Source organism: Sulfurimonas hongkongensis (genome assembly GCF_000445475.1).
Classification (GTDB): domain Bacteria; phylum Campylobacterota; class Campylobacteria; order Campylobacterales; family Sulfurimonadaceae; genus Sulfurimonas; species Sulfurimonas hongkongensis.
The window spans coordinates 1-115,343 of the sequence record NZ_AUPZ01000013.1 but is presented as its reverse complement, the minus strand read 5'-3'; the positions used below and the strand labels follow the sequence as shown (position 1 = coordinate 115,343).

Genomic DNA, 115,343 nt, shown 5'->3' with positions numbered 1-115,343 from the left:
AAGAGATTGCAAGACTTGATAGAGATTTTAAGGTTGGGCTCACAGATGACCATAAAAGTTTTAAAACAGGCGATAAGGCAGTTATTCGTACTCACGGTATCCCAAAAAATGAGCTTGAAGAGTTAAGAGAGAACAGGGTTGATGTTGTAGATGCAACTTGCCCTTATGTGACAAAACCACAACAGATTTGCCAAGAGATGAGCGAAGCTGGCTATGACATTGTTATCTTTGGAGATGAAGCTCATCCTGAGATAAAGGGAGTTAAAAGTTATGCTACTTATGGAGCTAAAGTTGTAACATGCCCCAAAGATTTAGAAGACGTAAAGCTAAAAGAGAGAGTTGCTCTTGTGGCCCAAACTACTAGAAGAGTTGAAGACTATATGGAAGTTGCAAACTATCTTATTCCTAGACATAAAGAAGTTAGAGTTTTTAACACCATCTGTAATGCTACTTTTGAAAACCAAGAGGCTGTTAGAAAAATCTCTAAAAAAGCTGATATTATGATTATCATTGGTGGAAAAAACTCGTCAAACACTAAGCAACTCTTTAGTATCTCAGAAGATTTTTGTCCATCTAGTTATCATATAGAAGATGAAAATGATTTGGATTATGAGTGGTTTATAGATAAAGAGTTTTGTGGCATTAGTGCTGGTGCGTCTACACCTGATTGGATTATCCAAAATGTAGTAAACTCCATACAAAACAATATTAACAAATAGCTTTTTTATCAAAATTTCAAACCTATACTCTTAAATTTATAGTAAAATAAACATAATTAAGGTACAATCACGCAATTTTTATGTAACAAGAGGATAGGCAATGGCGTTCGATAACGAATCATTCGAAGAAGAAGAAAATTTTGCAGAGATGTTTGCTGCAAGTGAGAAACAACAAGAAACTAGTCGCATCGTAGAGGGTGAGATAGTTGAGGTTCAAGAAGATGAGAACAGAGCATTAGTAGGTGTTGGCGATAAATTAGAGGGTATTATAAACCTTGATGAGATTCGCTCAAAAGATGGCAGTTTGATGTTTAATACTGGCGATAAGATAAAAGTAATGGTTATGGGATACTACAATGAGCGTCCTAAAATCTCTTACAAAAAAGTATTAGAGCTACAAAAAACCATTGACTTTATTGATGCACACAAAGAAGACTTTGAAGATTTAGTTATTGAGGGTGTCATTACTAAGAAAAATCGTGGTGGATATGTAGTAGAAGCTGATGATGTTTCTTTCTTTATGCCCCGCTCACTCGCTGCTTTTAAAGAGAGTGATGATGTAGTTGGTCGTAAAATAAAAGCTCAAGTAATAAAAGTAGATGCAGAAGAAAATTCTATAGTAGTATCTCGTCGTAAATTGTTTAACGAAGAGAGAAAAAAGAAAAAAGAGATCATTGACAAACTAATGCAAGACGATATTATCGTTGAGGGAAATATCAAAAAAATCACTAGCTATGGAATGTTTGTAGATGTTGGTGGTGTTGATGGGCTAGTTCACTACAATGAAATCAGCTATAAAGGTCCAGTTAATCCTTCAAAACTTTACAATGAGGGTGATACAGTAACTGTAAAAGCTATCTCTTATGATAAAGACAAAAGACATCTTTCTCTATCTATCAAAGCTGTTCAACCGGATCCATGGGCAGAAGTTGAGAGTGAGCTAGATGAAGGTGATACTATCACTGTAACTGTTTCAAATATTGAAGCTTATGGTGTTTTTGTGGATTTAGGAAATGATATAGAAGGTTTTCTACATATCTCGGAAATCACTTGGAACAAAAATGTTAAAAACCCAAATGATTATTTAAGTGTTGGACAAGAGATAGATGTTGAAGTTATTGAGATTAATCCTAAGACTCATAAACTTAGAGTTTCACTTAAGAGACTTCTTCCAAAACCATTTGACGAATTTGTCAAAAACTTTAGAGAGGGCGACGTTGTAACTGGAGAGGTTACATCTCTAACTGATTTTGGTGCGTTTGTTCGTGTTGGTTCAGTAGAAGGGCTTTTGCATAACCAAGATATCTCATGGGATAAAAACACTAAGTGTAGGGATGTCTTAAAAGTTGGTGAAGAAGTTGAAGTAAAGATTGCTAAAATCAATGAAGAAGATCAAAAAATATCACTAAACCGTAAAACTTTACTAGAGAGTCCTATTGATAAATTTGCAACTAACCACAAAGTAAACACTGCTATCAAAGGAACTATCCGTGATATCAAAGATTTTGGTGTTTTTGTGTCACTTGAAGATGGTGTTGATGCACTTATTCGTGATGAAGATTTGGCTCCACTAGTAAAAGAAGAGTTAGAGGTAGGTCAAGAGATTGAGGCTGCAATCGCAGTAATAGATACAAAAAGAGACCGTATCCGTCTATCTGTTAAAAAACTAGACTACATTAAAAATCAAGAACTTTTAGATGAGATTAATGATACGGCGTCAAACTCTCTAGGAGATCTTATAAAAGACAAATTCAAATAAGATGCAAAAAATATTAAAATGGTTCACTCCAGTCTTAGCACTAGGAGTTGCCATTTTTATCATCTTTTTTCTTATCTCTATAAATCCTTCATACGAGCAAGACTATGGGCAACCACTTACACATAAGAGTGAAGTCACGCAGAAAAAACCCCAAGATGTTTGGTTAAATCATTTTTCAAAAACCCAAACGCTAGGATATTTTTATCCTGTAAATGAAGTATTTATAGAGCTAGACTTAGATGAGGAGATAGTTAGTGAAACTATCTATAAGCTCTCAGCTTCGCTCTTAGACCCATACCAACTCTTTTGTTTAAAAGAGGAGCTAAAGCAGCATAGCTTGAAATATTATCTTATGAGAGACAAAGATAGTGTAGAGTTGCTTATCTACTCTAAAGATGTAGAGAGACTAAACTCTTTGGTAAGGGTTTTAAAAAATTATCAAATATCAGCAAAAGTAGAGCTGTTTAAAGAGGATGTGTAAAATAATGAAAACTACATATAGGGAGGCACTAAATGCCTAGTCTTAAAAAATATACAATAGTAGTCTGTGACCATATTCATGAAGCTGGTCTAGAGATGCTTAAAAATGATGAGAATATTAACTTTATAATGGCGGCTGATGAGGATAAGGTAAAACTTCTTGATATTATATCTGATGCAGATGTAGCAATAACGAGAAGTTCTACAGATGTTGATGCCACTTTTATTGCAGCTGCAAAAAATATGAAAGCAATAGTGCGTGCTGGTGTTGGTGTTGATAATGTTGATATCGAGGGATGTTCAAAAGAGGGCATAATCGTTATGAATGTACCAACTGCAAATACTATAGCTGCAGTTGAGCTTACAATGACTCATATGCTCTCATGTATGAGGATGTTCCCATACTCACATGATCACCTTAAAAACCAAAGAATCTGGAAAAGAGAAAAATGGTACGGTTATGAGATGAAGGGTAAAAAACTAGGTGTTATTGGTTTTGGTAACATCGGTTCACGTGTAGCAAAGAGAGCTCAATCTTTTGAGATGGATATTATTGCTTATGACCCATATATTCGTCCATCAAAAGTGACTGATCTTGATATGACTTATACTAAAAATTTTGAAGATATTTTAGCTTGTGATATTATTACGATTCATACGCCTAAAAACAAAGAGACTCTAAACATGATAGATGAGCCAGAGATTGCGAAAATGAAAGATGGAGTAGTCTTAGTAAACTGTGCAAGAGGTGGGCTTTATAACGAAGAAGCATTATATAATAACCTAAAATCTAAAAAGATTCGTTTTGCAGGTATAGATGTTTTTAACAAAGAACCAGCAATAGATCATCCACTCCTAGAACTTGATAACATTATAGTCTCTCCACACTTAGGTGCAAACACTTATGAGTCTCAGTATAACATTGGAACTCAAGCGGCACAAAATGCAATAGAAGCAGCTAAAGGCATCTCATTTGCTCATGCTATGAACTTACCAATAGATGAGAGTAAGATCCCGCCTTTTGTAAAACCATTTCTTGAGATGGGACAAAAAATTGGTTTCTTGGCATCTCAAATAAACCAGTCTCAAATCGTAGCTATAAAAGTTAGCGGTCAAGGTGAGATAGCTAAGTATGTTGAGTCTCTCTCTACTTTTGTTGCAGTTGGCGCTATGAGTGAGAGTTCAAGTGATACTATAAACTATGTAAACGCTGAGTTTGTTGCAAAAGAAAAAGGTATCAAGATAGAATCAGAAGAGCTTAGCGACTCATCAGTCTTTAAGAGCCTTATAACAGTAAAACTTACTACATCCGAGGGAACTACAACTATAAGTGCTACTATCTTTGATGATGGCGTTAAGCGTATAGTTGCAATAGATGGTTTTGATATTGAAGTGGCACTAAAGGGCAATATGATTTTGTTTAAAAATAGTGATGTTCCTGGTGTTATTGGAAGTATAGGTTCTACTTTAGCTAAAAACAATGTTAATATTGCAGACTTCTCGCTTGCAAGAAATAAAGATGCAGAAGCGTTAGCAGTTATCTTAGTTGATGATGTAGTTGATGAAAAAACTCTGCAAGAACTATCAGAGCTTGATGCTTGTTTGAGTGTTAACTACGCGAGAATCTAGATAACAAATCATCAAAAGCGAAGTTAGTGTGAGATAACCCAGAAGTGAGGTTTTAACCTCGCAGACAAGGCTTGAGAGTCACTTCCTTCTTCAAAGCCCCAAAACACTTTAAAACTCACAGTGCGAAGCTAAAATTGCTTCCAAAAGCCATGATGACTTTAAAGCTCAATATCAATCATTAAAAGAGATAAGCTGAGTATATTTTAGGCGCATAGTCTTTACTATACTCTCTATCCTTTCATCGCTTATCTCATTCATAAAAGAAAACTCAATAGAATTTCTACTTTGCTCATCACTATAACCCATGGCTCGGATAACTCTTGATGGTTTTGCAAGTCCTAGTGAACATCCCTCTCCATTTGTTATAAAGATTTTGCAAAGTGCTAGAGTTCTTATAAACTCTCTAGCTTTTATATGTTTTAGTCCAAAATGCAAAGAGTATTCAAGTGTGGAAGTAGGAGAAACAAAAAAGTAAATATCCTCTTTAAAACTCTTCTTTAACTCTTTTAAAAACTTAGCTTTTAACTCAAAATTAAAGCTTTGCATCTTTAGCCCATCAAAGCAGAGTTTTAGTGCAATAGTATCCATAAAGCCTATACTTGTTAGCTCAAATATCTCATCACCAAAAAGTAAAACTCCGCTAAGAGCAAAGCCTGTTAATTTGTAAGAGTCAAAATAAATAGCATCGCTATTCTCATCAAAGTGAGCAGATGCATTAGAAATTATCTTTGCATCTGTTATTTTTTTTATCCCTTTTATATCTGTTTTGACAAAGGTATCCATCACATAAGATGAGATAAAAATAAACTCTGCATCTACTAGTTTAGATAAGTCTACACTTCCATCTCTATTTAACTCAAGCCATATAAGCTTAAAACCAAGCTTTTCATACAGTAAACCAGCTTCTACAACAGCTTCGCTCTCACCCCGACTAATTGCAATCTTTGCATCTAACTCAAGAAAAAGACCTAAAAAACCCATTTTTGAAAATGGGAATGTTTTTATCATCTTATGTTTGTACTTTGTTTGATAGTCTAAACAAAGTTTTTCATATTCTTGATTTTGCTCTAGTGCATTTAGAGAGAGTGAGTTTGATAGTTCTATGTTTATAAGTGGATTATATTGTAATTTGTTTAGATATAGCATTTTTAACCTCTATAAGTAGGTACTTCTTCTTAGCTAAAAGAAGCAGATGGAAGTACCTACGAAAATCTTTTTTATACTCCTATTCTAGCTGAATGAGTATATAGATTCATCTTATTTCCTCTTGCAAAGCCGACAAGTGTGATGCCATGTTCATTTGCTGCTTTTATACCTTGAAATGTAACAGCGGCTTTAGATATCACTATGGGAATCTTGTGCATAACACACTTTACCACCATCTCCATAGATAATCTTCCGCTTGCATATAAAACAGATCTTTGAATATCTTTTCTAGATAAGCATGCAAGACCAACAACTTTATCAATAGCGTTGTGTCTTCCTATGTCCTCGGCTTCAAAAGAGCTACCATCTTCTAAAACAAGCCTTGCTTTGTGCACACAACCAGTGTTATCAAATAGCTCAGATGGCTTTGAAAAACTTCTCATTGTCTTTAGTGCATCTTCTGCACTAATAGTGTAGTCGGTGCTAATAAATGAGCATTTAAAAAGCTCCTCTGCATTTCCTGTTACACCGATACAACAGCCTGAGGTTAGAGTCTTTTCTTTAAAGAGATTATCATAACCCTCTTGTGAGACATCTGCATCTACATAAACACTTAGCCCATCATCACTAACTTTAAGACTCTTAACATCATCAAGACTCTTTATAACAGCTTCTGAGAGTAAAAAACCTACAATATGTGCATCTTGATATTTTGCGATGCACATAACTGATAGAAACTTTACTCCATTTAGAAAAAACTTGACTCTTTGCTCTTTTATAACATAATCTTCAAAGGTATCGACTCCATCTAAATCAAACCTCTCTATGACCACTCTTTTAGTGTGCTCACCTAAGTTAGGATGCAGTTGTAAAATCTCTGTGATTGTCATTAATTTAGTCATGCCAGACTACCTTTTTTCTTCAATATCCTCTAAAACATCTGGTGCTAACTGCTCAAGATGTTCTCGTGGATACTTTCCTGTGATTAAACCTTTAAGATTTCCTTTTACTGCGATCATTACCGAGTAAACAAAATCCATCAAGAAAAACATGATCAGTACGCTAGCTCCAAAATGGACATAGAGTAAATATCTCTTAAGTTGAATAAACTCACTGTGCGTAAAGGCATCAGGATCAATATACCAAATAACTATACCGCTAAAGAGTAGACTAGCCCCCATAATAACAAAGACTATAAAGATAACTCTTCTCATTGGCGAATAATTGCCTTTTAAAATCAACTTTTTTGTTAAAGAGTTATTAAAAAGAATCTTTGCATCTTTAAATGCGATAATGGTCATAGCAAACCATAAAGGAAGCCAGACAAGACCTAGCATCTCATGTGAGGCTCTTAGAAAAGCTACTAGATCTCCCCCACCTGAGCGCATACCCCAAGTTATGTTAAAACCTGTAATTATTAAAGCAGAAATTATGATAATATTTAACCAAATCACAGCTCTATGAAATAGAGAAAAAACTTCAACTTCATCACTAGGATTTGTAACTATTGCAACTCTTCTTCCGTACTTTGCATACATAAAACAAAAGATTGCAATCTCAGCTACAAAAACCCACCATATAAACTCTTGTCTCTCATTACTAGCACGAATAATCTCCGGGGCAATAGAGTTGTAACTAGGACCAAAAGCTGCATTTACCATAGCTTGATAGTTTGAAGTAGGCTCAGAGAGAACTCCGCTAGTATCTCCGGTTAAAATAACATGGAGGGGATACTTTAAAAAGTATTCCCAATCCATAATCATCATAAATCCGACAAATATAAAACCAAGTAGACCTAGACCTAAAAGGGTAAGTATATATGCTTTGTTTCTAGTAAAAAATGTACTACTTTGCATAATATACTCCTACCAACCGTAAGACTGTGTTGATATGCCTTTTCCATGAGCTACAGATCTATATGTTTTAATGGCCGCTACTTCGTTTGAATCACCAACTAACAAGGCCTTAGTTGAACACATAGATGCACACATTGGGACTTTGCCCTCTGCAATTCTGTTTTGTCCATATTTTGCAAACTCTGCAGGTGAGTTAGTCTCCTCTGGTCCACCTGCACACATTGTACATTTGTCCATCTTACCTTTTGTACCAAAAGCTCCATCTTGAGGAAACTGCGGTGCACCAAAAGGACAAGCAAATAGACAATATCCACAACCTATACACTTATCTTTATCGTGAAGGACTATGCCGTCCACCCTTATATAAAAACAATCAACTGGACATACTTGCTGACATGGCGCATCACTACAATGCATACATGCCATAGAGATAGACATCTCTTTACCTACAATACCCTCGTTGATAGTTACAACTTTTCTTCTATTTACTCCAACTGGAACCTCGTGAGCCTCTTTACAAGCTACAACACAACCATTACAGTCAATACAAAGATTCTCATCGCAGTAAAATTTCATTCTCGCATATTCTGGCTTACTCATTTTACTTCTCCTATGCTCTCTCAATTCTTACCAAAGAACACTTAGTCTCTGGACAAGAAGTCTGTTGATCGTAACCGTAACTTGTAACTTGGTTAGAGTTCTCACCAAAACTATGAGGAGCAGTTCCTGCTGGATATCTACTCTCTAAGCTCTCGCCACTCCAAACTCCAGAGAAGTTTTGAGGTAAAAAGACAGAACTCTTGTCTACTCTATAAGAGTATCTACACTTAATTTTAATCTTACCCTCTCCAGTACCATAGACCCACATCATTTCGCCATCTTTGAGACCTAGTTTTGCAGCTAGTTCTGGATGGAGTTCACCATACATCTCTCCTGAGAGTTCAGATAGATACTTAGATGCTCTTGTCTCAGTTCCTGTTCCCATATGCTCAACTACTCTTCCTGAGACTATATTTATAGGATGTTCTGCAACCCAGTTTTTAGCAGTTTGTTCACTTGCATAACGAACATTTGTTCTGTAGTGATTCTCTATATCTGCTACTGCTGGATATCTTTTAATCAAATCATGTCTAAATGAGTGCAGAGGCTCTCTATGTTTTGGAATCTCATCTCTAAAGCCCCAAACAATAGTTCTAGCTCTTGCATTTCCATAAGGAGCAAGTCCAGCTGCAAGAGCATTTCTAACGAGTATACCACTATCATCAGTCTTCCAGTTTTTACCCTCAACGAGTTTCTTCTCTTCATCTGTTAGCTTGATACCACTCAGTTCTTCTATGTTTTTAGAAGTAATCTCATCATATCCACCTTTAATGCGTGAACCAACAGGTGCCACGCCTTGAGCTGCTAGTAGAGATACACCATTACGCTCAGTGCCAAATCTAGTTCTAAAACCCATTCCACCTTGACTAACTGGCAGATTTACATTGTATAAAACAGGGCTTCCTGGATGTTCCTGCGTCCAACAAGGCCATGGCAATCCATAATACTCTTTAGATACTGGACCTCTTCCTTTGAGTGAAGTTGTATCAAAGAGATGCCAATTAAGAGTATGCTTTTTAACTCTTGCAGCTGTTCTGCCTTGAAAACCAACAGTTTTTAAGATTCTAGCTATCTCATCTGTTGCATCTTCTGGCCAAGTAAACTCTCTGCCTTTGCCCATACCAGCTGTATACTCATCATAAAAACCCATTCTTTTTGCAAAGTCAAACAGAATCTCTTCATCTGGTCTTGCTTCATAAAGAGGCTCTATAACCTTACTTCTCCACTGTGCAGTTCTTCCCGTGTTTACAACAGTTCCAGAACACTCAACCTGAGATGCTGCTGGTAGCATATAAAGATTGTTCTCTCTTGTCGTAATTACTGCAGCATCATTTACATATGGGTCTATAAAAACAACCAAGTCTAGCTTATCAAGTGCTGCTTTAACTTTGTCTGTTTGAGTAATAGTTGAAATTCCATTTCCTATACATACTAGTGCTTTAATAGGAGTGTCAGCGTTGTTTTTAGCATTTGCTTCATCTAAAACACCGTGAATCCAGAGACTCAGACTAAAGCCTTTTGATTCCATCATCTTTTGAGACTTAAAGCGGCCTTTTAACCAGTCATAGTCCACTTTCCATTGAGATGCAAAGTACTTCCATGAACCCTCAGCAAGCCCATAATATCCCGGAAGAGTATCAGAGAGGCAACCCATATCTGTAGATCCTTGAACATTGTCATGACCTCTTAGGATATTAGTTCCACCACCTGGTTTACCCATGTTTCCAAGTACGAGTTGTAGGATTGAACCTAGCCTTGTGTTTGATGAACCTACAGTATGTTGAGTCCATCCTTGGTTCCAAATAAGACAACCTGGATCTGCTGTTGCAAAGGCAGTTGTAGCTTGGATAAGAATCTCTTTTGGACATCCTGTTACATCTTCTACGTGCTCTGGAGTGTATTCTTCACACTCTTTAAAAATCTCATCCATTCCATAGACTCTTGAGTCTATAAAAGATTTGTCATACCATTTGTTATCACGGATGAGTCTTATCATTCCGTATAAAAATGCAATATCAGTACCTGTTCTTATGCGACAATATAGATCACTCTTTGCAGCAGTTTTTGTATATCTTGGATCGACTACAATAATCTTTGCACCATTTTGCTCTTTTGACTTGAGTATATGTTGCATCGCAATCGGATGATTAGACGCTGGATTTGCTCCAAAAATTATAATAGCTTTTGAGTTTTGCATATCACCTAGATGATTTGTCATAGCTCCATAACCCCATGTATTTGCCACACCGGCAACTGTTGGACTATGTCAAATTCTAGCTTGGTGATCTATGTTGTTTGTTCCAAACATAGCAGCGAACTTTCTTATATAGTAAGCTTGCTCGTTACTACATTTCGCAGAACCTAAAAACTGAACTGCATCTGCACCATATTTTTCTCTGATGCCAATGAGTTGGTCTGAAATCTGGCTCATAGCCTTATCCCAGTCAAGTCTTGTCCATTTGCCATTTACTTTAGCAGTTGGATATTTGAGTCTGTTTGTACCTCTAACTTTATCAATCATATCGGCACCTTTACAGCAGTGACCTCCATGACTAATAGGGTGATCGTGAGCTACTTCTTGACGAACCCATACATTGTTTTGAACTTCAGCTATAACTCCACAACCTACTGAACAGTGCGTACAAATGGTCTTAATGAGTTTTGAGCCAGGATATGGATTTCTAATCTCATCCTTGGTTGCACCTCTTAAGACGCTATTGCTAGCAAATGCAGAAGTTGCTGTTGTAGCCGTTGCAAGTGAAGCCATTTTTAAAAAACTTCTTCTTCCAAAGCTTTTAAGCATTTTCATTTTATTCTTCCTTCTATTATTTATATATTAAAACGAACAAGTCCGTTTTAATAGGAGGGACTAAAGTCCCTTCCAACCCCCTAAAGCTACGAAAAGTAAACTTTTCGAGAGTTGTATTGTCAAAACGAACAAGTCCGTTTTAATAGGAGGGACTAAAGTCCCTTTCAACCCCCTAAAGCTACGAAAAGTAAACTTTTCGAGAGTTGTATTGTCAAAACGAACAAGTCCGTTTTTATTATTTAGCTGAGTTGTAAAACTCTTCCCAGGCTTGAGTTTTTGTGTACAAAATCTCTTTTTTATTTGAGTTTCCAGTTACAACACCATTTCCCATGTTGTCGCTTTCTCCTCTGTGCTTATCCTCTGTCGTAGCAGCTACTGCGACTACTGAAGTAGCAAGAACTGAAGCGGCAATCCCAGCACGTTTTAGAAAGTCTCTTCTCTTTAATATCTCATCAGACATATTCACTCCTCTTCTTATTTGTGGTTAAAAGCCACCCTAAAAGTTTGTATAAACTCTTAGGGTGACTCTTAACTCCTCCTCTTTTAAGCCGCTTTGATTTTTGCTATATCTAAATAAGATCTCTCAAAGTTGCAAAAGTTACCCAAAATTGCTCCAACATAGGAGTAAATCTTTGTATCACTAGACATCATTTTATAAGCTATCTCATCGCAAAATGGATTTATAACCGCTTCAAAAAGCTCTTTTTGCAGAGCTGCATCTAGCTCGCCTTTTATCTCTTGCTCTACTAGGTAGGCTGCTAAAGTAAAGATAAAACCAAAGTGATCTTCAGGAGCACTAAAATGAGCCTCATCTTTTCTAATCTTAGTCTTAGCTAAGATATCTCTTACCTTTAAAAGCATAGCTCCACCCTCTCTTTGCTCATAATAGTACGAGGCACTAAGAGAGATAAAAGATGAAAAAGGTACTAAAAACAGTTCTTGATACTCAACATAAAACTCATCATCAGAACCACTCTCTAAGTTTTGTAGGATTGACGCAGCAGCTTCGATCACATCATCATCAAAAGAGTTGATGGAGAGAAGTTTTAGGTTCTCTTTGATTTCTGGCAGTTCATTTTTTACATGATTTTCCACAAGTAAAAGAGATAGTAAGTTGTATATAAAAAGTCTTGCTCTATCTATTTCTTGATTACGCATTTAGTAGTCCTTCTTTTATCATTAGTTTTGGTTTGCAGTTCTCACAGCAGTAAAGTGTTCTCTGTTTTACTGGACTAAACGAGGCAAAGATAGGTCCCATCATCGCAGCAATTTTCTCAACTGACTTTGTAGTCGCAAACTCTACCCCACACTCAACACAAGCAAAAAGAGTATCTTTAGCAAGTGTTGTCTCTTTAAACCAAGATGGTTTTAACTCTATAATGTCACTCTCAAGTGTGAGACAATCTTTCTCAGGACATGATGGCTCGCAATATCCACAAGACGTACAGATAGAAGCGTTTAGTTTTAACTCATAAGTCTTTGGGTCTGCTACAAGTGCATCTACATTACAAGCTCCAACACAAGCTAAACAGAGTGTACATTTGTCTTGATCAACCTTTACAGTGGCGTAGTGGACATGCTCGCCAGTAGTTACTACTCCCAAATCTTCTTCGCCTATCATATGTGAGAGCCTGAGAGAAAAAACCTCTCGTTTTCTAGAGCCTATCTCATTGTATGAATATCTTGAGTTTTCTATAAACTCAGCTCTATCCATCGCATCTTGGAGTTCTTCTTTGTTTGAAGCTACTAAGATTGCATCTTTGTTGTACTTTTTTTGATAGATTTGATTTAGTATGGAGATGGAGTCTTTTACGCCCTTAGATAAAAAGTCTGAGTAAAAGATTACTTGAGAACCAGACTCTTGAAGTAGAGTCAGAAAAGTTGACTCATGCAGGAACTTCTCGCCCTCTATCTTAAGAGGTAAGATACTCTCTTTTAAAGAGACTTCTAAACCTTTAAGACTCATGATTTGTGGGATAACTAAAGGAGTGTGTGCACGAAAAAGTTTAGCCATCTCATAAATGCTCTCTCTCGTAGTTGGCGCATAGTCTAGTGCACCAGAAGGACATACCGAGATACAACCGCCACAGCCATGACAATCTATTTGTGAAAACTTTAGATGTTTACTTTCATCGATTTTGATGATGGCAACAGTTGGACAAACCTCTTCACACTTTGTGCAAACTTCTTCTCGTCTTTCGTGATATTGGCAAATATTTTGATCATAAATAGTAAACTTTTTATAGTCATAGTTTGTAAGATTTTCTCTGAGTGTGGCAAGTGTTGCATCTATAGAACTCTCTTGTGGGTCAAAGACTCCGCTTCTCTCTTTCTTTTTTTTGTCACGACCAAACCAAACTATTTGAGAGACTTTAAGCGTAGCATCTTTAAATGAGTCATTTACAACAGCACTGAGAGCCCCAATATGCCCATCAATAGACTTGATGGCATCTGGTAGGACATGAAAAAGATTAAACTCATCTGGAACCATAGCCTTTAAAAAACTCTCTCTTTGCTCTTTTGTTGCAATGAGTAAAACTTCTTTAGATACATCTTGGCTGAAGCTTGCATCTTGCGCCATATCAAAGCGAATGGCGTTTATTTCGTATAGTTTCTCAACATTTTTAATCTTTTTTGCTATAGGATCTTGGGAGTTTGAGATGTAAAAGTCTATCTCATCGGCTATGACTTCTCCATGGATTTCCTCAGAGTTTGAGACTATAAAATTACTCTTTTGTTCTTTGTCATGAGTCGAAGTTACGAGAATGTTCTCAGGAAGTGGAAAATCAAGCCCTCTATCACTATAGTAGATAAACTCTTGCATCTATAACTCCTTTTTTGGTAAAAAAAATATTACCAAAGTTTAACTGCATAAAACTTTCATAATACTTAAATAGTAAAATATATTTTACTTATATCTGAGACGTTAAAAATCGATTCATTTATGATATAATCATCATAAAAAAGGCTTATGAGTGATAAAGTATTTTCTAGCTTTATTTGGTGTTTTGATTTTTTTATATTTTTCACTAAGAGATGAGAAATTTGAGCAAGAGAACTTAAAACTTGGCATCTCTGTTCCTAGTACAGGGATTATGAAAGCGTGGGGCAGTGCAGTTTATAGTGGAGCAGATGCTTATTTTTCTCATGTAAATGATAACAATCTTCTAAAAAATAAAAAAATATCTCTTGTTGTTTATGATGATAAATATGAGCCAGAGCTAACCATTGAAAATATAAAAAAGCTTATAGATGAAAAAATATTTGTCTTTTTTGGTTTTGTTGGAACTCCAACGGTTAAAAAAATCTTACCTATACTTCAGGAAGAAAAGATTCCTCTTATTGCTCCATTTAGTGGAGCTGAGTTTTTAAGAGAGAAAAGAAATAAACACTTTGTAAACTTTAGAAGCTCTTACGCCCAAGAGATAGACGCTATAGTGAAGTATCTTTATGAAAAAAAAGGTGTAAAAAGATTTGCAGTTTTTTATCAAAATGATGATTATGGTGAGGAGGGTTTTGTATCGCTCCTTGAGTCTTTGAATAAGAGGGGCTTAAAACTAGCAGGCGAGGGGACTTACAAAAGAAATACCCTCTCCATAAAACATGCACTCTATGAGATAAGGAGTGTTCAACCTGAGGCAATACTAATGGTTGGAGCCTATAGAGCCAATGCTCTTTTTATAAAAACTGCTAAGAAGGATGCGATATTTAAAGATACTTACTTTTGCAATATCTCTTTTGGAGATGCAGATGAGATGGTAAAAGAGCTGGATAAAAGCACTACAAACCTACTCTTTAGTGAAGTTGTACCAAACTACAAAAGCTCTAAGCTAAGTGTTGTTTTAGAGTATCAAAAGCTGATGCAAAAATATTATCCAAATCAAGCTCTTGGCTTTGTATCTCTAGAGTCATTTCTTGCTGCAAAAACAGTGGTGGTAGCTCTACAAAATATAGAAGGGGTTATAACAAGAGAGAAGTTTTTAAAAGAGATAAAAGATCTTAAAAGTGATTCTTTAGGCGGTTTAGAGATTGACTTTAAAAACACGCAACTCCACAACAAAGTCTATCTTTACGAGTACAAAGACTCAAGCTTTATAGAAGTAAACAATGAAGATTAAAAAATTATTCTCATCAATAGAGAAAACTTCATTTTCATACAAAACATCTATCTTGATGTTTGTTATCATTGGCGGAATGATGTCCATCATAGCTCTCTCACAAATCTCCATCTATACTATAAAAAATGATTTTGATGTTTTGTTTGAAAAAAGAACAAAGCCTATCTTAAAACTTGAAGCTATAAAAGATGCCTATCTCATAAATATTCAAGAGACTATACGTGATGTTTATAACAAAAATATAGATCTGAAATACTCCTATGATGTTATAACTTTAGGCGAACAAATCATTAGAGATAACTGGGCAAAGTACTTAGAGGTAAGATTTTCAGATGAGTATGAGGCTTCTTTTATTACAAAGGCTATAAAAAAGCTCTTTAGTATCGGAAACCAAAACCAAAATAAAGTTTTACAAAGAAGTATCATCTCAAATATAAATGAAAAAATCAAAAGAGTAGATAGTTTAGTTAGTGAGGTTTTAGTTGAGTTAAAAGGCTCACAAAGCCAAAAGATAGAGACTCTTATACAAAAAGTAAACTTTGAAGTAGATGCGATCTCCATCTACCTTACAAACCTAACGAACTATGACCTAAATATGGCCATCCGTGAAAAGGGTGACACTCAAAATATCTTTAATACTCTCTCGATGATACTAAACATCTTTATAGTTTTTGTCTTTGTTTTTTCAATGGTTCTCTCAATTATGATAATCATGCACTTTAGAAAGCTTCATTTTAGGCTTGAAGATGCGGTAAATGAAAAAACTAAAGAGCTACTAAAACTAAATGAATCTTTAGAGAAACGTATAACTTTTGAGGTGGCAAACTCAAGGAAAAAAGATCTTATAATGTTTCAACAAGCAAGACTTGCATCTCTTGGTGAAATGATAGCAAACATCGCCCATCAGTGGAGACAGCCACTATCCTCACTTATGATGATAGTGCAGGGCTTTGAGACAAAGATGGAGCTAGGAAAATTGACTCCAGAAGTCTTAAAACAAAAAGTTGAAGATGCAACTCTTTTAGGCGAAAACATGTCAAAAACACTTGAGGATTTTCAAAATTTCTTTAAACCTAGTAGAGCTAAAGAGCGGTTTTATATAAAAAAATGTATTGAGCACTCATTCCTTTTGTCTAGGTATATGTTAGAAAAAGAGAAGATAGAATTTGTCTTAAATATAAAAGCTGATGAAGAGATTTATGGTTTTTATAATGAGCTCTCTCATGTCTTTTTAAACATCATCTCAAACGCGATAGATGCACTAAAGGACAAAGAGTATAGAAGGCTCATAGAAGTAGTGGTTAAAAAGTCAAAAAATAACATAAGAGTAAATATAGTAGATAATGGTGGTGGCATAGATGAAGAGGTTCTACAACACATCTTTGAGCCTTACTATACTACAAAGTACAAAAGTAGCGGAACTGGCATCGGGCTATATATGTCCCAGCAGATTGTGCAAAAACATATGAACGGTAAAATCGAGTGTAAGAATGTTTACTATAAAATACAAGATGAAGAGTTTCAAAAGTGTACGCTCTTTAGCATAAGCATACCACTAAAGGATGAAAATGGTAACTAGAAATTTAAATATACTAAATAGATACAACATACTTTATTTAGAAGATGATGACTCACTTTTACATCAGACTAAAGATATGCTTGGAGATTTTGTAAACAATATCTTTGCCATAAAGACCTCAAAAGAGGCATTTGAAGTTATAAAGGGGCACAGAGTTGATGTGATAGTTTCAGATATTTTGCTAGAAAATGAAAATGGCATCGACTTTTTAAGAGAGTTAAAAGAGGTACATAATATCCACATACCGACGATTCTTACAACTGCTCATACAGATACAAAGTATCTACTAGACGCCATAAAACTAAAGGTAGAAAACTATATAGTAAAGCCCATAAATTTAAAAGAGTTACTAAATTCTCTGCATGATATAGTACTTCCACTTATGCAAGAAAAAGAGATACAAAAAAATTCAAATATCATCAGAACCATCTCAGCCATCACAGACTCAAAACAAGTTGATGTTATAAGGTTTATAGTAGAGAGTTTAGATGAAAAAGATCAACTCATAGCGTCATATGGGGACATCATGCAGGAGGTAAACATCTCAAAACCAACTCTTATAAAATTATTTAAAGATTTGGCAAGCAAAAAAATCCTAACAAAAATAGCCCACAAAACATATCAGTTCGACCAGAGAGCTTTGGAGTTTGTGTAGGTGTGACATTTATGCTATAGCTAAGAGATTATGAAAAATTTCTCTCGGAAGTGAATGCCATGAGTTAGCGTTCCTAGAAAAACGTCCCTAAAGATAGGGAAGTTTCTATTAAAAGAGACTTATAAAAACTCCTTGGGCAAGAGAGGGGGTTGAAGAGTTGTATCTTAAGATGGTAGAGTCAAAGTAATAATTTTTTAAAGGTGCATAAATGAAATATAGATACATCGGAAAAACAGGGCTTAGAGTTACGCCTATATGTTTAGGGACTATGGGATTTGGTAGTTGGAGTGATGAGCAAGAGTCATTTAAGATAATGGATAAAGCGTACGAGCGTGGTATAAACTTTTTTGATACTGCGGAACTTTACCCAGTTCCACCAGATGAGAAGTATATTGGAGCTACTGAGACTATTGTCGGTAAGTGGTTAAAGAGTAAACAAAGAGATAGCATCATCTTGGCATCTAAGATAGCTGGTGCTGCAAATGGTTGGTTTGTTCCTCCCGTTCGTCATGGTTTTACTGCCATAGATAAGTTTCATATCAAAAAAGCAGTTGAGGAGAGTCTCAAGAGACTTCAAACGGACTACATAGACCTTTACCAGATGCATTGGCCAGATACTATAGTTCCCATCGAAGAGTCACTCCTAGCTTTTGATGAGCTTGTAAAAGAGGGTAAGGTTAGATACTTAGGAACATCAAACGATAGTGCTTATGGACTAACAAAAGCAAATGAGACTTCAAAGAGACTTGGCATCTCAAGATTTGAGTCTATTCAAAACAACTTTTCTTTGAACAATCCACGATTTTTAGATGAGCTCTCTTTAGTTTGTAAAAAAGAGCAAATCTCACTTCTACCATATTCGCCTATAGCTGGTGGGGTTTTAAGTGGCAAGTATAATGGAGCATTTTACCCATCAGATGCAAGGTTTAGTGAGTATCTCAAAAGTAGTGACCTTAGAAAAAAAGCACAAGGCGCAAGGTTTGTAAATGAGAAAACTCTAGCGTCTACAGCTAAGTATATGGAGATAGCAAAGAGTTTAGATATAAGCCCAGTAACCCTAGCCGTAGCCTACTCAAAGCAGTTTGATTTTGTGGCATCTACCATCATAGGAGCAGTAAACGCAGAGCAACTAGATGACTCATTTGCAGCGATAGACTTAGAACTAAGTGATGAGGTAATGCAAAAGATAAAAATTATACAAGAAGAAATTATGTATCCGATGGGTTGATATCACTTTTTATTACATACTAAAAGTACAGTTGTATGCTAGGAATTTGCTAGTTTACATCTAAGTTAAATAAAACTTAAAGCTTGATTGGATACAATTCCGAACTTTTATAAAGATTCAAGGAATTGTACATGTACGCAATTATCAAAAACGGTGGTAAGCAGTATAAAGTTCAAGAGGGTGATATTTTACTATTTGATAAGATGTCTCTTGAGCCAAAAGCTACTATCGAGATTAATGAAGTTCTAGCTGTAAATGCAGGAGAACTTAAAATGGGAGCTCCATTTGTAGATGGTGCTATGGTTACTGCTGAAGTAATTAATGAAGGTCGTGATAAAAAAGTTATCACTTTTAAAAAGCGTCGTCGTAAAGACTCTAAAGTTAAAAGAGGTTTCAGAAGAGATTTCACTCGTGTTCGTATCACGAAAATAGCTGCATAGTTTAGTTGTTTTCTAAAGTTATTAAGCAACTAGTTGCTTGAGCCTTCTGCTGAAGAAAACTTAGCGCGCACAACGGAGTACCCTTGGGGTATTAGCGTAGCATAAGGGACTTTGTTCCTTATGCGTAATAAAATATATATAATGGTTCCTTGAATTTAGGAACTAAATTTAAGGAGATAAAATGGCACACAAAAAAGGTCAGGGTAGTACACAGAATAATCGTGACTCAGCCGGTAGAAGACTTGGCGTTAAAAAATATGGTGGAGAGGCTGTAGTAGCTGGAAACATCATTGTTCGCCAAAGAGGAACTAAAGTTCATCCTGGAAAAAATGTTGGTATGGGAAAAGATCATACTATATTTGCACTAGTTGATGGTGTTGTGACTTTTCATAGAAAAGACAAAAAGCGTCAACAAGTTTCAATAGTAACTGCTGCATAATTCCACAAATATTTGAGCCTTGGCTCAAATATCTTTCTACCTCAAACTCATTTTATTCTCACTTTTTTTGAGAATTTAAAATTTAACAATTTGCTTTTTAATTGTCAACAGTAAATTTTTAAGTTTTTTAATAAAATTCGGAAGTGAGGCTTTAGCCTCGCCTATTAGCGGGACTAAAGTCCCACTTCCTGATTATAGTATATATACAAGGAAAGACAATGTTCACAGATAGCGTTGAGTTAAAGGTTAGTTCAGGAAAAGGTGGACAAGGGTGTGTCGCTTTTCGTCGTGAGAAGTTTGTGCTAAATGGCGGTCCAAACGGTGGCGATGGTGGAAAAGGCGGAGATATCTGGTTTAAGTGTGATAACAACACTCACACACTATCTCACTTTCAAAAAAAGATGCATATAAAAGCTGATAGCGGAAGACCTGGCGAGGGTTCTAGAATGAGCGGAAAAGCAGGTCAAAAAAAAGTTATTATTGTTCCTCCAGGGACTCAGATAGTAGATGCTAAGAGTGGTGAAGTTCTTCTTGATATGCTTGTTGATGGCCAAGAAGTTAAGTTCTTACAAGGTGGTAAAGGTGGACTTGGAAATATTCACTTTAAATCATCAACAAATCAAAGACCAACTTATGCACAACCAGGCGAAAAAGGTGAGACTAGAGAGATAAGACTGGAACTTAAGCTTATAGCTGATGTTGGGCTTGTGGGCTTTCCAAATGTTGGAAAATCAACTCTTATCTCAACCCTCTCAAATGCAAGACCAGAGATAGCTAATTATGAGTTTACAACGCTTACACCAAAACTAGGGCAGGTAGATATTGGAGATTATGAGTCATTTGTAATGGCTGATATACCTGGAATCATTGGTGGTGCTCATGAAGGTAAAGGGCTTGGAATTGAGTTTCTAAGACACATTGAGAGAACTAAGATACTTTTATATATGATAGACTTGGCTTCTTATAGAGATTTAGCAGAGCAGATAGATACTCTAAGAGATGAGATTTCTTCTTTCTCACAAAATCTAGGTGAAAATAAATTTGCCATAGCTCTAACTCGTCAAGACGCAGTGCCACAAGAGGATGTAGAGAATCTTGTAAATGGTTTTATAAAACTTTTTGATTTGACTCCAACTAAAAAAAGTGAGTTTGACTTTGATGCTGATCTTCCTTACTTCATACAAGAGAGTGCAGATGAAACACTTGGATATGATAGAGCTAAACCTTACTTTATAGTTCCTATATCTTCTGCTACTTCAAAAAATATCTCAGCATTAAAACATGCACTATTTAACCTTGTTCAAGTAGATAGAGACTAAAAATGAGACGAGTGGTTGTTAAAGTTGGCAGTGCTGTTTTAACAGAGGGTGACTCTATAGCACAAAAGAGAATGATAGCTTTAGTAGAGTTTTTAGTAGAGTTGAGAGAGAACAATGAAGTTCTGTTAGTCTCTTCTGGTGCAGTTGCAGCAGGATATACAAAAGTTCAGCTTGATCGTAGTATTCTAAAAAACAAACAAGCTCTAGCTTCCATCGGGCAACCAGTTTTGATGCATAAATATGCTAAAGAGTTTCAAAAACACAATATCATCACTTCGCAAGTTTTAGTTACCGCTGCAAATCTAAACAAAGATGAAGATATAAAAAAAATTAAAAACACAGTAGATACCCTTCTTGAGTCTGACGTTATTCCAATCGTAAATGAAAACGATGCAACAGCTACCCAAGAGCTTGTAGTTGGAGATAATGACCAACTGTCAGCTTACATGACAAAACATACTAATAGTGATATCTTGATAATACTCTCAGATATAGATGCCTACTATGATGAAGATCCACATAAAAATCCTAATGCAAAGGTGCAAAAGGTTGTTAAAGAGATTGATGAGTGTGCACTAAGCAGAGAAGCAACTCCTCATGGAACATTTGCAACGGGCGGCATAGTTACAAAGCTAAAGGCTGCATCTTATCTTTTAGAATCAGGGATTGATATGTTTTTAGCTAGTGGATTTGATCTTAGTGATGCAAAGAGTTATATGCTTGATGGCAAACATAGAGGCGGCACACTCTTTAGTAAAGGAGAGGTGTAATGCGTATAATATTTATGGGTACACCCTTTTATGCAAAAGCTATTTTAGACAAAATTATAGACACTCCTAATATGGAAGTTGTAGCAATTTATACTCAGCCAGATAAACCAGTAGGGCGAAAAAAAATAATGACTCCACCGGTTGTAAAAACTTTAGCACAGAGACACAATATAGAAGTCTATCAACCACAAAGATTAAGAGATAAAGAGGTTGTAGAGAAGCTTTTGAGCATTGAGTGTGATTTTATAGTTGTAGCTGCTTATGGACAGATTTTACCATGTGAAGTATTAGAACACGCTCCATGTATCAATCTCCACGCCTCGATACTCCCAGCGTATAGAGGTGCAAGCCCAATCCAGCAAACTCTGCTTAATGCAGATAAAAAAACTGGTGTAACTGCAATGTTAATGGATGAGGGGCTTGATACTGGAGATATCTTAAAGATAGAGACCATAAGCGTTGAAGATAATGAGATGGCTGAGTCTTTGTTTGATAGACTTACAGAAGTCGCAACAGTGCTAACTATTGATGTTTTGAAAAACTTTGACTCACTAAAAGTTATAAAACAAGATGAAACAAAAGCTACGTATTGTAAAAAAATAACTAAAGAAGATGGTAAAGTAGAGTTTGTAGATGCAAAAGAGATTTACAATAAATATCGTGCATTTACTCCTTGGCCGGGTGTATACCTTGATAGCGGATTAAAGCTAAAAAATATCTCACTTGAAGATGTTACATCTACTAACAAAGAGGGTAGTATCATCTCTATTGAAAAAGACAGTATAGTAGTAGGATGCAAACAGGGCAGCATAAGAGTCTTTAGGGTGCAACCTGCTTCAAAAAAAGAGATGGATATACTCTCTTATATAAATGGGCAAAGACTTTTTCGTGAAGATACTCTATCTTAAAGAGATTGACTCAACTCAAAAATTTTTAAAAAAGCTAATAAGAGGCAAAGAGGTAAAAGCACCTTTTGCAGTAGTTAGTGATACTCAGAGTGCTGGAGTTGGAAGTAGAAACAACGCTTGGAATTCACAAAAAGGGAATCTTTTTTTATCTTTTGCTATAGAGCTTGATGAGTTGCCAAAAGATCTAAAGCTTGAATCTGCATCTATCTATTTTTCTTATATTTTAAAAACTTTACTTTATGAGGAAGGATCTTGTGTTTGGATAAAATGGCCAAATGATTTCTATGTAGATGATAAAAAGATTGGTGGAATGATTACAAATCTCGAAGCTAATACTCTTATTTGTGGACTTGGATTAAACTTAGTAATGGCTCCAGATGGATTTGCAAAGCTTGATATAAAAGTGGATAAAAAAGAAGTTCTTAAAAAATATTTCACAAAAATAGAAGAAAAAATTTCATGGAAGCAAGTTTTTAGCAAATATGAGTTAGAATTTTACAAGAACAAAAACTTTTTTACACATAATCAAAATATAAAAATTCCATTAGAAGGTGTGAAGCTTCAACAAGATGGTTCAATCATAAACAACGGAAAGAGGATATATAGCACAAGATGAGTGAAGTAATAGTAATTGCAAATCAAAAAGGTGGAGTTGGTAAAACAACTACCGCTGTAAACTTAGCTGCATCACTGGCTGTTGCAGAAAAAAAAGTGCTTTTGATTGACTCAGACCCACAGGCTAATGCTACCACTTCCCTAGGTTTTCATAGAAATGATTATGAATTTAACATCTATCATGTACTTATTGGAACAAAAAAACTAAAAGATATCATCCTAAAATCAGATCTTCCAACACTTCATTTAGCTCCATCAAACATAGGTCTTGTTGGAATTGAAAAAGAGTACTACGACAATGACAACAAAGATGGAAGAGAGTTAGTTTTAAAAAGAGCGATTGCTAATGTTAGAAAAGATTATGACTATATCATAATAGACTCGCCTCCAGCACTTGGACCAATGACTATAAATGCTCTTTGTGCATCTAACTCAGTTATTATACCAATCCAGTGTGAGTTTTTTGCACTAGAAGGTCTCGCTCAACTTTTAAATACAGTTAAACTTGTAAGAAAGTCGATAAATCCAAAACTTAGCATCAAAGGTTTTTTGCCAACTATGTTCAGTTCTCAAAACAATCTCTCAAAGCAAGTTTTTGCAGACTTGTCTCAACACTTTAAAGGAAAACTCTTTAAAGATATAGAAGATCAGTACATAGTGGTACCACGAAATGTAAAACTTGCAGAAGCTCCATCTTTTGGAAAACCTGCAATTCTTTACGACGTAAAATCAATGGGTTCAGTAGCCTATCAAAATTTAGCACAAACGATAATAGCATAATGAAATCTCAAAAACTTGGCCGTGGACTAGATGCACTTTTAGGCGAAATGGATGAAGCTTATGAAAATGAAGGCTCTTCTAGAGATGCTATCATTGAGCTAAATGTTAAAGATATTAGACCAAATCCATATCAACCTAGAAAACACTTTGATGAGAGCTCACTTTTAGAGTTAGGTGAGTCTATAAAACATGATGGACTCTTGCAACCTATAGTTGTAACTCAAGATTTTGATGGTTATGTGCTTATTGCAGGAGAGAGAAGACTCCGCGCATCAAAACTTGTAAAGCTTAAAACTATTCGTGCTATTGTTTTAAACTCTGATGAACACAAGATGCGTCAGTTTGCTTTGATAGAAAATATTCAAAGAGATGAGTTAAATGCAGTTGAGTTAGCAGAGGCTTATAGTGAACTAATAAAAATGTATGATGTTACTCAAGAAGAACTTGCAAATAAGATACATAAGAGTAGAACTCATATAACAAATACCATCAGACTACTGCAACTATCTGCTAAAACTCAAAAAGCTTTGGTTGAGAAAAAAATTACAGCTGGACATGCCAAGGTTATAATCGGATTAGATGAAAAAGAGCAACAACTCATCGTAAACTCGATCATTGGGCAAAAACTAAGTGTAAGAGAAGTAGAATCGATTATAAAAAATATGAAAGATGAAAAAAAACCAACATCTCCAAATACTCAAAGCAAAAAGTATGATCTTAGTGATATCAAAGAGAGATTTGATTCTTTTGGACTTAGAGTTAAAACTTCAAACAATAAACTAACTATAGAATTTGACAACGAGAGTCAAATTAGTGATTTCTTAAAATATATCTCATAAAAGCCTTAAAAATCTGTGTAAATTTTACTTAGTTTGTAAAATTAACAAAATTCTTTTAAATTTTTTTTTAGTTTAACTATCCTTTCAATTTTCTAATAGTATAATCACGCAACTTTTAGGAGGTGCTATGTTAGATATAAATCCGATACTACTTTTAGCTACATTTGTTGTATTTCTTTCACTAATCGCCGTTCTTAATAGTTGGCTATATAATCCATTATTTAGTTTTATGAATAAAAGAGATGATGACATCAAAAAAGATTTGCAAAAAGTTGGCAATAATGATGATGAGATCAACGAACTTAATTCAAAAGCTGAGTTGATAATTAGTAATGCTAAACTAGAAGCTGCGGCCCTAAGAGAGAAAGTAATACAAGATGCTAAAGAGTTAGCAGAGAGTAAGATAGAAGCAAAACGAGCTGAATTAGCTAGTCAGTATTTAGAATTTGAGCAATTACTTGCGCAAACTAAAGAGCAGTTAACAAAAGATATTATGTCTCAAGTTCCACTGTTTAAAGAAGCTGTTAAAGCTAAGTTTAGTCAAATATAAGGATGTGGTGTGAGTAGAATTTTACTTTTAATTATGATGATATCAACTTATGCATTAGCATCTAGTGGTGCAGAGAGTGGGGGGACAGATATCGTTCAAAGAACAGTAAACTTTATACTATTTTTTGGGCTTATTTGGTACCTTGTAGCTGAGCCTGCTAAAAATTACTTTGTTGCTAGAAGCCAAAGTATAGCTGATGAGTTGCAAAAGGTACAAGATAAGTTAAATGAATCTGTAAATCTTAAAAAAGATGCACTCTCTAAAATTTCTGAGGCTGAAAAGTTTGCAGAAGAGTTAGTTAATGCTTCAAAAAAAGAAAACAAGATTTTAAATGACAGTATTATGCTTCAGTGTGAGTCAGATTTAGAAAATATAGCTAAACAGAGTGCATCACTGATGGAGTTTGAACAAAGAAGAATGGTTCGAGGTGTTGTTGAGAGTGTGCTAAATGAAGTGCTAAGTCAAAGTAGTGAGAGTTTCGATAAAGAAGCTATGGCTAATGTTATCTTAAAAAAGGTGGCATAAATGGAAGAATTGATAGCAAAAAGATATATAAAAGCTTTTAAAGAGGGTTTAGACGCAGAGTCAATGCAAAATGCAACTCTGATTTTTGATACTCTAGCAAAGTCTTTTGAAGATGCTGAATTTCTTGAAATTATGAATAGTCCAAATGTAAGTAAAGAGCAAAAACTAGATATTCTTTTAGCTAGTGTAAAACCTGCTAAATCTAGCAATATTGACTCTTTGATTAGGTTATTGGTTGAAAAAAAGCGTATAGAAATTATCCCAGCTATAGCTGAGTCGATGAGAAAAGATACAGCTCATACAAATAAAACTTACAAAGGTCTTGTTTATAGCGATAGTGATTTAGATGCAAAGGTCATAAAAGATTTAAGCAGCGGTTTAAGTAAAAAGTTTGATTCAAACATTTCTCTAGATTTTGTTAAAGAAAACTTTAATGGAATCAAAGTGAATGTTGAAGATTTAGGGGTAGAGATTAACTTCTCTAAAACAAGAATCAACAATCAAATTATACAACATATAATAAAAGCAATTTAACTTTCAACGAGAGGAGAGAAATAGTGGTAGCAAAAATACAAGCTGATGAAATCAGCTCAATAATTAAAGAGCGTATTGACAACTTTGAACTAAGTGTTGATATAAACGAGACAGGTAAGATCGTCTCTTATGCTGATGGCGTTGCACAAGTTTACGGACTTAGTAATGTTATGGCTGGAGAGATGGTAGAGTTTGAAGAGGGGACTAGAGGTTTAGTTATGAACCTTCAAGAGAGTAGCGTAGGTATTGTTATTCTAGGCCTTGGAGTAAACTTAAAAGAGGGCATGAGTGTTAAAAGATTAGGTCGCCTACTTAAAGTTCCAGTAGGAGATGCTCTTTTAGGTCGTGTTGTTAATGCACTAGGTGAGCCAATAGATGGTAAAGGTCCAATTGAGACAACTGAGATTCGTTTCGTTGAAGAAAAAGCACCTGGTATTATGGATAGAAAATCTGTTCATGAGCCATTAGCGACTGGTATTAAAGCTATTGACGCACTTGTTCCAATTGGCCGTGGTCAGCGTGAGCTTATCATTGGTGATAGACAAACTGGTAAAACAACAGTTGCAATTGATGCAATCATTAATCAAAAAGGTAATGGTGTCTCTTGTGTATATGTTGCAATCGGTCAAAAAGAATCTACTGTAGCTCAAATTGTTCGTCGTCTAGAAGAGCATGGTGCTATGGAGTATACTATAATCGTATCAGCTACTGCATCTGAAGCAGCTGCGCTTCAATTTTTAGCTCCATATACTGGTGTTACAATGGGTGAATACTTCCGTGATAACGCTAGACATGGTTTAATCGTGTATGATGATTTATCAAAGCATGCAGTAGCATACCGTGAAATGTCACTTATTCTTCGTCGTCCTCCAGGTCGTGAAGCTTATCCTGGTGATGTTTTTTATATTCACTCTCGTTTGTTAGAAAGAGCAGCTAAAGTTTCAGATGAAAGAGGGGCTGGCTCACTAACAGCTCTTCCAATTATTGAGACACAAGCTGGTGATGTTGCGGCTTATATCCCAACAAACGTTATCTCTATTACAGATGGTCAAATTTTCCTTGAGACTGAACTCTTTAACTCTGGTGTTCGTCCGGCGATTAATGTTGGTCTATCTGTATCTCGTGTTGGTGGTGCTGCTCAGATTAAGGCCACTAAGCAAGTTGCTGGTACACTGCGTCTTGATCTTGCACAATATCGCGAACTTCAAGCATTTGCACAGTTTGCATCTGATCTTGATGAGACTTCTCGTAACCAACTAGAGCGTGGTCAAAGAATGGTAGAGGTTCTAAAGCAAGGTCCATTTTCACCACTATCTGCTGAGAAGCAAGTTGCTATTATTTTTGCTGGTAATGAAGGTTTCTTGGATGATTTTGATCCATCAAATGTTGTTCGTTTTGAAGCTGAGTTATATCCATTTATTGAAGCTAGCTATCCCCAAATCTTTGAGAATATCAGAAGCACTTTAAAAGTTGATGATGACACAAAAGCACTACTAATAAAAGCACTTGAAGAATTCAAAGCTTCTTTTGTAGTAGCGTAAGGAAAACTTTATGGCAAACTTGAAAGATATTCAAAGACAGATAAAGAGTGTTACTAACACTCAAAAGACAACACGTGCAATGAAGCTTGTATCTACTGCAAAACTTCGCCGTGCTGAGGAGCTTGCAAAACGCTCTCGTCTTTATGCTGCAAAAATGAATCAGGTTATTGCCGAAATTGCTGGACGTATTAAATGCAATAGAATTGGAGGAATTGAAAATCGATGTTTTATAGAGATTGAAAATCCAAAAATTGTTGATATTGTTTTTGTAACTGCTGACAAAGGTTTATGTGGCGGTTTTAATATTCAAACTATTAAAGCTGTTAAAAAACTAATAGCAGAGTATAAAGAAAAAAACACAAAAGTGCGTCTTCGCGGAATCGGTAAAAAAGGTATTGAGTTTTTTAAGTATAATGAAGTTGAACTTTTTGATGAAGTTACAAACTTGAGTTCAAGACCTGACAAAGTAAGATCTGATGAATTTGTTATGAGCTCTATTGAAGATTATAAAGATGGTAAGATCGATGGTCTTCATATTGTCTATAATGGATACAAAAATATGATAACTCAAGAGTTACATATTAACAATGTGCTTCCTGTTGATACTACAGATTTTGAGTGTGATGAGATAAGAGACTCAATGTTAGAAGTAGAAGCTCAAGATGAAGAGCATATGTTAGATTCTTTAGTTAGTAGATATGTAAAATATGCAATGTATTATGCACTTATAGATTCAGTTGCGGCTGAGCATAGTGCTAGAATGCAGGCTATGGATACAGCAACTAACAATGCTAAAGAGATGGTTAAGTCACTAAATGTTGAATATAATAAAGCTAGACAAGCAGCTATTACTACAGAACTTATAGAGATAATAAGTGGTGTGGAGTCTATGAAATAATGGAGAAAAATATGATTGGTAAAATAAGCCAGGTTATGGGCCCAGTTGTTGATGTTGATTTTGATGGTTATCTTCCTATAATTAACGAAGCAATTGAAGTTCAAATAGATTTAGAAGGTGCTAAAACTCGTTTAGTACTAGAAGTTGCGGCTCACTTAGGTGATGGTCGTGTAAGAACAATTGCAATGGACATGAGTGAAGGTTTAGTTCGTGGAATGGAAGCAAAAGCTACAGGCGCTCCTATTAAAGTCCCAGTTGGCGAGAAGGTATTAGGTCGTATCTTTAATGTTATTGGTGAGACTATTGATGGTGGTGAGCAAGTTAGTGATGCTCCTACTTGGTCTATTCACCGTGAGCCTCCAGCTCTAGTTGATCAATCAACTACTACAGAGATGTTTGAGACAGGTATCAAAGTTGTTGATTTACTTGCACCTTACTCTAAAGGTGGTAAAGTTGGACTATTTGGTGGTGCTGGTGTTGGTAAAACAGTTATCATTATGGAGCTTATTCACAACGTTGCAATGGGTCATGATGGTCTATCTGTATTTGCTGGTGTTGGTGAGAGAACTCGTGAAGGTAATGACCTTTATCACGAGATGAAAGACTCAAATGTACTTGATAAAGTTGCACTGTGCTACGGCCAAATGAGTGAGCCTCCAGGAGCTCGTAACCGTATTGCTCTTACTGGTCTTACTATGGCTGAGTATTTTAGAGATGAGAAAAATCTTGATGTTTTAATGTTTATTGATAATATCTTCCGTTTTGCACAATCAGGTTCTGAGATGTCTGCTCTTCTTGGACGTATTCCATCAGCAGTTGGTTATCAACCAACACTTGCTCGTGAAATGGGTGCATTGCAAGATAGAATTACATCAACAAAAAATGGATCAATCACTTCAGTTCAAGCTGTTTATGTACCAGCTGATGACCTAACTGACCCTGCTCCTGCTTCTGTTTTTGCTCACTTAGATGCAACAACAGTTCTTAACCGTAAAATTGCTGAAAAAGGTATCTACCCTGCAGTTGATCCGCTGGATTCATCTTCAAGACTGCTTGATCCACAAATTATTGGTGAAGAGCATTATAATGTAGCTCGTGGTGTTCAACAAACACTTCAAAAGTACAAAGATCTTCAAGATATCATTGCGATTCTTGGTATGGATGAACTTAGTGAAGATGATAAAAATATTGTTGAGAGAGCTCGTAAAATTGAGAAATTCTTATCTCAACCATTCTTTGTCGCAGAGGTATTTACAGGTTCACCTGGTAAATATGTCTCACTTGAAGATACTATTAAAGGTTTCAAAGGAATCTTAAATGGTGACTATGATGAAATGCCAGAAAACGCATTTTATATGGTTGGTGGTATGGATGAGGCAATTGAAAAAGCTGCAAAGCAAAAAAAATAACTCGCAATACTAAAGGATTGTAATGGATAAGTTAAAACTTGAGATCCTAACTCCTAATGGTGAAATCTTTAACGATGTCGTCGTTAGCGTAACTCTTCCAGGTGAAGAGGGAGAGTTCGGTGTTTTACCACATCATGCATCTTTAACAACTCTGTTAGATGCTGGTGTTATAGACATTGAAAAAGATGATAAAACAGTTGAATCAATCCTAATAAACTGGGGTGTAGTTCAAGTTGATGAAGCTAAAGCTATCGTCTTAGTTGAAGGTGCTGTTGCTATTCGTGGTGATAGTGAAAGTGCTGTTGCTAATGCTCTAGAAGATGCAAAACAGCTTATTAGTGATATTGCGGATTCAAATCCAGCAATAGCATCTGCTACAGCTAGAATAGAATCAGCAGCTAAAAGATTGTTATAGTATATGATTAACAATTTTATTGATTTTTATCTTAAAAGTCACCCAGTAACTTTGGGTGTATTGGCTCTTTTGTCGATATACTTCATAGTTTTAAATTGGGTGTTTTTTTATCGCTATTTCTCTATAAATAACTGGCTTAAAACTGAAAGCAATTCACTAGAGTCCCTTCTTATGGGAGCTTCATCTGTTAGTGATAGCTCGTTTTTAAATAATTTTATAAAAACAAGCTCAAGTGTAAATAAAGAAATTTTGGACCTTGCAATGCTAGCAGCTACAAAAGAGGCTACAAAAGGTCTTTCACTTCTGTCTGTATTTGCATCTACTACCCCTTTTATAGGACTTTTTGGAACAGTTGTCTCTATACTCGATACTTTTACTCATATAGGTCAAAGTAGTGGAAGTATGTCTATTATTTCTGGCGGTGTCTCAGATGCACTCATAGCAACTGCTGCTGGTATCTTTGTAGCTATATTTGCATATTCTTATCATCAAATCTTAAAAAGAAGTTCATTTGAACTTGTTGGATTTATCCAGATGCAAAGCGAAGCTATATTAGCTAGAAAAAACAACTAAAGAGTTTAAGTCAATGTATGATTTTGAAGACAAACCAGAGTTAAATATTACTCCACTTGTGGATGTAATGCTGGTTTTACTAGCTATCTTAATGGTTATCGCTCCAAATATTGTATATGAAGAGAGCATTAAACTCCCACAAGGCTCTATGAGTCAGCAACTATCTAAGATCCCACCTGTACATATCTCAATAGATAAAGAGCAAAATATTAAAATAAACAAAGACAACTACCAACTGCATGAATTTATGGACAATTTCTTTCTTTATTCTAAAAAATTAGACTTAAAAGCTACTGTGCTTATTAGTGCAGATAAAACTTTGGACTATGGTGTTGTTATGTCAGTCTTAGCTGCTGTAAAACAAGCAGGTTTTTCTGAGGTTTCATTAGCTACAAATGGATAGTAATAACACATATTTTTACACCAGCGGTCTTATCTCTATATCGCTTTTTATTTTCTTTTTATTTTTAATCATCCAAACTCTTTTTTCAAACTCAAAGATAGATGCATATGCACTAAAAAAAGATAACTATATATCTATATCGTTAGAGATGCCAAAGGTACAAAAAAGCACAAAAGCAACACCCCAAAAACAAGTAGAACAAGCCACACCAGTTGAATCAAAAGAGATAAATATAGATGAACTATTTAGTGATGTGTGGACTAAGGATGTTAAAAAAATAAAGCCAAAAAAGAAAAAAGTTGATAATAAAAGGTTTCAAGATATTGCAAAAAGGTCTAAAATTATAGATCAAAAAATAACAAGCAAAAGCTCGCAAAAAGTGTTAGCTGATGATATGGTAAAAAATAGTGATGATTCGCAAAAAGACTCAAGTGCTGATGCGGTTAATGAATATTTTGCTAAAATTCAGGCTTTAGTTTATCAGAACTTTTTCCCGCCTTCAAACTCTGAGGGGCATAGTGTCAAAGCTGTTATAGAATTGAGCTCTATTGGAAAAGTTATAGATTTTAGGATCTTAACTTACTCTGCAAATAGTGCATTAAATGAAGAGAGTGATAAGATAAAAGACAGACTTTTAGGGGTTTTGTTTCCTATTAACCCACAAAATAAATCTGGTAATTATACTATAGTTTTAAAAGCTAAGGAGTGACTTTGAGAATATTGTTGATTTTTTTATTTGTGTTTGGTGTCTCGTATGCAGGTGATGCAACTATAGAGGTTATAAAAAAAGTGGAATCTCTACCTAGCATGGCAGTAGAAGACTCATCAATTAGTTATGATGACACATTTAAAGAGAGTTTTTTTAAAACCCTTGTTGCTGATTTGAATGTTCTCTCACTCTTTAATGTAGATAGACATCATCGTAAAACACATTTTAATGATACGAGCGTAATGGTTGAAAACAAAGATATGGACTATGTTTTAAGATATAAGATGCATCAAGATGATTTTGGTGCTTTAAATGTTGAGTTAAAACTTATAAGCAAAGAAAATATTGTCTTAAAAAAACAATACAAGATCAATAGAAAAAATGTCTTTATGTTTGTAGCTCACACTATTGCTTATGATATAAATGAATACATGAAAGCTCCTCCAGTTGAGTGGATGAAGCGAAGAGTGATATTTTCAAGAGTAGTAGCTCCTCAAAAAACAGAGATAGTTATATCAGACTATACGCTCGCATATCAGCACACTGTGATAAAAGGTGGGTTTAATATTTTTCCAAAATGGGCAAATAAAAACCAAGATGAATTTTACTATACATCTCTAGAAGGCAAAAAACCAACACTTAAGCATGTAAATATTAAAACAGGCAAGAGCAAATCTATAATCTCTTCAGATGGTATGATGGTATGTTCAGATGTCAGTAAAGACTCAAAAAGGTTACTTTTAACTATGGCTCCCAATGGTCAACCTGATGTCTATCTTTATGATGTAGCTTCAACTCAGAGCAAAAAGCTTACAAGCTATGGTGGAATAGACGTAAATGGTCAGTTTTTAGATGATGAGACTATAGTATTTGTTTCAGGAAGATTAGGTTATCCAAATATTTTTTCTAAAAAGATTGGAAGTCGTAGTGTTGAACAGATGGTTTATTATGGTAAAAGTAACTCAGCATCTAGCACTTTTGGAGATTATATAGTTTATAAATCAAGAGAGAGTTCAAATGCTTTTTCTGCAAATACATTTAATTTGCATCTAATTTCTACCAAAACAGATTTTATAAGAAGGCTTACAGCTACTGGTATAAATGAGTTTCCTAAGTTCTCAATAGATGGAGATGCCATCCTTTTTATAAAAAATTACAAATCTCAAAGCTCTATTGGTATTATAAGATTAAATCACAATAAAAACTATCTCTTTCCTCTTAAATATGGAAGATTGCAAGCGATGGATTGGTAATAGTTTATAGTGAAAATTAGTAATTTTTAGCTCTAAAGGTTAGTTTATTACTTTTTTTTTGGTACAATCATGTTAATTTTAAATCAAGGGTATGTAAATATGAAAAAAATCATAATCTCAAGTGTTGCAATGGCACTTTTAGTTTTTAGTGGGTGTGCTGATAAAGAACCAGCAGTTGATGAGAGAGTCCAAGAAGAAGTAGTGGTGGCTCAAGAGGCTGAACCTGTAAGAACAGAAGTTGTTTCGGCAGAAGACTCTTCTATAGATGAAAATGCAATGTCTAGTTCAGATTCAAATGAGATGAATATGGCAAACTTAGAAAAAGATCTATCCACTGTTTATTTTGACTTTGATAAGTTTAATATCCGTCCTGATATGCAAAGTAGAGTTACAGATAGTGCAAATGTAGCAAATGGTGCTGCTAGTGCTTTTACTGTCAAACTCGAAGGTAATTGTGATGAGTGGGGAAGTGACGAGTATAACTTCGCACTAGGACTAAAAAGAGCATCTAGTGTAAAAAAAGCACTTGTTTCTGAGGGTGTTAGTGAGAGTCGTATCACAATGGTAAGTTATGGTGAGAGCAATCCAGTTTGTACTGAGAAAACTCGAGAATGTTGGGCACAAAACCGCCGAGTTGATTTTAAACTTCTCCCATAACCAATGAAAAGCATCTATTTAGTTACAATCTTTGTAGCTATCGTGCCAATAAAATTGCTAAGCGCTGAGCCTTCTGCTTTTGGCGCTGGTAATTTAGATGATTCCCAACCTTATGGCTTGACTCAAAGCGAAAAGGTTATCCTTCAAACAAAAGACAAACTAAATAAAGTTGTTGTAAAAAGTAACAATCAAGCTAATGAAGTTGAATCTCTACGAGAGAGAATAGACGGTCTTCAAACTATTATTGAAGGGCTTACTAGAAAATCTCAAGAAAACAAATTAAGTCTACAGGAAATAGAGAAAAAAAATGCTCAAGAGTTAGAAAATTCTAATGAGTATGGTAAACGACTTAGTGAAATCTCTCAAGCAAATGCATCAGGGATTAAAGAGATAAACCAAACTCTTGCTAAGACTAAAATTCTTCTTGAGACAATAGAGTCTTCATATGTTACAAAAGAAGAGTATAACACTTTAGTGAATGACTTTAACAAGTTTAAAGAGTTAGTTTCAAAAGAGTTAAAAAAAGATACAGCAAAAAAAAGCTCTAAGCTTGACAAGATCTCAAATGCAGAAATAGAGAAGCTAGCAAAAGAAAATTATGATAAAAAGTACTATACAAAAAGCATAGAGTATTATACTCATCTCATAGAAAACAACTATAGACCTGCAAGAGCTCACTATATGATAGGAGAGATGAAGTACTATAGAAAAAACTATGCAGAAGCAATTGCATACTTTAAAAAGAGTGCATCACTTTATTCTAAGGCTGACTATATGCCTACGTTGATGCTTCATACTGCTATCTCTATGGATAAGACATCTGACTTTAAAAATGCAAAATCTTTTTATAAAGGTGTTATATCTAAATACCCAGATTCTAAAGCAGCTGACATAGCAAAAACCAATCTTAGTAAGATAGAGTAGTTTAAAAAAAGATTTGGTAATATTGTTTAACTTATGTTAGAATCCAAAAAAATTTAAAAAAGGCTCATTTATGGCAATAGAAACAAATCAAATAGTATCATTGGAATATGAAGTTCGTGATGGAGACACAGTTGTAGACTCAAACTTAGGCGCTGCACCATTAGTATTTATGTTTGGTAAAGGTCAAATTATTCCAGGACTAGAGAGTGGAATACAAAATATGGCTATAGGTGAAAAAGGGGATATTTTAGTAAAAGCTGAGGATGCTTATGGAGTTCACAACCCAGATGCTAAACAAGAAGTTCCTAAAGATCAATTTGCAGGAATTGATTTAGAAGAAGGGATGACTCTTTATGGGCAAGGCGAAGATGGAAATACTGTACAAGTTGTTGTTCAAGAGATAGGCGATGAGAGCGTTATAATTGACTTTAATCATCCTTTAGCAGGTAAAGATTTGATGTTTAGCGTAACTATCAGCAATGTAAGAGATGCATCTGCTGAAGAAGCAATGTCTGGTATCCCTGCTGAGAACAAACAAGAAGATGGCTGTTGCAGTTCTAGTGATGCTAGTAGCTCTAGTTGTGGATGCGACTAGTCTTATAGCAATACCCCTTTAATCTTTAAACTAAGCATAATTGCTACACCATTAAAACACTTAGCTTAAACTCTCTAATCTTTAGGGAGGCTGGTGTTTATCAAACTCTTCAAATATAAAATTAATTACAAAAACTATATTAAATATCATAATATAAGAGATTTTTTAGTATATTCTCTTAAAGATAGAGACAACTTGGCTATAATTTCAATATTATATTAAAGGTGATTTTTATGAGTAAAATAGCAATGATATTTGCAGGGCAGGGTAGCCAAGCAATTGGAATGGGTAGAGATTTTTATGAAAACTCAAATCTAGCTAAAGAGATGTTTGAAAAAGCTTCACAAAGGGTAGGTGTTGATTTTAAAGAGTTGATATTCCAGGAGAATGAAAAACTTAATCAAACAGCTTATACACAGCCTGCCATTCTTTTGGTACAGATGATAGCCTACAAACTTTTCAAAGATGCTTGTCCTGATGTTAAAGCTACGGTGTTTTTGGGTCATTCACTAGGAGAATTCTCCGCACTATGTGCTAGTGGAGCAATAGACTATCTTGATGCAGTAGAACTTGTACATAATCGTGGTGCACTTATGCAAGAAGCATGTCAGACAATAGAAGCTGGGATGATGGCAATAGTTGGACTTGATGATGCAAATGTTGAGTTAATCTGCGAAGATGCACAAGCACAAGGTAAAAAAGTGTGGCCTGCAAACTACAACCAAGATGGACAACTTGTTGTTGCTGGAATGAAAGAGGACTTAGTCTCACTAGAGCAGACTTTTAAAGATGCAGGTGCAAAGAGAGCACTACTGCTAAATATGTCTGTTGCATCTCATTGTGAAATCTTAGCATCAGCACAAGAACCACTAAAGATAATAATGGATGGCATGATAAAAAACAACTTTGAAGCACCTGTAATTTCAAATGTAACAACTAAACCATACAGTACAAAATCCGATGCTGTATCTTTATTAAAAGAGCAACTTGTAAAGCCTGTAAAATATAAGCAATCAATCTTAGCAATTGCTGATGATATTGACATGGCAATAGAGTTTGGTAATGGAGCTACTCTAAAAGGTTTAAACAGAAGAATAGCAAAAGAGCTAACAACTCTAAATATATCTGATATGGCAAGCCTAAAGAGTGTTGTAGAAGAGATTTGTAAATAAAAGGAATGGTATGAAAATAGCAATAATGGGTGCAATGCTTGAAGAAGTTGAGCCCTTTTTAGAACTTAGTGAGCATGAGCCACTTTTAAAGTATTTTAAAAAGTATAATGATATTGAATATGGTGGAAATACCTATCATGAAGCAAAATATAAAGATCATGAAATTATACTTGGATATAGCAAAATTGGAAAGGTAAATTCAACTTTAACTGCTGCTACTATGATTGAAAAATTTGGTGCTGAAATTTTGTTGTTCACTGGTGTTGCAGGTGGAGTTAATCCAAAACTTAAAATTGGTGATTTGATTGCTGCTACGCAGCTATGTCAACACGATTTAGACATAACAGCGTTTGGACATCCTCATGGTTATGTACCTGAGGGAGCTGTGTATGTTAAACCTTCAGCCAACTTACTGCATATAGCTAAGGAAGTAGCTGATGAAAAAAACATTGATTTAATAGGCGGTATTATAGCTACTGGAGATCAGTTTGTAGCAGATGAATCTAGAAAAGAGTGGATAAAAAATACATTTGATGCAGATGCTATAGAGATGGAAGGTGCTGCTGTTGCTGTTGTATGTGATGCTTTTGATATACCATTTTTTATTATGCGCTCAATTAGTGATACTGCAGATGAGGGAGCAGTTGAAGATTTTGATGAATTTTTAAAGCATTCATCACAAAGAAGCAGTAGTTTTGTAATATCTATGTTGGATAAAATAAAGTAATTTTTGATGGTAAAGCTTAGTAAAAAAATTATGAGTAAGCTAGGTCGTACTAATGCTGAGTTTGAGCTAATAGAAGAGGGTGATAAAATTTTAGTAGGACTGAGTGGTGGAAAAGACTCACTTACTATGATTCATGCACTAAAAGAGCAGCAAAGACGAGCACCATTTAAGTTTGAGTTTTTAGCTGTAACAGTTGGTTATGGGATGAAAGAGAACTATGAAGCTCTTATCGCACACTGCAAAGAGCACGAGATAGAGCATATCTTTCATGATACTAAGATTTATGACTTAGCTAAAGAAAAAATTAGAAAAAATTCATCTTTTTGTAGTTTTTTCTCAAGAATGAGGAGGGGCACACTTTATGGAGTTGCCGAAAAATATGGATGCAATAAGCTAGCATTAGGACATCATATGGATGATGCAGCTGAGAGTTTTTTCATGAACTTCATTTATAATGGTCAAATGCGTTCACTTGCTCCAAAGTACAGAGCTGATAATGGGCTTATTGTCATTCGTCCACTAATACAGATGCGAGAGAGACAACTAAGGGCCTTTGTTGAGTCTAATAATATTGCCGCTATAGGTGATGAGGCTTGTCCAGCCATGCGTTTTGATATAAAGATGCCTCACGCTAGAGCTAGTACTAAAGAGATGCTAGCAAAGATGGAAAAAGAGTTTCCATCACTCTTTACTTCGATGAATGCTGCGTTTAAAAATATCTCAGCTGATAGTTTTTTTGATAAACAGAGATTTAGTATTTAGTTACTAAATCCTTTTCATCTTTTTCTATTTGAGATTTTTTACTCCAAAGAGTATCGTCTTTTAGATTTTGTAAAAATTCTAAAATATTTTGCTGATAAGCCAGAGTGTCTATATCTCTAGTTATCTCTATAAGTGGTTTTAAAGATTCTATATCTATTTTTTTTGCATATCGTGGGATAATTTTTAACTCTTTTTGGATGTGAGATACTAGAGTGTCTATATCTAAACCATTCGGATCTTGTACTTTTTTTACTAGCTCTTTTGTTGTAAGTGTTAGAAGATTTGCCCTATCTTTATCACCTTTGTATAAATCCATAGCTATCTTTTCAACTATATTATAGTTCTCTTGATCTACATCTTCATTTGATGAAATTATGAGTGCAAATATTTTAGCACGAAACTCTAAAGAGCCATGATGGTGAACAAAAAACTCACGAAAAGCACTGAAAAAGTGGTGTTTGAGCCGAAAACTAAGCTTCATTTTTATCCTTAGGCAATATATATATGGTATTATACACCTTTGAATTTAAAATACTATTTTATAGGTGAAAAATGTGCTAAATGATGATTATGTAGTTTTAAAAAATTCTTTTATAGAGTCACAAAGACTTTTTGATAAGTTAAATATTGTAGCAAATCAGGCTAAGGAAATTGAGTACGATGAAAGTGGTCTTTTTTACGAAGATGAAGAGCGAGTTCAAAGGCACTGGTTGAAACTTAGTTCAAAAATCGTAGATGCACTCTCTCATGATTTGGATTCTTACAAAGTTGAACTTTTAAAAAATGAAGATCTAGAGGCAAGAGAGCTATCTATAAATCTTATTAAAGATGGAGAGATTAGTAAAATTTTAGTTGATTATAGCAGAGATGGTGCTATAAATATCACACAAATCAGTTAAGGAAAATACAAAATGGGTAGAGCTTTTGAATATAGAAAAGCATCAAAGCTAAAGAGATGGGGAGCGATGTCAAAGTTGTTTCCAAAGTTAGGCAAAATTATCACACTAGCAGCAAAAGAGGGTGGTGGCGATCCAGATATGAACCCTAGGCTTCGCACAGCTATACTAAATGCCAAAGCTGAAAACATGCCAAAAGACAATATAGAAGCAGCTATAAAAAGAGCAACGGCCAAAGATACTGCAAATATGCTTGAAGTAAACTTTGAGGGTAAAGCTCCTCATGGTGTTTTAATCTTTATAGAGTGTATGACAGATAACAACACAAGAACAGTTGCTAATATCAAAAATATACTTACAAAACATGGAGGTGAGTTGCTAACAAATGGCTCACTAGAGTTTATGTTTGATAGAAAAACAGTTATAGAGTTTGAGCTACAAGAGGATATGGATGTTGAAGAGTTAGAACTAGAACTCATAGATGCTGGTCTAGAAGAGATAGAAGCTGAAGATGGAATCTGCTTAGTTACAGGGGACTATACAAGTTTTGGCACTCTGACAGAGGCACTAGAGAACATGAATATAGAGATTAAAAAAGCAAATTTAGAGAGAATGGCAAACTCGCCAATAAGTATCACAGACAAACAACAAGAAGAGGTTGACAAGATTTTAGAAAAGCTTGATGATGATGAAGATGTACAGAGAGTTTTTACTAACCTTGCATAAGTAATGAACTATATAGACACTATATATACAGATACCCTTGAGGTAAAGCAATCAAAGTTTATAGCCTATCTCACCCCTTACGCTGACTTTGAAAAAATCTTAATGAAGCTAAAACAAGAGTATCCAAAAGCCAGACACTTTGTGGTAGCTTACAGATATTTAAATAAATATGAGCAAATTGTAGAGTACTCAAGCGATGATGGCGAACCAAAAGGAACATCTGGAAAACCCTCTCTTTTTGTACTTCAAGGTGCCAATCTAATAAATACGGCAGTAATAGTAGTGAGATACTTTGGCGGAACAAAGCTGGGACCTGGAGGACTTGTTCGTGCATATAGTGATGCTATAAACTTGAGTCTGCAAAAAGCTAAATTATTGGAGTACAAAAAAGAAGTGGAAGTTGATATTCGCTTTGAGTACTCAAATATTAGAATGGTTGAATATGAGTGTGAAGAACTAAGTATTGAGATAGTTCAAAAGAGTTTTGATAGCCAAAGTCTATATAAGTTAAGAGCTTCCAAAGAGGGCATGGACCTCTTTTTTAAAAAAATGAGTAGGCTAGTAGAAGTAGTTTAGTAATAAAAATAACTCACAAGTAAAATAATTAGATTAAACATATATGTTTGTTTTCTTAATATAACACTAAGAGTCTCTTTAGTAGTTGTAAGCTACTTTGTAAGTTGGGTCATCTTCTTCGTAAGTGCAGTGTGGTCCAGCTTTTTTTAGGATAGCTTTACAGTCCGCTGAGAGATGTCTAAGAAGTAAGTTTTTGCCTGCATCTTCGTACTTTTTAGTGATAGCATCAATAGCCTCAACCCCAGAAGAGTCCATAACTCTAGCACCTTTGAAGTCTAAAACTACTTTTGGCGGGTCATTTGGTATGTCAAAGTTATCTGCAAATGTTGTTGCTGAACCAAAAAATAGTGGACCCTCAAGCTCATAGATTCTAGTTCCATCAGACTCTGTATAAACTCTTGCAAAAATTCGTGCATGTTTCCAAGCAAAAGCAAGGGCAGAGATGATAACACCTGCAATAACAGCAATAGCTAAGTCTTCAAAAATAGTAATAATTGTAACAGCAAGCATAACAAAAGCATCCGTCTTAGGCATTCTACTTAGTCTTGAAAAGCTTGACCACTCAAAAGTACCAATGCTAACCATAAACATTATTCCAACTAAAACAGCTACTGGAATAGCATTTAAAACTCCGCTCATAGAGACAACAAGAATGATAAGTCCAAGAGCTGCAACAAAGGATGAAAGCCTTCCGATACCGCCAGATGTGTAGTTGATGATGCTTTGTCCTATCATCGCACAACCAGCCATACCACCAAAAAAACCACAAGCGATATTTCCAGTTCCTTGAGCTATACACTCTTTGTTTGCAGAACCTCTAGTATTGCTAAGTTCATCTAAGACTGAGAGAGTCAGTAGAGATTCAATAATGCCAACAAGTGCGACAATAACAGCATAGGGAAGTACCATAATGATGGCATCAAGACTTAAAATATTTTGTGGAATAACAAAACTTGGAAGCTCTCCTGCAAACTCGCTCATATCTGCTAAACCGCTTAGCAAAAGTGTTTCTACATTTGTAAAATAGACAACTAAAGTCACAGCAATGATGGCTACTAAACCCGCTGGAATTGTTTTTGTAAATTTTGGAAGAGTGTACATGATAAACATAGTGATAGCTACTATTAAGTACATCATGTATCCTTGACCTTCGAAAAATTTAAACTGCGAAGTTGCTATTACTATAGCTAAGCCATTTACAAAGCCATGAATAGCTGGAGTTGGAACTAGGCGGATAAATTTACCGAGCTTTAGCATCCCAATGCTTATTTGGATGAGTCCTGCTATGATAGTAGCTAGAAGTATATAGTGAAGAACTCCCATAGCAACGGCTTCTTTACCTAATCCACTAGCTACTAATATATCACTTGCTTCTAATCCTAAGCCTACAAAAACTACAGCTACCGCTCCAGTTGCACCTGAAATCATCCCAGGTTTTCCGCCAATAAGTGAAGTGATAAGTCCTAGTATAAATGCAGTATATAGCCCAACAATAGGACTGACTCCAGCTATAAAACTAAATGCGATGGCTTCTGGAACTAGGGCTACTGATACGACTAAACCAGATAAGATGTCATTTTTGATGTTTGTTGATGTGTACTTTTTTAAATCAAACAATTTTTGGATGCCTTTTGAGAGGTGTTTTGAAATTTCGCGGATTATAACTAAAGCCAAATGAAATTTTGCTTGAAAAAAGAGTAAGCTGTGATATACTTGAGTTAAATCTAAATTTGGAGAATAATGATGAAAAATCTGTTTTTACTGCTTACGGCAATGATTATATTTGGCGGTTGTTCATATAAAAATGAGTCCTTGATGCTATCACAATATGATGCACAATATACAGGGGAGCTATCAAAAGATAAAAAGAGTGTTTTTATAGAGTCTATAGAAGATATGCGAGTTGATAAAAGAAGCTTAGGATATGTCTTAGAAGGTGATAAAAAGGCTCACGAGTTGTACTCTACAGAGGATTTTACTAAAAAGTATAAAGATGCTTTTGAAATTGCACTTAGAATGGCTGGATTTGAAAACTCAGCACAACAAAGTGGTGCAGAGTTAGTTATGAATATAAATATCAAAAAAATAGAGTTTATTTATAATAATAAAAATCTTGATAAAAACCTAAAAGGGGTAATAGAGTTAGAAGTTACTATAAAAAAAGGTACATCTACAATAACTCAAGACTTTAAACAGGCAGCATCTAAATGGATAGCACCGTCTTATAGTTCTAAAGATATTGAGCCATTTTTAAATGAGATTTTTTCACAAAGTGTTAATAGTGTCGTAACAAGGCTAACTAAATACTAAAATAATAAGTTCTATTTGTATTATATGTGATACAATTAATTTAAAAAATGGAGTGTGAAAGAATGGAAAATTTTAGTGATATAGTAGTAGGGCTTGATATTTCAAACAATGCAAAAGAGGTTTTAAATAGAGCTTTTTTAGTAGCTAAAAGAAATGACTCAAAGGTTACTATAGTTCACGCGATAGATGCTGGATTTTTTGGTAACTTTATAAAAGATGCAAAGATTGAAAAATTAAAAATCAGTGCTATAAAGGGTATTGAAAAAGAGTTAGAGGGTGTTAATACTCAAGGCTTAAGTTATACTATAGAAGTCCGAAAAGCTAAACCATCTCTCTTTGTTATGGATGAGGCTAAGGAGAGGGATGCTTGTATGATTATCATAGGTGCAAATGAAAAAAAAGACTTTGCAACTACAATACTAGGATCCACTGCACACAACATCGCACAAAAAAGTAATCTTCCTATTCTTATAGTTAAGAGCAAATCTGGCGAGCCATATAAAAATATAGTAGCTTTTACAGACCTCTCAGAAGTATCTAAAAAGAGCTTACTCTTCTCTCAAGAATTTTTTCACCAAGAGAGTATCAAGTGTGTTTATGCTTATAAAAAGATGAGTGAAATAGCTTTTAGATATCATGATGATTATGAAAATAGAGATGAAATAGAACAAGAGATACAAGCGCATGAACAGGAGAAATTTGATAAGTTTATAAAAGAAAACAATATAAAAAAAGCAGGGCTTATAGAAGATAGAATAGGAGTTACAAATGCCCTTACAAACTATGTTGTTAAAAATAGCAATGATCTTGTGGTTTTAGGCTCAAATGGAGTAAATAATGCAGGTTCATTTCTTTATGGCTCAACTGCATCAAGTTTGATGCAAAGCCTAAAGTGCGATGTCTTAGTATATATCCCTAAAAAATAACTCTCTAACTCTCTTAAATCTTAAGAGAGTCTAGTTGTTCTTTTACCTTTGTTTGTTTAAGAGTAGTATCACTCAGTGCTTCGCGGTTTTTATCTAAAACATCTTGCGGAGCATTTGAGACAAATCTTTCATTATTTAACATTGAGCTTAGTTTGTCTATCTCTTTTTGTAACTTTTCATCTTGTTTTGTAAGTTTAGAGATGATTGGAGTTAGATCTATACTTTCAGTTGGTATAAAAGTCTCACAACTATCAGCTATATCGCTCACAGCATCTTCGATTTTTTCATCACAAAATTCAACTTCATCAACCTTTGCAAGCCTTGCTATAAAAGGCAACATCATCTCTTTGTCTCTGTCTGAGATGCCATCGATTTTTACATAAGCCTTTGCAATCTTCTGGTTTGCCAAATCAACAAGAACTTTCGCTCTTCTTATGGAGACTATAGCATCCATGATTATTTCAAACTTCTTCTCTTCTTTTCTCTGTTTTGTCTTTGTTGGATAAGGAGATATCATGATAGACTCAGAGTCTTCTAGTGTAGTTCCTGAGAGTTCATGGTATAAAAACTCTGTAATAAAAGGCATGAAAGGGTGCAGAAGTTTCATAGCTTCTTTAAATATAGCACCAAGCTCTACTATAGAGGCTTTATCAGCTTTACTAAGCTCTATTCCCCAGTCACAAAACTCATTCCATAAAAATCTATACATAACACTAGCAGCATCGTTAAACTTATACTCATCTAGAGCAGATCTAACTTCTTTTGTAGCAAGGTTTAGTCTTGACATCATGTAGCGACCAAGGTTAGTCTCAACACAAAAACCTTTCATATCAGGGAATATATCTACATTCATTTGAAGATATTTTGAAGCGTTGTAGAGTTTGTTTGTAAAGTTACGGTTTAACTCTAATTTTTCTTCACTCATTCTAATATCGCGACCTTGAGCAGCTGATATTGCTAGGGTAAACCTTAAAATATCAGCAGAGTATTTCTCTATTGTTTCAAGAGGGTCTATAACATTTCCTCTTGACTTACTCATCTTATTACCATGCTCATCACGAACTAGGGCATGAAGATAGATATGGTTAAAAGGAAGCTCTTTGTTAAAGTTCTCACCCATCATCATCATTCTAGCTACCCAGAAAAAGAGAATATCAAAGCCAGTTATCAGAAGTGAGTTTGGATAGAACTCTTTCATATCATCTGATTGAAAAAGTTTGTCCATCTCAGTGTCACCATTTCCCCAACCTAGAGTAGAAAAAGGCCAAAGAGCAGAACTAAACCAAGTATCAAGTACATCTGGGTCTTGAGTTAAGTTTTTAGAGGCACACTTAGGACAAGCTTTAGGATTATCTTTTAGAGATGCAAACTCATGGTCACAATCTCCGCAGTAAAAGACTGGAATCTGATGTCCCCACCAAAGCTGGCGAGAGATGCACCAATCTCTTAAGTCTCCCATCCAAGCGTTGTAAGAGTTTATCCAGTGCGGTGGGAAAAACTTAGCTTCACCACTGTTGGTTTTTTCTATTGACTTTGTGGCAACTTCTTTTCTTACAAACCACTGTTTAGAGATATATGGTTCAACGATATTTTTACATCTGTAACAGTGTCCAACTTGATGTTTATGGTCTTCTATTTTAACTATATAACCCTCTTCATCAAGTCTCTTAACGATGATGTCACGAGCTTGCAGACGCTCTAAGCCTTTAAACTCTTCTGCGTAATCGTTAAGAATTCCTTTTTCATCAAAAACTGTTATGAACTCTAAGTCATGTCTCTTTCCAACCTCATAGTCATTTTGGTCATGTGCAGGAGTTACCTTAACAACTCCAGTTCCAAACTCCATATCAACATGCTCATCAGCGATAATAGCTACTTCTCTTTGAAGTAGTGGAAGGCGAATTTTCTTACCTACAAGGTCTTTATAACGCTTATCATCTGGATGAACCATAACTGCACTGTCTCCAAAATATGTCTCAGGTCTTGTAGTAGCAACTTCTACAAAGCCACTCCCATCAGCAAAAGGATACTTTATATGATAAAACTTACCATCATGGTCTTCATGTTCAACTTCTATATCACTTAATGCTCCATCATGTGTACACCAGTTAACCATGTAGTTTCCACGGATGATTAGTCCATCATTATAAAGATGCACAAATGCCTCTTTAACTGACTTTTGAAGTCCAGCGTCCATAGTAAATCTCTCTCGCTTCCATGCAGGAGTTACCCCCATTTTACGGAGTTGATTTGTCATGATACCAGCGGACTTTTCTTTCCACTTCCAAGCACGCTCTAAAAATGCTTCTCTTCCTATCTCTTCTTTAGTTGTTCCCTCAGCTAGAAGTTGTTTTTCAACTACATTTTGAGTTGCAATTCCTGCATGGTCAGTCCCTGGTTGCCAAAGAGTTTTATAGCCGTCCATTCTTTTATATCTCGTGATAATATCTTGAAGTGTAAATGTAAGTGCGTGACCGATGTGCAGGCGTCCTGTGACGTTTGGAGGTGGCATCATGATGGAGAATGTTTTACTCTCTTGTTGGATAGCAGAGTTGCCATCTACTTCAAAGTATCCTCTATCTTCACATATCTTATAATATCTGTTTTCTATCTCTTGCGGTTTGTAGCCATCTTGCATCTCTTTAGCCTTATAATAATCTCTTATTTTTTCGCGATTATATCTAAAAAGAAGTGAGGCTATTCTTAGATGCCGGTAACTCTTTGCTTGATTGCCATCTTATCTTCATACATATTTTTATCCGCTTTTTCTATTATATTTGAAAATTTTTGAGAAGCTTCATACTCGCTCACACCAAAAGAGAAGCTAACTTGAAACATCTCCTCTTTAGCTTTTAATCTTTTTGAGAGTATTTTTTCTCTAAGTTCATCTAAAATCTCTTTAGCCTTTTGTGCAGAGACATTCTTGTCAAAGAGTAAAATAAACTCATCTCCGCCATAGCGTACAATGCTATTTCTAGTTTTTTTGAGCTCACTTGCAATGTAAATTAGAACCTTATCGCCTATGACATGGCCAAAAGTGTCATTTATTATTTTAAAATAGTTGAGATCAACGATAGCTAAAGTCCCACTATCTCTAAACTTTTGAGCATCATCTTTTAAAAAGTTGTCATTTAACCACTTTCTGTTTTGTACATTTGTTAGAGTGTCTTTATATACTGACTCTTTTAGTTTTTCTACCTCAAGACGAAGTTTTTGAGTCTCTTCGAGTACATTTTCAAGCAATTTATCATCTTTTTCTTTTATGGCACTTATGGCTTTTGAAGTAGATTTGCTTAGTTGCATCGCACTTTTAGAAGCTTGATCTTGAAGGCTTGTTAGATGAGCACATTCATTTATGAGTAGATTCTTAGCGAGTTCACTTTCATTACCAAGCACTGTGCCGTGCGCATTTGCAAACTTAGAAAATATGGCAGCATACATGCTAGGCGTTACAACTGAGATCTCATTTATAGAACTTTTTGTCTGGCTAGAGATAATTTTTAATATATCATTGTTAGAATGCATGACTTGTTGCCTTAAAAAGAGTTGATTGTGACTGTCATTATAACACATTTAAATAACAGTCTCCTATTTTATCGACATTTTAAATACAAGTATTAGGCAAAGTCTGATGGATAAAAGTAAGCAAAGCTTTAACTTGTATAATCACATTTGAACTTCTATCCTAAAGGTAAAACTTGCCACTATCGAGATTAAACAAAGAGCAGTATATCGCTGCAACATCACAAGAAGCACAAAATCTTATCATTGCATCTGCTGGAACTGGAAAAACTTCTACTATAGTTGGGCGAATAGCACATCTTTTAAAAAATAGCATACAACCACAAGAGATTTTACTACTTACATTTACAAACAAAGCTGCTCAAGAGATGGTTGAGAGAGTTGCAGAATTTTTTGGAAAAGAGATAGCAACTAAGATAGATGCGGGAACATTTCATGCGGTTAGTTATAGATGGCTTAAAAAGACTCAAACTAGAGTCATCTTAAAACAGCAAAGAGAGCTAAAAACTCTCTTTAGAAGTGTTTTTGAAAAACGCTCATTTGAACATATTGGCGCAGAGATCACTCCTTATGGTGGAAACTATCTTTATGATTTGTACTCTTTTTATCAAAATACAGAGTTAGTGATGCATTTTGAGGATTGGATAGTAGAGAAGTACCCAGAACATGAACTTTTTGCACTTATCTATGCGGATATTGTGGATGAGTTTGAAGCTTTAAAAAAAGAGTATGGCTTTGTAAACTTTAATGATTTGTTACTAAACTTTAGAAAACTTTGCAAAACTAAGGAGCTAGGCTACAGAGAGGTTTTAGTCGATGAGTATCAAGATACAAACGCTCTTCAAGGCACACTTATAGATGCGATAAATCCGCCATCACTCTTTTGTGTTGGAGATTATGATCAGAGTATTTACGCTTTTAATGGTGCAGATATCTCAATCATCGGCTCTTTTACAACTAAGTTTGCTGGTGCAAAAGTTCACACACTTACAAAAAACTATCGTTCTAGCTTATCAATTCTCTCACTGGCAACTAAAGTAATAGAGCATAATGAGAGAATCTACCCAAAACAACTTGAAGTCACAAGACTTCAAAGTGCACACTCACCTACACTTTTGGTCTATGATGAACTTTTTGATCAATACCATGCAATCGCAGCAAAGATTAGAGAGTCACAAACTCCAAGAGAGGAGATAGCTGTTATCTTTAGAAATAATTCCTCAGCTGATGGCATTGAGGTGGGCTTAAGAGAATTAGACATCCCTTGTAAAAGAAAGGGTGGGACAAGTTTTTTTGATGCAAAAGAAGTTAAAGCGGTTTTAGACTTTTATACTCTTTTAGTAAATGAGTCTGATATGATGTCTTTTATCCACCTTTTTGAGTTTGTTCGTGGCATTGGTAGTGCTATGGCAAAGGAGATATATATAGCTCTAAAAACTTTAGGACATGGAAGCATATTTTATGGTCTTTATGCTCCTGATGAGTCTATCAAAAATCCTTTTGAAAAAAGAAAACTAAACCATCAACTAGGTCTTTTTGATGATTTTTTAGAGTTAGGTGCTGTTGGTAAATTTGCAAAGCTTGGATTTGAAACAAAGTTTATGAAAAATCCAATACTAAAGCATCCAAAGCTTACAAAAGATAGTGCTATGTTTTTGCATGATTTTTATCTTTTGTATCGTGATTTAAAGGGTATAAAACAGCCTAGGACAATTGTAAAAAAGATAGCATCATCGACTATTTTTAAATATATAAGAGAGTTGCTCTCAAACAAAAGAGCACAACTCAAAGATGGCACTGTAGATGAGAAGCAAAAGAGTGAATCACTCATAAAAATAGAGCGAAAAATGATACTCTTAGAGGAGCTATCTAAACCATATTCGGAGCATGATAGGTTTTTAAATGCTATGATTTTAGGCTCTTCTGACTTAACACAAGGGGAGGGTGTTAATCTGCTAAGTGTTCATGCATCTAAAGGCTTAGAGTACAAAGAGGTCTATATAATTGACTTGATGGATGGAAGATTTCCAAACAGAAAACTTATGCAAAGAGGTGGTTCATTAGATGAAGAGAGACGACTCTTTTATGTGGCAGTTACTCGTGCAAAAGATATTTTATATCTTAGTTTTGCAAGATATGATAAGATAAAAAAACAAAATTTTATAGCATCACAATTTTTATATGAGGCTGGTTTAGTTGCAAAAGATGATGCCTACCAAGCCATGTTACAAAAAGAGTTAGAGAAGCTAGATTCAGAGGGTTGACTCCGCGCTACGAAGTTTTTTTACCTCTAAAAAGTAAGTATGACCTAGATATATTACAAATAAAACAGCTCCAAAAAATATAGCAAATGGAACAAGTGAGATAAGATAGAGGCTTAGAGTTTTTAGTCTTAGTTTGTTAGATAAAAAGTAGTCTATCTGTTTGCTCTCTTGTTTTGTGCAGATATTTGATGAAATATCAAACTTTAGCATCTTATGAAAAAAGTAATATAGAGGGAGATTAAATGCTACTATATTTACTATGGGGATAAAATAAAAAGGGATTAAAGCTATAAAAAGTAGTATCATAATCACAGCCCATTTCACAACAAGAAACAGGTCAGTAAGCAGATTAGAGTAACCTATGAGTTTTATATCTTGATAGTGTCTCTTTTGAAGTTCACGAAGCACAAAAGGTGTTAAAAACCCTATAACAATAATCGCTATAAAGATAGAGATATAAAGGGTTAAAAACCCTCCAATAGCATAGATGAAAAATGTAGCAAGCCAAGAAGTAATGGCAAAGCTCATCAAATACTCCACTACGGAATTACCCTCAACCATTGTAGTTACGCTCTGTGTGTGAGGGATGCCATTTTGTATTGTAGTTTGAGTCGATTGTACTTGCATCTCAGCTAAACTATCAACTCCCATCCCAGCAAAAATAAAAAACAAAATATACATTAAAATTAAAGTGATAAAAAAAGGAGCCAAAGAGTACTTTAACATCTTTAGCGATAAGAAGTCTTTTATACTAAGTAGTATAATGTCTTTTTCAGTTTTCATAACTTACTCCAATTTTTAAAAAATAGTAAAGTCTTTGTTAGATTTTACTAAAATTTACTTTATTATATCTTTTGCACAAAGATATCCACTAGCCCATGCAAATGCAAAGTTGTATCCGCCTCGCTTTCCTACAATATCTAAAACTTCTCCGCAAAAGTAGAGATTTTTTTGCTTTAGTGACTCAAAAGTTTTTGGGTTTATCTCACTTACATCAACTCCGCCACCACTTACTTCAGAATGACGAAAACCATGGGTGCTAGTCACTTCAAAACGCCAATTTAGCATCTGATTTGCTATTTTTTTACTAAGTTTTGTGTCTATTTTTGTGCTTTTAGAAATCACAAGAGTTTGAAGAATACCTTGAGCTATCTTTAGGGGTACTAGACCTATTAAGATATCAAAAACACTAAGATTTGGCATAGCTTTGGCTAGGTTTGTTATGTGAGTTGAGAGTTTTTGAGTGTTGTATGATGGAAGGAGGTTTATAGATATACCAACCTTAGCATATTCTAAAAGTGCTTTACTCGCTCTTTGAGAGATGTCTAGTATGGCAAAACCTGAAACTCCATAGTTTGTAAACAAGATATCTCCGCAAATTGAGATATCTTTTTTGTTATTGACTAAAAGTGTAACTTCACCTTGTGTTTTAACTCCACTCATTTTGTGAGCTATAGTAGAATTTAGATGAAGTTGAACAAGTGAGGGGTAAGTTGCAATGATGTTGTGCCCAAACTCTTTTGCAAACTCATATCCATCCGCGCATCCACCTAGATGCTCGGCTGCACATGAGCCAGTCGCCACAACCACAGCGTCATAGTTTTTTAGCAACTCTTTTATGTTTTTTATCTTAGTGCTTGTGTAGATCTTAACACCAAGATTTGTTGCATAAGTTGTAAGAAGTGTGGCTACGCTCTTTGATTCATTGCTAAGGGGATAAGCTCTTCCATCATCGAGTGTGTTGAGTATTAGACCAAAGCTAGATGCAAAGTTACTGAACTCTTTATATCCAAATCCCTCTATGGCATCTTTTGCAAAATGAGGATTTTGCCCAAAGTAGTCATAAGTTGTGAGGTTTTTATTAGTAATATTGCATCGTCCATTTCCAGACACTAAAATCTTCTTAGCACACTTGTCATTTTGCTCAAAAACATCAACTTTACAAGACTCTTTTGCACACTCTATAGCACACAAAAGCCCAGAAGCTCCACCACCTATGATGGCTACTTTTTTACTCATTGTCTATTTTATAAGCTTCTATAAACTGTGACATCAAAAAGTCTAAAGATTCTAATATATCTGAATATGGGTCATCTGATTCTATAAGATCGTTAGCTAGGTAAGTAAAAGCAAAACTATAGACATCACCCTCTCTTAGAGTTTTCACCTCTTCTCCTATACCAATTTCTACATAGATAGCTTGTGTATCTTCTATCTCTACGGCTTCTATTTTTATCATAAAAGTAGCAGAATCATCTCCATCAAAAACAAATCCAGCATTTAAGAGTCTCTTTTTCGCAATCTCTTCTATATCAGCTATCTTTTCTTTACCTAAAAAGTTGGTACTTGTCGTCATATACATACGAAGATTTTTGATATTATCTAGTGTGTAAAATGTATCACCCAAAAGTGAACTTGTAATAATTAAAAAAAGGATAAATTTTTTCATTATTTATACTTTATAAAATTTTCTTTTGCAGAGTCTAAATCGCCAGAAAAATCACTAGGCTTCATGTATCCCATAGACTCAAAAACTATCTTTTGTGTATTTGGATCTATAAAAAAAACAGTTGGAACTACTTTAGCGTAAAATTCTCGTGGATACGCTCCTTTATCCTTTACTCTATCTATGATAAGAGGTACAAATTCGTTTGAAACCCTTGCTTTTATCTCTTTTGAGCTAAGAGTTTTTCTCTCAAATTTTTTACACCAAGGACAGTAATCCCCAACAGCAACAAACATTAAAAGCTTGTTTTGCTCTTTTGCAACTTGTAGTGCCTTTGTATAGTCTCTTAAGTATTTTACCTCTTGAGCAAATTCATCTATTTGTGCAGACAACCCTAGTGTAAACATTAGTATAAGGGATATAAGTATCTTCATTCTAAACCTTTTTAACCTTTTTAATAAGTACGCTACTTTATCATAATAATCATTTAAAGTGAAACTACTTTTGCACCAAAGCCACCCATGTGCTGTGGTGCATCTTCAAACTTTTTAACCCTAGGATGGGCTTTAAGGAAGTTTTTAACTGCATATGAGAGTTTACCAGTTCCTATGCCGTGATAAATTATGACTTCATCCCAACCATTAAGCAGTGCATCAGAGAGAAACTTATCTAGAGCTTCCTCAGCTTCCTCTGCTCTCATACCATGCAAATCACATTTTAAGCCAGCTTTTTTTTCAACATTTACTTTTACAGTAGTTTGTGGTTTTATATAGATATTTTTAGTGGGCTTTAAATCTTTTGTTTTAACTCTAAGTCTCATGCCACCAACCTCTATAAGTGCTTCTTTTTTGTCTTTTATAGAGATGATACTACCTTTGTTATTTCTATACTTTATAAAGTCACCAACCTTGTAAACATGGCTATTTAAGTTTGGTTGAGTTTTGTTTTTTGGCAGGTTTTGATTTGCCTTGCTCATGGCTCTGTGGATGGCTTTTGTGTCACCTGCCTTTGCAGCTTTTTTTGCTTCATCTATAGCTATCTCATAAGTAAATCTTAGCTCTTTTTTTTCTTTTTCAAGTTCTGCTCTTAGCTTCTCTATTTGAGCTTTTAAGTCAAGCTCTTTTGCATCTAAGTATTTGAGCTTTTCATCTACTTTTTTATGCTTTTGTTTTAACTCTCGCTCAAGCTCTGAGCCTCGCTCTATAAGAAGATTTAGCCTTTCACTGTTGTCCCCGTAAACATTTTTTGCTTCACTAACTATTGCATTTGAGATGCCGTATCTAAGAGCCGTCTCAAAAGCATAACTTTTGCCAATAATGCCTTGCATAAACTCATAGGTTGGAGCTCTTAGCTCTTCATCATAAAGTGCTGCCATCAGCTCAACATCATCGCGATCAGCCATAAGAGCAGCTAAACGTTTATGGTGTGTTGTCACTACTACTTTTTGACCTCGCTTTATAAGATCATCAAGTATAACTTTAAACAGAGCTGCCGCCTCGTCACTATCTGTTCCAAGCTCTATCTCATCGATACCAACTAATGCAGATTTGTGCTCAAAGATTTTTGAGAACTCTTGCATACGTCCAGCAAAAGTGGATATATCATTTTTTACATTTTGTGGATCGTCTATGATGGAGAGGATAGTTTTAAAGCTTCCAATATGAGATTTATGTTCATTTAATGCCATTGGTATGATGTACTTTGCCATAAATGCAGAGGCAAGAATAGATTTTAGCAGCATAGTTTTTCCACCAGCATTTACACCAGTTATCATAAGTATGTTTTTACTAAAGTCAACGCTTAGAGGTTTTGGTTTGGCAAGAGCTGGATGGATAAAATCTTTTAGGATAATTTTAGAGTCATTTTTTGAACTTTTTATGAGTTGAAGATTTTTACTCTTTGCAAAAAGAACTCTAGCTTGGTAGTTATCAAACTTTGTAAACTCTTTATCTATAAAATTTATAAAGGGTAAAAGCTCACTAAGCACACTAGAGAACTCTTTTGCATAAGTATAAAAGATAGCTTGTTTTTCTTGCTCAATAAAGCGAATCTGCTCTTTTGATTTTAAGATGATATCAGGCGATACATAAAAAAATCCACCGCTACTTCGTCCAACTACTGCACCTTTTAGTACATGGTTAAATCCACCGCGAACTAAAAGAGCCTCTTCATTATTTATGAGATGTATTTGAGTATCTACTAAGTATCCTGAGAGTTTTGAGCTTGACATGAGCCTCTTCATAGACTCGTTCATATTTGTTTTATGCTCTTTGATTCTTTTAGTCAAACCAAATAGCATCTCATCTAGGTTTTCATTAAAGAGTCCATCAACTTTAAAGTATTTCTCAACCTCTACAAACTTTTCATGAACTTCAATTTTTTCCATCCACTTGCCAATAATTCCCTCAAACTCTTGATTTTTAAAGTAGTTGAAATACCTAACAACTTTTACTATCTCAAAAATCTGTTCAAAATTAAGCACACCTCTTTTTTTTAGATGAGCTTTAATGTTAAAAAAGTTTGCTACTTTAGGAGGGGCTTTGAATTCTAGGTTATCTAGTGCTTTTATATACTTAAAATGTAACTCTTGGTCTCCCTCAATGTAGAGAGAACTCTCTCTTGCAAAGAAGCTCTTAAACTGTTCTATATGCTCAGACAAGTCAAGTTGTTTTATTAGTATATCTATTTTGGAAGTTTTGTTTATGGACATAATTTTTGTTTTACCTAATATATTGCTTTATTGGTAGAATTTTAGCTGAATTTTTATTATTGCGACTTATATGGTAAAAATAGGAGATAAAATTAAAGAAATGGGTTTTAAAGAAGTTGTGTAGAGGATATTGAGCAGAAAAATCTACTCAATATTTAAAAAAGATTACAGACCTGTAACGTTTTCTGCTTGTGGGCCTTTTTCGCCTTGACCAATTTCAAAAGTCACTTTTTGACCTTCGTTTAGTGAAACACGATCGTAACCATTGCTGTTAACTTGACGGAAGTGTACAAATACATCTTTTCCACCATCTTCTTGCTCGATAAAACCGAAACCTTTTTCGCTATTGAACCATTTAACTGTTCCATTTACTAATGCTGCCATTGTAAATCCTTTATGTTTAATTACACCCTAAGGTGGTTGAAAATCTAATATGAAGTCTTATTTTTAGGTGAATTATACTGGTAACACAAAGTCGTCAATGCAAAGCAGTCTAAAGATGTAACTCGAATCATCTTTCATTGGCAGTAGTATACCTGAAAAATATGAAATGTGTAGTTAAATTTGAAAATTTAACTACTCACAAGTAGAAGCACTTATCATTTGCCCATAATTAGGGGTGTTTTCTTTGCCGATAAAAGTGTAGGTTCCGATGCTAATAGTGTAGTTTGTATTATTTACATCCATACCATTGCAAGTCACTGTTTTACCTTGGTTAAATTTCATTACTACATTTAGCATCTTGTCTCTTTTTGCATTAGAGTAAGCGTTAAAAGCAATAGCTCCTAAGATTATACTAAATACTATAATAGTGATAATTATTTTTTGATTTTTTTTAAGTTCTGTAAAATAGTGTAGAACTAAAAAGAAAAGTCCTACAATTACAAGTCCAGCGATATATGCCATTAAGCAGTACCTCTTATTTGATAAGTTATATCTCCAGCACCAAAACCGATGATGAGACCTTTGTTTAGAGTTTTTAGAGTCTCTTTGTCTTTTATAACACTAATGTTGTTGTTTGCCCTTGTGATGGTATCTGCCATTGTAAGGTTATAATCTTTAAACTTCTCTTTAAAATCTATCTCTCTTGGAGCTTCTCCTGCCGACCAAACAGGGAGGATAATAAGTTCAGCAACTCCCTCAAAACACTTTATAAACTCTTCAAGGTTGTCAATAGTTCTAGAGTACTTGTGTGGTTGCCAGATAGCAGTAATCCTATCAAAACCTTTGAGCTGTGCGTACTCTTTTACAGACTCAAAAGTAGCTTTTATCTCTGTTGGATGATGCCCATAATCATCAATGATGACGCTATTGTTTTGGGTGCCTACTATATCAAAACGTTTTTTTATACCTTTAAATTTTAAAAGATTTTTTCTGATTTGTTCTATCTCCATAGATTCATGAGCTGCTAAAATAGCAAGTGAAGCATCAAGAGCTATATGTTTACCAAAGCCCCAAACATCAAATGAACCCAAATCTCTAAGGGTAAATCTTGTGTGAGGTTCATCGCCTATAAGAACAAACTCTATATCTTTTATATCACGGCTTGGATAGAGCCAGTTTGCGTCTATTTCATCTACTAGAGTAGCAATAAACGGATCTTCTGCATTTAAAACACGACATTTAGCAGAATTTATAAAGGTTTTGTATGATTCATAAAAGAGTTCGAAGTTGTAGTCATAATACTCCATATGTTCAGGTTCAGCGTTAATTACAATAGCACAGTGGGGATTTGAGTTTACAAAACTTCCATCACTCTCATCAGCCTCAAATAGCATGATATCATTTGTTTCATCATATCTTACATTTGAACCAAAAGCCTTTGATTCTGCACCGATAATTGCAGAACCCTCCATAATGGCTGTTAAAATTGCAGTAGTTGTGCTTTTTCCATGTGCACCAGCTACAGAGTAGACTTTTGAAGTGTTTAGTATTTGCAAAAGTGCTTCACGACGAGCCAATACTTCTATGCCTTTTTCTTTTGCTTGTATTATTTCTGGATTGTCTGGACGAATGATGGCTGAGTGAACAACTAAGTCTTGATCAACTATAGCATCAGCATTGTGAGAAACTGTGACTTTTATACCTAAATCACGAAGTTTTTTGGTGATGATAGTGTCTGAAATATCAGAACCACTGACTGTGTGCCCTTTGTAGTGCATGTACTGAGCGAGACCTGAGATACCTATGCCACCTATACCTATAAAATGTATTTTCATTTCTTGCTCCCATCACATTTAGAGTCACTTAGCAACTTTTGTGCCTCTTTTTTAAACATACTAATATAAAATTTACCAGCTTTTTGAGTAGCATCTATATCAGCAATATTATCCATAAAATCATCAAGACTAATCCCTTTGCTTGAAGCTATCGAGTGAAGCTTTAAAGATGATGAAAACCCATCATCTTTAGTAAGCCCACTAAGAACTTCAAACAAAGCACTAGCATCAGAGATATCTCCAGCGTGATAATGCTCCATAGCGTACTCATACAAAGCTCTAAGTGTCGCAAAGTCTTGAACTTCGTTGATGTTCATAGATCTGTGAGATTCAAGTACATCTGTTAATCTCTCAAGAGCTAAATCCAATATGTTTGCATAAAAAGCTTGAAGTGCATCTTCATCAAAACTATCTTGCGCTTTTTGCTCTAGCACATAAAGCGATGCAATATCTGCACTCTCTTGTGCTTTTAGCACTTTTTGTTTTAGTCCATCAAGACTCATGTTAAGCACTCCTTTATTCTATTTAATGCATCTCTTATCATGCTAGGAGATTCAACTAAAGCTACCCTTATATACTCTTTTGCAGGGTTTATGCCATCACTATTTTTTCTTGCTAGATATTCACCAGGGAGAACTTTTACATTGTACTTTTTGTAAAGATTTTTAGTAAACTCTTGTGGTTTTTTCACTTTAAGCCAGAGATAAAAAGTTGCTTTTGGGATTTTAGTGCCTAGTATCTCATTTGCAATTTTAAAGTTTTCTTTGTACATCTCTCTAGCTACATCAACATGTTCTTCATCACTCCAAGCCAGAGCAGCTGCACCTTGAAGAGGAAGAGGTGATGCACAACCTATATAAGTCCTATACTTCATATACTCTTTTAAAATCTCTGCATCTCCTGCAATAAAACCTGAACGAAGCCCGGGAGCTGATGAGCGTTTTGAGATGGAATTTACAACTAAAATATTTTTAAACTCACTATTGTTAGCCACAATGGCAGCCTCCAATAGTGAGGGTGTTTTTTCGTCTATATAAAGCTCACTGTAGCACTCATCGTTTATAAGGGTAAAGTTGTGTTTTTGACTCAGTTTTACCCACTCTACAAGTTCATCTAAAGATAGAGTAGAAGCTGTAGGATTGTTAGGAGAGTTTATGATGACAAGATTGCATTTGCTTAGTGCATTTTCATCTATCTCTGGCTTAAAGTCATTTGCTTCGTTCATATTTATATGGACTATTTTAGCTCTTGAAGCAATTGCAGCACCTTCATATATCTGATAGAAAGGATTTGTAAAAGCTATAGCTGGTTCTTTTTTATCAAAGAGTAAAAACTGAGGAAAATTAAAAAGTACTTCACGAGTCCCAAATGTTGGGATGATCTCCTCATCCTTAAGTTCAACTCCAAAACGTTTTTCAACAAATAATCTTTGTGCATCTCTTAGCTGTTTCTCTCCTGATGTTTTAGGATACTTCCTAAGAAGAGCTGAATCTTTGCAAAGTTTGTCTTGTATAAATGCTGGAGTGTCTCTTTGAGGTTCGCCGATGGTAAGAGTTGATGGAGTAAAGTTTGGGTTTGGTGTGATATTTTTAAGTAAATTGTTTAGTTTTTCAAATGGATATGGCTCAAAATTCATATATTTCTCATATTTGGTAGATTTTTGCAATTATATCTGAAATCTATAAGAGGAACTTTAGAAATTTCTTAATAAAAAAGGCGACTCTTTAAGACATGTCCTTTAATTGTACTATCTACTAAAAATAGTTGTTTTATTTTACTTTAAATTTATAAAAAACATTCTATAATTTTATACTTATTATAAGGAGGTACAGATATGAAACACACTTATCTTTCACAAGAAGTTATCCAAGAAGCTCTAAATCTTCATCATATTACTCAACAAGAAGCTGATAAACTTAGAGTTAAACTGGATTCAGAGTCATCTATCTACAATATGACTCATAAATAAGGCTAATATAGAAGTAGCTTATTGCTTGGGAAGTGAAAATTTTTGAGTGATTAGCTCGCCTTCATCGTTAAAAAACAGATAATAAAGTAAATCTTTCTTAACACTCAATCCTGCTAAATACCGAAGAGCAAGATTTGCCTGTAGTGAAGCAATGTGCATAACTATCGGTCCAGTAATTCCTTCTGGTTTTCTATTGTTAATCTTAAAAGAATCTCTATATGACGCACTCTCAAAAAAACATACTTGTCCATGATATGCCTCAACAGTTCCATAGATCCAAGGTATATTTTTACTAAGAGCGAAGTCACTTATCTCGCCCCTAGTTGGAAGATTGTCTGTTGCATCTATGATAAGGTCTAGATCAATGTCTTTTTTACAAAACTCTTCAAGTCTGCACTCATGAGACAGAGCTTTTACAAAAGGGCATCTCTGCTCTATTAGAGTTGCATTTATAGTTGCTTTGTTTTTACCCTCGTCTCCAATTTTAAAAGCAATTTGGCGATGCAAGTTGTGGGTTGTGACATCATCAAAATCTATCATATGTATCTCGCCTATGCCACTAGAACCAAGTGCAAATGCAAGTGAACTCCCCAATCCTCCTGAGCCTACTATAGCTATCTTTTTAGTTTGTAGTGATTTTTGAGTATCTTCTCCCCAAAGTTGAACTTGGCGCACAAAATAATTCATCATAATTTAGCCTTTTTGTTAAAAAAATAATTATATCACACTAACTTAACAAATCTTTCAAGTAAAGAGATGTTAAAGGTTACTTTTTATTTTATTAGTTACAACTTTGTTTTGATATGGTAAAATGTAATACTAATAATAAGGGGGTGTAATGGAATATTATCAGTATATTTTGATTTTTCATATTATGGCATTTATGTCATGGATGGCGGGGCTTTTCTATCTGCCAAGACTTTTTGTTTATCATGTAGAACATATGGATAAGCCTGATTATATAAAGATTGTTGAGATTCAAGAGTATAAACTTTACAAGTACATTGATATGCCAGCAATGATAGCGACTCTTATTAGTGGAGTTGTAATGTTTACTCTGAATCCGCATCTTTTTGATATGGGAGTTTGGGCTTATGCAAAGATAGCAGCGGTGTTGCTTCTTGTTTGGTATGATCTGTCTATGAATCATTATCGTAAGCAACTACTCACTCGAACTTGCACAAAAAATGGAAAGTTTTTTCGCGCTTACAATGAGTTTCCAACGCTTCTTGCGATCTTAATAGTAACTTATGTTGTGTTAAAAGATGTGCCAGTTATCTTTACTGGCTTTATGGTAATACTTTTTGCTGTAATTGTTTATGTACTATTAAAACATGCAAAAGAACCAAACCTTAAAGTAGTAGAAGAAGAGTTAAAAAAATTGTAAAGCAGCTTTTGTATTTTACAACTTACAAAGGCTCTCATTATAATTGAACCCTCTGATTAATATATAAACTAGATTCCGTGTCAAGCACGGAATGACGGTTAGGACGTCATCCTGAACTTGATTCAGGATCTAATTGAATTGTTCAGAGGGTTCAATTTATCTTTATTAATAGATCTTTCTATCGCTTTTTTTAAGCCACATATCAAATAGTTTTGCATTTTGTTTGGCATCTAACTCTATTAGTTTAACATCTGAGTTTTTGCCTTTTATCATCTCATAAAAGCGTTTATCATCAAAGCCACCATAAGTTGCATCTTCTTCATTTGCTCCATAATAAACAATAGGAATCCTTGCCCAAAAGATCGCTCCTAAACACATAGGGCAAGGTTTGCAACTTGTGTAGAGCGTGCATTCATTAAGCTCAAATGTGCCTAATACCTCACTTGCCTCTCTTATGGCATTTATCTCTGCGTGAGCGGTTGGATCATTGGTCGATAACACGCAGTTATGTGCTTTTGAGATGACTTTATCATTTTTTACAATAACCGCGCCAAAAGGCCCACCTTCGTTTTTTAACATTCCATCAACTGCTTCATCATAAGCTATCTTCATAAATTTATTCATATGAAAATTATAACCAAAACAGGGTTGATTTTTATTTTAGATAAATTACTATATCAATATATATTGATATAATAATTTAAATATGCTACACTTCAATTTTTAAATAAGAGAGCGTAAATAGATTTAGGAGTTGAAATGTTTAGTCTTTGGGAGAGTTTTAGTGCTTATATAATTTTTGAACTTTTAGATTTTGATAGTGCTAGTCATCTAGGGAAGGCTTTACATTTTTTTCTTTTTGACACTATAAAAATCTTTGTACTGCTCATCGCTATAGTTTACGCTGTAACACTTTTGAGAAGTTACTTTCCTATTGAGAGAGTAAGAGATTATATTAGTGGTAAAAATAGGATTGTTGGACACATATTTGCTGCTCTTTTTGGGATGCTTACTCCTTTTTGTTCATGTAGCGCTATTCCACTGTTTTTGGGTTTCTTGCAAGCTAGAATACCTTTAGGAGTCACCTTTAGTTATCTCATCTCTGCGCCACTTAGTGATGCTGTAGTTATTGCTCTACTTTTCTCTCTCTTTGGTTTAAAAATCACGCTGCTATATATTGGATTTTCACTCACTATCGCTATTGTAGCGGGTCTTATTATTGGAAGCCTAAAACTTGAAAAAGAGGTTTTACTTGAAGTAAAAGCAACCTGCTGTAGTGGAACTCAAGAAGTAAATAATCAAACTCTATTTAAACTCAAAATGAGTAACGCGTGGAATGACACTATGGATATTTTCAAGCAGATATATCTCTATGTTATCGTAGGTATAGCCATTGGAGCCTTTATACATGGTTATGTTCCAACCGACTTTATAACCAAATATGCTGGAGGAGATGTTTGGTATGCACCTATAGTTGCTGTTATTATGGGGATTCCGATGTACTCAAGTGCAGCTGGGATGTTGCCACTTATTGAAGTTTTGACTCAAAAAGGGATGCTACTTGGAACTGCTCTTAGCTTTATGATGGCAGTTGTGGCACTCAGCCTTCCTGAGGCTATGATACTAAAGAAAGTTTTAAGTACTAAACTAATAGTTATCTTTTTTACTACGGTTGGCAGTGCAATACTCTTTGTAGGATTTATCTTTAATATGATTTTATAAAGAGTATTTGAGTTTAAAGCTCAAAGCTTTTTTGCATATGAGTTTTTATATTCTTTAGACTTAGCTCTTTGTTTACAAAGAGTTCATTTGCTAAGATGCCTTGACCTAGTAGCATGTCTGCTCCATCTTTGTAGGTGATGTTATGTTCTTTTGCAAGGCTTAAAAATGGAGTTAGTTTGCCATATATAACATCTGCTACAAATGAGGTTTTAGTTAAGATATCTTCTACCATCTCTTTTGAAGCGGGGAGTTCTTCATCTTTTAATCCTGCACTTGTTGTATTTATAACTAAGTCGTAGTTTTTACTTTTGTAGCTATCCCAGCTCGATATCTCACAGCCAATCTTATTAAAATAAGATAGTCTTGCTTCGCTTCTGTTTAAAACTGATACTTTTATATTATCTTGAGCAAACCTAGATGCTAGAGCTTTAGCAGTTCCACCAGCTCCTAAAATTAGTACATTTTTTATCTCGCCAAACTCTTCTATAGCAAACATAAAACCATCAGAGTCAGTGTTATAGCCTATGAGTCTTCCATTTTCGTTTATTAGAGTGTTTACAACACCTACACTCTTTGCAAAGCCTCTAACTTCATCACAAGCTCTAAAGGCTTCCTCTTTATGTGGAACTGTAACATTTGCACCGCTAAGTTTAAGAGAAAAAAAAGTCTCTTTTAGCTTTGTTCCATCTCTTAGATGAACTCTTGTGTAACAAGCATTGTAGCCTAGTGCCCTAAAAACGGAATTGTGCATAAGTGGAGAGCGAGAGTGTGATACAGGATCGCCAAAAATCGCAAATAATTTCATTTAGTCTAGATCTTCGAGTGAAGCGACTAGGGCGCCAAGTTTGTTTTTAACTTCTAGATATTCTAATTCATTTTGGCTATCAGCTACAACTCCAGCACCAGCTTGAAGTACAACTTTATCCTCTTTTACAAGAGCAGTTCTTATGGTTATGGCACTATCCATATTTCCATCAAAACCAAAATAACCTACACTTCCACTATAAAAACCTCTTTTTATACCCTCATATTGTGCAATAAGTTCCATAGCCCGTATTTTTGGCGCGCCTGTCATAGTTCCAGCGGTAAATGTAGCCATAAAAAGGTCAAACATATCTTTGCCATCAGCTAGTGTTGCAGTTACGTCTGAGACTATGTGCATAACATGAGAAAACCTCTCTATGTGCATCATATCTTCAACTTTTACACTTCCAGTTTTTGATACACGACTCACATCGTTTCTACCTAAATCTATAAGCATTAGATGCTCTGCTAACTCTTTTGGATCAGCTAAGAGTTCAAGCTCAAGCTCTTTGTCTCTTTGTTTTGTGCTACCTCTTTTTCTTGTTCCTGCAATTGGTCTTAGAAGAAGTTGTCCATCACTTAGTCTAACCATTACCTCAGGTGAGCTTCCAACTATGTTAAAGTCATCGTATTCTAGTAAAAACATATATGGTGATGGATTTTTAGTTCTTAGGATTCTGTAGAAACTAAAAGGGTCTACTTTTATATTTCTTGTAAAGCGGTTTGTCATAAGGATTTGAAAAACATCTCCGCTTTTTATCATCTCTTTGGAGTCTTCTATCATCTTAAAAAATTTCTCTTTGGAGTGCGCGAAACTTCCTTTGTCAGTTCCTTCGTTTTTTTTCATATTTACATATTCATAAGAACTTTTAAGTTTTGTTTCTATGGAGTCAAACTCTTTGCTTAACTCTTCTTGCATGCTAATGAGAGTGATTTGATGATTTTTGTGTGAATATACTAGTACGAGTTTTGGAAGAATTAGATCAAGGTCTGGGGTGTTAAGCTCATCTTTGAGTTCGTTCATATATTTTTTTAGCTTTGGTTCAAAAACTTTAACCATGTCATAACCGACATAGCCGATAAAGCCATCAACATAGCCTATTTTTAACTTACTTGTAGCTTCTCTATATTTTTTGGTATCTATCTTCTTATAGTACTCTTTTAAAAACCCAAATGGGTTTTGCGTTAGTTTGCTTACTTTGCCAGATGCATCAGTATAAATTGTTTCATCGTTTGTATATTGAAGCCTCTCTCTAGCTCCAATACAGATAAAACTGTAGTTGCCATCACTCTGTCCAGCGCTCTCAAAAAGGTAAGATATCTCGCCTCTAAAGATACTCTTTAATTTGGCATAAACTGCAATAGGTGCTAACTGGTCTAGTACAAATTGTTTAGAGTAAATCATTATAGTTTAATCAAAAATGCACCAGCTTCTATGTTGCTTCTGATGGTTCTAAGAGCACTTCTGGCCTCTTTTTCAGTATAGAAAGGTCCTACTAATACTTTGTTTAAAACGCTAGAACCTTTTGCTACTTTGTGAAACTTGTATCTATAACCTTGTGCTAAGATGGAGTCTAAAAATTTCTTGTTTGGTGCATATTTTGAAAAAGAGCCAACTTGAACATAGTAAGCATTGTCAATACTAGGCTTTGGAGCCTGTGCCTCTGCCTTTTTTTGCACTTTAGGTTCAGCTTTAGTAGCTACTTTAGCCTTTTCTTTTTTAGGTTTTACTGATGGCTTTGCTTCTTCTTTGGTATCTTGAGATTGTTGCTTTAATCTTTGAGCAATCTGGTCGAGATTGTCATTGTCATTTGAGTTTTCTTGAATAACTTCTACCTCTTCAAAAAGTGGCTCTTCTTGAGGTTTCTCAACGGTAGTTACTTCTTCTTGTGGAAGTGGTATTGGTTGTGGTAGATTGTCCTTTGCATCAGGAGTGAGAGTACTCATAAGCATCACTACTATTATAAGAATAACGCCTAAAGTAGCTACAGCTAAAACAATCTTTTTGTTAGAGCTAGCAGAGTTGCCTTTGTTTAATATAATATCATTTAGTTCATTTTTTTCATTCATAATATACCTTTAAAAGTTTACTAGCACTTATAATACCAAAATTTTACAATTAATTATAGCAAAGTTATCAAAACAATGTTTATGCTTTTTTAAAGAAAACAATGTTTATGCTTTTTTAAAGAAAACAATGTTTATACTTTTTTAAAGAAAACTAAGAGTAAGTTTTCTAAAGAAGCATACTACATATGTTTTGACCAAGAAGCTCCTCGCTCTTTGGCATAGACCTCGTAAGGAAGCGTTAGTATGTTGTACTCCTCTGGCACATCTGCATTTGGGAACATCCTCCACTGTTTTGGTTGTTTGGCTGCTAACTTCATAGAGATCATTTTTCCTAGTTGAATAGCTTCTTGAAGAGTTGTGTGACCTTTATGTATATAGACATGAAGATGTCCCTCGGTTTTTGTTTGATAGGCTGTAAAGTTTATGTAACCCTCTTCACGAAGAAGAAGTTGAGCTCTATGGTAAAACCTCTCAGGATCTCTTCCATTGTAGTCAATAACTATGTTCTCAACTTTATTATGAGAGTTTACTAAGGAGTGAGCAACAGTTATCTCACCTTTTATATGTTGGTTGATTACAGACTGCGTCAAGGGAGCATCTACTCTCTCAAACTTATTATAAAATGTTCTACCTCTATATGATAATTTATTTACAACACTATCACTTTTAATCCAGTAGTGATCACTAACCATTTTAATAAGTTTTAAATCCATTGCAGTCAAATATATATTCCTTTAATTTTATTTTATAAAATGAAAGGAAGCCTTTCATCTATTTATTTTGTTACGGTATCGGAAGTAATTCCGCTACCTACGCTAACGCTGGGTTTCCCTCAGCGGGAAGCTCTCGGCACTTATGCCTCTTTGTTTTGTTACGGTATCGGAAGTAATTCCGCTACCTACGCTAACGCTGGGTTTCCCTCAGCGGGAAGCTCTCGGCACTTATGCCTCTTTGTTTTGTTACGGTATCGGAAGTAATTCCTTGCGCTGAGCTTCTTTCTGCCTTTTTATTTTAGGTCAGAAGTTTTAGTATGTTGATTGATTGTAGATTATAAAATTTTGAGCTAATGCTTTTAGCTCCTCTTTTATAGTCTCTTGAAGTTTAGTGTTATTGATATCATCTAAAACATCTGCTATCTTATTTGCAATAAATGTGAACTCTTTATCTTTCATGCCTCTGCTTGTAAGCGCTGCTGAACCTATACGGATACCAGAAGTTACAAATGGGCTTCTTGTCTCGCCAGGAACTGTATTTTTGTTTATAGTAATACCAGCATTCTCTAGTGCTGCATCTGCATCTTTACCACTAATCTCACGACCAACAAAAGATACTAAGATAAGATGATTGTCAGTCCCACCGCTAACTACATCATAACCTCTACTCATCATAACTTCACCTAAGATTCTAGCATTTGTTTTTACTTGCTTTGCGTACTCTTTCCACTCTGGGCTTAAGTTATACTTAAAACCAACAGCTTTTGCGGCAATAACATGTACAAGTGGTCCACCTTGAAGTCCTGGAAAAATAGCTGAGTTCATCTTTTTTGCTATATCTTCATCATTTGTCATAATCATACCACCACGAGGACCTGCTAGAGTTTTGTGTGTAGTAGTTGTTACAACATGAGCGTGAGGAAATGGACTAGGGTGTTCTCCAGCTGCAACTAAACCAGCTACATGAGCGATATCTGCAAACATAATAGCGCCAACTTCGTCAGCAATCTCACGAAATTTTTTAAAGTCAATCTCTCTAGCATAAGCAGAAGCACCACAAACTATGATCTTTGGTTTTACAGCTTTTGCAATCTCCATGATTTTATCATAATCCATACGACCATCAAGCTCAACACCATAAGTAAAACTTGAATAATTTTGTCCAGAAAAACTTGGCTTAGAACCATGAGTTAAGTGGCCACCATGACTTAAATCCATTCCTAAAAGCTTATCTCCAGCCTTTAGTAGACCTGCATAAACAGCTGCATTTGCTTGGCTTCCTGAGTGAGGTTGAACATTTGCATACTTACATCCAAAAAGCTCACAGGCTCTCTCTATGGCTAACTGCTCAACACCATCAGCATACTCACAGCCGCCATAATATCTCTTGTTTGGATATCCTTCTGCATACTTGTTTGTAAACACTGATCCCATAGCTTCCATCACAGCTGGAAGTGTAAAGTTTTCAGATGCAATCATCTCTAAGTGGTTAGTTTGTCGCTCTAACTCTTTTTCACATAACTCAAATATTTCGTTATCGTACTCTTTTAAAAAACTCATGGTATAAAAATCCTTGTTAAAATTCTGTGGATTATACAAAAAATATGATAATAAAAGACTGAATAAAATTTTGCAATGGTTTTATTCATTTTTGTGGATTGAATGCTTTGAAGGATTATAAATTAATAAGGGTTTGATTATTTTAAACTTTACCAATAATGTCTGTTGTTTAGTATGTTATAATCTTGCATTTGCATAAATGAAGAGAGAAATACGGTATTTGAATGACTATTTTACATAAAAAATTTATAAAATCACTTAGTGCTATCTCTTTGCAACGAAAGTTATTTATGTTTATTGTTTTTGCTCTATCGTTGATAATAGTTACTGGTGGTATATTCATATATAAGCTTGTTAACGATACTTTTATGCAATCTGAGAAGACACATATTGAAATAATTGCTGAATCATTATCCCCGAGGGTAAGTGTATGGTATTTTATAAACAGTCATGCAGATAGATCTGAGATGGATGAGTTCTTAAAACAGATGCTTATTGTTTACAAGCTTGAATATATCGCCTTTAAAGATAAGAATGGAAGGCTTGTATCTGAGAGTAAAACATCAAAATATATTGCAGAAGATTCATATAATATAGAGTATAAAAAAGAGATCTACACTCCAGAGGATGATTCTTCTAAAAACTTTATGGGAACTCTTGAAATTGTCAATAGTAACTATATGTTAAAAGAACTTTCAAATAAATATACTATTGCTGGGGTTCTTTTTGCCATCATATTGACCCTGTATTTCTATTTGGAGATGCGATTGTTAAAGGGTTTGCTAATGCCGTTGAGTAGAATTGCTACAGAGATCAAAGACTATATGCCCGGAGATAACCTTGTTTTTAAACAATTTACCCTAAATAAAGATGATGTTATATTTGAGATTGTCAATGGATTTAAACAAATGCAGCAGAATATTGATGATGCTATGAGAGAGAAGGCTATCGAAGAAGAAAACAATAAAGCTAAAGATGCCTTTTTGCTTAAACAATCACGATTTATTGAAATGGGAACGATGATTAGCAATATTGCCCATCAGTGGAAACAGCCCCTTAATGTTGTACAACTTTGCATTAGTGATTTAACTATCAAAAGCATGTTGGGAGAAGTTGATTTTAAATATCAGAAAAAAATTTTTGAAGAAATTGACAATCAGGTAGCGTTTATGTCAAAAACGATTGATGTTTTTAGAAATTTTCTTAATGAAGATTATGATAAAAAAAATATGAAGAAGTTTTACATTAAAAAGGCTGTTGAAGAGAGTTTGCAGTTGCTAGATAGTATGTTTGACAACAAAAAAATATCAATTGAGGTAAATTTGGATAAAGAGTCTGTTGCTTATGGGTCTATCAGTGAAATAGAGCAAGCTATTTTGGTTATATTGCATAATGCCGTAGATGCTATAGTAGGTAGTGGTAAAAAAAATGGAAAAATAACTATAGAGTGTATGATTGAAGATAAAAACAATATCATTAAAATCCAGGATAATGGTGGAGGATTTGATGATGGCATTGTTGATAAAATATTTGATGCTTATTTTACAACTAAGCATCCATCACAAGGTACTGGACTTGGACTTTTTATAACAAAAACAATAGTCGAGATAAGATTTAACGGCACTATAGAAGTATATAACTCTAAAGAGGGTGCACTCTTTGTGATTAAAATTCCTTTGGCCAAGGAAGAAGAAAAAAATATTTAACTTTTTATGGCTTTTTCTTCCCTTTTTATTTTAAAATTTTAGTAGCTGTAGCTCTACTTTTCTTCTGAAATATTTTCTTCGTTATTTATCGGTTTCATAGCTGGAAAAAGAAGTACATCTCTAATGGAGTGCTCATTTGTAAGTAGCATCACAAGTCTATCCATTCCTATACCTTGCCCAGCGCACGGTGCCATTCCATAGCTTAGTGCTTCAATGAAATCCTCATCCATTTCATGAGCTTCATCATCTCCAGCATCTTTGTTTTGTACTTGAGCTTGAAATCTCTCATACTGGTCCACAGGGTCATTTAACTCACTAAAAGCATTTGAAATTTCACGACCAGCAATAAAAAGTTCAAATCTCTCTGTAACATCTAGATTTTTATCACATCTTCTTGCAAGTGGAGAAATCTCAACTGGATACTCTGTTATGAAAGTGGGATTGATAAGTTTTTTCTCAACAAAGGCATCAAAGAGTTCACCTTGAAGTTGACCTAGAGTCATCTCAGCATTTGCAGAAAAGTTTCTTTCGTTTAAATATGTTATTATATTTTCTTTATCTTTAATAATATCTGGAGGAACCTCACCAATAGTTACAAGGGACTCTAAGAGAGGAACCTCACTAAACTTGTCAAAGTTTATTTCTAATTCGCCATATGGAAGAATACTAGGAAGACTTAAATGCTCAAAAAGATATTTAAAATACTCTTTTGTAATCTCTATAAGGTCTTTATAGTTTTTATAAGCCCAGTAGAACTCTATAGAAGTAAACTCAGGATTGTGAGTAGCATCCATACCTTCATTTCTAAAGTTCCTATTTATCTCAAATACAGCTTCAAAACCACCGACTATAAGTCTTTTTAAGTAGAGTTCTGGAGCTATTCTTAGATATCTATCGATGCCAAGAGCATTATGATGTGTAACAAAAGGTTTAGCATTTGCACCACCAGGGATAGGGTGCATCATAGGCGTTTCTACTTCTAAAAAGCCTTTGTTTTCAAAAAAGTGACGAGTTAAAGAGATAACTTTAGAGCGAATAGTAAATGTTTTTCTAGCATCACTACTCATTATAAGGTCAAGATATCTTTTTCTATATCTAATCTCTTTATCAGTTACACCATGAAATTTTTCGGGCAGTGGCGAGATAGATTTAGTTAGCATTTTTATCTCAGTAGCGTGAAGTGATAGTTCCCCTTGCCCTGTTATAAAAGGAAAGCCTCCAACTTCAACTATATCTCCAACTTCAAAATGTTTTTTGAAAAAGTCATTGTAAAAACCATCAGGAAGATTATCCCTAGCTACATAAGCTTGAAGTATTCCGCTTTCGTCTTCAATTTTTATAAAACTTGCTTTTCCCATAATCCTAAAAAATTTTATTCTTCCGCTTATGCAGTAGTGGCGTTTTTCATCTCTTTTATTCTCTTTTTCTTCTATATCTGAGTTAACATATAAATATTTTTTTATAGTTGTACTTCTAGCATTATCATTAGCGTATGGATTAAATCCAGCATCTTTTAATATTTGCGCTTTTTCTATTCTTTGTTGTATTAGTTTGTTCTCAAAAGCCAATCTTTTTCCTTTTTATTTTATTTATCACATAAAATGAGCAAAGCCCATTTTATTACGCTAGCCGCTGTGGCACTAAAGCTTGCTCTTTTTCAAAGAGCAGAGTTTTGAACTCGGAAGTGAGGCTTCAGCCTCGCCTTGTGCGACTTTAAAAGCAAAATGCGATTTGTAAGTCTTTTGGGTGGGACTTCAGTCCCACTTTCTGGAAGAAAACGCCACTTCAAAGAGAATATTATAGCTGTCTCACACCTTCTTAGCTTGGCAGTTTGCACAGATACCATAGATTTGCATAGAGTGGTCTTGCATCTTAAATCCCAACTCGTCCGCTATGATGTGTTGTCTTTTTTCTATCTCTTCATCTACAAATTCCATAATACTTCCGCAATGAGTGCAGATAAAGTGATCATGGTGGTTTTTCGCACCTAGTTCGTACTTTTTGCCTTGAGCACCAAAAGATAGTGAAGTTACCATCTTTGAATCTTCAAGTAGAGATAGCGTTCTGTATACTGTAGCTATTCCTGTATTTAAGTCTGGAAATTTCTCTTGTATGAGATGATGCAATGATTCTGGAGTTAGATGCTCATCTGAGTTATAAAGAGTCTCTAAAATAACTTCTCTTTGGATAGTAAACTTTAAAGAATTCTTTTTCAGTAGTGCTTTAAAGTCACTTAAAAGCTGTTCATATTCGATGGTTCTATCATCGAAGTCAGTTGTTACTTTTGACATTTTCATCCTTTGTTTCAAGCTTGTCTTGTAGCTTTTTTTTAGTTTTCTCAACTATTTCATCAGTAGAGTTTTTTATATTTTTATCTACCTCCGAATTTACCTTATCTGTTACTTGTTTAGTTACTTTGTTTATGCTTTGGTTTATATCATCACTTATCTCAACTGGGTCTAGTTTCATAATAAAAGCGCCAGTCTCAACTAGTACAGGAAATAAAAAGCTATTTTGCATAGGCTCTTCTATGGTAGATTTTACAGCTTTTATGCTGTAAGCAGCGTGAGCAATTACGGCGGCTATTAGAAAAAATTTACTTGCACCAAAAATAAAGCCTAAGATTCTATCAAAAATACCAAGACCACTTAAAAGACTTAGTTTTTTAAAGATATAACCTATCATAATCATAAAAACCCAAAAGACCCCTAGTGTTACTAAAAAACCTAAAAAGCTTATAGCCGCGTTGTTATCAAGTTTAAAGATCGCATCACTTAGTGCTCCACCTACGCTATCTCCAACGCGAGATGCTACAAAGATACCACCGATAATTCCGATAAGACCAAAAACTTCTTTGAAAAATCCGTTTATTATCCCTTTTAAGCCAAGCAAAAGTATGATAACCGATGCTACTAAGTCAAAATAGTTAAATTCCATCTATTTTTGTTCCGAAACCATTTGATTTTTACCACTACTTTTAGCTTTATACAGAGCTTTGTCAGCTCTTGCTATGATGGAGTCTGGAGTGTCACCTGCACTATATTTAGTAGTACCTACACTCATTGTAACTCTTAGTCCTTCGCCCTTGTATATCAGTTTGTTTGATCTAACAATATCAAGAAGTCTTTTCGTTATTTTTAGGCAGTGTTGTTCATCTATACGATTTAGAATGATCACAAACTCTTCGCCACCATATCTAAAGACTTTATCGCCATCTCTTAGTGTTTTTTTCAAAATATTTGCTATAAAGATTAAAACTTTGTCTCCAGCTAAGTGACCGTGCTTATCGTTAATGCTTTTAAAGTCATCAATATCTAAAAGAAGCAGATGAAACTCATAAGGAAGGTCACTGTTTGAGCAGAGCATTTTAAGATGCGAAGATAGTGCTCGTCTGTTAAAAACTTTTGTAAGTGAGTCAAGATTTGATTTTTCTTCTAGATTTTTAACCTGTGTTGTTAGTTGAGTAATGATTTCATTTGCTTTTTTTACTTCATCGCTCATATGAAGTTGAATCTCATTGAACTTTGTTGTAAGAGATGGTAAGTCTATATGTTGTGAATTACACTCTACAAGAGTTTTTTCATGAAGTTTTGTAAGCTTCTCTATTTTTTGATTTGTGTTTGCGTAAGAAGACAGACTTTTGTCTGCTATCTCTTTATAGGCATTTTGAAAAAGTGACTCTACAAAACCTTTACTAGTTATATCTTTATCGTCTATATCCATGATGATCTGAGCAGATTCTTTTAAGTAGTTTGCTATTTGCTCTTTTGATGCACTCTCTTGTTGGTCAATAATAGTGGAGAGTTCTTTGCACATTTCATTTGCCAGAGATATTAGTTCATCTTTTTGCATTTAGAGATATCCTAGTTAAAATATTGTGGTATTATACTTACCTAAGCATAAAAAAAGCTTTCATTATAAGTGAAAAGCACTATATTAACCTCAATCAGAGCTATTTTAGGAATTTTTATGTAAAATAGCAAAAAATTATATATTTAAGGTTTTATTATGAGTACTTGGAATCCAAAAAGTTGGAGAGAAAAACCAATATTGCAACAACCAACTTATCCAGATAAAGATGAGCTAGAGAGAGTTTTAAGAGAGTTAGAAAACTATCCTCCTCTAGTTTTTGCAGGAGAAGCAAAAAGATTAAAAAGTCAGCTAGCAGGTGTAGTTGAAGGAAAAGCTTTTTTGCTTCAAGGTGGAGACTGTGCTGAGAGTTTTAGCGAGTTTCATGCTGATGGTATCAGAGATACATTTAAAGCACTAATGCAGATGGCAGTAGTGATGACTTATGCTGGTGGAGTTCCTGTTGTAAAAGTTGGTCGTCTAGGTGGTCAGTTTGCTAAACCTCGCTCAAGTGATACTGAAACACTAGATGGCGTTACACTTGATTCTTACCGTGGAGATATTATAAACGCTATGGAATTTACTGCCGAGGCTCGTACTCCAGACCCAAAGAGAATGATAAGAGCTTATAACCAAGCAGCAGCTACGCAAAATCTTCTTCGTGCTTTTGCAACTGGTGGCATGGCAGACTTGCATCAAGTTCACAAGTGGAACTTAGCCTTTACTAACAAAACTGAGGTTTCACAAAAGTATGAACAATTAGCTCAAGAGATAGAAAATTCACTAAAGTTTATGCAAGCTTGCGGGATAAACTCTAAAACATTTAGAAGTCTAGGTGAGACAGATTTTTACACTTCACACGAGGCACTTTTGCTCCCTTTTGAAGAGGCTTTTACTAGAAAAGACTCAATAAGCGGAGACTGGTACGATACCTCTGCACATATGCTCTGGATAGGAGATAGAACTCGCCAGATAGATGGTGCTCATGTTGAGTATCTAAGTGGTGTTAAAAACCCAATAGGTGTTAAAGCTGGACCTAGCATGGAGCCAGAAGATCTTATTAGGCTATGTCAAAAGTTAAATCCCGAAAATGAAGCAGGAAGATTAAATATCATAGTTAGAATGGGTGCAAACAAAGTAGGCGAGGGTATGCCAAAACTGATTCGCGCAGTTGAAAAAGAGGGGATGAAAGTGCTTTGGAGCTGTGATCCAATGCATGGTAACACTATAAAATCATCTACAAACTTTAAAACTCGCCCAGTAGATGCAGTACTTACTGAGATGAAACAATTTTTTCAAGTGCATCGTGCTGAGGGAACAATAGCGGGTGGAGTTCACTTAGAGATGACTGGTAAAAATGTAACAGAGTGTATTGGTGGCTCATTTATGGTAACAGAAGAAGACTTAAGCTCTCGCTACCACACTCACTGTGACCCAAGACTAAATGCAAATCAATCTTTAGAACTTGCATTTTTAATAGCAGATACGCTAAAAGAGTCTAAGCAATAGCTTCACACGTTTAGGTATGAATTTTCTCATACCTAGGGCGATTCTATCTCTTCTACTTTTTCTTCTATAGTTAACAGCTCTTCAACTTTTTGCTCATAAGCCTCTTCTAGTTTTTTAAGCTCCGATGCGAGGGCTGTTATGCCTATCTCTTCATAGCATTTTGGGTCGGCTAAGTACTTGTTCTTCTCTTCCATCAACCCTTCAAGTTCTTCTATCTCAAGAGGAAGTTTTTCTAAGGCTATTTTTTCTTTAAAAGTAAGCTTTAGTTTTTTTGGTTTTTCCTCTTTTTGAACTGTGGTCTCTTTTATCTTTGTAGTCTCATTTTGCATAGCATCTAGCTCGCCAAGCTCTTTTTCAAGCTCGAGATATTCACTATATTGCTGATACGACTCTTCGATGCGTTTATCGTCTTTAAAGATAAAGAGTTTTTTTGCAATCTTGTCTACAAAATACCTATCATGACTTACAATGATAACAGCACCGCTAAAGTTTGTGAGTTGCTCTTCTAGGATGTTTATAGTTGGAATATCTAGGTCATTTGTTGGCTCATCTAGTATGAGAATATCAACATTTTTAGTAAAAAGAAGTGCTAATGCTATGCGGTTTTTCTCTCCACCACTTAGAGTTCCTACCTTTTTGTCTAAAAACTCTCTAGGAAAGAGGAAGTTTTTAAGATATCCATAGACATGCATATCTCTTCCTCTAACACTGACTCTATCTCCACCATTTGGGCAAAATGTCTCTATAAGGTTTTTGTCGTCATCTAGCATCTCACGATGTTGGTCAAAGTATCCTACTTTAAATTCGCCTCTTTTTATAACGCCACTTGTAGGCTCAACTCTGCCTAAAAGTGCTTTTAGAAGTGTTGATTTGCCACTTCCGTTTGGTCCAACTATGGCTATAACATCTTTTTGAAGTATGGTAGTTGTAAAGTCTTTTAGTAGCTCTTTATTTCCTAGAGTTAAGCTTAGATTTTTAACCTCAAAGAGCATCTTTTGTTTGTTGATGCTCTTATCTCGGTTAAAGTGTTTTGCCTCTCTTTGAAGCTCTAGTGACATCTTTTTTATCTTTGCAGGATTTACTTTTGCTTCCTCTCTTAGAGCCATCAACCTCTCTTTTCGACCCTCATTTCTCTTAAGTCTTGCCCGAACACCTCTAGCAAACCACTCATTTTCTCTCTTTAGCACATCAAGAAGATTCTCATGCTGTTTTTCAAGCGTTCTTATGTACTCCTCTTTTTGCGTCAAGTAGTCGCTATATCCACCGCTATACTCTCTAAGTGAGCAATCTTGAACCTCTATACTCTTTGTTGCAATATTGTCTATAAAATATCTATCGTGAGAGATAAAAACAAGTGTAAATTTTTCTCTTAAAATCAGCTCTTCTAAAAACTCAACCATATAAACATCGAGGTGGTTAGTTGGCTCATCAAGAAGTAAAACATCTGGTTTTTGAAGCAGAAGTGAGGCTAGGGCGACTCGTCTTTGCTCGCCACCGCTAAGCAGTGCTACAGGTCTGTCCTCATACTGCACAAGGTCAAAGTGTTGGATAATTCTCTCTATCTTGTCATCTAAGTTCCAAGCGTTGTGATGGTCTAAATAGCTTGAGAGTTTTTCATACTCATCTAGGAGTTTTTTGTTCTCATACTCATCGGCTAAGAGCAGCGAGAGTTCATTATATCTCTTTTTAGCATTATTTAGTTCACTAAGCCCATCTTCAACAGCTTCTCTTACACTATGACCCTCTTTAAAGTTTGGTCTTTGGTCTAGCATCTTGACTTCAAGATCACTCTTAGCAATTCTCTCCCCCGCATCTTGCATAAGAGAGCCGTGGATAATCTTCATAAGAGTAGATTTACCACTACCATTTTTACCGATGATAACAATACGTTCTCCCTCATCTATATGAAAATTCACATCTGTTAAAATCTTTTGAGCGGAGTAGTGTTTTGAAATGTTTTGTAGGTCTATTAATGCCATGTTTGTATGTTTTTCTTTAAGTTTGGATTTGTACGAATGATAGCGAGATGTTGATTAATAAGTACTTTGTTAATAATTTGTAAAATACTCACGAAAGATATTTTTTATCTCATTATTGTCTACGTTGATTTAGAAGGAAACTCTATAGACTCTTTGTTAAATAAAAAGTGTTTTATGGATTTGGATAGAGCATCTTATGTCTGCCTATTTTAAAGTCTTTGACAGTTTTTAGTTGTTGTAGTAGAAGTTTTTGCTTTTTTAGTTTTATTAAAGAATATAGATATATAATGCCTCAAATATCTAAATGGATTAAAAGTTGAAAATTAAAGAAAATATTTTTGGTGGTATTAGTGTTGCTGTTATTGCTTTACCCTTAGCTTTAGCATTTGGAGTATCTAGTGGTTTAGGTGCTAGTGCAGGAATTTATGGTGCCATTATTTTAGGCTTTTTTGCATCTCTTTTTGGTGGAACTCCTACTCAAATTTCAGGTCCAACTGGACCTATGACTGTAGTGATCGCAGCGGCACTAGTTAGTCTAAATGCTGATTTAGGACTTATTGTTACTACTATACTCTTAGCTGGAATATTTCAAATAATCTTTGGCATATCAAAGATTGGTAAATTTATTCAGTACATTCCATATCCTGTTATTTCTGGTTTTATGAGTGGAATTGGTATAATTATTATAATTTTACAAATAAACCCATACTTAGGACTTAAGAGTAACTCTTCCATCATAGATACACTTCTTTTACTTCCATCAAACATTTTAAGCATAAACTTTAGTGCTTTTATACTCTCTAGTGCTACTCTTCTTATTATGTTTTTTATACCTTCAAAGATAAATAAAATCCTACCTACTCCGCTAATCGCCTTAGGAGTTTTGACTCCTCTTAGTGTTTATTTTGGTTTAGAAGTTGATACCATAGGTGAGATTTCACTGGCTATACCATCATTTATTATGCCATCAATAGATTTCTCACACTACAGCACTATCCTTTCTCTAGCATTCACACTCGCAGTTCTTGGCTCTATGGATACACTTCTTACATCCATAGTAGCGGACTCTATAACTGGGGTTAAACACAAGCCAAACAGAGAGCTTATAGGTCAAGGTATAGGAAACTCACTCTGTGCATTAACAGGCTCTCTTCCTGGTGCTGGAGCTACTATGAGGACTGTTTTAAATATAAAAAGTGGAGCCACTCATAAAATCTCTGGGATGATTCACTCCATCACTCTTCTTTTAATAGTTCTTTTTTTAGCACCCTTAGCATCACAAATTCCACTTGCAATACTTGCTGGGATTCTTGTAAAAGTGGGGATTGATATACTTGATTATAGGTTTATTTCCATCTATAAAGAAGCTCCTAAGCAAGATTTGAGCGTTATGCTTGTAGTCTTTTTTACTACAGTTTTTGTAGACTTAATAGCTGCTGTTGGAGTCGGTATAGTCTTAGCGTCACTACTTATAGTCTATAGAATTACAAAAGAGTCGGAGATAAGTTTAGTAGATGTTGCAAGCAAAGATGAGTCCCATAAGTTAGATTTGGCGCAGAAAAAGATAAGAGTTATAAAAATAAATGGTGCTTTTTTCTTTGGCTCAAGTACTGCTTTTGAGAACAAAGCATATGCTATTTTAGACACTAAAATAGTTATCATAGACATTTTAGATGTTCCTTTTATGGACTTAACAGCCATGTTTACACTAAAAAATCTTATAGCAAAACTAGAAAAAAGAGGCATTAAAATTATCATCCTAGCAAAAGAGCATGATAAAGCTCAACTTTTAAAGCTAAACAAAACTCATGTGTTAGATAAAGTAGAGTTTTATGCAAGTATGAGTGAAGCTAGCTATTATTTATCTTGAAAAACTAAAACCTATAGAAAACTTAGTTATATTGTTGTTATAGTCTATAAGACTCTCTCCATAGCCGCAAAATATTTTTGTATAAAAGTAAGCATCGTCTATAAGTGGATATGAATATGTTGACTCTACTGCTCCATACCCTGTTACAACATTTCCTCTAGCCATAAGGGTAAACATGTGCTCACCTAAGAAGTAGTTAAATTTTATAGATGTATATCCAAGATAGTCCATTATATCTGGATTATCATCATCATTGGCAGTCCCTGGGAGTGGTACAGATAGCCTTAGCTCTGCAAGAAGTGTTTCATGTTGAAAAGATAGTTCTGTGTATAAAAGATTAATATTTCTTGAGCGATTTCCTGGATTTTTACTGGGATCAATATAGTCAACACCCTCATTACTTCCTTGACCATTTGAAGTGTGTGCTATACCTGCTTTTACAGACTTAAGGTTAAAATATGAGTCTTCGTTTTTAATAGGAAACTCTACAAAAGCCTCAGGTGTGTAGTTAGTCTCTCTAAATGGAGACGACTCTGCATATGTTTGCCAAAATGCTAGATGCGAATATGCCAAATAGTAACTCTCATCAAACCCTAAAAAATTTGTTCCAAGGTAGAGTTTAAGACTTACTTGAATTTCTGACTCTGTACTTTTATAATTATCCGTTGGAACATAAGATTTATAATCACCACCGCTTCTATATCCCATTGGCAAGAGATAGTTTGCTTTATGTGGCATTAATCCAAAATCTTCATTTAGCCACCTCTGCATGCTTTTTTTTGAGACTTCATCACTTATATTTGTAATATCATAACTCTCAACTTCTATACCTTTTTTGCTATCTATTTTAGAAGCAATAGCACTTAAAACTAAAAAAATTAAAACTAAAATATGCTTCATATCTAAACCTTTACTCTATCTTCTATGGCTCTAGTGAGCGATAATATATCTATGTTTTCTAAACTTACACCAGTAGGTACACCTTGAGCAATTTTGGAAAAATTTATCTTAAATGAACTTAGTTTATCTTCTATATACATCATAATGGCATCATTTGCAATAGAAGGGGTAAGGGCGAAGATTATCTCACTTACTCCACCCTCGACAATCTTTAAGAGGTTTGAGATGCTAAGCTCTTCTAGTGAATCTAGCACAAAATATCTGCCATCAAAGAGTCCATTATCTTCAAAAAGCAGTATATCTTTTGCATTTTCTATAATACAAAGTGTGCTTGCATCTCTTCTTTCATCTGAGCAGATAAAACATAACTCATCTTCTGTCATACCACCACATTTAGTGCATTTTTTGAGGCATCCTAGTGCTTCTTCTATGCTGTGAGAGATTTTCATCCCAACAAAGCTATCTTTTATAAGCATATGATAAGCCAGTCTTGTTGCAGATTTTTTACCAATAGTAGGTAACTCTTCAAGAGCATCGACTAGACGGTTAAACTTATCTAAAGAGTGCTTCATTTAGTCTCCTTTGGTAGAAGTATCCATAAGGATAGAGGCGATATAAGATGCCCAGCACTAAGCCTTGCATCTTCGCCTGAACCAAAAAACATATCAGCTCTAAGCGTGCCTTTTATAGCTCCACCTACATCTTGAGCCATCACAACTCTATTTATATCTTTATCATCTATCTTTGATTTTAAAAAGAGCATACTTCCTAGTGGTATCTTATTTGGATCAACTGCAATAGAGCGCATAGGTTCTAAAACAAGCCCCAAAGCTCCAGATGCACTGTGTGGTTTTTTTTGAAAAAAAACAAGTGAGTTGTTATAGTTTAGGACTTCATCAACCCTGTTTGGATTTTTCTTTAGCCACGCTCTTATGCTTTGCATCGACATATCTTCACGCTTTATTTCACCTTGGTCTATAAGGTATTTTCCTATAGAGTTATACTTATGACCATTTTGATTTGCATAGCCGACATAGATATTCTCGCCATCATCTAACTCAACTCGCCCTGAGCCTTGAATCTCTAAAAAAAAGATATCAAGCTTAGAATCACTATAACAAATGACCTCTGCATCTATCTTGTCACTCTCTTCTCTGGGATAGTACGGAACTAACCTGTTTCCCTCTAGACGACCTCTTAGTCTATACTTTTTTAAGTCTTCATAAATACTAGAGAGTTCAACACTTATAAGGTCTTTTGGTTCTTCGTATATAGGATAGATATATGGCTCTTTTTTTGTAAGTGAGGCTCTTAAAGTAGGCTCATAGTAACCTGTGAGTAGTCCTTTGTCATTAGCATCTTCTGGCATAACCATGTAAACATTAAACTTAGACTCAAAAAAATTCTTGGCATCTCTTGCCACTCTTGCCCTTTGACAAAGCAAGCCATAAATCTCTTGTGTTTTTTCGCTTTTGCAGTTGTTTATAAAGCTATTGAGTGCTTCTTGATGGTTTTCGCTCTCCCACCCTTGTAGCTCATCAAAGCTAGACTCGCTTAAGTAGGTGTTTGGTAACTCTTTAATTTTGATATGTGGTTTTTTAGAACATCCCCAAAAAAACAAGGAGAGGCTAAGTAATAAAATAGTCATTTGTCTCATGAGGGCAATTATACATATATTAAATTAAAAACGATATAATTGCGAAAATTTTATTTGTTAGGATATTATAAACTATGCAAGATATGAGTTATTATGAGATACTTGAAGTAAGTAAGGATGCCGATAAAACTACTATAAAAAAAGCTTACAGAAGACTCGCTAAAGAGTACCATCCTGATAAAAATGCAGGTGATAAAGAGGCTGAACAAAAGTTTAAACTATGCAATGAAGCATATCAGTGTTTAAGTGATGATAAACAAAGAAGTATTTATGACCGTTATGGTAAAGAGGGACTTCAAGGGATGGGTGGTAGAGGTCACTCATCTGGTGGTTTTGATGATTTAGGCTCGATGTTTGAAGAGATGTTTAGCGGTTTTGGAGGTGGACGAAGTCGTCGTCAAAACCCAGCAGATATGGATAAATATCCACTTGACATGAATGTTGATATGTACATCTCATTTAATGAAGCTATTTTTGGATGTGAAAAAGAGATAGAGTTTACTTATAAAAAAGCGTGTAAACCTTGTAAAGGAACTGGTGCAAAAGATGCAAAACTCTCAACTTGTCCTCAGTGTAAGGGTCAAGGTCAAGTATATATGAAACAGGGCTTTATGACTTTTTCTCAAACTTGTCCCCTTTGTCAAGGAACTGGAAGTTCTGTGGCTGATGCTTGTAGTAGCTGTAAGGGCAGGGGTTATGAGGAAGTTCAAGAGAGTGTTAGCATAAAGATACCAAAAGGTATAGATGAGGGTAATCGCCTAAGAGTCTCTGGCAAAGGAAATATCAGTAAAAAAGGTATGCGTGGTGATCTCTATGTTACTTTTGGAGTAAAGCCAGATAAACATTTTCAAAGAGATGGAAATGATGTCTACATCGCTATTCCTGTATTTTTCACTCAAGCTGTAACTGGAGAAACACTTACTATCCCATCCCTTAGAGGTGAGTTGGAGTTAAAGCTAGATGTTGGAACAAAAGACAAACAACACTTTACTTTTAGAGGAGAAGGTGTAGAAGATGTGCATGGTCACGGAAAAGGGAACTTGATAGCTCAAGTAAATATCTCTTATCCTAAAAAACTAAATGATGAACAAAAAGAGTTACTTAAGAAGCTTCAAGACTCTTTTGGCATAGAGTCTAAACCACATGAGAGCGTGCTTGATTCTGCTATAGAGAAGATGAAAAGCTGGTTTAAGTAAAATTATGAACCGACAACTCTTAAAAGAGAAACTCTCAACTCTTGCACTCTCTATGTTTAGAAAAGACTTCTTTGGCATCTATCATGGATCTCTATCTGCAAAAACAGAGTCAAATAGGTTTCTTATAAATACAAAAGAAGCAGTTTTTGATGCTTTAGATGAGTCAGCTTTGATAGAGCTTTACTTTAAAAAAGATTACAGATGGAACCAAGCGAGTATGGATGCTAAAATACACTTTAGCATCTACTCGCAAATCTCTGATGCAAAGTTCGTCTCTTTTACAATGCCACCATTTACAACTGCCTACTCGCTAGAGCATAGTCATATAACTCCAAAAGACTACTTCGGTTTTAAGGAGTTAGGCTCTGTTGAGGTAGTAGATCCAAAGCAGTTTGAAGACTGGTATGAAAGAGCACAGAGTGAGATAGCCTACTACTTTCAAACAAAAAAAACAAATATAATGGTCATAAGAGGTTATGGAGTTTACTCATTTAATAGAGATGTGCATGAGATGGCAAAAAAACTAGCCATCCTAGAGAGAAGTTGTAGACTTCTTATGCTTGATGGTTCACAAAAAGATTTTAACTTTGACTAGACATTTTATTTTGTGCCTAATTTTCAAGCCTCTCTTTTTTTATAAAATTCAGATTTAAATTCATCATATCTATCTTCTAAGATTGCCTCTCTAGCTTCTCTCATTAGGTTTAGATAGTAGTGCAGGTTATGCAGAGTTGCAAGACGAAAGTATGTTATCTCACGTGAGCGAAAGAGATGGTTTAAGTAAGCTCTTGAGTATCTTTGACAAGTTAGGCACCTGCACTCAGGATCAATCGGCGTTTTATCTTCTTTAAAACTTGCACCTTTGATATTTAGCTTTCCAAAGGATGTAAAAAGAGTTCCATTTCTTGCGTTTCTTGTAGGCATAACGCAGTCAAACATATCGATGCCTCTGTCTATATTTTCTATCAAATCTTCGGGTGTTCCAACGCCCATCAGGTATCGAGGCTTCTCTTTTGGCATAAACTGTGTTGTGTGCTCAACCGTGTCATACATCTCATTGTTGAGTTCACCTACAGAGAGCCCGCCAATAGCAAAACCATCAAAATCAAGTTCGCATAGCTCTTTTGCACTTTTTTCTCTAAAGGACTTGTCAGTTCCACCTTGGATAATGGCAAAGATATTTTGCTCTACACCGATGCCACTCTCTTGTTTTTGTCTAAAATACTCAATACTCTCTCTTGCCCACTCTGTAGTTCTCTCGATACTAAGTTTTATCCGCTCTTGTGAAGCAGGGAGTGCTACAAGATCATCTAAAACCATCATGATATCAGAGCCGAGATTGTTTTGGATGTCTATAACTTTTTTTGGCGTAAAGAAGTGTTTTGAGCCATCTATATGAGAACGGAACTCTATGCCATCAGCCTTTGGTTTTGAGATATCGCTTAGTGAGAAAGCTTGAAATCCTCCACTATCTGTTAAAAAACTCTTAAAAAATGTAGTAAAACCATGAAGTTTGCCCATCTTTGCAACTGTCTTATCACCAGGGCGAAGATACATATGATAAGTATTTGCTAAAATTATATCAGCACCTAAAGTCTCGAGCACATCTTGCATATCAAGAGCCTTGATGCTTCCAAGCGTTCCAACTGGCATAAAAACTGGTGTTTTGATGGTTGAGTGAGCTGTTTTTATAGTACAAGCACGGGCATTTTTTGAAGTAGCATCTATTTTAAAATCCATGAGTTTTTTTATCCTGAAATGTTTTAAATTTTTGACATTATATCATTTTATAAGAGAGGCGTTTAGGTGAAGTTTTATCTCAGTCACGGACTCATTTGAGCTTAGTTCTATCTCAAGGTTATACATCTGTGAGACTCTTTTTACTATGTCTAAACCTATCCCAAAACCGCCCTCATGTTTGTTATGTCTATAGTATCTCTGAAATATTTTATCTTGAGAGGCTTTACTTATGTTCTCACTTGTGTTTGTTATGCTAAAGAGATCTTTTGTTAAAGAAATTTTAATGATACCGTTATTTTTGTTGTACTTGATGGCATTTGAGAGTAGGTTACTAAAGAGTCTTTGCACACTTGACTCATCGATGGAGATATATACATCTTCTAACTCTTTTTCTATTGTGATAGACTTTTTAAGTGCTAAATCTTCATAGAGAGTAAGTTCGCCAAGTAGGGCTTCTTTTAGGTTTATGCTCTTTATCACATTGAGGTTATCTTCTAAAAGCAAGTAGGTCAAATCCGCATAGATTTTCTGAACTCTTTTTGAACTTATCTCTACTCTTTGGAGAATTTTCTCATCAATATTTTGTTTTTTAAGTCTCTCAACACTCATAAGGATGGCAGTGATGGGAGTGTTTAGTTCATGAGTTGAATCTTTTATAAACTTGTCTAGCTTTACTCTCTCATTTTGTATGGGCTTTAAAAACATTTTTGTTAAAAAGTAGCCAACTACGACTATGGCAAAGATGGAAGAAAAAGAGATTAAGAGAATGTTCTTTATAAGATTTAAGCGTTCATCATCTTTTTTTATACTTTTTGTTATGAGATATTTTACTCCATGATGCATCTGTGGGCTTAGATCTACTAAATATTCAAACTCTGCACTTGTATAAAAACCTTCTTCAAATTTCGCATCTTTTAACTCTTTGCCTAGGATTAGATTTTTATTTTCATCATAAAGTGATATCTCAAAACCATCAACTTCTTTAACTAAGAGAGGTTCATCATTCATATATGAAGTGATGATTTTAGATGAGATATGTGAAGAGAGTGAGTACATTTTCTCTTTTTTTATAGCTTCGATGCTCTTTGATTCATAACCATAAAAACTTATAGCCATAAAAAAGATAAGTAGTATGGATGAGCCAAGGTATAGCCCTAAAAAGCCATAAAGCGACTTTTTCTCACTTGCAGTTAACTCTATAGCCAACTCCTTTTATAGTAGTGATAAAGTCTTTTCCTAAAGCTGCTCTTATGTTTTTTATATAAGTTCTGATAGTTGCTTCACTAGGGATTTGAGACTCTAGCCAAATGTTAGCTATAAGCTCTTGATGGCTAATGATGCTATCTTTGTGCCTAAGAAAATACTCTATGATTTTAAACTCTTTGTTAGAGAGCTTTACTCTTTTGTCACAATCTACAAGCTCATATGTGAGTCTATCAAGGTATCTTTTATCATCTATGCTAATTTTTGTGTTTTGAAGAGATTTTAGGATGTAGTTGACTCTTGTGTCAAGCTCTAAAAGCTCAAAAGGTTTTTTGAGGTAATCATCACAACCTAAATCAAAACCTCTTTTTAAATCTTTTGCACTCTCTAAGGAAGTTATAAATATAGTAGGAGTTGTAATACTCTGCTCTTTTAGTAACTTTAGAAGCTCAAATCCATCAAGAGTCGGAACATTTACATCAAGAAGCAGAAGGTCATATGAACTGCTTAAAATCTTATCATAAGCATCCTCTCCATCATAAACTAAATCTACCTCAAAGCCTTGCTCATTTAGATGCTCAAAAACAATCTCACTAAGGATGATATCATCTTCTAAAAGTAGTATCTTCATCCCTATATTGTACTATCTTTTTCTTAGAGAGTATAAGATGGGAATGAGAAAAAGAGTTAAGATTGCCGAAGTAACTATTCCTCCTATCATCGGTGCTGCGATTCTTTGCATCACTTCACTACCAACTCCATCTATATACATGATGGGGATAAGTCCGCCTAGTATGGAAAAAACTGTCATAAGTTTTGGACGAAGCCTAAGAGCAGAACCTCTTATGATGGACTCTTTAAAAGTCGATGTTTTCTCCTCTACGGCTTCTTGAAGATATATAATCATAACAATGGCAGTCTCAGCTGCAATTCCTAAAAGGGCTAAAAATCCAACTACCAAAGCTACTGAGAGGTTAAATCCAAGATAGTCTATATAAAGGAGCCCTCCAAGTATGGCAAAAGGAAGCGTAAAAAAGACTATCAAAGAGTTTGTTAAATCTCTTAGAGCGAAATAAATAAGAACAAAGATTGACAAAACAACTATGGGGACTATAAGTGTGAGTCTCTTCTTTGCTGATTCTAAATACTCACTCTCTCCTGCAAACTCATAGTAGTAAGAAGAAGGAAAATCAATACCCTTGATAACCTCTTTTGCAGCATTTTTATACTCCTCTGAGCTTACACCGCTTTTTGGAGTGATGTAGACAAATGAGACTCTCATACCTTTCTCGCTCTTTATTACACTTGCACCCTCACTAAACTCTACATCTGCAAAGATATTTAGAGGTAAAAATCCAAGTTTAGTCTTTACCTTTAGCTCTCTTATACTCTCAATAGAATCTCTTTGAGAAGAGTCTACTCTCATAGAGATGGAGTGACGTTTGAGTCCATCAACAAAAGTCCCAACTCCAATCCCTCCAACTCCAAAAGAGATAGTATCTAGTATCTCTTTTTTGTTAAGTTCATACCTTGCAAGGGCATCTTGCTTTATGTCTATGTTTAAAAAGTATCCGCTGTTTGACTTATCTGCGGAGATATTTTGAGTAAGTTCTAGGTTTTTTAATCTTTGCTCTATCTTAGATGCTAACTCCTCTAAGACCTCATTATCATCTCCATAGAGCTTTATGCCAAGAGGTGTTCTTATCCCCGTTAGAAGCATATCTATCCTACCTCGTATAGGATAGGTCCATGAGTTTATAAGTCCTTTAATTTTGAGTGCTTCGTCCATATCGCTCATAAGTCTCTCATAAGTCATTCCCTCTCTCCAAAGGGATTTATCTTTAAAAGTAATGATTGTCTCAATCATGGCAAGTGGAGCAGGATCTGTTGAACTATTGGCTCGACCAGCTTTACCAAAAACAGTATCGACTTCTGGAAAACTCTTGATGATTTTGCTTGTCTCATGTGTAAGGTCTTTTGCAAGCTCTACGCTGATGCCATAAGGAGTAACAGGCATATACATAAAATCCTGCTCATTAAGCACTGGCATAAACTCCCATTTTTGAGCATTATAAAGTGGAAAAAGATAAGCTATACCAACAATGCTAAGAGCTAAAATAACATACTTAAATTTTAGAGCAAATTTTAACAAAGGCATATAGATAGAGATAAAAAATCTATTTATTGGGTTTTTATTCTCTTCTTTTATCTCTCCTTTTATGAAAAAGAGCATCAAAACTGGAACAAGTGTGATGGATAGTAGTGCTCCTACTAGCATTGCAAAGGTCTTAGTAAAAGCTAGTGGTGAGAAAAGTCGTGCTTCTTGACCTTCAAGTGCGAAGATTGGTAAAAATGAGACTACGATTAAAATGAGTGCAAAAAAGATAGGTCGTCCAACCTGTTTTGAAGACTCTATGATTATCTCTTTTGTGCTTTTTGAGCCATCACTCTTACTTAGATGCTTGTGAGCATTCTCTATCATCACGATAGAAGCATCTACCATCGCACCAATGGCAATAGCGATTCCACCTAAACTCATGATATTTGAGCCAATATCAAAAAAGCTCATAAGAGCAAAACTAAAAAGTACAGTTAAAGGAAGTACGATAATGACAATAAGAGCACTTCTTGCGTGAAACAAAAAGAGTGCAATGATAATGATAACAATGATGGACTCCTCTATAAGTGTTCGCTTAAGAGTATCGATGGCTCTGTCTATGAGTTTACTTCTATCATAAGCAGTTACAATCTCTACATCTTCACTTTGCAGGGTTGCTATCTTTGCTTTTATCTTTTGCAACACTTCATAGGTGTTTTCTTTGTATCTAACTAGAACTATACCGCCTACTACTTCACCCTCTCCATTAAAATCAGCCACTCCACGTCTAGGCTCTGGTACTTCCCTAACCTCTGCTATATCTTTTAGTTTTAGTGGTAAAACTCCATTAACTTTAAGAGTGATATTTTCTAAGTCAGCTATGCTTTTTGCATATCCACGAGCTTGTATGATATTTTCATAACCATTTTCTAAAAGTACGCCTCCGCCTATATCTTGGTTGTTTTCTCTTAGAGCGTTTATGATTTCATTTATGCCAATGTTATGTTTTACCATTTTATCTTGGTCTACTAAGAGTTGGTAACTCTTAACAAAACCACCAACAGCGGCTACTTCACTAACTCCATCTACTCCTAAGAGCCCATATTTTAGGTAATAGTCTTGATAGTCCCTAAGCTCAGATAGGTTTAGTTTATCAGACTTTAAAATGTACTGGTAAGCCCAGCCAACTCCAGTAGCATCTGGACCCATACTAACCTTTGCCTCATTTGGAAGAGTTGGGATGATGGAGGAGAGTTGCTCTAGGATTCTGCTTCTTGCGTCGTAGATATCAGTGCTATCTTTAAAGATGATATATATAAGAGAGTTCTCAAAACTACTCATCGCTCTTATGGTTTTGATATCTGGAAGCGACATAAGCGAGCTAATAAGTGGATAGGAGACCTGCTCTTCTATAATTTTTGGGGATTGTCCCTTGTATGAGACTTGCAAAATCACTTGTGGCGGAGACAAGTCGGGTAGGGCATCAAGTGAGAGATTTTTGATGCTTATGAGACTTATGGTAGTTAGTAAAACTGAGATAAGAAGAACTAAAAAGATATTTTTAGAACTAAAATCTATGACTCTTTCAATCATTTTTTACCACTCCTCACTCATATAGTATCCGTTTGTCTGTGCATCACTATCTAGTAGAAACAGTGCATTTACAACAACTTCTGTATCCTCGTTTATCCCGCTAAATATCTCATAATATTCGCCTATATATTTTGCATCTACTTCTTTTGGTTCATACTCTGTTTTGGAGACTTTTGTAAAGACATAAAACTTGCCGTCTCTTTTTATAATTGCCTCTTTTGGGAGAGTTAGAACCTCTTTTATATCTTTAGAGATGCTGACTTTTGCAAACATATCTGGAAATATTTTTGCATCTTTGTTATCCAAATCAACTCTTACATCAAAGCTCAGGTCTTCTTTGTTTATCTTTGGATATATTTTGCTTACCTTTGCATCTATTGGTTGATTAAACCCTTCGATATTTACACTCGCACTCATCCCCTCTTTAACAAATGCTATATCTTTTTGGTAGACTTTAGCAATCACCCACATCTTTGAGCTATCTGCAATCTTAAAAAGAGTAGAGCCAGCTTTGACAAATGAGCCTTTAAAGACATTTTTTTCTATGACAAGGCCGCTGAATTTGCTCTTTATAGATACTGTTTCTCCTTTTGAATCTATCGCCTTACTGTCTAACTCATAGAGTCTTAGCTTTTGCAAAATTGTATCTTGGACCTTTTTAAAGTCGCTAGATGAGTTAAGCTCATTTTTTAGAGTAAATATCTCTTTTGAGTAGATATTAAAGAGCTTATCACCAACTTTAAAACTCTTGTAAAGCTCATCCGCATATAGCGTCTCTATAAAGCCATCAAACCTTAGACTTACTTCATAGATGCGGCTCTCATCATAGGAAGTGGTAGCATAGTAGCTATTTGTCACTTTTTTAGTTTGAAATTTTGCTTTTGTTGTTTTGATGTTAAAAGCTTGCTCAAATGTTTTAGCGTTTGAAGTAAAAACTAAAAGAAGTATTAAAATTATTATCTTCATGATAGACTCTCTTTTGTGATGTAGTAAAGCTCAAATTCGGCTCTTTTTTTGTCAAGGAAGTATCTTAATTTTTGCACTTTTAATTCTAAGAGTAGATTTTCATTTTCTATCTTTTTCTCTAGTGTTATAGAACTTGCAATGCTTGAGTTTTCGTAAGCCTCTAACTCGGTGTAACGTTGCTGTAAATCCTCAAGACTCATAAGTCTTTTTTTGAGATATTCCACTCTTTTTTTGTTTTTGTGAAAAAGGCTAACTCTGCTTTTGTGAAAATCACTCTGTTTTTGCAAAGCTTCTGAGGCTCCTGCTTTTGCAACTTTAACCTTTGCATCTTCAGCTCCATAGATAGGAAGTGCAAAAGAGGTAGAAAATGAGAGATAGTCATCAAAGTTTTGACGGTTGTTATAGCTCATACTTAGAGTAATGTTTGAGTATTTTTTTCTTTGTTCTAAAGTGCTTTGTAGTTCAAATCGTTTTGTGCGAAGCTCTAAGATTTTAGCTGCTGGAGAGTTTTTTAAGCCATCATCTCTAAAATCATCATCTATTTTTGCACGCTTTACATCTCTAAACTCTTGTGAGCTAAGATATTTAAACTCATGTTTTAGTGAGGTTATCTCATCTTTGAGCTCAAAACTCTCATCCTCAAGCTTAAAGATTTTTCGACTTAGTTCTACACTTACTTTAAGTGAATCACTAAGACTTACACTTCTTTCATAGTAGTTAAGAAGTACTCTCAAATTTGCTTTTCTTTGCTCTACAATTTCTAAGATGGACTCTTTTGTGTATATCTCTTCAACTAAGAGGGCGATTTTTTTATAGAGCTCAATCCTCAAATCTTCTAGCTCATACTCTAAGATAAGAGTATCAACTCTAAGCATTGACTCTTTTAGATCTAGTTTACCAAAGGTCTCAAACTCTTGAGAGATGCCAATAAACTGGGTCTGCATAGACTCTATATCTCTTTTAAAAAAATTGTCGTTTAGTGGCATATCATTGACACCTATGCTGATGATGGGGTTTTTATAAACAACCTCGGCATCTATAGCGTGTCTAGAGGCTAAAACTTTTTCATACTTTGCCAAAACTTGTGGCGATTTTTGAAGTGCAACTTCTATCATCTCATCAAACTCAAGAGAAAAACAAAGAAGCGGCAGTAGTAAAAGTTTTAGCATTTTCATTTTTAAATCCTAGTGGTGTGAGTGATTAGAACTTGATGCTTGACCTAAGTTCACACTCCCTCTTTGTTTATAGTCAGTTCCTTTATTGTCTTTAATAAAGATCTGATATTGCCACGTTCCATTCATTGGGAAGTTGATGTTGCACTCAAAGTAAGAAGAGACTTTTTTACAAATATCTTTTGACTCCATGTAAGGCATCCCTGGCATTTCTGGCATAAAAAACTTGATGCGAACATCCTTTGCATCTACTTTTTCTCCATCATGTCCACCACGGTTTAACTCAACCACAATCATATTGTCGCCCTCGCTTAAAACCTTATCGCTTGAGATCATGATATGCAAATCTTTACTATCTTTCATATCCATAAAACCAGCACCAAATGCCAAACTTGAAATCACAAGCAAGCTAATTATAATCTTTTTCATTTTGTCTCCAATTTTCTTATTTTTATGAGTATACATCTTTGAGTGTGTAGTAATCGTGTAGTATTTATATGCATTTTTACACAAGATTGTGAGAAGCTTTATAAATAGTGCTTAAACTAGATATTTGCATCTTTATTGTAAAGTTGCACTAAAATATAATAATTACACCATTAAGGAGAAGATTGATGGCAACTGTCGGGATGGGTGATATAAAAAAAGGTGTTCGCTTAATAGTAGGCGAAGTTCCTTGTAAAGTAGTAGAGTTTCAACATGTAAAACCAGGAAAAGGTGCGGCTTTTGTTCGTATGAAAGCGAAGAGTTTTTTAAATGGTAAGGTAGTTGAGAAGACTGTTCACGCTGGAGATAAGTTTGAAGTTCCAGTAATTGACTATAAAACTATGCAGTATCTTTATGATGATGGTGAGATGTATCAGTTTATGGATAACGACACTTATGACCAACTTGGTCTTTCGTATGAGCAGTGCGATGATGCTTCAAAGTGGTTCAAAGATGGTGTAAATGTGGATATAATTTTTTACAAAGGAAATGCAATATCTGTTGCTGCTCCTGAAGTAATGGAGCTTATAGTTACAGAGACTCCTCCAAACTTTAAAGGCGATACTTCAAGCGGAAGTAAAAAACCTGCAACACTAGAGACTGGTGCAGTTGTTCAAATTCCTTACCATGTTTTAGAGGGTGACCTCATACGAGTAAACACAGTAGATGGAGAGTATCTAGAGAAAGTAAAATAAGTTTCTTTTTAGCTCTTACTTTGGTGAGAGCTGTATTACTTCATATTAAGATAAATTAACTATAATCACTTAAAATAAAATAGGGTCTCTAGAAGATGCCCTATAACTTCAAAAGGCAATTATCTTGAGTGTAAAACCTTTCACACACCTACATCTTCATACCGAATACTCACTACTTGATGGTGCAAACAAGCTTACAAACCTAGTCTCAAGAGTCAAAGAGCTTGGCATGACAAGTGTCGCCATGACAGATCACGGGAATATGTTTGGCGCAATTGATTTTTATCATCAGATGAGAGCAGCTGGCATAAAGCCTATTATTGGGATGGAGGGTTATATCCATAACGGTGAAACACTTGATGACAAAAGCACCAAACAGAGATTTCATATCTGCCTTTTTGCTAAAAATAAAAAGGGTTATGAAAATCTAATGTACTTATCTTCAAAAGCCTTTATAGATGGTTTTTACTACTTTCCACGCATCAACAAAAATGAGCTAAGAGCACATAGTGAGGGCATTATCTGCACCTCTGCTTGTCTTCAAGGAGAGGTTAACTGGCATCTAAACCTAGCTAATGAGAGAAATGTAAAAAATGGTGCTTTAGGATATGAGGGAGCTAAGGCTGTTGCGTTAGAGTATCAAGATATTTTTGGGGATGATTTTTACTTAGAACTTATGCGTCATGGCATAGGTGACCAACTCTACATAGATAATAGCATACTAAAAATCTCTAAAGAGACAGGCATAAAGATAGTAGCTACAAACGATACTCACTATACATATCCAGATGATGCACAATATCATGAAGCATTTATGTGCATCGGGATGAATAAACTCTATGATGACCCAAATCGTATGCGTCACTCAGTCCATGAGTTTTACTTAAAATCGCCCGAGCAGATGTCAAGACTCTTTGCAGATATCCCAGAAGCTATAACATATACCCAGGAGATTGTAGATAAGTGTGAAGATTTTGAGCCAGTGGTAAAGACTCCAACTCCGCCAAACTTTAAGTTTACTCCAGAGTATGCACAAAAAGATGGACTAGCTCTTAGCAGTGATGATAAAGATATTATGGATGCTGAGTATTTTGTATTTTGTTGTCAAAGAGGGCTTGAGGAGAGGTTAAAGATTGTTCCAGAACAAAAGCATGAAGAGTACAAAAAGAGATTAGAGTTTGAGATGAATATCATAAACTCAATGAAGTTTCCCGGTTACATGCTTATAGTTTGGGACTTTGTAAAGTTTGCAAAAGAAGAGGGTATTGCAGTAGGCCCTGGGCGTGGCTCAGCAGCTGGAAGCCTTGTAGCTTTCGCTTTGGATATTACAGATATTGATCCTATGAAATATGATCTTCTCTTTGAGAGATTTTTAAATCCTGAACGTGTAAGTATGCCTGATATCGATATGGACTTTATGCAGGCTCGCCGTGGTGAGGTTATAGACTATGTTGTAGAGAAGTATGGGCGCAATCAAGTAGCTCAGATCATAACCTTTGGTTCACTTCTTGCAAAGGGGGTCATCCGTGATGTCGCAAGAGTTTTAGATATGCCACTCTCTCAAGCTGATAACATGGCAAAACTTGTTCCAGATGAGCTTGGCATCACACTAAATGGAAGAGAGAAAAATGGAGAGTTCATTAAAGGTGCTTTTCAAAAAGAGCCGAAACTTCAAGAGCTTATTGGCACTGATGCAAATGCTGCAAGAGTTTGGGAGTTTGCAAAAAAGCTAGAGGGGTTGAAGCGTAACTCTGGTATTCATGCGGCTGGTGTGGTTATCTCAAATGAAGAGCTTTGGTATAAAACACCAATTTATAAGCCATCAGGCGAAGATACCTTTGTAACGCAGTACTCACTAAACTATCTTGAAGATGTTGACCTCATTAAGTTTGACTTCCTTGGACTTAAGACTCTTGATGTGATCTACAACGCTATAAAACTTGTAAAACATAGATATGACAAGGATATAGATTGGCATAAGATAGATGAAAATGACCCTAAGGTTTATGATGTTATCCGCGGCGGAGATACTGTCGGGATGTTTCAGATAGAGTCAAGCGGTATGCAGGATTTAAACAGAAGATTAAAACCAGATAGTTTTGAGGATTTGATCGCAGTTTTGGCTCTTTATAGACCTGGACCTATGGAGTCTGGGATGCTTGATAGTTTTATAGAGCGAAAACATGGAAGAGAGGCTATAGAGTACACATTTGAGCCGATGGAAGCCATACTTGGAAACACTTATGGAGTCATCGTATATCAAGAGCAGGTTATGCAGATAGTTCAAACTATTGGTGGATTTAGCCTTGGTTATTCTGATATTATCCGTCGTGCTATGGGTAAAAAGTCAGATATGTCAGCCTATAACGATGAGTTTGCATCTGGCGCACAAAAGCAGGGTTACGACTATGCACAAGCTTCAAAGCTTTTTGATTTGATTGAAAAATTTGCTGGATATGGATTTAACAAGTCTCACTCCGCAGCTTACGCTATGGTTACCTTTCAAACTGCATGGCTAAAGACCTACTATCCAAATGAGTTTATGGCAGCCCTTCTCACATCAGACAAAGATAACACAGATAAAGTGGTCCGTTACATCGATGAAGTAAAGAGGATGAAGATAGAACTCTCTCCTCCTGATATTTGTGACTCACTCTTAGAATTTTCTGCTATTAGTAAGGATGATAGAGAGGTTATTCTTTTTGGGCTTGGTGCTATTAAAGGTGTCGGTGGTGCTGCCATCGAGTCTATGTTAAAAGAGAGAGAAGAAAATGGAGACTATACAAGTTTAGAGGATTTTGTAAACAGAATCGAACCTAGTAAAGTAAACAAAAGAGTTATAGAGTCCATCATAAAAGCTGGTGGTTTTGATAGATATGGCTACTCAAGAAAAGCACTACTTGATCAGATAGAACTCATAGTAGATACTGCAAAAGATGCTTCAATGGCAAGAAAAAATGCGCATGGAAGCCTCTTTGGAGATGATGATGAGATAACAAGTGTTAAGCTCTCTTTGAGCAACTCTGATGAGTATAGTTTAAAAGAGATTTTGGAGTTTGAAAAAGATACTTTAGGTTTTTATGTCTCAGGACATCCGCTTGATGAGTTTAGAGAAAAACTAGAAGAGTTAAACTACTCTTTATCTTCTGAGTTAAGTAGCATCAAAGATGGTTCCTATGCTATTTTTATAGGTAAAGTAGAAGAGATTGTAAAAAAGACATCTAAAAAAGGAAACCAGTTTGCAATAGTCTCTTTGATGGACTTTCATGGAAACATAGAGATAATGCTCTTTAGCGATAAGTTAGAGCAACTCCAAGCCATGGATTTGAGCGAGCCAATAGCTTTTAAGGCAAAAATAACTCATACAGATATGTTTACAAGAATAGGCGTAAGCAAAATTATGACGCTCAAAGATGCTAAAAAAGAGACAAAAAAAGTAAAAAAAGAGGTCAGAGAAATCCCAGAAGAGCCTATAAACTTATCTATAAGACTAGATGAGAGTACTACTATCTTAGAAGAGTTATACAGACTTATAAGACAAAATCCTGGAAGCCGTGAGCTTAAAATCACCATCATCTCAAAGCTTCAAAATGTAGTAATAGACTCAGCCATAAGAGTAGATAGCAAAATCATAACAGCACTTGATGGTAATGCGGCTGTGGATATTTTGGTTTAGGAAAAATGATACACTGGATAAATAGAATATATAGACTCTTACGCAAAGAGGCTGTGAAATAATACAGAAGCAAGGCTTTTAGGAACACTATCTAATGGCATTTCCCATGATGAAACTCGCATGGATGTTTTAAAGCCGTACAGTACGAGGCTAAAGCCTCGCTTCCAAAAGGCGCGATAAGCCTGCTTTCGTTCCTAAATTCTGAGAGTGTTGGTTGTTTAGATTAAGCAAAAAAAGAGTAAAAAAGTAAGCCTTACTTCTTTAGTAAGGCTTTGGGAGTGCCGGTAAATTTAGGCAAAATTAAGTTTTATTCCTGTTTTGGTGTCTGGCACCCATTTTTCATTTTGCTACTTTACTCAACTATAAGCAGACATTCTAAACCCCACTTTATCCATAGTTTCATCAAATTTACCTTCCCAATACTCTGAACTTATATCTATTAAATTATCCCAAGATAAACTATTATTGTCAACTATTTTGATATTCATATTATCTAAAGTTTGTTCTTTATTTTCAAGTTTTTTACAACTCCAAAGCTCAAGCCTTTCTAAAGCTTTATCTATTTGCTTATTTGTGAAATAGTTTAGTTTTTTACATTCATTTGCCAAGTCGGCAGCACTATCGTGAGGAAATAAAGCTTCGCCCTTATCAAATTGGTTCCATATTTTTTTAGATTGACTAATAGAGTGTTTAAAATAATACTTTTGAATTCCGCTTACTGTATCAAGATTTGTCCCCTTTGCAACTTTTAAAACACTTGCCCTTTGTTGCTCAGGTCGTGGTAAGGGTTGCCATCCAAGATATTCAAGAAGTATCTCTTTATTGTTTTCGTTTTGGACAAAAGGTGGCAATACCATTTCGTATATTTTATATATTACTCCAGGTTTTGAAATATTCCCTATTGGATAGTATTTACCATTTTCATATTTACAAGTTGCAAAAAAACAAGCTACATCAAAGTTGTTAGTTATATCTAAATAATTGGTAGCCAGTTCATAATGCTGTGCTATCCCTGTAAGATTTAGACATAATGGATTACCATTAATTTGTAATGGATTAGTAAGTTTTATAAATGGATGATCTTCTAAAAGTTCCTCAAATGCAATGGTTCTACAAATACTTAAAAACTGTTCTTCTAAAGATATATATCTATCAATAGTTGTTTTACAAACTCCAAAATCTTCATTTTGTCCTCTATATTGAATCATAGAAAATTCGGTACCACTTTTAAGATGTAAACAACCATCAACTCCAACTAAAGCATGTAATCTCTCTATATCGTCAAATACTATTCCGTTAGCTTGACCATTATTTGTAAAGCTTCTTCCTGTATTGATTGGTTGGACACGAAGTTTTTGTTTTAAAGACTTAAGCGTTGGATGAAAAGTAGCCATAAATTTACTCCTTTATTTAATACAGTACACATTCTAATTTTTGTAAACTATATCTTTTCAAAGTCTAATATAGTTATCTTGCCTAGAGAATATTATAAGTGATTAGAACGAGGATAAAGTGTTCACAAAAAGGGCAGTTTGGAATAACTCTATAAAATAGACAGTTACTGACGCAATAAAGAACTATTCTTTTAGAGATCTTTAACTGTCACTGTAGGTAAAAGTAACAAAAAATAGCTTAATATCAAACTCAGAGCATAAAGCATATAGTAAAAAGGGTGGCTTATGTAAATTTAGCAAGTTTCATGTAAAATATGTGATTAAAGAAACCTAAACCATTTATATACTAAAAAATGACTATGAAGGAAAACTAGTTAATTGTGAAGGTTGAATTTCCAAGTGGTTCAATAATTAGTTTTAAATATACTAAAAAGAGAGTATTAAATAATGAACAAAAAAGATTTCAATGAAGGATTGTTAGGGTTTTTAGATGCATCTCCTACGCCTTTTCATGCTACTAAAAACATGTCTGCTATGTTTCTTAACGCTGGATTTAAGGAGCTTGATGAGAGTGTAAAGTGGAACTTAAGGGAGGGTGAGAAGTACTTTGTTACACGAAATGACTCATCTGTGATCGCTTTTACTTACCCAAATGGTGAGAAAAACTACACAATGTTAGGAGCTCATACAGACTCGCCAAACTTTAGATTAAAACCAAATCCTGTTGTAAAAGCTCATGGAGTTGTTAAGCTGATGGTTGAGCCGTATGGTGGGATACTTTTAAATCCTTGGTTTGATAGAGATCTTTCAATAGCTGGTCGCATCTCTTATCTTGACACACAAGGAGAGATAAAAGAGGCTCTTATAGATGCAAAAAAAGCTCTAGCTGTTATCCCATCACTTGCCATTCATCTTGATGAGTTTGCAAATAAAGAGAGAACTATTAACAAGCAGACTCATACATCTCCCGTGCTTACTACCTCAGATGATTTTGAATATGATGAATTTTTGAAGTGGCAACTCTCAAAAGCTGGCATAGTAGATGCAGGGGAAATACTAGCAACTGAGCTTAGTCTATATGATGTTCAAAAAGCCTCTTTTTTAGGTTTAAATGATGATTTTATATCTAGTGCTAGACTTGATAATCTTCTAAGTTGCTATGTTGGGATGCTTAGTATCTGTAGTATAGAAGAAGATAGACCTATGCTCTTTTGTGCTAGCGACCATGAAGAGGTTGGAAGCGCATCTACTTCTGGAGCAGCTGGCTCATTTTTAGAAGATACGCTAAGAAGAGTATTTTGTGATTATGAAGGGTTTTTGCAGATGATAAGTGCATCTACTATGATATCTTGCGATAATGCACATGCCATCCATCCAAACTATCCAGATAAACACGACCAAAATCATGCTCCGATGATAAACAAAGGCGTGGTTATAAAAATAAACTCAAACCAAAGATACGCTTCTAGCTCGCAGAGTATCTCTAAGTTTAAAAGTGTAGCTTCAAGATTAAATGAACCAACACAGTACTTTGTTGCAAAAAGTGATATGGGATGTGGCTCAACTATAGGTCCTATTACAGCTACTAGACTTGGGTTAAAAACTCTTGATGTTGGACTCCCTACATATGCAATGCACTCCATCAGAGAGTTAGCTGGAAGTGATGATGCACATTCGCTATATAAGATAATTTTGGAACATAGATAGTGTCTTCACAAGATATGATAACTCCAGAGGAGTTAAACCTTTTAATAGAGCAGACTTATAAGGTTGAAGGCGAGTTTAATGAGCTTAAAGCTTCTTATACGCATCTGCAAAACACTATAGAGAGAGTCGTTGAGTTTTTGCCAAATGCTATATGGATTATAGATGAAGATAGCAGTGTTTTTTTACAAAACTCAAAGGCTAGAGAGCTTCTAGAACTCTTAAGACTTATAAAGCTTAAAAATGATGACTATGAAGTAGCGTTTAACTCAAGGTTTTATCTTATAAAGAGCTCAAGTTACAGAGATAAAACCATGATAAGTGCGACTGATATCACAGAGCAAAAAAGAAAAGAAAATCTAGCTACTATGGGGCAGATGGCGGCACATCTCTCTCATGAGATACGAAATCCCATAGGTTCCATCTCACTTCTAAGCTCAACTCTTAAAAAAAGAGTTATGCCTGAGAATATCCCTATTGTCGAAGAGATACAAAAGTCAGTTTACCGTATAGATAGAATCATAAAAGCTACTTTGATGTTTTCAAAAGGTATAGAGATAAACAGAACAAAGTTTTTATGGAGTGAGTTAATGGACTCTATAGATATGTCTATAGGATATTATGGTTATTCAAAAGAGATTAATTTCATCTTTCCTCAAGTTGATTTTGAACTAAATGCGGACAAAGATCTACTAGAGATGCTTTTTTCTAACTTTGTAGCAAATGCCATAGATGCCATAGAAGCAGATGATAGTGATGAGGGAGTTGTAGAGATATCTTATGAGAGAGATGAGGGTTATCATAAGTTTAGCATCTATGATAGTGGTGTTGAGGTGGACAACAGGGCTGAACTCTTTGAGGCTTTTAAAAGTACAAAGCTAAAAGGAAATGGTCTGGGATTAGTTCTAAGCAGAGAGATCGCTGAGGCTCATGGTGGAAGTGTTGAACTAATGGATACAAAAAAGAAGTTATTTGAGATAAAGATAGCCTTGTAAAAGTGGAATAATTATTGCTTTTGTCGATATATGGTTAATATATTTGATTTGGAGGTATATGATTATGGCGATACAGCATAAAAACATAACTCCACTTTTAGAGTTTGTAAAGATTGATAGATTTTATGTTGTTTGTCATTTTAAATGCAAAGTGACAAATAAAACAGTAATCTCTACAGTCCCATTTGAACCCTATGATGGAAAGATTGAGATATCGTGGCAAGATATGTTACTTCGTCCTATAGAATCATACAACAGATATTATCACACTCCAATTACTATTTATAATCATGATTGCCAAGATACAGTTGTGCTTAAAGCTTTTGAAAAAGTTTCAAAATACTTTGAGTGGAATGAGAATTTTGGTAGTTATGTATATATAGAAAAAAAAGGTCTAGAGTTTGAACAAAAAGTTAGTTGAAGTAGAAGGAACTACGCTTCCTTTTTATACTTACGAAAAAGATGATTTAGTATACTATGAGTTTGATGCATCAGAGTGCACCCCACCTGAACCTATGGTAAATACCATCAGAGGACTTAGCCTTTTAAAGACAACCTCTCATAGACTTGTTGGCATCTACTTTCATGAACCATTTCCACTTTATGAGAGGATTCCTATAACAATACTTCACGACGTTAAAGAACGTGAAGATGGGAATTTCGAGATAACTTTTTATAAAGAAAACTGATAATAACTTTTTAAGTAGAGCTATGAGATAATAACTTTCATGATACTTAAAAAAGGAATTTAATGTTTAACAACCTCTCTATTGGTAAGAAAATTTATATACCACTTATCGCGTCTATTGTTTTTGGTTTTATTGTAATACTTGTAAATTACTACTACTCCATGCGAGATATGAAAGATAACGTTTACAAAAACCAAGAAAAAACACTCAGGTCTTCATATAAAGAGGCTATAAACTCAAAAGAGAACATAGGCTTAACAAATGCTATAAATATAGCTAAAAATTATGATGTCGTTCGTGCTTTAAAATATAATGATAGAGAGATAGCTATAAAAGGGCTTAATTTAATCTCAAAAGAGTTTAAAGACTTTACTAAATATAACAATATTAAAATTCATATTCACGATGCAAAAGTGCATAGTTTTTTAAGAGCTTGGAAACCAGATAAGTATGGAGATGACTTACGCTCATTTAGAAAGACTATAGTGGATATAAAAAAGAACAAAAAACCTATAGTGGCCATTGAGTTAGGTAGAGCTGGACTTATACTTAGAGGACTTGCACCTATAATTGAGGGTAACTCTTATCTAGGTTCAGTTGAGTTTATGCAAGGACTAAACTCTATAGTTAAACAAGCAAGAAGTAGTGGCGGTTATGAGATGGTCATAGTTATGAAGAATGACTTTTTATCAACTGCTACAGCGCTAAAAGATGCTCCAAAGATTTCAAACTATACTTTAGCCGTAAGAGAAGATGTTATAGATAAAGAGTTTTTTAGGAGCATAGAAGGTTTAGATATATCAGCATCAGCTGGGTTTAAACTCTCAAAAAAACACTTTATAGTTAGCGAACCTATAAAGGATTTCTCAGGCGATATAGTCGGATACGCAGTAGTTGGAAACAAGCTCTCAAATGTAAACAGTGTTATAGATAAATCAGCAAGTTCCCTATTTCGACAAGTCTATATCATGGCTTTTGTGTTTTTAGTTATCTTAGTCTTTTTGATGATGATAATTAAAGCAGCAGTAGTAAAACCTATAGTAAATCTTGGTAAAGTAGCTCAAGAGTTAGCACAAGGTGATGCTGACTTATCTAAGAGACTTCCGGTCAAATCTAATGATGAGTTAGGAGATGCAAGTAAAAGTTTTAATGAGTTTTTAAACAAGGTTGAAAAGCTCTCTAATGATGCTAAAAATGAAGCTACTAGAGCCATCGAGTCTGAAAAAGCTGTTAAAGATAGCATGGATAAAAACAGACTAAATTTAGCACTCTCAGATGAGATGATAAAAGGGGCAATAAGTAACGCTCAAAATTTAAGTCATAGTATGCAAGAAAATGTTCAAAATGTTGAAAATGTAAATAAACTCAATGAAGAGACAGAAGATGTAATATCTAAGGTTACACTCTCTACAGATGAAATCATAAACACTATCTCAAATATTACCCAGATGATAAGCGAGTCAAGACTCTCCTCTGAGCAGTTAAACTCAAATGTTGAGGAGATATATAATGTTATTTCACTCATTAAAGATATCTCAGATCAAACAAATCTTTTAGCTTTAAATGCTGCTATAGAAGCTGCACGTGCGGGAGAGCATGGAAGGGGATTTGCTGTAGTTGCAGATGAGGTTAGAAAACTAGCTGAGAGAACTCAAAAAGCTACAAGTGAAGTTGAAGCAAATATTAGTGTACTTAAACAAAACTCTACAAGCATGGCTGAAAATAGTGAGCTTATAGAGGAACATGCGGAGTCATCACAAGAGAAGCTTGACCTTTTTAAAGAGACTCTAAGTGAACTCATAAATAACTCTGAGCAGATTACAAAAGATAACACAAGTATAGGGCATGAACTCTTTGTAAATATGGCAAAACTAGATCACATGGTTTTGAAAAACAACACTTATTCAGCAGCTTTTGAAGGAAAAGCAGACCTTTATGAGGGTGATCACACTACTTGCAGGCTTGGTAAATGGTATCAAAGAGATGGTAAGGAGAGTTTTGGAGATAATCCTAACTATGCATCTTTACTAAATCCTCATACGCAGATTCATAAAAATATTTCTCATATTACTAAGATGATTAAAGATGGAGATGTTGACTCTGATGAGCTGATAAAGCTCTTTAAAGAGAATGAAGATATATCAAAAGAGATGTTTGATATCTTAGATAATATAGTATCATAAAGATAGATGCTTAGAGCTAAGCAATAAAGTTTTTGAGAAATGATATATTTAACGCTTTATTAGCTTATTTTGAATAGAATAGCTTTTTATTAAAAAAGGCTATTTATGAAACAAGTTTTATCCATCTTAAACTCCATGAAAACCATGGCTATACTGATGTCTATCTTTGCATTTGCCATAGGTTATGCAACATTTGTAGAAAACGACTACGGAACTATAACAGCTAAGGCTGATATTTACAATGCAAGATGGTTTGAAGTTCTGATGGCTTTGCTAACTATAAACCTTGTCTTAAATATCTACAAGTACAAAATGTACACACTTAAAAAAGCTCCTATTTTTATCTTTCATACCGCTTTTATAGTTATAATCATAGGTGCTGCTATTACTCGTTATGTAGGTTATGAGGGAACTATGCACATCCGTGAGGGTCAGAGTGCTTCAACTATGATAAGTTCAGACACTTACTTCACTCTTAATGCAAAAGTTGGAGATAAAAAAGAGACCTCGCAACAATCTTTATATCTCTCTAAAAGAAATAAAAACAGTCTCGATGCCTCTTTGAATATAGCTGGCAAAGAAGTTCATGCAGAGCTTATCGAGTATATACCAGACGCAATAGAGACTACAGTTGCATCTCCTGATGGCATAGCAATGGCTAACATTATGGTAACGGGATCAGGAAAGGGCAAGCCTATTACTTTATCTTATGGAGAATTTTATGAGAGTGATGATTTTGTACTAGATTTTGACTCAAAAAAGAGCTTTGATAAGATGGTTGTATCTCTGTTTGTTGAAGATGGGGAGCTTTTTATAAAGCATGATATTCCTCTGAGCTTCTTAAAAATGGATGATAACTCAAATGGCACACTTGATGCAAATGAAAAACAACCTTTTGCTTCAAGAACTCTCTACTCTTTAGCTGGTGGCGGTTTTGTACTTCGTGACTTTTTACCAAAAGCTACTAAAAAGATAGTCTCAAACCCAAGTGCATCTCCGCAGAGGCCTGGATATGATGCTTTAGTTTTTAATGTAAGTGTGGGAGATAAAACTAAAGAGGTTATGATTTATGGACAAGCTGGAAGGATGGCAAAAGAGTATCATCGTAATATAAATGGTGTAGATGTGTATCTCTCTTATGGTTCAAAAAGATTAAGCATTCCTTTTGAGATCAAGCTTTTGGAGTTTGAGTTAGACAGATATCCAGGCTCTATGAGTCCTGCATCTTATGCTAGTGAAGTTATGCTTATAGATAAAGAACAAAACTTAGAAATGCCATATAGAATCTTTATGAACAACATCTTAGAGCACCGTGGATATAGGTTTTTCCAATCTTCTTATGACCAAGATGAAAAAGGTACAATTTTATCAGTAAACAATGACCCAGGAACTCTTCCATCATATATAGGATATTTCCTTTTAAGTTTAGGTATGTTGTGGTCGCTGTTTTCACAAAAAAATAGATTTGCAAAACTCGCTTCAAGAGCTAAGAGGGCTGCTGATGAGAAAGCATTGGGTTCACTTCTAGCTATCGGACTTTTGTTTAGTTTTACTCCATCTTTTGCACAGGAGTTAGACCCTACATTAAAGACTATTATCTCTTTTGATAAAGCTCATGCAAAAAAATTCTCAGAACTTGTTATTCAAGATAGTGGTGGAAGAATGAAACCTATGGATACGTTAACTACTGAGATTTTAGCTAAGGTTTATAGAGGTACTCACATAGATGTAGCAGGAAATAAACTAGACGCTAATCAAGTTGTACTAGCTATGATGATTAAGCCTGATTTATATCGTGATATTAAGATGATATATACAAAAAATGAAGAGATCAACAAAGTGATTGGTACAGAGTTAAAAGCAAAACATGCTTCTTTTTCACAGTTTTTTAGTGACCCTGATAATATGAGAGGCTACAAACTAGCAGAGCTAGTAGAAGTTGCAGTTAGAAAAGAACCAAAACATAGAGATATGCTTGATAAAGAAGTGTTAAAGGTTGATGAGAGAGTAAATATTGCTTACTCAGTCTATACAGGTGCACTACTTAGGATGTGGCCAAAACCAAATGATGATAACAATAAATGGTATCCAACTATAGAGTCACTTCAAACTTTCTCAAAAGAAGATGCCGAGAGAGTAAGACTTATTGCAGTTGACTACTTCTCAGCGGTAGATAAGGCACTCCTTAGTTCCGACTGGACTAAAGCAAATGCAGCATTAGAGAAGTTAAGAGAGTATCAAAAGTTTTATGGCTCACAGGTTTATTTGACGCAAAACAGTATCAAAGCAGAGATATTTTACAATAAAACAAATATTTTTGAATCTCTCTACCCTTACTACTTAGTGCTTGGTTTTGTTCTTTTGACACTTAGTTTTATCAAAATAGTAAAACCTGCATTTAAGATAGAGATGTTTTCTAAGATAACTCTAGGATTTTTAGTTCTTTTCTTTTTAGCACATACTTTTGGGCTTGGACTTAGATGGTACATCTCAGGACACGCTCCTTGGTCAAATGGTTATGAGTCTATGATATATATAGGATGGGCTACTGCTTTAGCTGGTATCTTCTTCTCAAGTCGCTCATCTATAACTATGGCATCTACTTCTATTTTAGCAGGTCTGATTCTCTTTGTAGCGCATTTAAACTGGATGGACCCACAAGTTACAAATCTAGTTCCAGTTCTAAATTCATACTGGCTAAGCATACATGTTGCAGTAATCACGGCTAGTTATGGCTTTTTGGGTCTTGGTGCACTCTTAGGGTTCATAGTTATTTTACTCTTTATTATTAAAACTAAAAGTAACGAGAAACATATATCTCTCTCTATAAAAGAGCTAAACGCCATAAACGAAATGAGCCTGATGGTAGGACTTGTACTCTTGACTATAGGTAACTTTTTAGGTGGTGTTTGGGCAAATGAGTCTTGGGGGAGATACTGGGGTTGGGATCCAAAAGAGACATGGGCACTAGTTACTATTTTGGTTTATGCGGTAGTTGTGCATCTTAGATTTATAAAAAGCATATATAGTGAGTTTAATTTTGCAGTTATCTCACTCTTATCTTATACATCTGTTATTATGACTTACTTTGGAGTAAACTATTACCTTGCAGGGCTTCACTCTTATGCAAAGGGTGATCCTGTTCCTATCCCTGATTTTGTTCCTATAACCTATGCAATTATCTTTGTATTAGTTGCACTAGCTTTTAGAAATAGAAAGTTAGTTTAGAGCAGACATATGGAGTTTAAAGGTTTTTCTAAAAAGACGCTGCCATTTTTAGAATCCATTCGCCAAAACAACAACAAAGAGTGGTTTGAGGCACATAGAAGTGAATACGAAGAGTTTGTACTAAACCCTTCAAGAGCTTTTGTAGAAGAGTTTGGTGAGCATCTGATGGCATTAGAGCCAACTATAAACTTCTCGCCAAAGATAAACAAGTCACTATTTAGAATCTATAGAGACACAAGACGAATGGGAGCTATAAAAGTTCCCCTAAAATATCGCATTGGGATTATTTTCTGGCAGGGCAGTGGTAGTAGGATGCAAACATCATCATTTTATCTGCACTTCTCTCCTGATGAACTCTTTGTAGCAGTAGGGGTGAGATGGTTTGAAAAGCCGATGTTAGATGCATATCGTGAGTATATAAAAGATGATGCTAGAAGAGATAACTTAGCTAGAATTTTAGAGATGCTAGAGTCAAAAGGCTATAAAACTATTGAAAAAGGGTATAAAAGATATCCAAAAGGCTTCAACAAAGAGATGTCTGATGCCCAGCTTAGCCTCTACAAAGGCATGGCAACTTACAAAATCTTAGAACCTAGCCTTATAGTAGATGGCGACTTACTTATTGAAACGCTTTATAAAATCTACGAAGAGATGCTAGAACTTCAACAAATTGTTTATGAAATTAGTTTGAGAGTTAAGGAAGATAATAATTATGCTAGAATGTAAGGAATAAGCCTTTTTAAGTTATTCTTTATAAAAAGGCTTGTGTCAAATTGGTAATGCAGCCCATATTGTATATTGTACAAATGCAGAAGTTTTAGTTAAAGACGAACTAAATGTTTATAACTCACTAAAATGGATTTGTGTTAGATCAAAAGCGGATAAGGATACTTTTCAAATACTAACAATCAAGAGTTTACATTAAAGGGTATTGCTAAAAATTTGGCTACAAATGAAGTGATAAACAAGTTTATGAAATTTAATATAGAATCGAATATAAACTATATGATTAACTCGTTAGACATTTCTAAAGGGCTTCATTTTGTAATATACTTAAAAATTATAATTTAAAACCACTTGAATGCGATCATTGTCAAACTCTGTTTTAGTAGCTGATTCTTTGTCTTTGCCTATAACATAGATGATTGTCGCATCTGCCTCGCCATCGTTATATTCACACTCTAAACCAAGGTTTACCTCAGTTACATGAGCTTTGTTGCCCACAGTTATAGCGTCAGCTTTGTAATCACCATAAGCTCCAAAAATATTAAAACCAGCTATCTCATAAGCTAAACCAAGCATATATGAACTACCATCTCCATAAGTACCATCGTGCAAAGTTCCAGCTGTCATAGTGTCTAGGTTTGTATAAGACGCACCGCCACCAAAACCTTCAAAGATTGACTTACCATCTTTTACACTTACTTTGTCAAAAGCAGCAGTTGCAGTCACATCATAAAAACCAGCCTCAACCATAGCACCTACGATGTTACCCTCAATATAGCTACTCTCTTTTTCATCTTCTGTTAAATACTGAGCAGCTATTGCAACGCTTATATCATCAGTAATATCTATAGTTCCAACGGCATCTAGATAAACAGCAGTAGTCTCTTTTGTTACATCATAGTACCAAACACTTGCTTCTAAAAAATGATCTGCATAAGTTACAGCACCAAGTCTTGTTCCATCTTCGCCAGTTTTGGCCCAAGAGTTGTTTACAGCGTTGCTATAGTCTGAATCAACACCTTGCCACGATAAAATATTACCAGCGATAAAAGCTAAACCCAGCTCCTTAAAAGTATATGAAGCGATGTAAGCCTCAAAAGTGTGAGGAGTCATTCTGATATCATCACTATCTGCTAGGGGGGTATCTATAAGTTGACGACCACCACGAAACTCAAATCCTTCGTATGAAAAGTTTAAGTAAGCCTCAGCTAGTTCTGTATATGACTTTTGGCTTGATGCCATCTCATCGTTGTACTTAGCATCTTTACCACTAAGTGTATCAACAGAGTGAGATGTATACATGGCAGCACCAAGACTAACGCCCATAAGTGAAGCAGTCTCATACTTTAACTGACCACCAGCCGCTGTAGCATAAGTGTCTTTATCTCCAGCTGTCTTAACTTTGTTTGTAGCGTAACCTAAACGAATCTGTCCACTAACTTCACCCTCGCTAAACATCTCAGTTAAATTTTTAACTTCTTTGGGAGTCTTTACATCTTCATTTGCAAAGGCAGTTGTGCTAAGTGCTAGAGCAGTTACTAAGCTAAGTTTTATCCATTTGTTCATATTTTTTAATTCCCTCATGAGACTAATTTTGAAAGTCAATATCATAATTATAGAATATAAAACTTATCTATTATTTAAATTGATAATCATTGTCAACTAGTTTGTGCATTTATTACATTTTTTATGAATAGTTATAAATTCAACATCCTCAGTAATATCTAAATCTATAAAATCAACTAAGTCTAATTTGCTTACATTAGTGCATTTAGTGCAGATGCAAAAGACCATAAGTGAGTCTTCTCTTAAAGCATAGTAAGCTCTTTTGAAATCATTTTGGATAACTACAATAAGTTTGCACTCTATAAAAAAATTTAAATGTCTATAAAGCGTGTTTAATGATATTTTTTTTGGGTAAGTATCGGAGAGCCCTTTTATAATGTCACAGATATTTAAACACTCATCACTCTGCATCAAAACATTGTATATAGCTTCTCTAGCTCTTGAGTTATTTGCTCTTCTTATTTGTATGCACTCGTTTAATTTTTCTAAGCTCATCTTATCTTTCTTTTTGCTCTCATATGAGAAAAAAGCTCGTCAAAAAAAACGAGCTATAAAGTTTTTAAAACTAAAAACTACCTCTTAAACCTGCAAAGTAGTATCTTCCTACATTTGAACCAAGCTCATCTTCTACACCACTATCGCCAATATTGTTAACTCCGCCATAAATCTCTATAGCCTTGTCTATCTTGTATCCAAAAGTGATATCAACAAGGTTGTAAGCATCTGTTTTACTATTAGGGATTGAGAGTTGAGTCGGAGCTCCTTGATTTATAACTTTTGTATAGTGCTGTTGCCCTATGTATTTTCCTATCAGTCCAAGATTTAACTTTTTTGTAGCTTGATAGTCAAAACTTAACATGAAAGTTCTATCTGGATTAAACTCAAGATCTTTGTTTGTTTTTTCATCCTCAGTCATTAGCTCATTGTAAGCAAACTTTGAGTTCAAGTTTTCAAGCAGTAAGTAGCTAAAAGATAGCTCTAGACCCTTAGTGTTTGCATCTGAGACATTTTCATAAGTATAGATACCACTGTTATTTCTTACTTGCTGGATTTTATTTGTGATTTGGTTGTAAAAAATAACAAGGTCATAACTTAGTTTAGAGTTTCGCCCACCTAATCCTATCTCATAAGCGTTTGTTGATTCTGGCTCTAAGTCATAACCTAAAATATCAGCACCTCTTTGAGGGCCATTTGGAGTATTCATATTTATATATAACTCTCTTATATCTGGAGTACGAAAACCTTGTGCAAAGTTTGCTCTTAGTTTTGCTAGTTTGTCAAACTCATAGATACCGCCAACTCTAAAAGTAGGTTTGTCCTCAGCGTTGCTAATCTCTTCATATCTAGCACCAAGAATTGTGTTGAACTCATCTGTCACTTCCCACTCATCTTGTAAGTAGATGGACTTATAATCAACTTTTTTCTCAGTCATTCCAATATTATTAGTAAACACAGAAGACTTTCTCTTCTCATCTCTATACTCAACTCCACCAGTTAAAAGATGTGCATCAGTAGCAAGATATGACGCAGATGCTTCATAAACTATAATGTCAACATCCGCATCCATAGCAGCATTTGCGGATGCACTCTCTGAAGGAAAACTAAAATCACCCCAATACGCAGCAGTAGTTGAGTTCCTTTTTTCATACTTAGAGTTATAAATCCTAGCCATTACATTTAGTTCATCCGTTGGTGCAAACTGGGCATCTATGTTCAAATCTAGTCTGTTGTTCTCATCGTGAGAGTTTACTGGAGCGTTGTAGATTGGTGTAGGGTTTGGTGCAGTTCTAGCTGGATGAACAAAACCAACATATACACCATCTCTCTCCTCTTTGAAGTAGTTTACATCTAGACCCATTATAAAGTCACTCGTAAAATCATAAGTAAGTCTTGTGCCTATAGTATAAATCTCGCTATCTTCTCTGTAGGTTGTATCAACAGCGTAGTAATCTTTTATATTTTTTATAGCAGGGTTTGGATGCGTAGATGGCTTAACATTTCCAGCACCAGTTTTTGCATAAGTATCAGCTAACTCTCTTTGCTCATAAGGTTTAGTTGTGATGAAACTACTATATGCGCTATAGCCAAAGCCCTCATTTTTGCCCTGAATGCTTAGAGCTAGGTTTGTAGTCTGTGCATCTGAGTCTTCGTTCATCCCAAATCTTGCATCATAGCTTATCTTCATCTCATCAGTTGGTCTTTTTGTGATGATGTTTATAACTCCACCAACTGCATCTGCACCGTAGAGTGAGCTCATAGGACCTTTTACTATCTCGATTCTCTCAATGATAGATGCAGGGATTCTTTGTAAGTCATAAGGGTTTTTAACCTCTCCAGCTAGGCGTCTTCCATCAAGTAAAAAGAGAGTTCCATTTGCTCCCATTCCGCGCATAGAGATAGATGATTTACTCTTAGAACTCGCACTAGGAAAGGTTCCATACTGCAAAATAAGCCCAGAAGTTTTACTCAAAATCTCGCCTAAACTAGAAGCTCCCATCTTCTGTATCTCTTCTTGTGTGACCACATCAACAGATGCAGCTACTCCATCTATACTCTTTTGTGTCTTAGTCGCAATACTTACAACCTCGATAGCTTTCATATCTTCAGCTGCAGTAGCGTAGTTGCTTAGTAGTAGTGCAAGAGATGCACTTATTGTAATCTTTTTCATTTCTTCCCTTTATTGTAACAGTCATAATAATCATTATCAATAGATAAGATTAGAACTATTTATTTTTTATTTAAGTAAGGGAGTATTTTACTCCCTTACTTATGTAGATGCAAGCATCTCCAAAAGCTCTGCAGAAGTAGAGCCTATGCAAAAGCTTTTAGTGTGGCTGTGCTACTAGTGAAAACGATGTAAGTTCATTTTCTTGAAGCTTCTCAAAGAGCCTCATAACTCTCTCATACTCCACTTCTTTATCTATTCGTATAAGGATTTGAGTACTTTTTTCATAAGTCGAAAAGAGTGCATCTAGATTGTCAAAGCTGTTTTTTTTGCCATCTATTGCAAGTTCCTTTTTACTAAGCTCTATAGTCACGCTTTTATCCTGCATCTCTTTTGCAGATGCTTCTAGATTTGGCAGGTTAAGTGCGAGGATTACATCCTCTTTTTTAAAAACAGAACTAACCATAAAAAATATCAGCAAGATAAAGACTATGTCAATAACTGGTGTAAGATCTGGTGCAATCGTAGGTCTTTTTTTACGCATCTTGGAGCTTCACATAGGTATATATCTCCTGAGTAAAAGAGAGTTCAAGCTTGTCCATCATGGCAACCAAATAGTTATAACCAACATAGTGAGGAATGGCTACGATGAGTCCAGCTATAGTAGTAATCATCGCCATTGAGATCCCATCTGCAAAAAAACTAGGATCGCCCAAACCATGCACGGAGATGCTAACAAAAGCGGTATAGATTCCTATCACAGTTCCTAAAAGTCCTAGAAGTGGCGAGATAGTAGCTATAATCTTTACACTCTCTAAACCACGCTCTAGTGAGTGCATCTTCTCATGAACTACAAGCTCTACCATTGAAATATCACTATTTTGCGGCAAAACCTCTATGCAGTCCTTGCATCTATCTTTTTTCTTCATCATAAAACTAAGAAGGATTAAAAACTTCCATAACATGATGATAAGACCAAAGCCTAACATTGCGATGAGGATTAGGATAATCACTCCGCCTTGATCTATAAACTGATGTAAATTCATTTTAATTCCTTGCGTATTTTATGGGTATGTTTAGATGCAGTGAGGTCAAACTCACACTATCTGGGATGGGTTTGTAAAACTCGATGGAGCGAACAACCTTAAGTGCAGCATCATCTAAGATAGAGTGTCCACAAGCCTCTTTTAGAAAAATATCTCTAAGACTTCCATCTTTGTTGAGTGTAAAGCTCACTTCACAAACGCCCTCTAGTTTTCTTCTTTTTGCCATCTTTGGATAGCGTTTGTTCTCATTTAGTGCCTCATAGAGTCCAGCTATAAAACTCTCCTTGGCTTTCTCATCAAAGATTGGTTTTTCCTCTTGCACAACTTCTTGGACTATCTCTTGTTTAGTCTGCACTTGAACTATCTCTTCTTTAACTACCACTTGCGGTGGAGTCTCTTTTACAATCTCTTGCTTGATGACTTCTTTTTTGACTACTTCATTTTTGACTACTTCATTTTTGACTACTTCATTTTTTATGGGTTTTGGTTTCTTTTTTGGTTTTTCTATGACTTTTTCTTTGACTATCTCTTTTTTTATCACTTTTGTTACTTCTTTTTTAACAATCTCTTGTTTTTTTGGAGCAGGGTTTATAACTAAAGCTAAGACTCTCTCTTTTGTTTTTGGTTGCACCTCGTGCTTGATGGTTATATAGCTGTAGCCTTGAAGTAGAGCATACAGAGAGCTTGCCACAACCACTATACTTAGTAACAATAATATCTTGTGCTCTTTGGGAGTCTTTTTTTCTCTAAGTGATAAGTTCATTTTGCAATCTTAGATAAGAAAAACTTAAATCTTGATTAAACCAATAATCATTATCATAATCTTTTTATCTATTAATATTATTGTTTCAAAAAGTCAAACATAAGCAGTGAAGTTTAATTTAATGATACTAATTATTAATATTAACAAAAGTATTATTCATATAATATTTCAAAATGATAAAAAAATTTATAAAAAAGAGTCTTGAAAACAGCTCACTAAACCACATCCTTTTTGTATTTTTATTGCTATTGGCTTTTGTATCTTATAGTAAAATCCCAAAGGAAATGTTTCCTCCAAGTACATTGGATATGATAAGTGTAAAAGGTCACTATATTGGTGCTAATAGCACTATCTTGGATAAGCTTATAGTTCAAGATATTGAAAATATTTTGCAAAATACTCAAGATTTATATGAGATACAAACTGTTATTACTAATGGTGAATTTCATATTAATGCTCAAATAAAAAATGAAACTCCAAAACAAAAAATAGTTAACAATATAAAAAATTCTATAGAAAATTTAAAGCAAGATTTACCAAAAGATATGGATATACCTACCGTTGATATATCAGAAAGTTATTTTCCATTAATAAATATATCTGTATCATCTAACACAAATGAAAGCTATATTGAAGTTGCAAAGGATTTAACAGAAGATATAAAAAAGTTAAAAAATTTATATAGTGTTACTCTCGATGGAGATTATAATTCTATACTTGTTATTTCATTAAACTCACAAAAACTTCTTGCTTACGGTATATCAAATGAGAAAGCTTACAATACTCTTATGAGTTTATACTCTTTATATCCCATAGGTTCCATTAGTTCCCAAAAACAGAAGTACTATGTTGAGAGTAAAAATGATAATATAGATATAAACACACTTCTTGAGACAGAAATAAAAATTGATGGTAAGCTAATATATGTGAAAAACATAGCAGATATAAAATATGATTATGAAAATAGAGATATTATAACTCGCACAGATGCTGTCCCTAGTGTTATAATTAATATAAAAAAAGCAAAACTTGGTGATAGTATAAAACTCTCTAAAGAAATTACAAATATTATTGATATATATAAAAATAAGTATAAAAATATAGAATTTAAAGTTTTAAGTGATAGTTCTTTTTGGATAAAAACTAGACTCAATACAATTGCTTCAAATATTATAATAGGTCTAATCTTACTATTTTTTTCTATCTGGTTATTTATATCTTTAAAGATTGCTATCGTTGTTTTACTTGGAATTCCCGTTAGTTTTGCTTTTGGTTTGATAGGTTTGGATTTTTTCCAAGGATCTTTAAATACTCTGTCTATGATAGGAGTTTTATTGAGTCTTGGAATACTTGTTGATGAAGCTATAGTTGTGAGTGAAAACATCGATCGTCACTTTAGTATGAACAAAAGTATTAAACAAGCATGTATAGATGGTACATATGAGATGATGCCAATTTTATTTGCAGCTATGCTTACAACTATCATAGCTTTTTTACCTTTAACCATGCTATCTGGTGGACTTGGAGTCTTTATAAAAATAATTCCTTTAATGGTAATCATCTTAGTTATAAGTTCATTTATAGAAAGTTTTGTTTTCTTACCACTACATTATAAAGAGTTGACATTTGGATTTTTAACTAACAAGGGTAATAGCATCAGAGAAAGAATGTGGAATAAGCTAAGTGCTGTCTATATAAACTCACTCTCTTTTTTTATAAAAAAACGATATCTTTGGGGCTTCTTTATTGTTTTTTTTACTCTTTTAGCCACATATACTTTAGCAAAGTCAAGTCGCTTTCAGCTCTTCCCAGAGTTTGATGCTATGACTATAAATATTATGGGTAAAGTTGAAAATGGTGCTATAAACTATACACTAACGGAGACTAAAGCTTTGGAGAAAATCTTAATAAAAGAGTTAAACTCAGATAATGTATCTTCGATTTCTACTATTATAGGAATGAATAGTGATGGTCGCTCCATGCATGAAAAAGGAAATAATCTTTTTACATTGACAGTAAATCTTAAACCGAAAAAACATGATGACTTTTTTAATAAAGTAATCAATCCTATATTTACCCCATATAAAGAAGATAATAGCTCTAGTAGAACTAGAACTTTATACGCTAAAGAGATTCAAAAAAAGATAGAATCGCTAATCCAAAAGCACAATCTTAAAAGTAATTTTTTAGAGTTTATTATAAATATACCACAAACTGGTGTTGTGAAAAACGATGTTGAAATATCTCTTTCTCATAAAAATAACGAAAAGATTAAAGAAGCATTAGAGAGTTTAGAACTTGCAATAAAAAATATAGATGGCGTTCATAGCATTAAAAATGATATGAAATATGATGAGATAAAAGCTGAAATTTTGTTAAATACATTTGGAAATAGTCTTGGCTTTACTCAAAAAGCAATAATTACAAAAGTTAGAAATTTTATTTCACTGCAAAAACTGTCTAAAATTGTTGATACAAATTCTGAACTCATAGAACTTAGAGTAAATTATGGAGATCATGAAAATTTGAATGCACTTTATGACTTATCTTTAGAAGTGCCAAATCAAAACTATAATGTCTGTTTAAAAGATATTGCTATTGTGAATTTTTCTAAAGATATTACCACAATAAAAAAAGATGACTTGCAAAAAATATTCACACTCAACGCTAGTTTTGATAAAGAGAAGATATCTTCTAGAATATTTTATAAAAAATTAAAACCAATAATTCAAATGATAAAAAACAATGGAGTGGAAGTTTATATAAAAGGAGAACAAAAAACTAATAATCAAAGGGAGTGTTAGAAATTTCGTGTCAGTTTGATAAAATACTATCAAGGACTGACAATGAATGAAGAAGTAGATTTTGATTTTGATGAAATCTTAGAAGAATTTAGAAGTGGAAAGAAACTTACAGGTAAAGGTGGACTTTTAG

The 115,343-nt window shown here is 34.8% G+C and carries 108 protein-coding genes (1 of these 108 running past the window's edge); 57 read left to right on the top strand and 51 right to left on the bottom strand.

The window, feature by feature from the left end:
• The 4 genes from M947_RS20915 to serA form a co-directional block, all read left to right on the top strand.
• On the top strand, positions 1 to 719 hold the 3' portion of the coding sequence (locus M947_RS20915; protein ID WP_021288102.1) for a 4-hydroxy-3-methylbut-2-enyl diphosphate reductase. Its footprint begins 115 nt before the window's first position; only the last 719 of its 834 coding nucleotides appear in the window; the start codon falls outside the window, past its left edge; its stop codon occupies positions 717 to 719.
• Between the two features lie 100 nt (positions 720 to 819).
• Positions 820 to 2,478, top strand: a complete 1,659-nt coding sequence (locus M947_RS20910; RefSeq protein ID WP_021288101.1) for a 30S ribosomal protein S1 — start codon at positions 820 to 822, stop codon at positions 2,476 to 2,478.
• A 1-nt stretch (position 2,479) separates the two neighbouring features.
• Positions 2,480 to 2,959 (top strand): hypothetical protein, encoded by a 480-nt coding sequence (locus M947_RS20905; protein ID WP_021288100.1) that lies wholly within the window; start codon positions 2,480 to 2,482, stop codon positions 2,957 to 2,959.
• A gap of 32 nt (positions 2,960 to 2,991) precedes the next feature.
• Entirely contained in the window at positions 2,992 to 4,587 is a 1,596-nt protein-coding gene (serA, locus tag M947_RS20900; RefSeq protein WP_021288099.1) for a phosphoglycerate dehydrogenase, read from the top strand.
• Positions 4,588 to 4,758: 171 nt separating this feature from the next.
• On the opposite strand, the gene M947_RS20895 is transcribed toward serA, so the two are convergent.
• From M947_RS20895 to M947_RS20855, 8 genes are all read right to left on the bottom strand, one after another.
• Positions 4,759 to 5,733 (bottom strand): hypothetical protein, encoded by a 975-nt coding sequence (locus tag M947_RS20895; RefSeq protein ID WP_021288098.1) that lies wholly within the window; start codon positions 5,731 to 5,733, stop codon positions 4,759 to 4,761.
• Between the two features lie 71 nt (positions 5,734 to 5,804).
• Entirely contained in the window at positions 5,805 to 6,635 is an 831-nt protein-coding gene (fdhD, locus tag M947_RS20890; RefSeq protein ID WP_021288097.1) for a formate dehydrogenase accessory sulfurtransferase FdhD, read from the bottom strand.
• 6 nt (positions 6,636 to 6,641) lie between these two features.
• Positions 6,642 to 7,589: a cytochrome b/b6 domain-containing protein gene (locus M947_RS20885; RefSeq protein WP_021288096.1), complete on the bottom strand. Its 948-nt coding sequence runs from the start codon at positions 7,587 to 7,589 to the stop codon at positions 6,642 to 6,644.
• Between the two features lie 9 nt (positions 7,590 to 7,598).
• On the bottom strand, positions 7,599 to 8,189 hold the full coding sequence (fdh3B, locus tag M947_RS20880; protein ID WP_021288095.1) for a formate dehydrogenase FDH3 subunit beta: 591 nt from the start codon (positions 8,187 to 8,189) through the stop codon (positions 7,599 to 7,601).
• A gap of 10 nt (positions 8,190 to 8,199) precedes the next feature.
• Positions 8,200 to 10,998 (bottom strand): molybdopterin-dependent oxidoreductase, encoded by a 2,799-nt coding sequence (locus M947_RS20875; RefSeq protein ID WP_081666492.1) that lies wholly within the window; start codon positions 10,996 to 10,998, stop codon positions 8,200 to 8,202.
• 235 nt (positions 10,999 to 11,233) lie between these two features.
• Entirely contained in the window at positions 11,234 to 11,458 is a 225-nt protein-coding gene (locus M947_RS20865; protein ID WP_021288092.1) for a twin-arginine translocation signal domain-containing protein, read from the bottom strand.
• 83 nt (positions 11,459 to 11,541) lie between these two features.
• On the bottom strand, positions 11,542 to 12,156 hold the full coding sequence (locus tag M947_RS20860) for a TorD/DmsD family molecular chaperone (protein ID WP_021288091.1): 615 nt from the start codon (positions 12,154 to 12,156) through the stop codon (positions 11,542 to 11,544).
• Entirely contained in the window at positions 12,149 to 13,822 is a 1,674-nt protein-coding gene (locus M947_RS20855; RefSeq protein WP_021288090.1) for a 4Fe-4S binding protein, read from the bottom strand. Before M947_RS20855 ends, M947_RS20860 begins: the two co-directional genes overlap by 8 nt.
• A 151-nt stretch (positions 13,823 to 13,973) precedes the next feature.
• On the opposite strand from M947_RS20855, the gene M947_RS20850 reads away from it, so the two are divergent.
• The 29 genes from M947_RS20850 to M947_RS20710 all read left to right on the top strand — a co-directional run bounded on the left by M947_RS20850 (position 13,974) and on the right by M947_RS20710 (position 38,335).
• Positions 13,974 to 15,116, top strand: coding sequence for an ABC transporter substrate-binding protein (locus M947_RS20850; protein ID WP_021288089.1), 1,143 nt, complete (start codon positions 13,974 to 13,976; stop codon positions 15,114 to 15,116).
• Entirely contained in the window at positions 15,106 to 16,695 is a 1,590-nt protein-coding gene (locus tag M947_RS20845) for a sensor histidine kinase (RefSeq protein ID WP_021288088.1), read from the top strand. The genes M947_RS20850 and M947_RS20845 overlap by 11 nt, the downstream gene beginning before the upstream one ends.
• Positions 16,685 to 17,350 carry a response regulator gene (locus tag M947_RS20840; protein ID WP_021288087.1) on the top strand — a complete coding sequence of 222 codons (666 nt, stop codon included), beginning with the start codon at positions 16,685 to 16,687 and terminating at the stop codon, positions 17,348 to 17,350. Before M947_RS20845 ends, M947_RS20840 begins: the two co-directional genes overlap by 11 nt.
• A gap of 208 nt (positions 17,351 to 17,558) precedes the next feature.
• The gene (locus tag M947_RS20835) at positions 17,559 to 18,578 is read left to right on the top strand and encodes an aldo/keto reductase (protein WP_021288086.1); all 1,020 of its coding nucleotides are present in this window, start codon (positions 17,559 to 17,561) and stop codon (positions 18,576 to 18,578) included.
• Positions 18,579 to 18,709: 131 nt separating this feature from the next.
• The gene (gene rplU, locus M947_RS20830; protein WP_021288085.1) at positions 18,710 to 19,018 is read left to right on the top strand and encodes a 50S ribosomal protein L21; all 309 of its coding nucleotides are present in this window, start codon (positions 18,710 to 18,712) and stop codon (positions 19,016 to 19,018) included.
• A 181-nt stretch (positions 19,019 to 19,199) separates the two neighbouring features.
• Positions 19,200 to 19,457, top strand: a complete 258-nt coding sequence (gene rpmA, locus M947_RS20825) for a 50S ribosomal protein L27 (RefSeq protein ID WP_021288084.1) — start codon at positions 19,200 to 19,202, stop codon at positions 19,455 to 19,457.
• 218 nt (positions 19,458 to 19,675) lie between these two features.
• Positions 19,676 to 20,776 carry a GTPase ObgE gene (obgE, locus tag M947_RS20820; protein ID WP_021288083.1) on the top strand — a complete coding sequence of 367 codons (1,101 nt, stop codon included), beginning with the start codon at positions 19,676 to 19,678 and terminating at the stop codon, positions 20,774 to 20,776.
• Between the two features lie 2 nt (positions 20,777 to 20,778).
• Positions 20,779 to 21,546 (top strand): glutamate 5-kinase, encoded by a 768-nt coding sequence (gene proB, locus M947_RS20815; protein ID WP_031348101.1) that lies wholly within the window; start codon positions 20,779 to 20,781, stop codon positions 21,544 to 21,546.
• Positions 21,546 to 22,454 (top strand): methionyl-tRNA formyltransferase, encoded by a 909-nt coding sequence (gene fmt, locus M947_RS20810; RefSeq protein WP_021288081.1) that lies wholly within the window; start codon positions 21,546 to 21,548, stop codon positions 22,452 to 22,454. The genes proB and fmt overlap by 1 nt, the downstream gene beginning before the upstream one ends.
• Positions 22,435 to 23,070 carry a biotin--[acetyl-CoA-carboxylase] ligase gene (locus tag M947_RS20805; RefSeq protein WP_021288080.1) on the top strand — a complete coding sequence of 212 codons (636 nt, stop codon included), beginning with the start codon at positions 22,435 to 22,437 and terminating at the stop codon, positions 23,068 to 23,070. Before fmt ends, M947_RS20805 begins: the two co-directional genes overlap by 20 nt.
• Positions 23,067 to 23,849: a ParA family protein gene (locus tag M947_RS20800; RefSeq protein WP_021288079.1), complete on the top strand. Its 783-nt coding sequence runs from the start codon at positions 23,067 to 23,069 to the stop codon at positions 23,847 to 23,849. The genes M947_RS20805 and M947_RS20800 overlap by 4 nt, the downstream gene beginning before the upstream one ends.
• Positions 23,849 to 24,688, top strand: a complete 840-nt coding sequence (locus tag M947_RS20795) for a ParB/RepB/Spo0J family partition protein (protein WP_021288078.1) — start codon at positions 23,849 to 23,851, stop codon at positions 24,686 to 24,688. Before M947_RS20800 ends, M947_RS20795 begins: the two co-directional genes overlap by 1 nt.
• A 127-nt stretch (positions 24,689 to 24,815) precedes the next feature.
• Positions 24,816 to 25,238, top strand: coding sequence for a FoF1 ATP synthase subunit B' (locus M947_RS20790; RefSeq protein WP_021288077.1), 423 nt, complete (start codon positions 24,816 to 24,818; stop codon positions 25,236 to 25,238).
• Between the two features lie 9 nt (positions 25,239 to 25,247).
• Positions 25,248 to 25,763, top strand: a complete 516-nt coding sequence (locus tag M947_RS20785; RefSeq protein ID WP_021288076.1) for a F0F1 ATP synthase subunit B — start codon at positions 25,248 to 25,250, stop codon at positions 25,761 to 25,763.
• Positions 25,764 to 26,297: a F0F1 ATP synthase subunit delta gene (locus M947_RS20780; RefSeq protein ID WP_021288075.1), complete on the top strand. Its 534-nt coding sequence runs from the start codon at positions 25,764 to 25,766 to the stop codon at positions 26,295 to 26,297. It abuts the gene before it with no gap.
• Positions 26,298 to 26,320: 23 nt separating this feature from the next.
• The gene (gene atpA / locus M947_RS20775; protein ID WP_021288074.1) at positions 26,321 to 27,838 is read left to right on the top strand and encodes a F0F1 ATP synthase subunit alpha; all 1,518 of its coding nucleotides are present in this window, start codon (positions 26,321 to 26,323) and stop codon (positions 27,836 to 27,838) included.
• 10 nt (positions 27,839 to 27,848) lie between these two features.
• Positions 27,849 to 28,736: an ATP synthase F1 subunit gamma gene (atpG, locus tag M947_RS20770; RefSeq protein ID WP_021288073.1), complete on the top strand. Its 888-nt coding sequence runs from the start codon at positions 27,849 to 27,851 to the stop codon at positions 28,734 to 28,736.
• An 11-nt stretch (positions 28,737 to 28,747) separates the two neighbouring features.
• Complete coding sequence (gene atpD, locus M947_RS20765) at positions 28,748 to 30,145, top strand: F0F1 ATP synthase subunit beta (RefSeq protein WP_031348100.1); 1,398 nt, start codon at positions 28,748 to 28,750, stop codon at positions 30,143 to 30,145.
• 22 nt (positions 30,146 to 30,167) lie between these two features.
• Complete coding sequence (gene atpC / locus M947_RS20760) at positions 30,168 to 30,560, top strand: ATP synthase F1 subunit epsilon (RefSeq protein WP_021288071.1); 393 nt, start codon at positions 30,168 to 30,170, stop codon at positions 30,558 to 30,560.
• Positions 30,561 to 30,563: 3 nt separating this feature from the next.
• A complete protein-coding gene (locus M947_RS20755) occupies positions 30,564 to 31,133 on the top strand; it encodes a MotA/TolQ/ExbB proton channel family protein (protein WP_021288070.1) in 570 nt (189 codons plus the stop codon).
• Between the two features lie 13 nt (positions 31,134 to 31,146).
• Complete coding sequence (locus M947_RS20750; RefSeq protein ID WP_021288069.1) at positions 31,147 to 31,536, top strand: ExbD/TolR family protein; 390 nt, start codon at positions 31,147 to 31,149, stop codon at positions 31,534 to 31,536.
• Positions 31,529 to 32,245, top strand: a complete 717-nt coding sequence (locus tag M947_RS20745) for a TonB C-terminal domain-containing protein (protein WP_021288068.1) — start codon at positions 31,529 to 31,531, stop codon at positions 32,243 to 32,245. Before M947_RS20750 ends, M947_RS20745 begins: the two co-directional genes overlap by 8 nt.
• A 2-nt stretch (positions 32,246 to 32,247) precedes the next feature.
• Positions 32,248 to 33,498 (top strand): Tol-Pal system protein TolB, encoded by a 1,251-nt coding sequence (gene tolB, locus M947_RS20740; protein ID WP_031348099.1) that lies wholly within the window; start codon positions 32,248 to 32,250, stop codon positions 33,496 to 33,498.
• 99 nt (positions 33,499 to 33,597) lie between these two features.
• Positions 33,598 to 34,155 (top strand): OmpA family protein, encoded by a 558-nt coding sequence (locus M947_RS20735; protein ID WP_021288066.1) that lies wholly within the window; start codon positions 33,598 to 33,600, stop codon positions 34,153 to 34,155.
• Between the two features lie 42 nt (positions 34,156 to 34,197).
• Positions 34,198 to 35,079: a tetratricopeptide repeat protein gene (locus M947_RS20730; protein ID WP_245541262.1), complete on the top strand. Its 882-nt coding sequence runs from the start codon at positions 34,198 to 34,200 to the stop codon at positions 35,077 to 35,079.
• A 70-nt stretch (positions 35,080 to 35,149) separates the two neighbouring features.
• Positions 35,150 to 35,674: an FKBP-type peptidyl-prolyl cis-trans isomerase gene (locus M947_RS20725; RefSeq protein WP_021288064.1), complete on the top strand. Its 525-nt coding sequence runs from the start codon at positions 35,150 to 35,152 to the stop codon at positions 35,672 to 35,674.
• A gap of 233 nt (positions 35,675 to 35,907) precedes the next feature.
• The gene (gene fabD, locus M947_RS20720) at positions 35,908 to 36,846 is read left to right on the top strand and encodes an ACP S-malonyltransferase (RefSeq protein ID WP_021288063.1); all 939 of its coding nucleotides are present in this window, start codon (positions 35,908 to 35,910) and stop codon (positions 36,844 to 36,846) included.
• Positions 36,847 to 36,856: 10 nt separating this feature from the next.
• Positions 36,857 to 37,573, top strand: coding sequence for a 5'-methylthioadenosine/adenosylhomocysteine nucleosidase (locus M947_RS20715; protein ID WP_021288062.1), 717 nt, complete (start codon positions 36,857 to 36,859; stop codon positions 37,571 to 37,573).
• Between the two features lie 6 nt (positions 37,574 to 37,579).
• Entirely contained in the window at positions 37,580 to 38,335 is a 756-nt protein-coding gene (locus M947_RS20710; RefSeq protein WP_021288061.1) for a tRNA 2-thiocytidine biosynthesis TtcA family protein, read from the top strand.
• Here the strand turns inward: M947_RS20710 and M947_RS20705 are convergent.
• On the bottom strand, positions 38,325 to 38,816 hold the full coding sequence (locus tag M947_RS20705; RefSeq protein WP_021288060.1) for a hypothetical protein: 492 nt from the start codon (positions 38,814 to 38,816) through the stop codon (positions 38,325 to 38,327). The two genes, M947_RS20710 and M947_RS20705, sit on opposite strands and share 11 nt — an antisense overlap.
• A 73-nt stretch (positions 38,817 to 38,889) precedes the next feature.
• Between M947_RS20705 and M947_RS20700 the strand changes: the two genes are divergently transcribed.
• From M947_RS20700 to M947_RS20690, 3 genes are read left to right on the top strand one after another with little or no spacing between them, the layout of a single operon-like run.
• The gene (locus M947_RS20700; protein WP_021288059.1) at positions 38,890 to 39,234 is read left to right on the top strand and encodes a hypothetical protein; all 345 of its coding nucleotides are present in this window, start codon (positions 38,890 to 38,892) and stop codon (positions 39,232 to 39,234) included.
• 12 nt (positions 39,235 to 39,246) lie between these two features.
• Positions 39,247 to 39,957 (top strand): YebC/PmpR family DNA-binding transcriptional regulator, encoded by a 711-nt coding sequence (locus tag M947_RS20695; protein WP_021288058.1) that lies wholly within the window; start codon positions 39,247 to 39,249, stop codon positions 39,955 to 39,957.
• 3 nt (positions 39,958 to 39,960) lie between these two features.
• Positions 39,961 to 40,533 carry an IMPACT family protein gene (locus M947_RS20690; protein WP_021288057.1) on the top strand — a complete coding sequence of 191 codons (573 nt, stop codon included), beginning with the start codon at positions 39,961 to 39,963 and terminating at the stop codon, positions 40,531 to 40,533.
• A gap of 78 nt (positions 40,534 to 40,611) precedes the next feature.
• Here the strand turns inward: M947_RS20690 and M947_RS20685 are convergent, their stop codons facing one another.
• Complete coding sequence (locus M947_RS20685) at positions 40,612 to 42,150, bottom strand: SulP family inorganic anion transporter (RefSeq protein WP_031348098.1); 1,539 nt, start codon at positions 42,148 to 42,150, stop codon at positions 40,612 to 40,614.
• A 123-nt stretch (positions 42,151 to 42,273) separates the two neighbouring features.
• On the opposite strand from M947_RS20685, the gene M947_RS20680 reads away from it, so the two are divergent.
• Both M947_RS20680 and M947_RS20675 read left to right on the top strand, forming a co-directional pair.
• Positions 42,274 to 42,843 (top strand): YajG family lipoprotein, encoded by a 570-nt coding sequence (locus M947_RS20680; RefSeq protein ID WP_245541261.1) that lies wholly within the window; start codon positions 42,274 to 42,276, stop codon positions 42,841 to 42,843.
• Positions 42,844 to 42,905: 62 nt separating this feature from the next.
• The gene (locus tag M947_RS20675; RefSeq protein ID WP_021288054.1) at positions 42,906 to 43,769 is read left to right on the top strand and encodes a universal stress protein; all 864 of its coding nucleotides are present in this window, start codon (positions 42,906 to 42,908) and stop codon (positions 43,767 to 43,769) included.
• Between the two features lie 13 nt (positions 43,770 to 43,782).
• Here M947_RS20675 and M947_RS20670 read toward each other — a convergent pair whose 3' ends face one another.
• Positions 43,783 to 46,407, bottom strand: a complete 2,625-nt coding sequence (locus M947_RS20670) for a valine--tRNA ligase (RefSeq protein ID WP_021288053.1) — start codon at positions 46,405 to 46,407, stop codon at positions 43,783 to 43,785.
• Between the two features lie 65 nt (positions 46,408 to 46,472).
• The gene (locus M947_RS20665; RefSeq protein ID WP_021288052.1) at positions 46,473 to 47,294 is read right to left on the bottom strand and encodes a GGDEF domain-containing protein; all 822 of its coding nucleotides are present in this window, start codon (positions 47,292 to 47,294) and stop codon (positions 46,473 to 46,475) included.
• Positions 47,295 to 47,467: 173 nt separating this feature from the next.
• Between M947_RS20665 and M947_RS20660 the strand changes: the two genes are divergently transcribed.
• Positions 47,468 to 49,555 carry an ATP-dependent helicase gene (locus M947_RS20660; protein ID WP_021288051.1) on the top strand — a complete coding sequence of 696 codons (2,088 nt, stop codon included), beginning with the start codon at positions 47,468 to 47,470 and terminating at the stop codon, positions 49,553 to 49,555.
• On the opposite strand, the gene M947_RS20655 is transcribed toward M947_RS20660, so the two are convergent.
• The 10 genes from M947_RS20655 to M947_RS20615 form a co-directional block, all read right to left on the bottom strand.
• Entirely contained in the window at positions 49,544 to 50,338 is a 795-nt protein-coding gene (locus M947_RS20655) for an EI24 domain-containing protein (RefSeq protein WP_021288050.1), read from the bottom strand. The genes M947_RS20660 and M947_RS20655 overlap by 12 nt on opposite strands.
• A gap of 54 nt (positions 50,339 to 50,392) precedes the next feature.
• A complete protein-coding gene (locus M947_RS20650) occupies positions 50,393 to 51,574 on the bottom strand; it encodes a BaiN/RdsA family NAD(P)/FAD-dependent oxidoreductase (protein ID WP_021288049.1) in 1,182 nt (393 codons plus the stop codon).
• Complete coding sequence (locus M947_RS0112065) at positions 51,567 to 52,004, bottom strand: hypothetical protein (protein WP_021288048.1); 438 nt, start codon at positions 52,002 to 52,004, stop codon at positions 51,567 to 51,569. Before M947_RS0112065 ends, M947_RS20650 begins: the two co-directional genes overlap by 8 nt.
• Complete coding sequence (locus tag M947_RS20645) at positions 52,004 to 52,435, bottom strand: thioredoxin family protein (protein ID WP_021288047.1); 432 nt, start codon at positions 52,433 to 52,435, stop codon at positions 52,004 to 52,006. Before M947_RS20645 ends, M947_RS0112065 begins: the two co-directional genes overlap by 1 nt.
• Positions 52,436 to 52,488: 53 nt before the next feature.
• The gene (locus tag M947_RS20640) at positions 52,489 to 54,711 is read right to left on the bottom strand and encodes an endonuclease MutS2 (RefSeq protein WP_021288046.1); all 2,223 of its coding nucleotides are present in this window, start codon (positions 54,709 to 54,711) and stop codon (positions 52,489 to 52,491) included.
• Between the two features lie 165 nt (positions 54,712 to 54,876).
• Positions 54,877 to 55,095 carry a cold-shock protein gene (locus M947_RS20635; protein WP_021288045.1) on the bottom strand — a complete coding sequence of 73 codons (219 nt, stop codon included), beginning with the start codon at positions 55,093 to 55,095 and terminating at the stop codon, positions 54,877 to 54,879.
• Positions 55,096 to 55,287: 192 nt separating this feature from the next.
• Positions 55,288 to 55,617, bottom strand: a complete 330-nt coding sequence (locus tag M947_RS20630; RefSeq protein ID WP_021288044.1) for a hypothetical protein — start codon at positions 55,615 to 55,617, stop codon at positions 55,288 to 55,290.
• Positions 55,617 to 56,930 carry a UDP-N-acetylmuramate--L-alanine ligase gene (murC, locus tag M947_RS20625; protein ID WP_021288043.1) on the bottom strand — a complete coding sequence of 438 codons (1,314 nt, stop codon included), beginning with the start codon at positions 56,928 to 56,930 and terminating at the stop codon, positions 55,617 to 55,619. The genes M947_RS20630 and murC overlap by 1 nt, the downstream gene beginning before the upstream one ends.
• A complete protein-coding gene (locus M947_RS20620) occupies positions 56,927 to 57,433 on the bottom strand; it encodes a hypothetical protein (protein ID WP_021288042.1) in 507 nt (168 codons plus the stop codon). Before M947_RS20620 ends, murC begins: the two co-directional genes overlap by 4 nt.
• On the bottom strand, positions 57,430 to 58,566 hold the full coding sequence (locus tag M947_RS20615) for a succinyldiaminopimelate transaminase (protein ID WP_021288041.1): 1,137 nt from the start codon (positions 58,564 to 58,566) through the stop codon (positions 57,430 to 57,432). Before M947_RS20615 ends, M947_RS20620 begins: the two co-directional genes overlap by 4 nt.
• Positions 58,567 to 58,764: 198 nt before the next feature.
• On the opposite strand from M947_RS20615, the gene M947_RS23790 reads away from it, so the two are divergent.
• Entirely contained in the window at positions 58,765 to 58,899 is a 135-nt protein-coding gene (locus tag M947_RS23790; protein ID WP_021288040.1) for a hypothetical protein, read from the top strand.
• 18 nt (positions 58,900 to 58,917) lie between these two features.
• Here the strand turns inward: M947_RS23790 and M947_RS20610 are convergent, their stop codons facing one another.
• Entirely contained in the window at positions 58,918 to 59,589 is a 672-nt protein-coding gene (locus M947_RS20610) for a HesA/MoeB/ThiF family protein (protein WP_021288039.1), read from the bottom strand.
• 148 nt (positions 59,590 to 59,737) lie between these two features.
• Between M947_RS20610 and M947_RS20605 the strand changes: the two genes are divergently transcribed.
• Positions 59,738 to 60,286: a CopD family protein gene (locus M947_RS20605; protein WP_021288038.1), complete on the top strand. Its 549-nt coding sequence runs from the start codon at positions 59,738 to 59,740 to the stop codon at positions 60,284 to 60,286.
• 165 nt (positions 60,287 to 60,451) lie between these two features.
• Here M947_RS20605 and M947_RS20600 read toward each other — a convergent pair whose 3' ends face one another.
• Entirely contained in the window at positions 60,452 to 60,898 is a 447-nt protein-coding gene (locus M947_RS20600) for a nucleoside deaminase (protein ID WP_021288037.1), read from the bottom strand.
• Between the two features lie 147 nt (positions 60,899 to 61,045).
• Between M947_RS20600 and M947_RS20595 the strand changes: the two genes are divergently transcribed.
• Positions 61,046 to 62,008, top strand: coding sequence for a permease (locus M947_RS20595; RefSeq protein ID WP_021288036.1), 963 nt, complete (start codon positions 61,046 to 61,048; stop codon positions 62,006 to 62,008).
• A gap of 13 nt (positions 62,009 to 62,021) precedes the next feature.
• Here M947_RS20595 and M947_RS20590 read toward each other — a convergent pair whose 3' ends face one another.
• From M947_RS20590 to M947_RS20570, 5 genes are all read right to left on the bottom strand, one after another.
• Complete coding sequence (locus M947_RS20590; protein WP_021288035.1) at positions 62,022 to 62,813, bottom strand: shikimate dehydrogenase; 792 nt, start codon at positions 62,811 to 62,813, stop codon at positions 62,022 to 62,024.
• A complete protein-coding gene (locus M947_RS20585; RefSeq protein ID WP_021288034.1) occupies positions 62,814 to 64,217 on the bottom strand; it encodes an anthranilate synthase component I family protein in 1,404 nt (467 codons plus the stop codon).
• Complete coding sequence (locus M947_RS20580; protein ID WP_021288033.1) at positions 64,217 to 64,882, bottom strand: SPOR domain-containing protein; 666 nt, start codon at positions 64,880 to 64,882, stop codon at positions 64,217 to 64,219. The genes M947_RS20585 and M947_RS20580 overlap by 1 nt, the downstream gene beginning before the upstream one ends.
• Positions 64,883 to 65,061: 179 nt before the next feature.
• On the bottom strand, positions 65,062 to 65,604 hold the full coding sequence (locus tag M947_RS20575; RefSeq protein WP_021288032.1) for a DUF1882 domain-containing protein: 543 nt from the start codon (positions 65,602 to 65,604) through the stop codon (positions 65,062 to 65,064).
• A gap of 303 nt (positions 65,605 to 65,907) precedes the next feature.
• Positions 65,908 to 67,155 (bottom strand): serine hydroxymethyltransferase, encoded by a 1,248-nt coding sequence (locus M947_RS20570; protein WP_021288031.1) that lies wholly within the window; start codon positions 67,153 to 67,155, stop codon positions 65,908 to 65,910.
• A 224-nt stretch (positions 67,156 to 67,379) separates the two neighbouring features.
• On the opposite strand from M947_RS20570, the gene M947_RS20565 reads away from it, so the two are divergent.
• A complete protein-coding gene (locus M947_RS20565; protein WP_021288030.1) occupies positions 67,380 to 68,861 on the top strand; it encodes a sensor histidine kinase in 1,482 nt (493 codons plus the stop codon).
• Positions 68,862 to 68,914: 53 nt separating this feature from the next.
• Here the strand turns inward: M947_RS20565 and lysS are convergent, their stop codons facing one another.
• The 4 genes from lysS to M947_RS20545 form a co-directional block, all read right to left on the bottom strand.
• Complete coding sequence (gene lysS, locus M947_RS20560; protein WP_021288029.1) at positions 68,915 to 70,429, bottom strand: lysine--tRNA ligase; 1,515 nt, start codon at positions 70,427 to 70,429, stop codon at positions 68,915 to 68,917.
• Positions 70,430 to 70,669: 240 nt separating this feature from the next.
• Positions 70,670 to 71,152 (bottom strand): Fur family transcriptional regulator, encoded by a 483-nt coding sequence (locus M947_RS20555; RefSeq protein WP_021288028.1) that lies wholly within the window; start codon positions 71,150 to 71,152, stop codon positions 70,670 to 70,672.
• Positions 71,133 to 71,798 carry a CvpA family protein gene (locus tag M947_RS20550; protein ID WP_021288027.1) on the bottom strand — a complete coding sequence of 222 codons (666 nt, stop codon included), beginning with the start codon at positions 71,796 to 71,798 and terminating at the stop codon, positions 71,133 to 71,135. Before M947_RS20550 ends, M947_RS20555 begins: the two co-directional genes overlap by 20 nt.
• Positions 71,799 to 72,713 (bottom strand): GGDEF domain-containing protein, encoded by a 915-nt coding sequence (locus M947_RS20545; protein ID WP_021288026.1) that lies wholly within the window; start codon positions 72,711 to 72,713, stop codon positions 71,799 to 71,801. It lies immediately after the preceding gene.
• Between the two features lie 156 nt (positions 72,714 to 72,869).
• On the opposite strand from M947_RS20545, the gene M947_RS20540 reads away from it, so the two are divergent.
• Positions 72,870 to 74,219 (top strand): class II 3-deoxy-7-phosphoheptulonate synthase, encoded by a 1,350-nt coding sequence (locus M947_RS20540; RefSeq protein ID WP_021288025.1) that lies wholly within the window; start codon positions 72,870 to 72,872, stop codon positions 74,217 to 74,219.
• Positions 74,220 to 74,251: 32 nt separating this feature from the next.
• On the opposite strand, the gene abc-f is transcribed toward M947_RS20540, so the two are convergent.
• Positions 74,252 to 76,198, bottom strand: coding sequence for a ribosomal protection-like ABC-F family protein (gene abc-f, locus M947_RS20535; RefSeq protein ID WP_021288024.1), 1,947 nt, complete (start codon positions 76,196 to 76,198; stop codon positions 74,252 to 74,254).
• A gap of 316 nt (positions 76,199 to 76,514) precedes the next feature.
• Between abc-f and M947_RS20530 the strand changes: the two genes are divergently transcribed.
• Positions 76,515 to 78,068: a SulP family inorganic anion transporter gene (locus tag M947_RS20530; protein WP_021288023.1), complete on the top strand. Its 1,554-nt coding sequence runs from the start codon at positions 76,515 to 76,517 to the stop codon at positions 78,066 to 78,068.
• Here M947_RS20530 and M947_RS20525 read toward each other — a convergent pair.
• From M947_RS20525 to mltA, 3 genes are read right to left on the bottom strand one after another with little or no spacing between them, the layout of a single operon-like run.
• Positions 78,060 to 78,968, bottom strand: a complete 909-nt coding sequence (locus tag M947_RS20525; RefSeq protein ID WP_021288022.1) for a phospholipase A — start codon at positions 78,966 to 78,968, stop codon at positions 78,060 to 78,062. The genes M947_RS20530 and M947_RS20525 overlap by 9 nt on opposite strands.
• Positions 78,969 to 78,970: 2 nt before the next feature.
• Positions 78,971 to 79,540: a recombination mediator RecR gene (gene recR / locus M947_RS20520; RefSeq protein ID WP_021288021.1), complete on the bottom strand. Its 570-nt coding sequence runs from the start codon at positions 79,538 to 79,540 to the stop codon at positions 78,971 to 78,973.
• Positions 79,537 to 80,616: a murein transglycosylase A gene (gene mltA / locus M947_RS20515; protein ID WP_021288020.1), complete on the bottom strand. Its 1,080-nt coding sequence runs from the start codon at positions 80,614 to 80,616 to the stop codon at positions 79,537 to 79,539. The genes recR and mltA overlap by 4 nt, the downstream gene beginning before the upstream one ends.
• 83 nt (positions 80,617 to 80,699) lie before the next feature.
• On the opposite strand from mltA, the gene dnaJ reads away from it, so the two are divergent.
• Together dnaJ and M947_RS20505 are read left to right on the top strand one after the other, a co-directional pair.
• Entirely contained in the window at positions 80,700 to 81,821 is a 1,122-nt protein-coding gene (gene dnaJ / locus M947_RS20510) for a molecular chaperone DnaJ (protein ID WP_021288019.1), read from the top strand.
• Between the two features lie 4 nt (positions 81,822 to 81,825).
• Positions 81,826 to 82,416, top strand: coding sequence for a class II aldolase and adducin N-terminal domain-containing protein (locus M947_RS20505; RefSeq protein WP_021288018.1), 591 nt, complete (start codon positions 81,826 to 81,828; stop codon positions 82,414 to 82,416).
• A 23-nt stretch (positions 82,417 to 82,439) separates the two neighbouring features.
• Here M947_RS20505 and tgt read toward each other — a convergent pair whose 3' ends face one another.
• The 7 genes from tgt to M947_RS0112060 are packed head-to-tail and all read right to left on the bottom strand — an operon-like array spanning position 82,440 to position 91,022.
• Positions 82,440 to 83,561, bottom strand: coding sequence for a tRNA guanosine(34) transglycosylase Tgt (gene tgt / locus M947_RS20500; RefSeq protein ID WP_021288017.1), 1,122 nt, complete (start codon positions 83,559 to 83,561; stop codon positions 82,440 to 82,442).
• A 42-nt stretch (positions 83,562 to 83,603) separates the two neighbouring features.
• On the bottom strand, positions 83,604 to 84,767 hold the full coding sequence (locus tag M947_RS20495) for a sensor histidine kinase (RefSeq protein WP_021288016.1): 1,164 nt from the start codon (positions 84,765 to 84,767) through the stop codon (positions 83,604 to 83,606).
• Entirely contained in the window at positions 84,742 to 85,395 is a 654-nt protein-coding gene (locus M947_RS20490) for a response regulator transcription factor (protein WP_021288015.1), read from the bottom strand. Before M947_RS20490 ends, M947_RS20495 begins: the two co-directional genes overlap by 26 nt.
• A gap of 12 nt (positions 85,396 to 85,407) precedes the next feature.
• Positions 85,408 to 88,455 (bottom strand): efflux RND transporter permease subunit, encoded by a 3,048-nt coding sequence (locus M947_RS20485; RefSeq protein ID WP_021288014.1) that lies wholly within the window; start codon positions 88,453 to 88,455, stop codon positions 85,408 to 85,410.
• A 3-nt stretch (positions 88,456 to 88,458) separates the two neighbouring features.
• Positions 88,459 to 89,421: an efflux RND transporter periplasmic adaptor subunit gene (locus tag M947_RS20480; protein ID WP_021288013.1), complete on the bottom strand. Its 963-nt coding sequence runs from the start codon at positions 89,419 to 89,421 to the stop codon at positions 88,459 to 88,461.
• Positions 89,418 to 90,596, bottom strand: a complete 1,179-nt coding sequence (locus M947_RS20475) for a TolC family protein (protein WP_021288012.1) — start codon at positions 90,594 to 90,596, stop codon at positions 89,418 to 89,420. The genes M947_RS20480 and M947_RS20475 overlap by 4 nt, the downstream gene beginning before the upstream one ends.
• A 9-nt stretch (positions 90,597 to 90,605) precedes the next feature.
• A complete protein-coding gene (locus tag M947_RS0112060; RefSeq protein ID WP_021288011.1) occupies positions 90,606 to 91,022 on the bottom strand; it encodes a FixH family protein in 417 nt (138 codons plus the stop codon).
• Positions 91,023 to 91,207: 185 nt separating this feature from the next.
• Here M947_RS0112060 and efp point away from each other — a divergent pair, with 185 nt between their 5' ends.
• On the top strand, positions 91,208 to 91,774 hold the full coding sequence (gene efp, locus M947_RS20470; RefSeq protein ID WP_021288010.1) for an elongation factor P: 567 nt from the start codon (positions 91,208 to 91,210) through the stop codon (positions 91,772 to 91,774).
• A gap of 124 nt (positions 91,775 to 91,898) precedes the next feature.
• The gene (gene dnaE, locus M947_RS20465) at positions 91,899 to 95,450 is read left to right on the top strand and encodes a DNA polymerase III subunit alpha (RefSeq protein ID WP_021288009.1); all 3,552 of its coding nucleotides are present in this window, start codon (positions 91,899 to 91,901) and stop codon (positions 95,448 to 95,450) included.
• A 356-nt stretch (positions 95,451 to 95,806) separates the two neighbouring features.
• Here dnaE and M947_RS20460 read toward each other — a convergent pair whose 3' ends face one another.
• Complete coding sequence (locus M947_RS20460) at positions 95,807 to 96,844, bottom strand: FRG domain-containing protein (RefSeq protein ID WP_021288008.1); 1,038 nt, start codon at positions 96,842 to 96,844, stop codon at positions 95,807 to 95,809.
• A gap of 447 nt (positions 96,845 to 97,291) precedes the next feature.
• Between M947_RS20460 and M947_RS20455 the strand changes: the two genes are divergently transcribed.
• The 7 genes from M947_RS20455 to M947_RS20425 all read left to right on the top strand — a co-directional run bounded on the left by M947_RS20455 (position 97,292) and on the right by M947_RS20425 (position 106,369).
• The gene (locus M947_RS20455; protein WP_021288007.1) at positions 97,292 to 98,551 is read left to right on the top strand and encodes a M18 family aminopeptidase; all 1,260 of its coding nucleotides are present in this window, start codon (positions 97,292 to 97,294) and stop codon (positions 98,549 to 98,551) included.
• A gap of 14 nt (positions 98,552 to 98,565) precedes the next feature.
• A complete protein-coding gene (locus tag M947_RS20450) occupies positions 98,566 to 99,543 on the top strand; it encodes a sensor histidine kinase (protein ID WP_031348089.1) in 978 nt (325 codons plus the stop codon).
• 64 nt (positions 99,544 to 99,607) lie between these two features.
• Complete coding sequence (locus M947_RS20445) at positions 99,608 to 99,964, top strand: hypothetical protein (protein ID WP_031348088.1); 357 nt, start codon at positions 99,608 to 99,610, stop codon at positions 99,962 to 99,964.
• Complete coding sequence (locus M947_RS20440; RefSeq protein ID WP_021288004.1) at positions 99,945 to 100,232, top strand: sulfurtransferase TusA family protein; 288 nt, start codon at positions 99,945 to 99,947, stop codon at positions 100,230 to 100,232. Before M947_RS20445 ends, M947_RS20440 begins: the two co-directional genes overlap by 20 nt.
• Before the next feature lie 62 nt (positions 100,233 to 100,294).
• Entirely contained in the window at positions 100,295 to 102,415 is a 2,121-nt protein-coding gene (locus M947_RS20435; protein ID WP_021288003.1) for a methyl-accepting chemotaxis protein, read from the top strand.
• 105 nt (positions 102,416 to 102,520) lie between these two features.
• The gene (locus tag M947_RS20430; RefSeq protein WP_021288002.1) at positions 102,521 to 105,643 is read left to right on the top strand and encodes a cytochrome c biogenesis protein CcsA; all 3,123 of its coding nucleotides are present in this window, start codon (positions 102,521 to 102,523) and stop codon (positions 105,641 to 105,643) included.
• A gap of 9 nt (positions 105,644 to 105,652) precedes the next feature.
• Positions 105,653 to 106,369 (top strand): DUF2461 domain-containing protein, encoded by a 717-nt coding sequence (locus M947_RS20425; RefSeq protein ID WP_021288001.1) that lies wholly within the window; start codon positions 105,653 to 105,655, stop codon positions 106,367 to 106,369.
• Positions 106,370 to 106,696: 327 nt separating this feature from the next.
• Here the strand turns inward: M947_RS20425 and M947_RS20420 are convergent, their stop codons facing one another.
• The 6 genes from M947_RS20420 to M947_RS23530 all read right to left on the bottom strand — a co-directional run bounded on the left by M947_RS20420 (position 106,697) and on the right by M947_RS23530 (position 112,409).
• The gene (locus tag M947_RS20420) at positions 106,697 to 107,935 is read right to left on the bottom strand and encodes an OprD family outer membrane porin (RefSeq protein WP_021287999.1); all 1,239 of its coding nucleotides are present in this window, start codon (positions 107,933 to 107,935) and stop codon (positions 106,697 to 106,699) included.
• 96 nt (positions 107,936 to 108,031) lie between these two features.
• Positions 108,032 to 108,430 carry a transcriptional repressor gene (locus tag M947_RS20415; RefSeq protein ID WP_021287998.1) on the bottom strand — a complete coding sequence of 133 codons (399 nt, stop codon included), beginning with the start codon at positions 108,428 to 108,430 and terminating at the stop codon, positions 108,032 to 108,034.
• Positions 108,431 to 108,500: 70 nt separating this feature from the next.
• Positions 108,501 to 110,603: a TonB-dependent receptor plug domain-containing protein gene (locus M947_RS20410; protein WP_021287997.1), complete on the bottom strand. Its 2,103-nt coding sequence runs from the start codon at positions 110,601 to 110,603 to the stop codon at positions 108,501 to 108,503.
• Between the two features lie 157 nt (positions 110,604 to 110,760).
• The gene (locus M947_RS20405) at positions 110,761 to 111,144 is read right to left on the bottom strand and encodes an ExbD/TolR family protein (protein WP_021287996.1); all 384 of its coding nucleotides are present in this window, start codon (positions 111,142 to 111,144) and stop codon (positions 110,761 to 110,763) included.
• The gene (locus tag M947_RS20400) at positions 111,137 to 111,646 is read right to left on the bottom strand and encodes a MotA/TolQ/ExbB proton channel family protein (RefSeq protein WP_021287995.1); all 510 of its coding nucleotides are present in this window, start codon (positions 111,644 to 111,646) and stop codon (positions 111,137 to 111,139) included. Before M947_RS20400 ends, M947_RS20405 begins: the two co-directional genes overlap by 8 nt.
• A 1-nt stretch (position 111,647) precedes the next feature.
• Positions 111,648 to 112,409, bottom strand: coding sequence for an energy transducer TonB (locus M947_RS23530; protein ID WP_021287994.1), 762 nt, complete (start codon positions 112,407 to 112,409; stop codon positions 111,648 to 111,650).
• A gap of 173 nt (positions 112,410 to 112,582) precedes the next feature.
• Between M947_RS23530 and M947_RS20390 the strand changes: the two genes are divergently transcribed.
• Complete coding sequence (locus M947_RS20390) at positions 112,583 to 115,213, top strand: efflux RND transporter permease subunit (RefSeq protein WP_021287993.1); 2,631 nt, start codon at positions 112,583 to 112,585, stop codon at positions 115,211 to 115,213.
• Positions 115,214 to 115,343 lie beyond the last annotated feature (130 nt).

Excerpts from the sequence above, each read along its gene's own strand:
- M947_RS20910 (WP_021288101.1), top strand. The coding sequence starts at position 820 with ATGGCGTTCGATAACGAATCATTCGAAGAAGAAGAAAATTTTGCAGAG.
- M947_RS20905 (WP_021288100.1), top strand. The coding sequence starts at position 2,480 with ATGCAAAAAATATTAAAATGGTTCACTCCAGTCTTAGCACTAGGAGTT.
- serA (WP_021288099.1), top strand. The coding sequence starts at position 2,992 with ATGCCTAGTCTTAAAAAATATACAATAGTAGTCTGTGACCATATTCAT.
- M947_RS20895 (WP_021288098.1), bottom strand. The coding sequence starts at position 5,733 with ATGCTATATCTAAACAAATTACAATATAATCCACTTATAAACATAGAA.
- fdhD (WP_021288097.1), bottom strand. The coding sequence starts at position 6,635 with ATGACTAAATTAATGACAATCACAGAGATTTTACAACTGCATCCTAAC.
- M947_RS20885 (WP_021288096.1), bottom strand. The coding sequence starts at position 7,589 with ATGCAAAGTAGTACATTTTTTACTAGAAACAAAGCATATATACTTACC.
- fdh3B (WP_021288095.1), bottom strand. The coding sequence starts at position 8,189 with ATGAGTAAGCCAGAATATGCGAGAATGAAATTTTACTGCGATGAGAAT.
- M947_RS20865 (WP_021288092.1), bottom strand. The coding sequence starts at position 11,458 with ATGTCTGATGAGATATTAAAGAGAAGAGACTTTCTAAAACGTGCTGGG.
- M947_RS20860 (WP_021288091.1), bottom strand. The coding sequence starts at position 12,156 with ATGCGTAATCAAGAAATAGATAGAGCAAGACTTTTTATATACAACTTA.
- M947_RS20855 (WP_021288090.1), bottom strand. The coding sequence starts at position 13,822 with ATGCAAGAGTTTATCTACTATAGTGATAGAGGGCTTGATTTTCCACTT.
- M947_RS20845 (WP_021288088.1), top strand. The coding sequence starts at position 15,106 with ATGAAGATTAAAAAATTATTCTCATCAATAGAGAAAACTTCATTTTCA.
- M947_RS20840 (WP_021288087.1), top strand. The coding sequence starts at position 16,685 with ATGGTAACTAGAAATTTAAATATACTAAATAGATACAACATACTTTAT.
- M947_RS20835 (WP_021288086.1), top strand. The coding sequence starts at position 17,559 with ATGAAATATAGATACATCGGAAAAACAGGGCTTAGAGTTACGCCTATA.
- rplU (WP_021288085.1), top strand. The coding sequence starts at position 18,710 with ATGTACGCAATTATCAAAAACGGTGGTAAGCAGTATAAAGTTCAAGAG.
- rpmA (WP_021288084.1), top strand. The coding sequence starts at position 19,200 with ATGGCACACAAAAAAGGTCAGGGTAGTACACAGAATAATCGTGACTCA.
- obgE (WP_021288083.1), top strand. The coding sequence starts at position 19,676 with ATGTTCACAGATAGCGTTGAGTTAAAGGTTAGTTCAGGAAAAGGTGGA.
- proB (WP_031348101.1), top strand. The coding sequence starts at position 20,779 with ATGAGACGAGTGGTTGTTAAAGTTGGCAGTGCTGTTTTAACAGAGGGT.
- fmt (WP_021288081.1), top strand. The coding sequence starts at position 21,546 with ATGCGTATAATATTTATGGGTACACCCTTTTATGCAAAAGCTATTTTA.
- M947_RS20800 (WP_021288079.1), top strand. The coding sequence starts at position 23,067 with ATGAGTGAAGTAATAGTAATTGCAAATCAAAAAGGTGGAGTTGGTAAA.
- M947_RS20795 (WP_021288078.1), top strand. The coding sequence starts at position 23,849 with ATGAAATCTCAAAAACTTGGCCGTGGACTAGATGCACTTTTAGGCGAA.
- M947_RS20790 (WP_021288077.1), top strand. The coding sequence starts at position 24,816 with ATGTTAGATATAAATCCGATACTACTTTTAGCTACATTTGTTGTATTT.
- M947_RS20780 (WP_021288075.1), top strand. The coding sequence starts at position 25,764 with ATGGAAGAATTGATAGCAAAAAGATATATAAAAGCTTTTAAAGAGGGT.
- atpG (WP_021288073.1), top strand. The coding sequence starts at position 27,849 with ATGGCAAACTTGAAAGATATTCAAAGACAGATAAAGAGTGTTACTAAC.
- atpD (WP_031348100.1), top strand. The coding sequence starts at position 28,748 with ATGATTGGTAAAATAAGCCAGGTTATGGGCCCAGTTGTTGATGTTGAT.
- atpC (WP_021288071.1), top strand. The coding sequence starts at position 30,168 with ATGGATAAGTTAAAACTTGAGATCCTAACTCCTAATGGTGAAATCTTT.
- M947_RS20755 (WP_021288070.1), top strand. The coding sequence starts at position 30,564 with ATGATTAACAATTTTATTGATTTTTATCTTAAAAGTCACCCAGTAACT.
- M947_RS20750 (WP_021288069.1), top strand. The coding sequence starts at position 31,147 with ATGTATGATTTTGAAGACAAACCAGAGTTAAATATTACTCCACTTGTG.
- M947_RS20745 (WP_021288068.1), top strand. The coding sequence starts at position 31,529 with ATGGATAGTAATAACACATATTTTTACACCAGCGGTCTTATCTCTATA.
- M947_RS20735 (WP_021288066.1), top strand. The coding sequence starts at position 33,598 with ATGAAAAAAATCATAATCTCAAGTGTTGCAATGGCACTTTTAGTTTTT.
- M947_RS20725 (WP_021288064.1), top strand. The coding sequence starts at position 35,150 with ATGGCAATAGAAACAAATCAAATAGTATCATTGGAATATGAAGTTCGT.
- fabD (WP_021288063.1), top strand. The coding sequence starts at position 35,908 with ATGAGTAAAATAGCAATGATATTTGCAGGGCAGGGTAGCCAAGCAATT.
- M947_RS20715 (WP_021288062.1), top strand. The coding sequence starts at position 36,857 with ATGAAAATAGCAATAATGGGTGCAATGCTTGAAGAAGTTGAGCCCTTT.
- M947_RS20710 (WP_021288061.1), top strand. The coding sequence starts at position 37,580 with ATGGTAAAGCTTAGTAAAAAAATTATGAGTAAGCTAGGTCGTACTAAT.
- M947_RS20705 (WP_021288060.1), bottom strand. The coding sequence starts at position 38,816 with ATGAAGCTTAGTTTTCGGCTCAAACACCACTTTTTCAGTGCTTTTCGT.
- M947_RS20695 (WP_021288058.1), top strand. The coding sequence starts at position 39,247 with ATGGGTAGAGCTTTTGAATATAGAAAAGCATCAAAGCTAAAGAGATGG.
- M947_RS20690 (WP_021288057.1), top strand. The coding sequence starts at position 39,961 with ATGAACTATATAGACACTATATATACAGATACCCTTGAGGTAAAGCAA.
- M947_RS20680 (WP_245541261.1), top strand. The coding sequence starts at position 42,274 with ATGATGAAAAATCTGTTTTTACTGCTTACGGCAATGATTATATTTGGC.
- M947_RS20675 (WP_021288054.1), top strand. The coding sequence starts at position 42,906 with ATGGAAAATTTTAGTGATATAGTAGTAGGGCTTGATATTTCAAACAAT.
- M947_RS20670 (WP_021288053.1), bottom strand. The coding sequence starts at position 46,407 with ATGCAAGATGGCTACAAACCGCAAGAGATAGAAAACAGATATTATAAG.
- M947_RS20665 (WP_021288052.1), bottom strand. The coding sequence starts at position 47,294 with ATGCATTCTAACAATGATATATTAAAAATTATCTCTAGCCAGACAAAA.
- M947_RS20655 (WP_021288050.1), bottom strand. The coding sequence starts at position 50,338 with ATGAAAACTGAAAAAGACATTATACTACTTAGTATAAAAGACTTCTTA.
- M947_RS20650 (WP_021288049.1), bottom strand. The coding sequence starts at position 51,574 with ATGAGTAAAAAAGTAGCCATCATAGGTGGTGGAGCTTCTGGGCTTTTG.
- M947_RS0112065 (WP_021288048.1), bottom strand. The coding sequence starts at position 52,004 with ATGAAAAAATTTATCCTTTTTTTAATTATTACAAGTTCACTTTTGGGT.
- M947_RS20645 (WP_021288047.1), bottom strand. The coding sequence starts at position 52,435 with ATGAAGATACTTATATCCCTTATACTAATGTTTACACTAGGGTTGTCT.
- M947_RS20640 (WP_021288046.1), bottom strand. The coding sequence starts at position 54,711 with ATGTCCATAAACAAAACTTCCAAAATAGATATACTAATAAAACAACTT.
- M947_RS20635 (WP_021288045.1), bottom strand. The coding sequence starts at position 55,095 with ATGGCAGCATTAGTAAATGGAACAGTTAAATGGTTCAATAGCGAAAAA.
- M947_RS20630 (WP_021288044.1), bottom strand. The coding sequence starts at position 55,617 with ATGGCATATATCGCTGGACTTGTAATTGTAGGACTTTTCTTTTTAGTT.
- murC (WP_021288043.1), bottom strand. The coding sequence starts at position 56,930 with ATGAAAATACATTTTATAGGTATAGGTGGCATAGGTATCTCAGGTCTC.
- M947_RS20620 (WP_021288042.1), bottom strand. The coding sequence starts at position 57,433 with ATGAGTCTTGATGGACTAAAACAAAAAGTGCTAAAAGCACAAGAGAGT.
- M947_RS20615 (WP_021288041.1), bottom strand. The coding sequence starts at position 58,566 with ATGAATTTTGAGCCATATCCATTTGAAAAACTAAACAATTTACTTAAA.
- M947_RS23790 (WP_021288040.1), top strand. The coding sequence starts at position 58,765 with ATGAAACACACTTATCTTTCACAAGAAGTTATCCAAGAAGCTCTAAAT.
- M947_RS20610 (WP_021288039.1), bottom strand. The coding sequence starts at position 59,589 with ATGATGAATTATTTTGTGCGCCAAGTTCAACTTTGGGGAGAAGATACT.
- M947_RS20605 (WP_021288038.1), top strand. The coding sequence starts at position 59,738 with ATGGAATATTATCAGTATATTTTGATTTTTCATATTATGGCATTTATG.
- M947_RS20600 (WP_021288037.1), bottom strand. The coding sequence starts at position 60,898 with ATGAAGATAGCTTATGATGAAGCAGTTGATGGAATGTTAAAAAACGAA.
- M947_RS20595 (WP_021288036.1), top strand. The coding sequence starts at position 61,046 with ATGTTTAGTCTTTGGGAGAGTTTTAGTGCTTATATAATTTTTGAACTT.
- M947_RS20590 (WP_021288035.1), bottom strand. The coding sequence starts at position 62,813 with ATGAAATTATTTGCGATTTTTGGCGATCCTGTATCACACTCTCGCTCT.
- M947_RS20585 (WP_021288034.1), bottom strand. The coding sequence starts at position 64,217 with ATGATTTACTCTAAACAATTTGTACTAGACCAGTTAGCACCTATTGCA.
- M947_RS20580 (WP_021288033.1), bottom strand. The coding sequence starts at position 64,882 with ATGAATGAAAAAAATGAACTAAATGATATTATATTAAACAAAGGCAAC.
- M947_RS20570 (WP_021288031.1), bottom strand. The coding sequence starts at position 67,155 with ATGAGTTTTTTAAAAGAGTACGATAACGAAATATTTGAGTTATGTGAA.
- M947_RS20565 (WP_021288030.1), top strand. The coding sequence starts at position 67,380 with ATGACTATTTTACATAAAAAATTTATAAAATCACTTAGTGCTATCTCT.
- M947_RS20555 (WP_021288028.1), bottom strand. The coding sequence starts at position 71,152 with ATGTCAAAAGTAACAACTGACTTCGATGATAGAACCATCGAATATGAA.
- M947_RS20550 (WP_021288027.1), bottom strand. The coding sequence starts at position 71,798 with ATGGAATTTAACTATTTTGACTTAGTAGCATCGGTTATCATACTTTTG.
- M947_RS20545 (WP_021288026.1), bottom strand. The coding sequence starts at position 72,713 with ATGCAAAAAGATGAACTAATATCTCTGGCAAATGAAATGTGCAAAGAA.
- M947_RS20540 (WP_021288025.1), top strand. The coding sequence starts at position 72,870 with ATGAGTACTTGGAATCCAAAAAGTTGGAGAGAAAAACCAATATTGCAA.
- abc-f (WP_021288024.1), bottom strand. The coding sequence starts at position 76,198 with ATGGCATTAATAGACCTACAAAACATTTCAAAACACTACTCCGCTCAA.
- M947_RS20525 (WP_021288022.1), bottom strand. The coding sequence starts at position 78,968 with ATGAAGCATATTTTAGTTTTAATTTTTTTAGTTTTAAGTGCTATTGCT.
- recR (WP_021288021.1), bottom strand. The coding sequence starts at position 79,540 with ATGAAGCACTCTTTAGATAAGTTTAACCGTCTAGTCGATGCTCTTGAA.
- mltA (WP_021288020.1), bottom strand. The coding sequence starts at position 80,616 with ATGACTATTTTATTACTTAGCCTCTCCTTGTTTTTTTGGGGATGTTCT.
- dnaJ (WP_021288019.1), top strand. The coding sequence starts at position 80,700 with ATGCAAGATATGAGTTATTATGAGATACTTGAAGTAAGTAAGGATGCC.
- M947_RS20505 (WP_021288018.1), top strand. The coding sequence starts at position 81,826 with ATGAACCGACAACTCTTAAAAGAGAAACTCTCAACTCTTGCACTCTCT.
- tgt (WP_021288017.1), bottom strand. The coding sequence starts at position 83,561 with ATGGATTTTAAAATAGATGCTACTTCAAAAAATGCCCGTGCTTGTACT.
- M947_RS20490 (WP_021288015.1), bottom strand. The coding sequence starts at position 85,395 with ATGAAGATACTACTTTTAGAAGATGATATCATCCTTAGTGAGATTGTT.
- M947_RS20485 (WP_021288014.1), bottom strand. The coding sequence starts at position 88,455 with ATGATTGAAAGAGTCATAGATTTTAGTTCTAAAAATATCTTTTTAGTT.
- M947_RS20480 (WP_021288013.1), bottom strand. The coding sequence starts at position 89,421 with ATGAAGATAATAATTTTAATACTTCTTTTAGTTTTTACTTCAAACGCT.
- M947_RS20475 (WP_021288012.1), bottom strand. The coding sequence starts at position 90,596 with ATGAAAATGCTAAAACTTTTACTACTGCCGCTTCTTTGTTTTTCTCTT.
- M947_RS0112060 (WP_021288011.1), bottom strand. The coding sequence starts at position 91,022 with ATGAAAAAGATTATAATTAGCTTGCTTGTGATTTCAAGTTTGGCATTT.
- efp (WP_021288010.1), top strand. The coding sequence starts at position 91,208 with ATGGCAACTGTCGGGATGGGTGATATAAAAAAAGGTGTTCGCTTAATA.
- M947_RS20460 (WP_021288008.1), bottom strand. The coding sequence starts at position 96,844 with ATGGCTACTTTTCATCCAACGCTTAAGTCTTTAAAACAAAAACTTCGT.
- M947_RS20455 (WP_021288007.1), top strand. The coding sequence starts at position 97,292 with ATGAACAAAAAAGATTTCAATGAAGGATTGTTAGGGTTTTTAGATGCA.
- M947_RS20450 (WP_031348089.1), top strand. The coding sequence starts at position 98,566 with ATGATAACTCCAGAGGAGTTAAACCTTTTAATAGAGCAGACTTATAAG.
- M947_RS20445 (WP_031348088.1), top strand. The coding sequence starts at position 99,608 with ATGGCGATACAGCATAAAAACATAACTCCACTTTTAGAGTTTGTAAAG.
- M947_RS20435 (WP_021288003.1), top strand. The coding sequence starts at position 100,295 with ATGTTTAACAACCTCTCTATTGGTAAGAAAATTTATATACCACTTATC.
- M947_RS20430 (WP_021288002.1), top strand. The coding sequence starts at position 102,521 with ATGAAACAAGTTTTATCCATCTTAAACTCCATGAAAACCATGGCTATA.
- M947_RS20425 (WP_021288001.1), top strand. The coding sequence starts at position 105,653 with ATGGAGTTTAAAGGTTTTTCTAAAAAGACGCTGCCATTTTTAGAATCC.
- M947_RS20420 (WP_021287999.1), bottom strand. The coding sequence starts at position 107,935 with ATGAACAAATGGATAAAACTTAGCTTAGTAACTGCTCTAGCACTTAGC.
- M947_RS20415 (WP_021287998.1), bottom strand. The coding sequence starts at position 108,430 with ATGAGCTTAGAAAAATTAAACGAGTGCATACAAATAAGAAGAGCAAAT.
- M947_RS20410 (WP_021287997.1), bottom strand. The coding sequence starts at position 110,603 with ATGAAAAAGATTACAATAAGTGCATCTCTTGCACTACTACTAAGCAAC.
- M947_RS20405 (WP_021287996.1), bottom strand. The coding sequence starts at position 111,144 with ATGCGTAAAAAAAGACCTACGATTGCACCAGATCTTACACCAGTTATT.
- M947_RS20400 (WP_021287995.1), bottom strand. The coding sequence starts at position 111,646 with ATGAATTTACATCAGTTTATAGATCAAGGCGGAGTGATTATCCTAATC.
- M947_RS23530 (WP_021287994.1), bottom strand. The coding sequence starts at position 112,409 with ATGAACTTATCACTTAGAGAAAAAAAGACTCCCAAAGAGCACAAGATA.
- M947_RS20390 (WP_021287993.1), top strand. The coding sequence starts at position 112,583 with ATGATAAAAAAATTTATAAAAAAGAGTCTTGAAAACAGCTCACTAAAC.